Genomic DNA, 115343 nt, shown 5'->3' with positions numbered 1-115343 from the left:
GCGGGGCCCGGTCAGCCGGTGAAGCCGATCCGGCGCAGCGCGGCGGCCGCGTCCCGGTCGAGCAGCACCGCCGAGCCGCAGCCCCGGGGCAGGTCGCCGGCGGTGACCGCGCGCATCAGCCGGGCGGCGGCACGCCGGTGGCGCAGGAAGGCGTACCGGGAGACGCCCCGGCCGCGCTCGCGCTGTCCCGCCAGCGCGGTGTCCGGGTCGACGTCGAGCACCAACAGGTGCAGGACGCCGCCGCGGCGCCGGGCCGCCCGGGCCAGCCAGCCGCGCACCCACGCCTGGGTGCCGCAGTCGTGCACGACGAGCCCGCCCCCGCCACGGACGGCGCGGCGCAGCCCGGCGTAGTGGGAGAGGCGGACCAGGGGGCGGTAGAGCGCGTAGGGCAGGAGGCGGGGCATCCGGGCGTCCCAGCGGTCCCGGGTGTCCTGGGAGTCGACGCGCGCGCCGGGCACGGTCCGCCGCATCAGGGTGGACTTGCCGCTGCCGGGCAGACCGGTGATCACGACGAGGTCGCGCGGGCCGAAGAGCAGGGCGTGCGGGCCGCGGCCGGAGCGCTCGCGCAGATCGCGGACGACAGGTGCGGGCGCGACGGTCTCGGCGGCGGGGGCGGCCGGCTGACCGGGCAGGGCGACGCCCGAGGTCGTGGCGTACGCCGAGGTGCGCTTCACCGGCATCGTCCTCCTCCGCATACAGGCTTCCCCGTCCCCACCGTGCGTAAAGAGAAGGTAATGGAGTCTCGCCTCCGATTTCGTTCGCTCACCGCCACAGACCGGTTACAGATGTGGCCTGGGGCGGAGGGGGCCGGGCATGCGATGATGGCGGCGCCAACTGCATACCGGCCGTTTGAATCCGCGCGGGAGAGTCCCCGGCAGTACGCCGCCGGGGCGCCGAAGGAGCAAGTCCCTCCCTTGAATCTCTCAGGCCCCGTTACCGCGCGGGCGAGGCACATCTGAAAAGCGGGCCGCCGTACGCGGTGGCTCCACCCAAGGTGCAAGCCATGAACCTCCCCCGCGGGGGTCGTGGCGAACCTCTCAGGTTCCGATGACAGATGGGGAGGACCTTCCTCGCCCGTCTGCCCTTGGAGAAGACCGACCGATGAGCAGTACCGCAGCCTCCGCACCGCGCCGTACCGCGCTCGATGCCCTGCATCGCTCGCTCGGCGCCACCATGACCGACTTCGCCGGCTGGGACATGCCCCTGCGCTACGGCTCCGAGCGCGACGAGCACAACGCGGTGCGCACCCGGGCCGGCCTGTTCGACCTGTCCCACATGGGTGAGATCACGGTCACCGGCGCCCAGGCGGCCGCCTTCCTGAACCACGCCCTGGTCGGCAACATCGCCTCCGTCGGCGTCGGCCGGGCCCGCTACACCATGATCTGCCAGGCCGACGGCGGCATCCTCGACGACCTGATCGTGTACCGGCTCGCCGAGACGGAGTACATGGTCGTCGCGAACGCCTCCAACGCCCAGGTCGTCCTCGACGCCCTGACCGAGCGGGTGGCCGGCTTCGACGCCGAGGTCCGCGACGACCGGGACGCGTACGCGCTGATCGCCGTCCAGGGCCCCGAGTCCCCCGGCATCCTGAAGTCCCTCACCGACGCCGACCTCGACGGCCTGAAGTACTACGCCGGCCTGCCCGGCACCGTCGCCGGCGTGCCCGCCCTGATCGCCCGCACGGGCTACACCGGCGAAGACGGCTTCGAGCTGTTCGTGAAGCCGGAGCACGCCGTGGCGCTGTGGCAGGCGCTGACCGAGGCCGGCGAGGGCGTCGGCCTGGTCCCCTGCGGCCTGTCCTGCCGGGACACGCTCCGCCTGGAGGCGGGCATGCCGCTGTACGGCAACGAGCTGTCGACCTCGCTCACCCCCTTCGACGCCGGGCTCGGCCGGGTGGTGAAGTTCGAGAAGGAGGGCGACTTCGTCGGGCGCGAGGCGCTGCGGAAGGCCGCCGAGCGCGCCGAGACGGACCCGCCGCGCGTCCTGGTCGGCCTGGTCGCCGAGGGCCGCCGGGTCCCGCGCGCCGGGTACCCGGTCGTCGCGGGCGGCGAGGTCGTCGGCGAGGTGACCTCGGGCGCCCCCTCCCCCACCCTGGGCAAGCCGATCGCCATGGCGTACGTCGACGCCGCGCACGCGGCGCCGGGCACCCCCGGTGTCGGCGTGGACATCCGCGGCAGCCACGAACCGTACGAGGTCGTGGCGCTGCCGTTCTACAAGCGCCAGAAGTAGGACCCGCGAGCGGCACGAGCGACGCCGCGCGTACAGACTGGCAGGGCGGCGTGCGACCGCGCACGCCCGCCGCCATGTCCGTGTCCCCCGTCCCCCCTTCATCAGCACTCCCGCGTGTACAGGAGAATTCAGGCCATGAGCAACCCCCAGCAGCTGCGTTACAGCAAGGAGCACGAGTGGCTCGCGACCGCCGAGGACGGCGTCGCCACGGTCGGCATCACCGAGTTCGCGGCGAACGCGCTCGGCGACGTCGTCTACGCCCAGCTCCCCGAGGTCGGCTCGACCGTGACCGCCGGTGACACCTGCGGCGAACTGGAGTCGACGAAGTCCGTCTCCGACCTGTACTCCCCGGTCACCGGCGAGGTCACCGAGATCAACGAGGACGTGGTGAACGACCCGGCCCTGGTGAACTCGGCCCCCTTCGAGGGCGGCTGGCTGTTCAAGGTGCGCGTCACGGAGGAGCCGGCCGACCTGCTCTCCGCCGACGAGTACGACGCCCACACCGCCGGCTGAGGAGCCGTAGTCCCCCATGTCTGAGAACTCCCTTCTGAACACGCCCCTGCACGAGCTGGACCCGGCGGTCGCCGCCGCGCTCGACGCGGAGCTGGAGCGTCAGCAGTCCACCCTCGAGATGATCGCGTCGGAGAACTTCGCCCCGCTCGCCGTCATGGAGGCGCAGGGCTCGGTCCTGACGAACAAGTACGCCGAGGGCTACCCCGGCCGGCGCTACTACGGCGGCTGCGAGCACATCGACGTCGCCGAGCAGATCGCGATCGACCGGGTCAAGGAGCTGTTCGGCGCCGAGTACGCCAACGTGCAGCCGCACTCGGGCGCCTCGGCCAACCAGGCCGCGCTGTTCGCGCTGGCCCAGCCCGGCGACACCATCCTGGGTCTGGACCTGGCGCACGGCGGTCACCTCACCCACGGGATGCGGCTGAACTTCTCCGGCAAGCAGTTCCAGGTGGTCGCGTACCACGTGGACGCCGAGACCGGTCTGGTCGACATGGACGAGGTGGAGCGCCTCGCCAAGGAGCACCGCCCGAAGGTGATCATCGCGGGCTGGTCGGCGTACCCGCGCCAGCTGGACTTCGCGGCCTTCCGCCGGATCGCCGACGAGACCGGCGCCTACCTGTGGGTGGACATGGCCCACTTCGCGGGTCTGGTCGCGGCCGGGCTGCACCCCAACCCGGTGCCGCACGCCGACGTGGTCACCTCCACCACCCACAAGACGCTCGGCGGTCCGCGCGGCGGGATCATCCTGGCCCGCGGCAAGGACTTCGCGAGGAAGCTGAACTCGTCCGTCTTCCCGGGCTTCCAGGGCGGTCCGCTGGAGCACGTGATCGCCGCCAAGGCGGTCTCGTTCAAGGTCGCCGCCTCCGAGGAGTTCAAGGAGCGCCAGCGCCGCACGGTCGAGGGCGCCCGGATCCTCGCGGACCGGCTGACCGCGGCCGACGCCCGTGAGGCCGGGGTGAACGTGCTGTCCGGCGGCACGGACGTGCATCTGATCCTGGTCGACCTGCGGGACTCCGAGCTGGACGGGCAGCAGGCCGAGGACCGCCTCCACGAGGTCGGGATCACGGTCAACCGCAACGCGGTCCCGAACGACCCGCGGCCGCCGATGGTGACCTCCGGGCTGCGCATCGGCACCCCGGCGCTGGCCACCCGCGGTTTCACCGCGGAGGACTTCACCGAGGTCGCCGACGTGATCGCCGAGACGCTGAAGCCGTCGTACGACGCCGCGGCGCTCAAGGCCCGGGTGAAGGCGCTCGCCGACAAGCACCCGCTCTACGCCGGTCTGAACAAGTAGGACCGTCGTCCCTTTCCCGGGGCGTCCCGCACACTCGAAGGTGCGGGGCCCCCGGGGAGGGTCCAGGCACCACCCCGCACCACCCGCACCGAGGAGTTTCCGTGGCCATATCGGTCTTCGACCTGTTCTCGATCGGCATCGGCCCGTCCAGCTCCCACACGGTGGGCCCGATGCGGGCGGCCCGTATGTTCGCGCGCCGGCTGCGCAACGAGGGCCTGCTGGAGTCCGCCACCGCCGTCCGGGCCGAGCTGTACGGCTCGCTGGGCGCCACCGGGCACGGGCACGGCACCCCGAAGGCCGTGCTGCTCGGCCTGGAGGGCGACTCGCCGCGCACGGTGGACGTCGAGTCCGCCGACCAGCGCGTGGAGTCGATCAGGGAGTCGGGCCGGCTGCGGCTGCTCGGCGAGCGGGAGATCGCGTTCTCCTTCGACGACGACCTGGTCCTGCACCGCCGCAAGGCCCTGCCGTACCACGCGAACGGCATGACCCTGTGGGCGTACGACGCCCAGGGCGCCGAGCTGCTGACGAAGACGTACTACTCGGTGGGCGGCGGTTTCGTCGTCGACGAGGACGCGGTCGGCGAGGACCGGATCAAGCTCGACGACACCGTCCTGAAGTACCCCTTCCGCACGGGCGACGAGCTGCTGCGCCTGACCCGTGAGACGGGCCTGTCGATCTCGGCGCTGATGCTGGAGAACGAGCGGGCCTGGCGCACCGAGGAGGAGATCCGCGAGGGCCTGCTGGAGATCTGGCGGGTGATGCGGGAGTGCGTGTCGCGGGGCATGTCCCGCGAGGGCATCCTGCCGGGCGGTCTGAAGGTGCGGCGCCGGGCCGCGAACACCGCGCGCAAGCTGCGTTCCGAGGGGGACGCGAAGGCGCTGGCCATGGAGTGGATCACGCTCTACGCGATGGCCGTGAACGAGGAGAACGCCGCCGGCGGCCGGGTGGTCACCGCCCCGACGAACGGCGCGGCCGGCATCATCCCGGCCGTCCTGCACTACTACATCAACTTCGTGCCGGGCGCCGACGAGGAGGGCGTGGTCCGCTTCCTGCTCGCCGCGGGCGCGATCGGCATGCTCTTCAAGGAGAACGCCTCGATCTCCGGCGCGGAGGTCGGCTGTCAGGGCGAGGTCGGCTCGGCCTGCTCGATGGCGGCGGGCGCGCTGGCGGAGGTGCTGGGCGGCTCCCCGGAGCAGGTGGAGAACGCCGCCGAGATCGGCATGGAGCACAACCTGGGCCTCACCTGCGACCCGGTCGGCGGCCTCGTGCAGATCCCCTGCATCGAGCGCAACGGCATGGCGGCCGTGAAGGCGGTCACGGCGGCCCGGATGGCGATGCGCGGCGACGGCTCGCACAAGGTGTCCCTGGACAAGGTCATCAAGACCATGAAGGACACGGGCGCCGACATGTCCGTCAAGTACAAGGAGACGGCGCGCGGCGGGCTCGCCGTGAACATCATCGAATGTTGACGATTCCACGTCGATGACGCGTCAGCCGTGCCACGGTGGGCATAAGCCAGGTCAACTCCTGTCCCCCCAAGGCACCTCAGGGAGTCCCCCCATGCTGCGCGGCATCGACGTGAGCGCGTACCAGTCCTCCTCCTACGACACCGACGGCCTCTCCTTCGTCTTCGTCAAGGCGACGGAGGGCCGTTCGTACGTCAACCCGAAGCTCTCCGCCCAGACCAAGCACGGCCGTGACGCGGGCCTGGTCGTCGGCTACTACCACTTCCTGTGGCCCGGGAACCTGACCGCCCAGGCCGACTACTTCCTCAAGCACGCGCCGGAGAAGGCGGGTGACATCCTCGCCGTCGACTGGGAGACCACCGGCGAGGGCACGCACGCGAGCAACGCGGAGAAGGACAGGTTCATCCGCCTGCTGAAGGAGAAGCGGCCGGACAACCGGGTGGTCCTGTACTGCAACCGCCACTACTGGCTGAACGTCGACACCACGTCGTACGCCGGGGACGGCCTGTGGATCGCGGACTACGTCACCAAGGGCAAGCCGCGGATCAAGGCGAAGTGGCGCTTCCACCAGTACACCGACGACCCGCTCGACAAGAACGTCGCGGATTTCTCCAGCAAGGCGGCGTTGCGGGACTGGGCCGAGGACGCCTGAAGGGGCGCCTTCCGCGGGAGGAGGGCGCCCCTTCGGGGAGGTCCTACTTGTTCAGGAAGGCCCAGAACTCGTCGAAGGACAGCACCTTGTCGCCGTTGAGGTCGCGGCTCTTGATGATGGCCTCGGCGACGGACTCGGTGACGTTCCAGTCGCCGCCCTGGGCGAGGGCGGTCTTGAACTCGGCGGCGGTGATGGTGCCGTCGCCGTCCGCATCGATGCGCTCGAACTGCTTGCGTGCTTCCTCGATGTCGATGTGCGCCACCGGTCCGCCCCTCTTGTCGCGTGTACTCGCGTCACGTCGTGTCGTGCTGGCTTTGTGCCGCAGGTCAGATTATCCGTTCGCGGAGGCGGGGCGGCCCTCAGCGTTCGGTGACCCTCATCTCGAACCAGGTGGTCTTGCCGCGGGGCAGCAGATCCACGCCCCAGCGGTCGGCGAGCTTGTCGACGAGGAAGAGCCCCCGGCCGCTGACGTCCATCTCCTGGACCGGCATCAGACAGGGCAGACCGCGGGAGGGGTCGCGGACCTCGATCCGGATCCAGCCGCGCCGGCGGCGCATCCGTAAGCCGAACACCCGGGCGCCGGTGTGACGGACGGCGTTGCCGACGAGTTCGGAGACGAGGAGCACGGCGTCCTCAGCCATCCTGGGGCCTAGGGCCCACTGCCGCAGGACCACCGTCTGGGTCAGCCGGCGTGCGGTGGCGGCGGACTCGGGGCGGGACGGCAGCGGAACTTCGGCCTCCGTGGGATCGCCGAACAACTCCAGCGCCTTCGCGGCAGTTTCGTCCTCGACCGCCGGCGACCAGCGCGCCGCGGCCGCACGGCTGTGTCCCCGCGGCTGTTCGATACCCTCCAGCCCCGCCATGCCCCCATCATGGCCGTCCGCGGGCCTCCGCGTGGCCGTTCCCGAGGAATACACCCCCCGGAAGCGGTCATTCCGCCGCAGCCGATCGGCATATGCCACGGGCAGTTCGGAGCCGTCCACAGCCCCGCTGAGCTGCGGCGGAAGCCCCTCCGACGGCCTTTGACCGGCTCCCTCGACAAGGTGCGCTTAAGGCTGCCTTAAGGCTCCCATAAAGTGCCCCATCGAGGGATCCGGGTCAGACACGGTGTCAATTGCAAGGGGTCCGGCGGACTTTCACGGACCGCGCGGACGCGTCAGAGGAACTTCGCCTTGCCGGGGCCCTCCTCGACGAAGCTGCGCATCCCGCGTTCGCGATCTTCGGTCGCGAACAGGCCCGCGAACCAGTTCCGCTCGACGGCGAGGCCCGTCTCGATGTCGGTCTCCAGGCCGGTGTCGATGGACTCCTTGGCCGCGCGCAGCGCGATCGCCGGCCCCTGGGCCAGCTTCGCCGCCCAGGCGTGCGCCTCGGCGTAGACCTGGTCGGCGGCCACCACGCGGTCCACCAGGCCGAGTTCACGGGCCTCCTCGGCCTTGACCATCCGGCCCGTGAAGATCAGGTCCTTGGCCTTCGACGGGCCGACCAGACGGGCCAGCCGCTGGGTGCCGCCCGCGCCCGGGATGAGGCCGAGCAGGATCTCGGGCTGGCCCAGCTTGGCGTTGTCCGCGGCGATGCGGAAGTCGGCGCACAGCGCCAGCTCGCAGCCGCCGCCGAGCGCGTAGCCGGTCACGGCGGCCACCACGGGCTTGGGGATGCGGGCCACCGCCGTGAAGGACTCCTGCAGGGCGCGGGCCCGCACGACCATCGCCGCGTGGTCCATGGCCTGCATCTCCTTGATGTCCGCGCCGGCCGCGAACACCTTCTCCCCGCCGTAGATCACCACGGCCCGCACGTCGTCACGACGGCCGGCCTCCTCGGCGAGCTCCTTGAGCCGGTCCTGGGTGGCGACGTCCAGCGCGTTCATCGGCGGCCGGTCGAGACGGAGGGTACCGACGCCTTCGGCGACTTCGAGATTCACGGTCATGCGAGCAGGTTAACGGGGGCTAACCCGGGCCGGAGAGGTGCGGTCGGTCACATCCCGCGCCGGAGAACGCGAACGGCCCCGGCGCGGGTGCGCACCGGGGCCGTCGGGCCGTCACAGGCGGGCGTTACGCCTTCCACTTCTCCCAGGACATGTTCCAGCCGTTCAGGCCGTTGTCCGGGGCCACCGTGGCGTCGGCGGAGTTCTTCACGACGACGACGTCGCCGATCATCGAGCGGTTGTAGAACCAGGCGGCCGGGGCGTTCTTGTCCCAGGCGCCCTTGACGTCGCGCAGGCCCACGCAGCCGTGGCTGGCGTTGGTGTTGCCGAAGGCGCCGCCCGCCCAGTAGTTGCCGTGGATGAAGGTGCCGGAGTCGGTCAGGCGGATGGCGTGCGGCACGTCCTTGATGTCGTACTCGCCGGCGTAGCCGACCGTGTCGCCGTTCATCCGGGTCTGGACGAACTTCTCGGTCATGACCATCTGGCCGTTCCAGGTCTCGTAGCCGGGCGCGCCCGTGGTGACCGGGATGGTTTTGATGGTCTTGCCGTCGCGGGTGACCTTCATCTTCTTGGTCTTCACGTCGACGTAGGAGACCTGGCTGCGGCCGATGGTGAAGGTGATCTTCTTGTCCTGCTTGCCGTAGACGCCGTCGCGGCCCTCGACGCCGTCGAGGTCGAGGTCGACGGTGACCTTGGTGCCGGCCTTCCAGTACTTCTCGGGCCGGAAGTCCAGGCGGTCGTTGCCGAACCAGTGACCGGCGACCTCGACGGCCGGTTCGGTCTTGATGGTGATGGCCTTCTCGACGTCCTCCGGGTTGGTGATGCCCCGGTCGAAACGGAGGGAGAACGGCATGCCGACCCCGACCGTGGAGCCGTCCTCGGGGGTGAACCTGCCGAGGAAGGTGGCCTTCGGGGTGAGCGTGGTGAAGCCGGAGTCCTGCGTGGTCTCGACACCCTCGGTGTCCTTGGCGACCGCGTGCACGGTGTACTTCGTGGAGGCGGCGAGATGCCGGGACGGCGTCCAGGTGGCGCCGTCGCCGGATATCTCGCCGTCGACCGCGTTGCCCTTGGCGTCCTTGACCTCGACGGCGGTCAGCTTGCCCTTGGCCGCGGTGACCTTCAGCGCGCCGCTGGTGTCGACGGACTTCGCCCCGTCCTTCGGGACTATCGTCACCTCCGCGCTGGACTTGCGGACCTCGGCCTGCGAGGAGTCGCCGCCCTTGCCCGCGTCCGCGCCCTTGCCCGATCCGCCGCCGCCCCCGCACGCGGTGACCGCCAGCAGCAGCACTCCGGCCAGTGCCGCCATGCCCTTGCGTCCGCGCCGCGCGCGTGCGTCAACCGACGCCCCCGATATCGGCCGCACGTTCAATTCCGTGTCCCTCCCCCGGGCCTCAGCGGGCCCAATCCCCCGCGCGTCCACCGCGCTCACCGGCGCATATTAACCACAAGGTCAGGTCGCCGACGTCGGTGCGTCTGTCACCGTTTCGTTCCAACATCGCCGGGCGGGCGGGACGGCCCCCCGCCGCCCCATCCGGCCCCGCCCGCCGCCTACTTCACGGCGCTCCCCGCCTTCCAGTCCTTCCAGCCCATGTTCCATCCGCCGAGGCCGTTGTCCGGGGCGACCTGCTTGTCGTTGCTGTGCACGACCTCGACGACGTCCCCGATGAGACTGCGGTCGAAGAACCAGCCCGCGGGGGTGTCGGAGCCGCCGCCCTTGACGTCCCGCAGACCCACGCACCCGTGGCTGACGTTGCTGTTCCCGAACACGGAGGCGTCCGCCCAGTAGTTGCCGTGCAGGAACGTGCCCGAGCGGGTCAGGCGCATGGCGTGCGGGACGTCGGGGATGTCGTACTCGCCCTTGCCGTCGGCCTTCGTGAAGCCGACGGTGGCGCCGTTCATCCGGGTCAGCTCCAGCATCTCGGTGACCACCATCTTGCCGTTGTAGGTGGTCGTCGCGGGGGCGCCCGCGGTCACCGGCACCGTCGTCAGCAGGGCGCCGTCGCGCCGCACCTCCATGGTGTGCCGGGCCGCGTCCACGACGGAGACCTGGTGGCGGCCGACGGTGAAGGAGAACGTCTTGCGCTGCAGGCCGTACACGTCCGGCGCCCCCTCGACGTCCCGCAGGTCCAGCGCGACGGTGACCCGGGTGCCGGGCTTCCAGTAGTGCTCGGGGCGGAAGTCCAGGCGGGTCGCGCCGAACCAGTGCGGGCGGATCTCCACGGCCGGTTCGGCGGTGACGCGGACGGCGCGCTCCACGGCGGCCCGGTGGGCGATCGCGCGGTTGAACTCCAGGGAGACGATCATCCCGGTGCCGACCGTCGCCCGGTCCTCGGGGGTGACGTAGCCGATGAACCGCTTCTCGGGGACGTACGTGGTGAAGGTCGTGTGCCGTGCGCTGCGGCGTCCGTGGCCGTCGAGGGCCACCGCGTCGACCGTGTACCGGGCGGCCAGCGCGAGCCGGGGCTCGTCCGGCTCCCAGCGCAGGCCGTCCTTGGAGAGGTGCCCGGGCACCGGGGTCTCCTCGGCGTCCTGCGACTTCACCACCCGCACCGACTCCAGGCGCCCGCTGCGCACCCGGACCAGCAGCCGGTCGTCCGGGGACGCGCCCTTGGTGCCGTCCTCCGGTGTCACCCGGATGACGTCCTCGGGCGCGGGTGCCTTGTTCAGCACCTGGCCGAGCCCGGCCGCGTCGCCGTCCTCGGTGCAGCCGGCCACTCCGGCCAGCAGTCCCGCCCATGTCAGTACGGCGGCCACCACGGCCACCGCGCGCCGCGCGCGCCCTTGTACGTGCCTCACGAAGACCCCAACGACGGGGGCGGCCCTGGGGAAACGTGAGTGCGAGCCACGCGATGGGCAGAACAGTGGGGAGACGACGCGACGGGGAGCCGCGGTACGGGACGCCCGCGGCCCCCTTCCCTTACGCGTGTGGTCCCTGAGCCGTGGGAGGCCGTCAGGTGTCGAGCGCAGCCGAGCAGGAGGCGGTGGCCGGGGCGGTCGCCGCCGAGGAGGGGCGCCCGGCCACCGCGGTGAACGGGGCACGCGGCAGGGCGCCGGGGGTGCCCGTGTGGCCGGGGACGCCGGTGCCGCTCGGCGCCCGCTTCCGGGTGGGCCCGGACGGGGTGGCGGGCACCAACTTCGCGCTGTGGGCGGGTGGGGCGGAGGCCGTGGAGCTGTGTCTGTTCGACGAGCGGGGCAAGGAGACCCGCGCCCGGCTGACCGAGCTGACGCACGAGATCTGGCACGGCTTCGTGCCCGGGGTGATGCCCGGGCAGCGCTACGGCTACCGGGTGCACGGCCGCTGGGACCCGTGGACCGGCGCCCGCTGGAACCCTGCGAAGCTGCTCCTCGACCCGTACGCGCGCGCGGTGGACGGCGACTTCGGCCTGCCGCCCGAGGTGTACGGCCATGTCCGGGACTGGCCCCAGCAGCATGTCGCGGACACCGTGCGCGACGAGCGGGACTCGGCGCCGTACGTCCCCAAGGGCGTGGTCGTGCACGACGACGCCCCCGACGACGAGTGGCGGGACGACCGCCGCCCGAAGACGCCCTGGGCCGACTCGGTGATCTACGAGCTGCATGTGCGCGGCTTCACCCGGCTGCACCCCGGCATCCCGGAGGAGCTGCGCGGCACCTACGCCGGGCTGGCGCACCCGGCGGCGATCGAGCATCTGGTGAGGCTGGGGGTGACGGCGGTGGAGCTGCTGCCGGTGCACCAGTTCGCGCACGAGGACCATCTGCTGCGGCGGGGTCTGCGCAACTACTGGGGCTACAACTCCATCGGCTACTTCGCCCCGCACGCCGGGTACGCCGCCTCGGGGACGACCGGCCAGCAGGTCGGCGAGTTCAAGCGGATGGTGCGCGCCCTGCACGCGGCCGGGATCGAGGTCATCCTCGACGTCGTCTACAACCACACGGCGGAGGCGGGCGAGCTGGGGCCGACGCTGTCGCTGAAGGGCATCGACAACCGCGGCTACTACCGCCTCCAGCACGACGCCCGCCGCTACGCCGACTACACGGGCTGCGGGAACACCCTGCACGTCGTCCAGCCGCACGTGCTGCGGCTCATCACCGACTCGCTGCGGTACTGGGTGACGGAGATGGGGGTGGACGGCTTCCGGTTCGACCTGGCCGCCGCGCTGGCCCGTTCGATGCACGACGTCGACATGCTGTCGCCGTTCCTCGCGGTGATCGCGCAGGACCCCGTGCTGCGCCGGGTGAAGCTGATCGCCGAGCCGTGGGACGTCGGCTCGGGCGGCTACCAGGTGGGCGCCTTCCCCCCGCTGTGGACGGAGTGGAACGACCGCTACCGGGACGCCGTGCGGGACTTCTGGCGCGGTGCCCTGCCGGACGTACGGGACCTCGGGTACCGCCTGTCGGGGTCGAGCGACCTGTACGCGTGGGGAGGGCGCAGGCCGTACGCCTCGGTGAACTTCGTGACCGCGCACGACGGTTTCACGCTGCGGGACATGGTGTCCTACGAGCACAAGCACAACGAGGCGAACGGCGAGGGCAACCGGGACGGCTCCCACGACAACCGGTCCTGGAACTGCGGCGCCGAGGGCGAGACGGACGACGCGGAGGTCCTCGCGCTGCGGCGGCGCCAGCTGCGGAACCTGCTGACCACGCTGCTGCTGTCGACGGGTGTGCCGATGCTGGTCGCGGGCGACGAGATGGGGCGCACCCAGCGCGGCAACAACAACGCCTACTGCCAGGACAACGAGATCAGCTGGCTGGACTGGGGGCTGCTGGAGGAGCCGGGCTGGAAGGCGCTGTCCGACCTGACGGCGCGGCTGATCGCGCTGCGCCACCGGCATCCGGTGCTGCGCCGCCGGGCGTTCTTCTCGGGCCGGGCGCACTCGGCGGACGGGCTGCGCGACCTGGCCTGGTTCACCGCGCGCGGCACGGAGATGACGGAGGCCGACTGGTACGCGCCGGCCGCCACGCTCGGCATGTATCTGTCCGGGCGGGACATCCCGGGCCGGGACGAGCGGGGGGCGCCCGTCCTCGACGACAGCTTCCTCGTGGTGCTGCACGCCGGGCACCGGCCGGTGCGGTTCGTCCTGCCGGGGACGCCGTGGGCGCGGCGCTACGAGGTGGTGGTCGACACCTCGCGGGAGGAGCAGGACGGGGCGCCGGGCGTGGAGCACCGGGCGGGGACGGAGATCACCGTGCCGGAGCGGGCCGTGCTGCTGCTGCGGGTGGCCGGCTGATCAGCCGAGGATGCCCCGCTCGTAGGCGGTGGCGACGGCGGCCGCGCGGTCGTTGACGCCGAGCTTGGCGTACAGATGCGTGAGGTGCGTCTTCACGGTGGCCTCGCTGATGAACAGCTCGCGGGCGATCTCCCGGTTGGAGGTGCCCCGGGCGACCAGCGCGAGGACCTCGCGCTCGCGTGCCGACAGCGGTTCGTCGCGCTCGTTCCTCGGGGTGCGCACGGCGGAGACCAGCCGGGAGGCGACGGCCGGCGAGAGGACCGTACGGCCCTCGGCGGCGGCCCGGACCGCGGTGAACAGCTCGTCGCGCGGGGCGTCCTTGAGGAGATAGCCGGTGGCGCCCGCCTCGATGGCGGGCAGGGTGTCGGTGTCGGTGTCGTAGGTGGTCAGGACGAGGACCCGGGCGCGGGCGCCGGTGCGGGTGAGGTGGGCGATGGCCGCGACCCCGCCGCCGCCCGGCATGCGCAGGTCCATGAGGATCACGTCCGGGTCGAGGGCGGCGGCCCGTTCCACGGCCTCCTCGCCGCTCGCGGCCTCGCCGAGCACGGTGAAGCCGGGCGCGGACTCGAACATGCCGCGCAGTCCGTCCCGGACGACGGGGTGGTCGTCGGCGATCAGCAGGGTGATGGGGGACGTGTCAGGGCTCATGGCGCACCAACGGTACGCGAGCCGACAGGGCGGTGCCGCGGCCCGGTTCGGACTCCACGGCGAGGCAGCCGGCGATGCGTTCGGCGCGGGCCCGCATCCCGGCGAGCCCGAAGCCGCCGGCGCGGCTGCGTTCGGGCAGGGTGTCCGGGTCGAAGCCGCGGCCGTCGTCGCGGATGTCGAGGATGACCTCGTCGCCGAGGAAGGTGAGGGTGACGCCCACCCGGGTCGCGTCCGCGTGCCGGGCCGTGTTGGACAGGGCCTCCTGGGCGATGCGGAGCAGGGTCGCCGACAGCTCGTCGTGGAGGTGCTCGGTGGTGCCGGTGACGGTGAAGTCGGCGCGGGTTCCGGTGCGTTCGGACCACTCGGCGACCGTGCCCTTCAGTGCCTGCGGCAGGCCGTCGTGCTCCAGGGCGACGGGGGCGAGGTTGTGCACCGAGCGGCGGGCCTCGCCGAGGCTGTGCCGGGCGAGCGCGGAGGCGCGGTCGAGGTGGGTGCGGGCGGTGGCCAGGTCGGGGGCGCCTGCGACGACCTGGAGCTGGGCGATGATGCCGGTCAGGCCCTGCGCGATGGTGTCGTGGATCTCGGCGGCGAGCCGGCGGCGCTCGTCGGCGACGCCCGCCTCCCGGGCCTGGACGAGCAACTGGCTGTGCAGGGCGGCGTTCTCGGCGAGGGCCTGATGCAACGCCGTGTTGGCGCGCTCCAGTTCGGTGATGGTCTCGGCGCGGGCGCGGGAGCGTTCCTCCTGCTGGGCGGTGAGACGGCCGACGACGATCAGGAGGGCGCTGTTGACCAGCACCAGGCCGGCGAACATCGTCCATTGCAGGGGCCGGTGGAACGGCAGCCCGCCGGCCTGCGAGCCGGAGACGGTGATCGCGCAGGCGAACGGTCCCGCCCAGCGCAGCCGCCGCCCCCGCATCAGTTCCTCGGCGTCGAAGTAGCCGGCGGCCGCGTAGAACGCGAAGAACGGGTTGAGCCAGGTCAGCGCGAAGCCGAGGGCCCAGCGCACCGCGTAGTACACGGTCCCGGCCTTGGACGGGCCGGGCCGGGTGCGGCTCCAGCGCCCCCACCACAGCTGCCACCCGAAACCGGCGGCGACGAGCGCGCCGATCGCCGCCCGCTCCCCCGCGGCGGGCGTCAGCTCGGCGGTGGCCAGCGCCAGCAGCGTGGCGACGGCGAGCAGGACGTACGGCCCCCTGGCGCGGATCACCTGCCAGCGCCGCTCGATGTCCCGGTCCGACAGGGTCATGGCACCAGTCTGCACGGCGGGCCGCCTACTCCCAGCGGAACCAGCGGGCGGCCGCCCCGGACAGCAGCACCGCCCAGCCGGCCATCACGCCCAGGTCGGCCCAGCGGGGCCAGTCGCCGGCGGTGGCGTCCCCGAGGGCGCGGGCGGCGGCCCCGAACGGGGTGAGGACCACGATGTCCGCCATGAGGTCCGGCATCGACGGCACCGGCAGCCAGACGCCCGCGCAGAACAGCATCGGGAAGAAGACCACCGTGCCGACCGCGCCCGCCACCTTCACCGTGGGGGACACCGCCGAGATCAGCGAGCCGAGCGCGAGGGCGGCGAGGACCGCGAGGAGCAGTGCGAGCAGATAGGCGAACGGCTGCCGGGGCAGGTGGACGTCGCAGAGGACCCGGCCGACGGTGAGCGTCAGCAGCGCGGAGAGCACGGCGGCGACGGCGTGCACCAGCATCTGCGCGGACAGCAGGGCCGACGGGCGGACCGGTGTGGTGGCCATCCGGCGCAGGATGCCGTGCTCCCGGTAGCCGGTGAGCCCGGCCGGCATGGCCTGCACCCCGGCGACGATCAGGCCGACGAGCACGGTGACGGGGACGTAGGTGTCGACGACGCGCAGCCCGCCGAGCGCGTCCTGGGGTTCGCGGAACGCGGGGACGGCCCCGAGGATCACCAGCAGCAGCGGCGGGAAGGCGAGGATCCAGAACAGGCTGCCCGGTTCGCGGGCGAGCAGCCGGGCCTCGGTGCGCAGGACGGCGGTGTTCATGAGGTGGTCTCCGTGAGGTCCAGGTAGGCGTCGTCCAGGGTGGCGTCGCCGACGCGCAGGTGGTGGGCGGTGACGCGGTTCCGGGCGAGCAGGCTGATGACGGCGTTCACCGTCTCGTCGCCGCCGGCGAGGGTGATCCGGCCGTCCTTGTGGCTGACGGAGGCGAGTCCGGGCAGCGCGTTCAGCTCCCGTTCGTCCAGCGGGGCGGACGGCGTGAAGGTGATGACGGTGGCGCCGGCGGAGCGGCGGATGAGCCCGGCGGGCGTGTCGAGGGCGGCGACGCGGCCGTGGTCGATGACGGCGACGCGGTCGCAGAGCCGCTGCGCCTCCTCCATGAAGTGGGTGACGAGCAGGACGGTCACCCCGCTGTCCCGGACCTCCTCGACGAGTCGCCAGGTGTCGCGGCGGGCTCGCGGGTCGAGACCGGTGGTCAGTTCGTCGAGGACGACCACGCGCGGGTCGCCGACGAGGGCGAGCGCGATGAACAGGCGCTGCTTCTGCCCGCCGGACAGCTTGCCGAAGCGGGTGTCCAGCCGGGCGGTCAGGCCCAGGCGTTCGGCGAGCGGACGCCAGTCGGCGGGCGCCGGGTGCAGGGCCGCGTACAGGCGCAGCGCCTCGCCCACGGTGAGCTTCTCCTGGAGGCGCCCCTCCTGGAGCTGGGCGCCGAGGACGCGGGTGAGGCGGTCGTGGTCGGCGACGGGGTCGAGGCCGGCGACCCGCACCCGGCCGGCGTCGGGGACGCGGAGACCCTCGACGCATTCGACGGTGGTGGTCTTCCCGGCCCCGTTCGGGCCGAGGATGCCGAAGATCTCGCCCTCCTCGACGGTGAAGGACACGCCGTCGACGACGGTCCGGCCGCCGTAGGACTTGCGCAGATCGGTGACTTCGATGACGGGCATGCCCTCAGCCTCGCGGCGCGGGGCCGCCGGCGGCATCGGCCGTCCCGCTCGGAAACGCATCCCCCGATCGGATGATGGCCGGGGTACGACCTCGCCCCATTTCGTCGTACGGCCGCTCGAACACGCAGGTCGTAGGACCAGCGGCGGACCGGGGTCGGGTCAAAACTCGGTGGGAAGTGTCAGTGGCGAACCGTAGGCTCGCTGCTGATGGCCACTACACAGGAAACCCCGGGGAGCAGGACCGACCGATCCGCCGTGCGCACGCTGCTGCGCCTGTGGCCGTACGTGCGGCCGGTGCGGGCACGGTGGTTCACCGCCGCCGCCGTGGCCGTGGTCGCCTCCTGTCTGGCGCTCGTCATCCCGCTGGTCCTGAAGTGGATGGTGGACGGCCCGATCACCGACCGCGACCCGGCGGGCGTGTGGCTCGGCGCGCTGTTCCTGCTGCTCCTCGGCATAGGGGAGGCCCTGCTGTTCGGGCTGCGGCGCTGGCTGGTGGCGCGTCCGCTGGCCGGGGTCGAGGCGTCGATGCGCGCGGAGCTGTACCGGCATCTGCAGCGCCTGCCGGTGGCGTTCCACGACCGGTGGGCGTCGGGGCAGCTGCTGTCGCGCGGCACCACCGATCTGATGCTGGTCCGGATGTTCCTGGCGTTCCCGCTGACGTTCCTGCTGGTCAACAGCGTGACGATCCTGGTGGGCGTCGTCATCATGCTGGTCCAGGACGTCACGCTCGGGCTGGTGATCCTGGTGCCGGCGGTGCCCGTGATGGTCATGTGCGTCGTCTTCGAGAAGCGGTACGCGCTGGTGGCGCGGCGCGCGCAGGACCAGGTCGGCGATCTGACGACGCTCGTCGAGGAGAGCGTGCTCGGCATCCGGATCGTCAAGGGGTTCGGGCGGCACCGCAGCCAGGCCCGGGCGTTCCGGGAGATGGCGCGGACGCTGCGCGGCACGGAGTTGCACAAGGCCCGGCTGCTGGCGACGATCTGGGCCGTCATCATCACGCTCCCCGAGCTGGCGATCGGCGCGGCCCTCGTGCTGGGCACGGTGCGGGTCGCCGACGGCGACCTGTCGGCGGGCACCCTGGTGGCGTTCCTGTCGACGGCGCTGGCGCTGCGCTGGCCCGTGGACTCGATCGGCTTCCTGCTGGCGATGAGCCAGGAGGCGGCCACGGCCACCGACCGGTACTTCGAGGTGATGGACGCGGTCCCCGAGAGCCGCGAGGTGGCGCGGGCCCGGGAGGACGAGGCCGGCCGGGGGCTGCGCTTCGAGGGCGTGCGGTTCCGCTATCCGGACGCCCCCGAGGGCTCGCCGCCCGTCCTGGACGGCGTCGACCTGCACATCCGGCCCGGTGAGTCCCTGGCGCTCGTCGGCGCGACCGGCAGCGGCAAGACGACGCTGACCGCGCTGGTGCCGCGGCTGTACGAGCTGACGGCGGGCCGCATCACCCTGGACGGACGGGACATCGCGGCGATGCCGCGCGAGGAGCTGCGCTCTTTGGTGGCCGTCGCGTTCGAGGAGCCCACCCTGTTCTCCGCGAGCGTCGCGGACAACGTTCTCATGGGGACCGCCGCGGACGCCGGGGAGCCGGAGCTGGAGCGGGCCCTGGCGGTCGCGCAGGCCCGCTTCGCGCACGACCTGCCGCAGGGCACCGCGACCCAGGTCGGCGAGCAGGGGCTCAGCCTGTCCGGCGGGCAGCGCCAGCGTCTCGCGCTCGCCCGGGCCGTGGTGGGCCGCCCCCGCTTCCTCGTGCTGGACGACCCGCTGTCCGCCCTGGACGTGCACACCGAGGCGCTGGTCGAGGCGGCCCTGCGGGACGTCCTCGCGCAGACCACCGCCCTGATCGTGGCGCACCGCCCGTCGACGGTCCTGCTCGCGGACCGCGTGGCCCTCCTCTCCGGGGGCCGGATCGCCGCGGTCGGCACCCATCACGAACTGCTGCGGGACAACGCCGAGTACGCGCATCTCATGGCCGGAGCCGAGGAGGCAGCCCGATGACGGCGACGACCGCCACCCCGCCGGGCACGGACCGGCCCGACGGGCGCGCCGCCGCCCCCGACGACGCGTTCGACCACGACACCCTGCCCTCGCCGCCGGGGGCCACGGCCGCGCTGCTGCGGTCCCTGCTGGCCCCCATGAAGGCCCGGGTGGCGCTGACCACGCTGTTGCTGCTGCTCCAGCAGGCGGCCGTGCAGGCGGGGCCGCTGCTCGTGGCGTACGCCATCGACTCGGCGGTGCCGGCGTTCCGGCGGGACGACCTGGGGCCGCTGATCGCGGTCGCGGCCGGCTATCTGCTGTGCGCGGCGGCCTCCGGCGGTCTGCAGTACGCGTTCTTCCGCACGTCCGCCCGGGTGAACCAGGACGTGCTGCTCGACCTGCGGGGCCGTATCTTCCGGCACGCGCAGGCGCTGAGCGTCGACTTCCACGAGCGGTACACCTCGGGCCGGCTGATCTCCCGCTCCACCACGGACGTCGAGTCGCTGCGCGAACTGCTCGACGAGGGCCTGCAGGAACTCGTCACCGTCATCCTGTCGTTCGTCTACATCTCGGCGATGCTGCTGTGGCTGGACCTCGGGCTGGGCGCGGTGGCCGTGGCCTCCCTCGTGCCGCTGTACCTGCTCGTGCGCTCCTACGGGCGGCGGGCCGCGCGCGTGTACACCCAGCGGTCCACGGCGATCGCGGCCGTCATCGTGAAGTTCGTGGAGACGATGAACGGTATCCGTCCGGTGCGCGCGTTCCGCCGCGAGCGCGCCAACGACGACGACTTCCGGGTCCTCAACCACCGGCACGAGCGCACCAACGGCGACGCCCTGCTGGAGATGGCCCGGTACGTCGTGGGGTCCCGGCTGGTCGCCAACACGGCGGTCGCGGGGATGGTGCTGTGGGGCGCCTACCGGGTCGCGGGCGGCACGCTGGCGCTCGGGGTGCTGGCGGCGGCCGTGCTGTATCTGCGGCGGCTGTACGACCCCATCGACCGGCTCGGCATGTTCCTGAACTCGTACCAGTCGGCGGCGGCCTCCCTGGAGAAGATCGCCGGTCTGCTGGCGCAGACGCCGTCCGTGCCGGAACCGGCCGCGCCGAGGGAGCTTCCGGCCCTGGCGGGCGAGCATCCCGGGCGCGAGGTCGTCTTCGACGGCGTCCGGTTCGCCTACCGCACCGGCGGCGAGGTCCTGCCCCGCTTCGACCTGACCCTCCCGGCCGGGCAGACCGTGGCGGTCGTCGGCTCCACGGGCGCGGGCAAGTCGACGCTGGCCAAGCTGCTCGCCCGGTTCTACGACCCGTCCGAGGGGCGGGTCCTGCTGGACGGCGTGGACCTGCGCGACCTGGCGGTGCCCGAGCTGCGGCGCGGGGTGGTGATGGTGACGCAGGAGGCGTTCCTGTTCTCCGGGACGGTCGCGGAGAACATCGCGATCGGGCGGCCGGACGCGACCCGCGAGGAGATCGAGCGGGCGGCGAAGGCCATCGGGGCGCACGACTTCATCACCGCGCTGCCCGACGGCTACGACACCGACGTCCGCAAGCGGGGCGGCCGTATCTCGGCGGGCCAGCGGCAACTCGTGGCGTTCGCGCGCGCGTTGCTCGCCGACCCGGCGGTGCTGATCCTCGACGAGGCGACCAGCTCGCTGGACATCCCCGGGGAGCGGGCCGTGCAGCGCGCGATGGCGACGGTCCTGCGGGGCCGCACGGCGGTCGTCATCGCCCACCGGCTGTCCACGGTGGAGATCGCCGACCGGGTGCTGGTGATGGAGCACGGCAGGATCGTCGAGGACGGCACACCGGCCGACCTGGTGGCGGGCACGGGCCGCTTCGCGGACCTGCACCGGGCGTGGCGGGACAGCCTGGCGTGAGGCGCCGGGGAGGTCGTCACCATCGGGGTGGGCGACGTGCAGACCATCAGCACGTCCCTGACCGTCGTGGGTCCCGGGGTGGGCGCGGTCGTCGCCTATCTGGTGGTGGCCGGGCTGCTGGTGTCGGTGTCGGTGCCCATCGCGGTCGTGGTGCTGCTCGGGATGCCGCTGATCGGCGTGCTGGTCGGGCCGCTGCTGGGGCGGCTCCAGGGCACGGAGACGGAGTACCGCGAGCTGCAGGGGGTGCTGACCGCGCGGATCACCGATCTGGCGGGCGGGCTCCGCGTCCTCAACGGCCTCGGCGGCAAGGGCCTCGTCGCGGACGCCTTCCGGCGTGACTCGCAGCGGCTGCGGGCGCAGGGCTACCGGGTGGGCGCGGTCACCAGCTGGGTGCAGGCGCTCGGTGTGGGACTGCCGACGCTGTTCCTGGCGGTGGTGACCTGGCTGGCGGCCCGGCTCGCCGCCCAGGGCGCGATCACGGTCGGCGAACTGGTGTCGGTCTACGGCTATGTCGCGGTGCTGGTGGGGCCGGTGGCGTTCTTCATCGAGTGCGGCTACCAGGTCAGCCGGGGCGTGGTGGCGGCCCGGCGGGTCGTGCGGTTCCTGCGGCTGGAGCCGATGGAGGACACCGGCACCCGGGACGCGCCCGCCGAGCCGGCGCCGCTGTACGACCCCGAGTCGGGGGTGCGGGTCCTGCCGGGCCGGCTGACGGCGCTGGCCGGGGCGCGGCCCGCCGACGCGGCGGCCGTCGTCGACCGCCTCGGCCGGTTCACGCCGTCGGCGGCGACCTGGGGCGGTGTCCCGCTCGCCGACATCCCGGCGGCGCGGGTCCGGGAGCGCGTCCTGGTGGCCGACCACGAGGCGGACCTGTTCGCGGGCCCGCTGCGGGAGTTGGTGTCCGGGCACGCCGACCGGGACGAGACGGGGATCGGCCGGGCTCTGCGCACGGCGGTCGCGGAGGACATCGTGCGGGGTCTGCCGGACGGCCTGGACTCCCCGGTCGACGCGCAGGGCCGCAACCTGTCCGGTGGTCAGCGCCAGCGGGTCCGTCTGGTGCGCGCGCTGCTGGCCGACCCGGAGGTGCTGCTGGCCGTCGAGCCGACGTCGGCGCTGGACGCGCACACGGAGGCGCGGGTGGCCGAGCGGCTGCGCGCCGACCGCGCGGGGCGCACCACCGTCGTCACGACGACGTCCCCGCTCGTCCTGGACCGCGCGGACGTCGTGCACTACCTGGTCGACGGCAAGGTGGCGGCCACCGGGACGCACCGCGGCCTGCTGGACGACGAGCCCGGCTACCGGTCCCTGGTGGCGCGGGACGACGACGCGGAGGACGCCGAGGAGGTCGTGCGGTGACGGACGGACAACACGCCGAGGAGACCCCGCGCGGGGCGCTTCCGGTGGCCGGGCCCCAGGAGGTCCGCCGGGCCACCGCCCGCCTGGTGCGCGCGGACCCCCGCGCCTTCACGGCCGTGCTCGCCCTGAACGCGGCCGCGGCGCTCGCCGGTCTGGCCGCGCCCTGGCTGCTCGGCCGGATCGTCGACGAGGTCCGGGCCGGCTCCGGGGTGTCGGCCGTGGACCGGCTGGCCCTGGCCATCCTGGTGGCGGCGCTGACGCAGCTGCTCCTGGCCCGCTGGGCCCGCTACGTCGGCCACCGTTTCGGCGAGCGCACCCTCGCCCGGGTCCGCGAGGAGTACGTCCGCCGTACGCTCGCGCTGCCCGCGTCGGTCGTGGAGCGGGCCGGCACCGGCGACCTGACGGCGCGCGGCACCACGGACGTGACCGCCGTCGGCACCACCCTGCGGGACGCCGGGCCCGAACTGCTCATCAACGGCGTGCAGGTGCTGTTCCTGCTGGTCGCCGTGTTCGTGCTCGACCCCCTGTTCGGCGCCTGCGGGCTGCTCGGCCTGGTCGTGCTGTGGCCGGTGCTGCGCTGGTACCTGCGCCGGGCCCGGGCCGGCTACCTGGCGGAGGGCGCGGCCAACTCGGACGTCTCCGAGATACTGGCGGCCACCGCGTCCGGCGCCCGTACCGTCGAGGCGCTGCGGCTGGAGCGGCGGCGGGTGGCGGCGAGCCGGGACGCACTGGACGTCTCGCGCCGCGCCCGGCTGCACACGCTGTTCCTGCGCACGGTGTTCTTCCCGGCGGTCGAGATCGCCTATCTGGTGCCGGTGGTGACGGTCCTGCTGGTCGGCGGGGCCCTGCACGCGCGCGGCGCGATCAGCCTGGGCACGGTGGTCGCGGCGGCGCTGTACCTCCAGCAGATGGTCAACCCGCTGGACGAGATCCTGATGCGGGTGGAGCAACTGCAGAGCAGCGGCGCCTCGTTCGCCCGCGTGGAGGGGCTGGCCGGCGCCCCGCAGGCGACGGACGCGGACGGCCCGTCCCCCGACGGCGACCGCATCGACGTGACGGGTGTGCGCTACGCCTACGACCGGGGCGGCGAGGTCCTCGGCGGGGTCGATCTGGCGGTGCGGCCCGGCGAACGGCTCGCGGTCGTCGGCCCGTCGGGCGCCGGGAAGTCGACGCTGAGCCGGCTCCTCGCCGGCGTGGACGCGCCGACCGCCGGCGCGGTGACGGTCGGCGGGGTGCCGGTGGCCGGACTCGGCCCGGAGCAGCTGCGCCGGCAGGTCGTCCTGGTCACCCAGGAACACCATGTCTTCCTCGGCACCGTCCGCGACAACCTGCGGATCGCCGAGCCGTCCGCGCCGGACGACGCGCTGTGGGCGGCGCTCACGGCGGTCGGCGCCGACGGCTGGGTGCGGGAGCTTCCCGCCGGCCTGGACACCCGGCTCGGCGACGGCGGCAGCCCCACGGACGGCTCGCAGGCGCAGCAGCTCGCGCTGGCGCGGGTGGTGCTGGCCGACCCGCACACCCTGATCCTCGACGAGGCGACGGCCCTGCTCGACCCGACGACCGCCCGGCACACCGAGCGGGCGCTGGCAGCCGTGCTGCGGGGCCGTACGGTCATCGCCGTCGCCCACCGGCTGCACACCGCGCACGACGCGGACCGGGTGGCCGTGATGGAGGGCGGGCTGCTCACCGAGCTGGGCACGCACGAGGAGCTGGTCGCGGCCGGCGGGGCGTACGCGGCGCTGTGGGGGTCCTGGCACGGGGAGCGGCCCGCCTGAGGCCGGGGACCTGAATCCGTGCCCGAATGATCGGAAGATCTATGCTCGACGGGGTACCAGGGAGACACCCTTGGAGGCCTGACACGCCCCCAGAGGCCCGCCACACCGAGGAACGTCCAGCAGAAAGCACGGTCCATTGAACTTCTGGTCGATCTACCAGCACGGCTTCGCGCGGGTGGCCGCGTGCACGGGCCACACCGTCGTCGCCGACCCGCGGGCCAACGCGGAGGCCGCCCTGCGGCAGGCCCGGCGGTGCGCCGAGGAGGGCGTGGCGGTCGCCGTCTTCCCCGAGCTGGGGCTGACCGGCTACTCCATCGAGGACCTGCTGCTCCAGGACGTGGTGCTGGACGACGTGGAGCGGGCGCTGGACACGGTCGTCGCCGGGTCGGCGGACCTGCTGACGGTCCTCGTGGTGGGCGCCCCGCTGCGCCACCGGAACCGGGTCTACAACTGCGCGGTCGTGGTGCACCGGGGCCGGATCCTCGGGGTGGCGCCGAAGTCGTACCCGCCGAACTACCGCGAGTTCTACGAGAAGCGGCAGATCGCGTCCGGTGACGACGAGCGCGGCGGCACCATCCGGATCGGCGGCGAGGAGGTCCCGTTCGGCGTGGACCTGCTCTTCGAGGCGCGGGACGTGCCGGGACTGGTGCTGCACGCGGAGATCTGCGAGGACATGTGGGTGCCGGTGCCGCCGAGCGCGGAGGCGGCGCTCGCGGGTGCGACGGTGCTCGCGAACCTGTCGGGCAGCCCGATCACCGTGGGCCGGGCCGAGGACCGGCGGCTGCTGTGCCGTTCGGCGTCCTCGCGCTGCCTGGCGGCGTACGTGTACTCGGCGGCCGGGCTGGGCGAGTCGACGACGGACCTGTCCTGGGACGGGCAGACGATGATCTACGAGAACGGTGTGCTCCTCGCGGAGACGGACCGTTTCTCCGCCGACGACCAGTTCGCGGTGGCCGACGTCGACCTGGACCTGCTGCGCCAGGAGCGCCTGCGGATGGGCACGTTCGACGACAACCGGCGCACCCACGCCGGGCGCACCGGCGACTTCCGGCGGATCGCGTTCCTGCTGGACCCGCCGGCCGGCGACCTGGGCCTGCGGCGCCGGCTCGAGCGGTTCCCGTTCGTGCCCGCGGACGCCGACCGTCTCGCGCTGGACTGCTACGAGGCGTACAACATCCAGGTCGCGGGGCTCCAGCAGCGGCTGGCCGCGATCGGGAACCCGAAGGTCGTCATCGGGGTGTCCGGCGGTCTGGACTCCACGCACGCGCTGATCGTCGCGGCCCGCGCGATGGACCGGGCGGGCCGGCCGCGCAGCGACATCCTGGCGTTCACGCTGCCGGGCTTCGCCACCAGCGACCACACCAAGGACAACGCCCACAAGCTGATGAACTCGCTGGGCGTCACCGCGGCGGAGCTGGACATCACGCCGACCGCGCGGCTGATGCTGGAGGAGATGGGCCACCCGTTCGCGTCCGGCGAGCCGGTGTACGACGTCACCTTCGAGAACGTGCAGGCCGGTCTGCGCACCGACTACCTGTTCCGGCTGGCGAACCAGCGCGGCGGGATCGTGCTGGGCACGGGCGACCTGTCGGAGCTGGCGCTGGGCTGGTCGACGTACGGCGTCGGCGACCAGATGAGCCACTACAACGTCAACGGCGGGGTGCCGAAGACACTCATCCAGCATCTGATCCGCTGGGTCGTCGCCTCCGGCCAGTTCGACGAGGAGACCGGCCGCACGCTGACCGCGATCCTGGACACCGAGATCAGCCCGGAGCTGGTGCCGGGCGAGGAGATGCAGTCGACGGAGTCGAAGATCGGGCCGTACGCGCTGCACGACTTCACGCTGTTCCATGTGCTGCGGTACGGCTTCCGGCCGTCGAAGATCGCCTTCCTGGCGTGGCACGCCTGGCACGACGCCGAGGCCGGCGCCTGGCCGCCCGGCTTCCCCGAGGCCAAGCGGGTGGCGTACGACCTGGCGGAGATCAGGCGCTGGCTGGAGGTCTTCTGCCGTCGCTTCTTCGCGTTCGCACAGTTCAAGCGCTCCGCGATGCCCAACGGACCGAAGGTGTCGGCCGGCGGCTCGCTCTCCCCGCGCGGCGACTGGCGGGCGCCCTCCGACGGCAACGCGGCGGCGTGGCTGCGCGATCTGGAGCGCATCGACGTCTGAGGCGGTCGGGGCGCCCCGAGGCATCCGGGGCGCCCGAGGCGTCCGGTCCGTTTATCGAACGTGAACTCCCGGACAACGAACGATTTCCGGCCAAGTTCCTGACGCGCCCCTGACAGAAACCGCAATCACCTGCCACTCTTCCCACGGCCGCGACTCAGCAACCCCACAGCACCGCCGCACGGCGGTGGCCGCGGCCGAGCTCCGCACGCACGTCGTTCTGCGTACCACCCCGATCTGCCCGGACGGCCCACCCGCCGACCGGTCTCCCCTGGTCGCGTGATCCGCGGCCGCGCAGAAGGAGTCAGTGTTGAGAGACAGGTCCTCCCACAGACGCACCCCCCACACCCCCCGCCGCCGGGCCGCCGCCGTGGCCCTCGTCGGCGTCGCCGCGCTCGTCGCGGCAGCCGTCCAGACGGGCGCCGCGACCGCGGCCCCGCCCCGGGCCCCCCAGACCGCCGGCCAGGTGCTCCCGGGCGCCGAGTCGGTCAAGCTCACCCCCGCCCAGCGCGCCGAACTCATACGCGAGGCCAACGCCACCAAGGCGGACACCGCGAAGGACCTGGGCCTCGGCGCCAAGGAGAAGCTGGTCGTCCGTGACGTCGTCAAGGACGGCGACGGCACGGTCCACACCCGCTACGAGCGCACCTACGACGGACTGCCCGTCCTCGGCGGCGACCTGGTCGTGGAGACCTCGAAGTCCGGCGCCACCAAGGACGTCGTGAAGGCGACCCGCGCCGCGATCAAGCCGGCCACCACCACCGCCGCCGTCCCCGCCGCGAAGGCCGAGAAGCAGGCGCTGGCCGCGGCGAAGGCCGACGACGCCAGGACCGCGGACGTCGACAAGGCGCCGCGCAAGGTGATCTGGGCGGCGAACGGCAAGCCGACCCTCGCGTACGAGACGGTCGTGGGCGGCCTCCAGGAGGACGGCACCCCGAACGAGCTGCACGTCATCACCGACGCGGCCACCGGCGAGAAGCTCTACGAGTACCAGGGCATCGAGACCGGCACCGGCAACACGATGTACAGCGGCACGGTGACGCTCGGCACCACGCAGTCGGGGTCGACGTACAACCTGACCGACGGCGCGCGCGGCGGCCACAAGACGTACAACCTCAACCGCGGCACCTCGGGCACCGGGACGCTGTTCTCCGGCTCCGACGACGTGTGGGGCAACGGCTCGGCGTCCAACGCGGAGACGGCGGCGGCCGACGCCCACTACGGCGCCGCGCTGACGTGGGACTACTACAAGAACGTGCACGGCCGCAGCGGCATCCGGGGCGACGGCGTCGGCGCCTACTCCCGCGTGCACTACGGCAACAACTACGTGAACGCGTTCTGGTCCGACAGCTGCTTCTGCATGACGTACGGCGACGGCTCGGGCAACACGCACCCGCTCACCGCCATCGACGTGGCCGGCCACGAGATGACCCACGGCGTCACCTCCAACACCGCGGGCCTGGTCTACAGCGGCGAGTCCGGCGGCCTGAACGAGGCGACCTCCGACATCTTCGGCTCGACCGTCGAGTTCTACGCCAACAACTCCTCCGACGTGGGCGACTACCTCATCGGCGAGGAGATCGACATCAACGGCGACGGCTCGCCGCTGCGGTACATGGACAAGCCGAGCAAGGACGGCGCGTCCAAGGACTCCTGGTACTCGGGCATCGGCTCGGTCGACGTGCACTACTCGTCCGGCCCGGCGAACCACTTCTTCTACCTGCTGAGCGAGGGCAGCGGCACCAAGACCATCAACGGTGTCACCTACAACTCGCCCACCTCGGACGGCCTTCCGGTCACCGGTATCGGCCGCGCCAAGGCGGAGAAGATCTGGTTCCGCGCGCTGACCACGAAGTTCACCTCGAACACCAACTACGCGGCCGCCCGCACCGGCACCCTGGCCGCGACCGGTGAGCTGTACGGCACCACCAGCGCCGAGTACAAGGCGGTCCAGGACGCCTGGGCGGGCGTCAACGTCGGTACCCGCTCCGACGGGGGCGGCGGCGGTGGCGGCACCACCTTCGAGAACACGACCGACGTCGCCATCCCGGACCGGGGTTCGGCGGTCACCTCGTCGATCACCGTCTCGGGGCGGACCGGCAACGCGCCCTCCAACCTCCAGGTCGGCGTGAACATCGTCCACACCTACATCGGTGACCTGAAGGTGGACCTCATCGCTCCGGACGGCAGCGTGTACGTCCTGAAGAACTACGGCACCGGCGGCAGCGCGGACAACATCGACACGACGTACACCGTGAACGCCTCCTCCGAGGCCGCCAACGGTGTCTGGAAACTGCGGGTCCAGGACAACGCGTCGCTCGACACCGGCTACATCAACAGCTGGAAGCTGACCTTCCCGTAGGCCGCACGCACGCGGTGCTTCCCGGTACGGGGCGCCGTCCCGGTGGGTTCAACTCCCGCCGGGGCGGCGCCCGTTCATTTATCAGAAACATTTGGTGAATGGTCAAGTTCAGGTCAACATCATCTCGGGCTCATGACATGTACGCGACTTAGATGCCACTCTTCCCTCAACCGCCGCACAGAACTCCCCGTCCTTCCCCCACCAAGGAGCCCGTGTGACCCCCCTCTACGCGCGTCGCAAGCGCACCACCCTGGCCATATCCACCGCCGTCGCGGCCGGGGCCCTCCTCACCACCGCCCTCACCGCCGGGACGTCGTCCGCGGCCCCCGCCGGCGGCGCCGAGGCCGCACCGCTCGCCGTCCCGGTCGCCCTGGCGCCCGCGGCGCGCACCGCCCTGATCCAGGACCAGCAGGCCCAGGCCGCCGCGACCGCCGAGGACCTCGGCCTCGGCGCCCAGGAGAAGCTGGTCGTCAGAGACGTCGTCAAGGACGCCGACGGCTCCGTCCACACCCGCTACGAGCGCACCTACGCCGGGCTCCCCGTCCTCGGCGGCGACCTCGTCGTCCACGAGTCGGCGTCCGGGGCGCGCAAGGGCGTCACCAAGGCGACGAAGGCCGCCATCAAGGTGTCCTCGCTGAAGCCGGCGATCAGCGCCTCGAAGGCCGAGGGCCAGGCCCTGAAGCGGGCCGAGGCGGCCGGCGCCGAGAAGGCCGACGCCGACGGCGCCCGCAAGGTGATCTGGGCGGCCGACGGCAAGCCGACCCTCGCGTACGAGACGGTCGTGGGCGGCCTCCAGGAGGACGGCACCCCGAACGAGCTGCACGTCATCACCGACGCGGCCACCGGCGCCAAGCTCTACGAGTTCCAGGGCATCGAGACCGGCAGCGGCAAGAGCCTGTACTCGGGCACCGTCACCCTCGGCACCACCAAGTCCGGTTCGACGTACCAGCTGTACGACACCTCCCGCGGCGGCCACAAGACGTACAACAAGGCGCGCAGCACCAGCTCGGCCACGGGCACCCTGTTCACCGACGCGGACGACGTCTGGGGCACCGGCAGCGCCTCCAGCTCGACCAGCGACCAGACGGCCGCCGTGGACGCCGCCTACGGCGCCCAGGTCACCTGGGACTTCTACAAGAACACCTTCGGCCGCAACGGCATCAAGAACAACGGCCAGGCCGCCTACTCCCGTGTGCACTACGGGAACGCCTACGTCAACGCGTTCTGGTCCGACAGCTGCTTCTGCATGACCTACGGCGACGGCACGGGCAACACCCACCCGCTGACCTCGCTGGACGTGGCCGGCCACGAGATGACCCACGGCGTCACCTCCAACACCGCGGGCCTGAACTACTCGGGCGAGTCCGGCGGCCTGAACGAGGCCACCTCGGACATCCTCGGCACGGCGGTGGAGTTCTACGCGGGCAACTCCTCCGACGCCGGCGACTACCTCATCGGCGAGAAGATCAACATCAACGGCGACGGCACGCCGCTGCGCTACATGGACAAGCCCAGCAAGGACGGCGCGTCCGCCGACAACTGGTCGTCGAGCCTGAAGAACCTCGACGTGCACTACTCGTCGGGCCCCGCGAACCACTTCTTCTTCCTCCTCGCGGAGGGCAGCGGCGCCCGGACGATCAACGGGGTGAGCTACAACTCCCCGACGTCCAACGGCTCGACGGTCACCGGCATCGGCCGCGCCAAGGCCGTGCAGATCTGGTACAAGGCGCTGACGTCCTACATGACGTCGACGACGAACTACGCCGGCGCCCGCACGGCGACGCTGAACGCGGCGTCCGCCCTGTACGGCTCCAGCAGCACCGAGTACAAGGCGGTGGCCGCCGCCTGGGCCGCGGTCAACGTGAGCTGACCCGGTCCTGACCGGCGGGCGGCACCCGGGACGACCACGTCCCCGGGTGCCGCCCTACTCTTGGTGCCCATGTCCTTCACGTACGACCACGTCGGCGCGACCCGGGAGACCGGTTTCTGCCCGCCCGGCTTCCACCCCCTCCACGTGCGCACCCGCATAGGCGAGGGCGAGGACGTCTTCCGCAGAGCCGCCGAGGCGGTGATGACCTGGGAGATGCACCGCGCGATGGGCGTCGGCGTCGACGCCTCGGCCGACCGCGCGGCCACCGGCGTCGACGTCACGGTCACCCTCGCCGGCGTGATCAAGGCCCCCTGCCGGGTCGTGTGGACGGTGGAGGAGTACCGCAGGACCGGCTGGGCCTACGGCACCCTCACCGGCCACCCCGAGTGCGGCGAGGAGGCCTTCGTCGTGGAGCGCACCGGCGACGGCACGGTCTGGCTGACCGTGAACGCCTTCAGCCGCCCGGCCAAGTGGTACTCCCGCGCGGGCGGCCCGGCCACCCGCGGCCTCCAGCACGCCTACGCCCGGCGGTGCGGAGCGGTGCTGCGCAGGCTGTGCGCGCCCGCGTCCGAGTTCTGACGCCCGGCCGGCGGACCGGCCGGGCGCACGGTCACCGCAGGAGCACCCCGCCCCCCTCCCCCGTCTCCTGGGAGGGCACCGCCAGCAGGCCGAGTTCGGCGCTCGAGGCCAGGAGGCGGTGGGAGGGGAGGATGCGGACCGTGTAGCCGTAGGGGCCGGTGCGGTCCAGGGAGAGCGGGCCCTCGTAGACCCAGCGGCCGTCCGCGTCGGGGCTGCCCACCGGTTTGAGCGGCACGGTCGAGGCGTCCGCGATCCGGTCCTCGCCGTCGACGCGGCCCGAGACGGCCTGCACCTCCACGTCCTCCGGGCCCAGCTCGCCGAGGCCGACCCGGACGCGCAGGCTCAGCGTCGAGCCGAGTTCCGCGGTCGGTTCCGCGGCCGACGTCTCGACGTGGTCGACGGTGACGGCGTGCCACGCGGCGCGCACCCGGGCCTTCCAGCCCGCCAGCTCACGTGCCGCGTCCGGGGTCATCGCGCGGTGGGCGTGCGCGGCGGGCGTGTAGAGGCGGTCGACGTACTCGCGGACCATCCGGCCGGCCAGCACCTTCGGGCCGAGGAGGGTCAGGGTCCGGCGGACCATCTCGATCCAGCGGTCCGGCAGGCCGTCGCGTCCGCGTTCGTAGAAGCGGGGCGTGATCCTCTGCTCCAGCAGGTCGTACAGCGCCGCGGCCTCTATGTCGTCCCGGTGGTCGGGGTCGGTGCCGGTGCCGTCGGCCGTGGGGATCGACCAGCCGAAGTCGGGCTGGAACCACTCGTCCCACCAGCCGTCCAGGACGGACAGGTTGAGGCAGCCGTTCAGCGCGGCCTTCATGCCGGAGGTGCCGCAGGCCTCCAGGGGCCGCAGCGGGTTGTTCAGCCAGATGTCGCAGCCGGGGTAGAGCTTCTTGGCCATCGCCATGCCGTAGTCCGGCAGGAAGACGATGCGGTGGCGCACCCGCGGGTCGTCCGCGAACCGCACCAGTTCCTGCACGAGCCGCTTGCCGCCGTCGTCCGCCGGGTGCGCCTTGCCGGCGACCACGATCTGCACGGGCCGTTCCGGGTGCAGCAGCAGGCCCATGAGCCGGTCGGGGTCCCGCAGCATCAGCGTCAGCCGCTTGTACGAGGGGACGCGGCGGGCGAAGCCGATGGTGAGGACGTCGGGGTCGAGGACCCCGTCGACCCAGCCGAGTTCGGCGGTCCCGGCGCCCCGCTGCCGCCACGAGGCGCGCAGCCGCTCGCGCACCTCCTGCACCAGCTGCTCGCGCAGCACCCGGCGCAGCTCCCAGACGTCCTGGTCGGGGATGTCGGCGACGGCGTCCCAGCGGTCGGAGCCGCCCACGGTGAGCGCGTCCTCCATGCGCCGGGCGCCGATCCGGTCGGCGCCGAGCCGGAACACCTCGGGGGCGACCCAGGTCGGGGCGTGCACGCCGTTGGTGACGGAGGTGATCGGGACCTCGTCGGGGTCGAAGCCCGGCCACAGCCCGGAGAACATCTCGCGGCTGACGTTGCCGTGCAGCAGGGACACCCCGTTGGCCCGCTGGCCCAGGCGCAGCCCCATCACGGCCATGTTGAACAGGTTGGCCTCGCCGCCGGGGTAGGTCTCCATGCCGAGCTGGAGGATGCGGGCCACGTCGAGGCCGGGCAGCTCGGCGTCGGGCCCGAAGTGACGGGCGACCAGTTCGCGGTCGAAGCGGTCGATGCCGGCCGGGACGGGGGTGTGCGTGGTGAACACCGTGCCCGCCCGGACGGCCTCCAGCGCCGCGTCGAAGTCGAGGTCCCGCGCGCACAGTTCGGCGATGCGCTCCAGGCCGAGGAAGCCGGCGTGCCCCTCGTTGGTGTGGAAGACCTCCGGCGCGGGGTGCCCGGTGAGCCGGCAGTACGTCCGCACGGCCCGCACCCCTCCTATGCCGAGGAGCATCTCCTGCAGGAGCCGGTGCTCGCTGCCGCCGCCGTAGAGCCGGTCGGTGACGCCGCGTTCGCCGAGGTCGTTCTCCTCGACGTCGGAGTCGAGCAGCAGCAGCGGGACCCGGCCGACCTGGGCGAGCCAGACGCGGGCGTGCAGCGAGCGGCCGCCGGGCAGCGCCAGCCGGATTCTGGCGGGCGTGTCGTCGGCCTCCTTCAGCAGGGCGAGCGGCAGCTCGTTGGGGTCGAGCACCGGGTAGTGCTCCTGCTGCCAGCCGTCCCGGGACAGGCTCTGGCGGAAGTAGCCGTGCCGGTACAGCAGGCCGACGCCGATCAGGGGGACGCCGAGGTCGCTGGCCGCCTTCAGGTGGTCGCCGGCGAGGATCCCGAGGCCGCCGGAGTACTGCGGCAGGGCGGCCGTGATGCCGAACTCGGGCGAGAAGTAGGCGACGGCCGCGGGGAGCCCGTCGGGCTGCCGCTGGTACCAGCGGTCGCCGGTGACGTAGTCGTCGAGGTCGCGGGCCGCGGCGGCCAGCCGCTCCAGGAAGGGCGCGTCCGCGGCCAGCTCGGCGAGCCGGGCGGGCGGGACGCTGCCCAGGAGGCGTACGGGGTCGTCGCCCGAGGCGGCCCAGCGCCCGGGGTCGACGGAGCGGAAGAGTTCGCGGGTCTGCGCGTGCCAGGACCAGCGCAGATTGCGCGCCAGGTCGCTGAGGGGCCGCAGGGGTTCGGGGAGGACAGGACGGACGGTGAACCGACGGATCGCCTTCACTTTCCACCTCGGGCAGCACGTGGCAGGGGACACACGGCGGTGTGGGTCCCGTCAACGCCCCCGACGGTATCGGTATGCGGGGCTTCGTCACCAGCGTGCGTTTTGCGCAGCCCGGGCGCGTCGTACGACGGATGTCCGTCCGAAAGTGGACGCAACCTTTATGGATCCGGCCATGGCGGATATGGCCGATTCCACCCCCGTAGGCGTTCTTGTGGCGACTTCTCGCATCAGGAGAGGGTGACCGGGTGGCGCGCCGGCCCCCACCCGGGTGCAGCGGGTGTTCCAGGGCCGCCGTGCGCCGACTCGAGGAGGGGAAGCCACACCATGGCACGGACGCGTACACGGCGTCTGCGCTGGGCGTCCGGCCTGACCGCGGTGACCTGTGTCGCCGCGCTCTCGGCCGTCGGCGCGCCCGCGCACGCCGCACCGGAGGGGCGGATACGGGGGGCCGGGCTGCCCGGCGCCGTCGGCGGCAGCTATGTGGTGACCCTCAGACAGGGCACGCCGGCCCTGTCGGCGGCCGGAAAGAGCCTCGCCGCGCGGTACGGGGTGAGAATCAGCCATACGTACGGCACGGTCCTCAACGGCTGGGCCGTCCGCGCGGACGCGAGACAGGCCAGGCGGCTCGCGGCCGACCCCCGGGTCGCCTCGGTCACGCAGGACACCCGGGTGATGTTGGAGGACACGCAGAAGAATCCTCCGTCCTGGGGACTCGACCGCGTCGATCAGGCCAATCTCCCGCTGGACACCAGCTACCGGTGGCCGGCGTCCGCGGGCGCCGGTGTCACGGTGTACGTCATCGACACCGGCGTGCGCGTCTCGCACCGGGACTTCGGCGGCCGGGCGGCGTACGGCTGGGACTTCGTGGACGGCGACCGGACCGCCGGCGACGGCAACGGCCACGGCACGCACGTCGCCGGCACGATCGCGGGCACCCGGTACGGCATCGCCAAGAAGGCGCAGGTCGTGTCGGTGCGCGTACTGGACGACACGGGCGGCGGCAGCACCGCCGACGTCATCGCCGGCATCGACTGGGTGACCCGGCACGCGAGGAAGCCGGCCGTCGCGAACGTCAGTCTGGGCGGGCCCCGCAACAGCCAGCTGGACGCCGCCGTACGCAACTCCGTGGCGTCCGGCGTCACCTACACGGTGGCGGCCGGCAACGCCGGGCGGTCCGCCGCGCTGTACTCCCCCGCCGGGGTGTCCCAGGCGCTCACCGTGGGCGCCACCGACCACACCGACCGCCGGGCCGCCTTCTCCAACCACGGCCCCGCCCTGGACCTGTTCGCCCCGGGCGTGTCGATCACCTCGGCGTCGTACGCGAGTGACACGGCGAAGGCCACCTACTCGGGCACGTCGATGGCGTCGCCGCACGTCGCGGGCGCCGCCGCGCTCTATCTGGCCGGGCATCGCAAGGCGACGCCCGCGGAGGTGTCCAAGGCGCTCGTGGCGCGGGCCGTGTCCGGCAGGATCTCCGGCCGCGGGGCCGGGTCGCCGGACGAACTCCTGCGCGTTCCGCGGCCGTAGCGGACGGGTCGCGGCGGAGTACGGGGACCGGTCCCGTCCGTCCGGAACGGGGCCGGTCTTGTGCGTAGACATACGCGTGAGTAGTTAACAAAGTGCCGGATTGCCCACCCGAATAGGGTGGGAAGGCTCCTCCGGTACACCCCACCCGTGCGCTCCCGGGCGCACACCCCCACGGGGTGCAGCCGACAGCGACACCGTCACACCGCAGGACCCACCTCCCCATTGCCATCCGCCCACCAACGTTGACGCGGACAGGAGCGGTCATGCCCGCCAAGCACCACCAGTCGTCCTCACCCCCGACGTCCCGCGCCGCCGACCCGGCGTCCCGTGCCACGGCCCCGCCCGTCCGGGGCGCCGCCACCGCCGACCCGGGACCCCCGGCGCCCGCCCCGGCCGGCGCGGCGGACGGGGTCGGGCGCATACCGGTCCTCGACGTCCGTCCGGTCGTGCAGCACGGGCGCCGGCCCGCCAAGGCCGTGACCGGCGAGTCCTTCATGGTCACGGCGACCGTGTTCCGGGAGGGCCATGACGCGGTGGCCGCCAACGTGGTCCTGACCGGTCCGGAGGGCCGCCCGGGTCCCTGGACGCCGATGCGGGAACTCGCGCCGGGCACCGACCGCTGGGGCGCCACCGTCACCCCGGACGCGCCCGGCCACTGGACGTACCGGGTGGAGGCATGGGGCGACCCGGTCACCACCTGGCGGCACACCGCCCAGATCAAGATCCCGGCCGGCATCGACACCGACCTGGTGCTGGAGGAGGGCGCGCGGCTGCACGAACGCGCCGCCGCCGGGGTGCCCGAGGGCCCCGCGCGGGCGGTGGTCCTGCGGGCGGCCGAGGCGCTCCGGGACGAGTCCCGCCCGGCGGCCTGGCGGCTGTCGGCCGCGCTGACCCCCGAGGTCGACGAGGTCCTGGCCCGCTATCCGGTGCGGGATCTGGTGACGGCGTCGGAGCCGCTGCCGCTGCTGGTCGAGCGTGAACGGGCCCTGTACGGGGCCTGGTACGAGTTCTTCCCACGGTCGGAGGGCACTCCCGAGCGGCCGCACGGCACGTTCGAGACGGCGGCGCGCCGCCTGCCGGCGATCGCCGCGATGGGCTTCGACGTGGTGTACCTGCCGCCGATCCACCCGATCGGCACGACGTTCCGCAAGGGCCCCAACAACACCCTCTCGGCCGGGCCGGAGGATGTGGGGGTGCCGTGGGCGATCGGCTCGCCGGAGGGCGGGCACGACGCCGTGCACCCGGACCTGGGCACGATCGAGGACTTCGACCGGTTCGTGACGTGGGCGAAGGAGCTGGGGCTGGAGATCGCGCTGGACTTCGCCCTGCAGTGCTCGCCGGACCATCCGTGGGTGTCGAAGCACCCGGAGTGGTTCCACCACCGCCCCGACGGCACCATCGCCTACGCCGAGAACCCGCCGAAGAAGTACCAGGACATCTACCCGATCGCGTTCGACGCCGACATGGACGGCCTGGTCACCGAGACGCTGCGGATCCTGCGGCACTGGATGGGCCACGGCGTGCGCATCTTCCGCGTCGACAACCCCCACACCAAGCCGGTGGTGTTCTGGCAGCGGGTCATCGCCGACATCAACCGCACCGACCCCGACGTCATCTTCCTGGCCGAGGCGTTCACCCGGCCCGCGATGATGCACACGCTGGCCCAGATCGGCTTCCAGCAGTCCTACACGTACTTCACCTGGCGTACGGAGAAGCAGGAACTCACCGAGTACCTGACCGAGCTGTCGGGGGAGGCGGCCGCCTACATGCGGCCCAACTTCTTCGTGAACACCCCCGACATCCTGCACGCCTACCTCCAGCACGGACACCGTCCCGCCTTCGAGGTCCGCGCGGTCCTCGCCGCGACCCTCTCCCCCACCTGGGGCGTCTACAGCGGCTACGAACTGTGCGAGAACACCCCCCTGCGCGACGGCAGCGAGGAGTACCTCGACAGCGAGAAGTACCAGCTGCGTCGACGGGACTGGGAGACCGCCGAAGCCGAGGGCCGCACCATCACCCCCCTCATCACCCGGCTGAACGCGGTCCGGCGGGCGAATCCGGCCCTCCAGCAGCTACGTGACCTGCACTTCCACCACGCTGACAAGGAGGTGGTGATCGCCTACTCGAAGCGCAGCGGTTCGAACACGGTTCTGGTGGTCGCCAACCTCGACCCTCACCACACCCAGGAGGCCACGGTCTCGTTGGACATGCCGCAACTCGGCCTGGACTGGCACGAGTCGGTGCCGGTGCGCGACGAGCTCACCGGCGAGACCTATCACTGGGGCAGAGCGAACTATGTGCGTCTCCTGCCCGGCGGCGCGCATGTGCTCGTCGTCGGCCGGGAGCCCGGGGGGCGTCCCCGGGATGCGCGCGGCCAGGCTCTGCGACCGTCCACCCCGCAGATCGGAGGGTCACCCGCCACATGATCGTCAACGAGCCCGTCCCGGACACCTTCGAGGACACCCCCGCGAACGACCGTGATCCCGACTGGTTCAAGCGCGCCGTCTTCTACGAGGTCCTGGTCCGCTCCTTCCAGGACAGCAACGGCGACGGCGTCGGCGACCTCAAGGGCCTGACCGCGAAACTCGACTACCTGCAATGGCTGGGTGTCGACTGCCTGTGGCTGCCGCCCTTCTTCAAGTCGCCGCTGCGCGACGGCGGTTACGACGTCTCCGACTACACCTCCGTGCTCCCCGAGTTCGGCGACCTCGCGGACTTCGTGGAGTTCGTGGACGCGGCCCACCAGCGGGGCATGCGGGTCATCATCGACTTCGTCATGAACCACACGAGCGATCAGCACCCGTGGTTCCAGGAGTCCCGCAAGGACCCCGAGGGCCCCTACGGCGACTACTACATGTGGGCCGACGACGACAAGGCCTACCCCGACGCCCGGATCATCTTCGTGGACACCGAGGCGTCCAACTGGACCTTCGACCCGGTCCGCAAGCAGTACTACTTCCACCGCTTCTTCTCCCACCAGCCCGACCTCAACTACGAGAACCCGGCCGTGCAGGAGGAGATCCTCTCCGCGCTGAAGTTCTGGCTCGACCTCGGCATCGACGGCTTCCGCCTCGACGCCGTCCCCTACCTCTACGCCGAGGAGGGCACCAACTGCGAGAACCTGCCGGCGACCCATGAGTTCCTGAAGCGGGTGCGCAAGGAGATCGACGCGCACTACCCGGACACGGTGCTGCTGGCCGAGGCGAACCAGTGGCCGGAGGACGTCGTCGACTACTTCGGCGACTACTCCTCCGGCGGCGACGAGTGCCACATGGCGTTCCACTTCCCCGTCATGCCGCGCATCTTCATGGCCGTGCGCCGCGAGTCCCGCTACCCCGTCTCCGAGATCCTGGCGAAGACCCCGGCCATCCCGTCGGGCTGCCAGTGGGGCATCTTCCTGCGCAACCACGACGAGCTGACCCTGGAGATGGTCACCGACGAGGAACGCGACTACATGTGGGCCGAGTACGCGAAAGACCCGCGTATGCGCGCCAACATCGGCATCCGGCGCAGGCTGGCCCCCCTGCTGGACAACGACCGCAACCAGATCGAACTGTTCACGGCCCTGCTGCTGTCCCTGCCGGGCTCGCCGATCCTCTACTACGGCGACGAGATCGGCATGGGCGACAACATCTGGCTCGGTGACCGCGACGCCGTGCGCACGCCGATGCAGTGGACGCCGGACCGCAACGCCGGTTTCTCGTCGAGCGACCCCGGGCGGCTGTTCCTGCCGACGATCATGGATCCGGTCTACGGCTACCAGGTCACGAACGTCGAGGCGTCGATGTCCTCGCCGTCGTCGCTGCTGCACTGGACCCGGCGCATGATCGAGATCCGCAAGCAGAACCCCGCCTTCGGACTCGGCTCCTACACCGAACTCCAGTCGTCGAACCCGGCGGTCATCGCGTTCCTGCGGGAGTACGAGGACGACCTCGTGCTCTGCGTGAACAACTTCTCGCGGTTCGCGCAGCCCACGGAACTCGACCTCAGCCCGTTCACCGGCCGCCATCCGGTCGAGCTGTTCGGCGGGGTGCGATTCCCGGCCATCGGTGATCTGCCGTACTTGCTGACGCTCGGGGGCCACGGCTTCTACTGGTTCCGGCTGCGCAAGGACGCCGCCTGAGAGCCCGCGCGCGGGGCGGTTTCCACCGCCCCGCCCGGGGCACGCAGAAGTATCACCCCGACCGTCCGGGGAAAGGACGCGACGTCATGTCGGAAGCCGTCACCCGAAGCACCCTCAGCACTCCGCCCGGCCTCCTCGCGTCACTGGACCCCCTGCTCAGGGACTGGCTGCCACGGCAGCGCTGGTTCGCCGGCAAGGGGCGTCCGGTCACGGGCTTCTCGCTGGTCGCGGCGACCGAACTGCTGCCGCACGGAGGCAAGCGCGGCCTCCACCACCTGCTGGTGCGCGCCCACCAGCCGCTCACACCGGCGCCGGGCGCGCCCGAACAGCCCGCCGACTGCTACCAGTTGCTCGTCGGGGACCGTGAGGCGCTGCCGCCCCGGCTGGCACCCGCGCTGATCGGGCATGTCACCGAGGGCCCCCTCGCGGGGCGCACCGTGTACGACGCGCTGTACGACCCCCGCCCCTGCGAACTGCTGCTGGAGGCCCTGCGCACCGGGGCGCGCGTCGGCGCCCTCCGCTTCGAGCGGGACCCCGGCGCCGAGATCCGGTCGGGCCTGGTGCCCCGCCTGGTCACCTCGGAGCAGTCCAACTCGTCGGTCGTCTACGGCGATACGTTCATCCTGAAGCTGCTGCGCCGGGTCGTGCCCGGCGTCAACCCGGACCTGGAGCTGCCGCTGGCGCTGGCCCGCGAGGGCTGCGACCGGGTGCCCGCGCCGACGGCGTGGATGCGGGCGGAGCTGTCCGGCGAGCCGTATGTGCTGGGGGTGCTCCAGCCGTTCGTGCAGGGCGCGGCGGACGGCTGGGACCTGGCGCTGCGCGGGCTCGCCAAGGGCGAGGAGTTCGCCTCCGCGGCCCGGGCCCTCGGGCGCGCGACCGCCGAGGTGCACATGGCGCTGGCCCGCGCCCTGCCGACCGTCACGCTCGGGCACACCCAGGTGCGGCAGCAGGTCGAGGGCATGGCCGCACGGCTCGACGCGGCCGCCCAGGCGGTGCCCGCCTTACGGCCGTACGCCCCCGCCCTGCGCTCGGCGTTCGACGCGCTGGCCGATCTCGCCGCCGAGGGGCGCACCTGGACGGCGCAGCGCGTCCACGGCGATCTGCACCTCGGGCAGTGCCTGCGCTCGCCCGACGGGCGGTGGTGGCTGATCGACTTCGAGGGCGAGCCGTCGAAACCGCTCGCGGAACGGCGGATGCCACAGCCGCCGGCCCGGGACGTGGCGGGCATGCTGCGCTCCTTCGACTACGCCGCCCACTCCGCCGAGCACCCGGCGCCCGGCTGGGCGGACGCCTGCCGGGCCGCCTACTGCTCCGGGTACGCCGAGGCGGGCGGCGCCGACCCGCGGACCGATCCGGTGCTGCTGCGGGCGTACGAGACCGACAAGGCGATCTACGAGGTCGTCTACGAGGCCCGGCACCGGCCCGACTGGCTGCCGGTGCCGATGGCGGCGATACGCCGCCTCGCCGCCGACGCCCCGCCCGCACCTCCCTCCACCCCCGTTTCCCCCCCCTTCGCCGAGGAGGCCCCGCCCGTGACCCCCCGCACCACTCCCTCCAGCGACCCGGACCCGCAGACACCGGCCGAGTCCACGCAGACCGGGTCCACGCCGGCAGGGTCCACGCCGGCCGTGAAGAAGGCGACGGCGAAGAAGGCCGCACCGGCCGGGAAGTCCACGCCCGCGAGGGCCGTCGAGAAGGCCGTGGAGTCGATGCGGAGGGGGGCGGCGAAGAAGGCCGCACCGGGTGCGGAGGCGGCTGAGACGGTTGCGAAGAAGACGGCCGCGAAGAAGGCTCCGGTGAAGGCGGCCGCAAAGAAGACGGCTGCGAAGGGGGCCGCGGCGGAGAAGGCCGTCACGAAGAAGGCCGTGACGAAGGCCGTGGCCAAGAAGGCTCCGGCCCAGGCGGCCGAGACGCCCGCGCCGAGGAAGACCACCGCGAAGAAGGCCCCGGCCGAGAAGACCGTGGCCAAGAAGGCAGTCGTGAAGAAGACGGCCGCCAAGAAGGCAGTCGCGAAGAAGGCGGCCGTCAAGAAGACCGCGGCCGAGAAGCCCGCCGCCAAGAAGACGGCCACCACCGAGGCCGCCGCCAGGAAGACCGCCGCGAAGAAGACCGTGGCCCGGCAGGCCACCGCGCGGACGCCCGCCAAGGCCGCCTCCGGCAAGGGGGCCGCTCCCGCGACCCCGTCGGCCGGGGGCGCGGCCGGCGAGAAGGCCGGGGCCCGGAAGATCCCCGCCCAGCAGGCCGCGCAGAAGAAGATCCCGGCCCAGCAGGCGGCCGGGGGCACGCCCGGACCCGGCGCCCCCGTGACGGTCGCGGGCTCGGCCGCGCTGGACGCCGCCGACCGCGACCGGCTGCTGTCCGGCACGCACCACGACCCGCACTCCGTGCTCGGGGCGCACCCCGTCCCCGGCGGTGTCGCCTTCCGCGCCTTCCGGCCGTACGCCCTGTCGGTGACGGTCGCCGCCGGAGCCGTACGGGCCGAACTCCACGACGACGGCGACGGGTTCTTCACCGGGCTGCTCCCGCTGCGGGACGTCCCGCGGGACTACCGGCTCCTCGTGGCGTACGAGGGGTCGGTGCACGAGACCGAGGACGCCTACCGCTTCCTGCCCGCGCTCGGCGAGCTCGACCTGCATCTGATCGGTGAGGGCCGGCACGAGGAGCTGTGGAAGGCGCTCGGCGCCCAGCCGATGACCCACCAGGGCGTCACCGGCACCCGCTTCACCGTGTGGGCGCCGAACGCGCGCGGTGTCTCCCTCGCCGGCACCTTCAACTACTGGGACGGCACCGGCTTCCCGCTGCGCTCGCTCGGCGGCACCGGGGTGTGGGAGCTGTTCGTGCCCGGCATCGGCGAGGGCGAGCTGTACAAGTTCGAGATCACCCGGCCCGACGGTTCGAAGACGCTGCGCGCCGACCCGATGGCCCGCCGCACCGAGGCACCGCCGGACACGTCGTCCATCGTGTGCGCCTCGGCGTACGAGTGGGGCGACGCGGAGTGGCTGGAGCGGCGCGGCACACCGGCCCCGCACGAGGCGCCGTTCTCGGTGTACGAGGTGCACCTGGCGTCCTGGCGGCCGGGGCTGACGTACCGGCAGCTCGCCGAGCAGCTGCCCGCCTACGTCAAGGACCTCGGCTTCACGCACGTGGAGCTGATGCCGGTCGCCGAGCACCCGTTCGGTGGCTCGTGGGGCTACCAGGTCACCGGCTTCTACGCGCCCACGGCCCGGCTCGGCACGCCCGACGACTTCAGGTACCTCGTGGACCGGCTGCACCAGGCCGGGATCGGGGTGCTGATGGACTGGGTGCCGGCGCACTTCCCGCGCGACGACTGGGCGCTGGCCGAGTTCGACGGGCGTCCGCTGTACGAGCACGAGGACCCGCTGCGCTCCGCCCACCCCGACTGGGGCACCCTGGAGTTCGACTTCGGGCGGCGCGAGGTGCGCAACTTCCTGGTCGCCAACGCGGTGTACTGGTGCGAGGAGTTCCACATCGACGGGCTGCGGGTGGACGCCGTCGCCTCGATGCTCTACCTGGACTACTCGCGTGAGCCCGGACAGTGGGTGCCGAACGAGCACGGCGGCCGGGAGAACCTGGACGCGGTGGCCTTCCTCCAGGAGATGAACGCGACCGTGTACCGGCGCAACCCGGGGATCGTCACCATCGCCGAGGAGTCGACCGCCTGGGACGGGGTGACCCGGCCGACGCACGTGACCGGGCCGGGCGGCTTCGGCGGGCTGGGCTTCGGGCTGAAGTGGAACATGGGCTGGATGCACGACTCGCTGGAGTACATGACGAAGGAGCCGGTGCACCGCAGGTACCACCACGACGAGATGACGTTCTCGATGGTGTACGCGTACAGCGAGAACTACGTCCTGCCGATCTCGCACGACGAGGTGGTGCACGGCAAGCGGTCCCTGGTGTCGAAGATGCCCGGGGACTGGTGGCAGCAGCGGGCGAACCTGCGGGCGTATCTGGGCTTCATGTGGGCGCACCCCGGCAAGCAGCTGCTCTTCATGGGGCAGGAGTTCGCGCAGGGCGCGGAGTGGTCGGAGGCGCACGGGCCGGACTGGTGGCTGCTGGATCCGGCGTACGGGGCGGAGGCGGACCACCGGGGGGTGCGCGATCTGGTGCGTGATCTGAACACGGTGTACCGGCACACGCCGGCGCTGTGGCAGCGCGACACCGATCCGTCCGGGTTCCGGTGGGTGGTGGCGGACGCGGCCGACGACAACGTGTTCGCGTTCCTGCGGTACGACGCGGAGGGGGTGCCGCTGCTGGCGGTGTCGAACATGTCGCCGGTCGTGCGGGAGGGGTATCGGCTGGGGGTGCCGGAGGAGGTGCCGGCGTGGCATGAGGTGGTGAACACGGATGCGGCGCGGTACGGGGGTGGTGACGTGGTCAACCCCGAGCCGGTGAAGCCGGAGCCGCAGAGCTGGCACGGGTGCCCGGCGAGCATCCGGCTGACGCTGCCGCCCCTGGCCACGGTCTGGCTGCGCCCGGCCTAGGTTTCCTCGTCCTCAAACGCCGGACGGGCTGATTTCAGCCCCTCCGGCGTTTGAGGAGCGGGGTCTGGGGCGGAGCCCCAGAAGGATGGGACGGGAAGGGGCGGCGGGGGCGAAGGAAGTCAGTTCTCGGACAGGGCCTTGGGGAGGCGGCCCGTGTGGAGGACTCCCAGGCGTTGCGTCGCACGCGTCAGGGCCACGTACAAGTCGCTCGTGCCGTACAGCCCCGGCTCCACCACCAGCACCGAGTCGAACTCCAACCCCTTGGCCTGACGGGGGTCGAGGAGCACGACGGTACGCGTGAGATCGGGCTGCTCCCCCGCCGTCACCCCGTCCAGCCGAGCGGCCAGCCGCCGGTGCAGATGGCGGGGGGCGATGACCGCGAGCCGCCCCTCGGCCGGGGTCAGCTCCTTCACCGCCGAGGCCACGGCCTCGGGCAGATCGTCGGTGGCCCGGATCCAGGGCCGCTCCCCCGTCGACCGAACGGAGCTCGGCGGTTCGAAGTCCGGGTTCTCCGCCCGGACGACGGCCGCCGCCAGCTCCATGATCTCGGCGGGCGTGCGGTAGTTGACGCCGAGCCGGGTGTGCTCCCAGCGGTCCTCGACGTACGGCTGGAGGATGTCCTCCCAGGAGCCGACGCCCGCCGGTTCCGCCGTCTGCGCCGGGTCGCCGACCAGGGTCATCGAGCGGGTGGGGACGCGCCGCATGAGCAGCCGCCAGGCCATCGGGGACAGTTCCTGCGCCTCGTCGACGATGATGTGCCCGAACGCCCAGGTGCGGTCGGCCGCCGCCCGCTCGGCGGCGCTGCGGTGGTCGTCCTCCTCGTGGCGTTCGGCGAACCGCTCGGCGTCGATGATGTCGTGCGCGGAGAGGACCTCGCTGTCCTCCTCGTCCTTGTCCTCGAACTCGTAGGTCCGGGACGCGTACGACACGTCCAGCACGCCCTGCGCGTAGGCGATCTGCGTCTCGCGCTCGCGTTCGGCCCGGGCCCGGGCGATACGGTCGTCCTCGCCGAGCAGTTCGGCGGCCTCGTCGAGCAGCGGTACGTCCGCCACGGTCCACGCCCGGGTCACGGGCCGCCGGATCGCGGCCGCGTCCTCGTCGGGGAGGTAGCCGACGGGGTCGGCGAGGAAGTCGGCGACCAGGCGCTGCGGGGTGAGCCGCGGCCAGAGCTGGTCGACGGCCGCCCACACCTCGGGGTTCTCGGCGATCTCGTCGCGGATCTGGGTGATGTCGCTGGGGTCGAGGAGGCTCGTGCCGTCGAAGGGGTCGGTGCCGACCCGCTCGGCGTACAGCTCGGTGAGGGTGTTGAGGATGTGCCCCTCGAAGTGCTCGCGGGCCGCGTTGTGCGGCAGCCGGGCGGCACGGGTCTTCTCGCGGGCGACCTTGACCAGTCCGTCGTCGAGCATGAGGACCTCGCGGTCGTGCTCGATGGCGATCACCGGGTCGGGCAGCGCCTGCCAGTCGCGGACGACCTCGGCGAGGACGTCGGCCATGTCGGCGCGGCCCTTCACGGCCGCCGCCTCGCGGGTGTCGGTCGCGGTCGCCTTCACGCCGGGGAAGAGTTCGCCGACGGTGGCCAGGAGGACGCCGGTCTCGCCGAGGGAGGGCAGGACCTCGCCGATGTAGCCGAGGAAGGCGGGGTTGGGGCCGACGATCAGGACGGCCCGCTTGGCGAGCAGCTCGCGGTGCTCGTAGAGGAGGTAGGCGGCGCGGTGCAGGGCGACGGCGGTCTTGCCGGTGCCGGGGCCGCCCTCGACGACGAGGACACCGCGGTGCGGTGCCCGGATGATCTCGTCCTGCTCGGCCTGGATGGTCTGCACGATGTCGTGCATGCGGCCGGTGCGGGCGGCGTCGAGCGCGGCGAGCAGGACGGCGTCGCCGGTGGGGTCCTCGTGGCCGGTGCGTTCGCGGTCGCCGAGGTCGAGGATCTCGTCGTGCAGGGCGGTGACGGTCCGCCCCTCGGTGGTGATGTGCCGCCGGCGCCGCAGCCCCATCGGGGTGTGGCCGGTGGCCAGGTAGAAGGGGCGGGCGACGTCGGCTCGCCAGTCGATGAGGATCGGGGTGCGCTCGGTGTCGTCGGCGCGCAGGCCGATCCGGCCGATGTGGTGGGCCGCGCCGGAGGAGAGGTCGATCCGGCCGAAGCACAGGGAGCCGTCCACCGCGTTGAGCGCGGCGAGCAGCCCCGAGCGTTCGGCGACGAGGATGTCCCGCTCCAGGCGGGCCTGCATGGGCTTGTCGCCCTGGGCGAGCGCGTCCGAGACTCCGGCCTCGGTGTCGCCGCGCAGGGCGTCGACGCGTGCGTACAGGCCGTCGATGAATTCCTGCTCGCGTCGCAATTCACCGTCTTGGAATTCGGTGTTTGACAATTCCGCTCCCGCCCGGATATACTGTGCTCACTGAACTTCTCCGCGCCTTCTTCATTCGAAGTCGCGAACCATTCAATATACGCGAAGAAATCCCCCGGGCACAATTGCCCGGGGGATTTCCGCTGTGCGTGGCGCGGTGGTCGCGGGGTGCTCAGAGCACGTCGGCCAGTTCCTCCAGCAGCCGCCGCTTGGCCCGTGCGCCGACCATCGCCTTCACCGGCTCACCGCCGCGGAACACGATGAAGGTCGGCATGGACAGCACCTTGTAGGCGTTGGTCGTCAGCGGATTGGTGTCCACGTCGAGCTGGACCACCTTCAGCCGCTCCCCCTCCTGGGCGGCCAGCGCGCCGAGCACCGGCCCCATCTGCCGGCACGGCGGGCACCAGTCGGCGGTGAACTCCACCAGCACCGGCAGCTCCGCCCCGATCACCTCCGCCGCGAAGTCCGCGTCCGTCACCTCGGTCACGCCTGCCGCCTTGATCACAGGTCCCGCCCTCCCAGTTCGCACAACGGTGGTTCGCCCTCGGCCAGCGCCAGCCGCAGCCCGATTTTGGCGCGCACGGCCCGCAGCTCGCCGATCAGCGCGTCCAGCTCGTCCAGCTTGCGCCGGTACACCGCGAGCGAGGCCGGACAGGTGTCGCCGTCCGGGTGCCCGGCCCGCAGGCACTCCACGAACGGCCGCGTCTCCTCCAGGTCGAACCCGAAGTCCTGCAGCGTCCTGATCTGCCGCAGCAACCGCAGATCGCCCTCGTCGTACACCCGGTGCCCGTTGGCGCCGCGCCGGGCGGGCAGCAGCCCGCGCGACTCGTAGTAGCGCAGGGTGCGCGTCGTGGTCCCGGCCCGTGCGGCCAGCTCGCCGATTCGCATGCGGTCGAACGTAGTCCTTGACGCCGACGTCAGGGCAAGGGCCGCGGACAACCGGACGCCCGGCCCCGGTTCAGGCGGGGTCGGGCGTCCGGTGCGAAGGGGGCCGGTCAGGGCGGTCACGCCTTCGCGAGCTCCTTCTCGCCGTCCTGTCCCGGCGCCCCGGCCGCCGCGGGCTCGCCCTCGGTGCCGTGGTCGTCGAGCAGAGTCTTCTCGTCGAACGGGATGGCACCGGCGAGGACCTGGTCGACCCGCTCGCGGTCGATCTCCTTCGTCCAGGTGCCGATGAGCACCGTGGCGACGGCGTTGCCCGCGAAGTTCGTCAGGGCGCGGGCCTCGCTCATGAAGCGGTCGATGCCGACGATCAGGCCGATGCCGTCCACGAGGGCCGGCTTGTGGGACTGCAGACCGCCCGCCAGGGTGGCGAGCCCGGCGCCCGTGACACCGGCGGCGCCCTTGGAGGCGACCAGCAGGAACAGCAGCAGCGGGATCTGCTCGCCGATCGACATCGGGGTGCCCATGGCGTCCGCGATGAACAGGGACGCCATGGTCATGTAGATCATGGTGCCGTCGAGGTTGAAGGAGTAGCCGGTCGGGACGGTGATGCCGACGACGGGCTTGCTGACGCCGAGGTGCTCCATCTTGGCGATGAGGCGCGGCAGGGCGGACTCCGAGGACGAAGTCGACAGGATCAGCAGGAACTCACGGCCCAGGTACTTGCAGAGCGTGAAGATGTTGAGACCGGCGACGATCCGCAGCAGCGCGCCGAGCACGATGAAGATGAACAGGAAGCAGGTCACGTAGAAACCGAGCATCAGCACGGCGAGGCTCTTGAGCGCGTCCACTCCGGCGGATCCGGTGACGGCGGCAATGGCGCCGAAGGCACCGATCGGCGCGGCCCACATCACCATGGCGAGGATGCGGAAGACGAGCCGCTGGATGTGCTGCACCCCGCGCAGGACCGGCTCCCCGGCCGAGCCCATGGCCTGCAGGGCGAAACCGGCGAGCAGCGCGATCAGCAGGGTCTGCAGGACCGACTCGGAGGTGAAGGCGGAGACGATCGTGGTGGGGATGATGCCGAGCAGGAACTCGGTGGTGTCCTTCGCCTCGGCGTCGACCTGCGCCTGGCCGACGTCCTTGACGGCGTCGGTGACCGCGAGGCCGGAGCCCGGCTCCAGGATGTTGCCGACGACGAGCCCGATGGCGAGGGCGACCAGCGACATCACCAGGAAGTAGCCGAGCGCGATGCCGCCGACCGCGCCGACCTTGGCGGCCTTCCGCACGGAGCCGATGCCCAGCACGATCGTGCAGAAGATGATCGGCGAGATCATCATCTTGATCAGCGCGACGAAGCCCGTCCCGATGGGCTTCAGCTCGACGGCGAAGTCCGGCGCGGCCAGGCCCACGGTGATGCCGAGGGCCACCGCGATGATCACCGCGATGTAGAGGTAGTGCGTGCGGTCCCGTCTGGCGACGGGTGCGGCAGGTGCCGTATCGGGGGAACTGGCGGCGGCCACGGCTGCCCTCCTTGACGTCTTCGTCGGTGGTCACCGGCGTGCGGCTCACGTCCGGGGTGGGGGTTCGCTGGCGGACGGGCGCGCCCCTGGGGACGGGGGGTCGTGTGCAGCGATGCGGCGACTATCTCCCGCCCTGTGAGGGCGGTCACCCTTCCGTTCATTTAGTTCACCGGGAAACGTGCGGGCAGACTGGGCGGCATGCGTATCCCCGTCCCCCGACCGCGCAGCCTGGCGGGGCAGCTGTTCGCCATGCAGGCCGTGCTGATCGCGGTGCTGTTCTCCGGGTACGCGGTCTTCACCTACCTCAGCGACCGCGGGCAGGCCGAGGACGCGGCGGGCCGGCAGGCCGCGGCGGTGGCGCAGTCCATCGCCGACGCCCCGTCCACGCGGGACGCCCTGCGCACCGGGGATCCGACGGCCACGCTCCAGCCGTACGCGCTGCGGGTGCAGCGGGACGCCGAGGTCGACTTCGTCACGATCATGAATCCGCGCGGGATCCGCTGGACCCACCCCGACGAGCGGCAGATAGGGCAGCACTTCCGGGGGCACACCGAGCGCGCGCTGCGCGGGGAGCCGTTCACGGAGACCTACACCGGCACCCTCGGCCCGTCGGTGCGGGCGGTGGTGCCGATCTACGACGGCGGCACCGGCCGCGAGCACATCGTGGGCCTGGTCAGCGCGGGCATCCGGGTCGAGGAGATCAGCAAGCGGGTGCAGGAGCAGCTGACCGCCCTGATCGGCGGGGCGGCGGGCGCGCTGACGCTGGGCGCGGTCGGCACGTACGTGATCAACGCCCGGCTGCGCCGGCACACCCACGGGATGAACGCGGCCGAGCTGAGCCGGATGCACGACTACCATCAGGCCGCCCTGCACGCGGTGCGGGAGGGGCTGCTGATGCTGGACGGGCAGTTCCGGGTGGCGCTGATCAACGACGGCGGCCGGGAGCTGCTGGGGGTGGGTGACGTGGTGGGCCGGTCGGTCGCGGAGCTGGGGCTGCCGGCGCCGCTGACGGGGGCGCTGCTCGCGTCCGAGCCCCGGGTGGACGAGGTGCACCTGACCGAGGAGCGGGTGCTGGTGGTGAACACCTCGCCGGTCTCCGGCGGTGAGCGGCGCGGCACGGTGGTGACGCTGCGCGATGTGACGGAGCTGCAGTCGGTGATGGGCGAGCTGGACTCTGAGCGGGGTTTCACGCAGGCGCTGCGCTCGCAGGCGCACGAGGCGGCGAACCGGCTGCACACGGTGGTGTCGCTGATCGAGCTGGGGCGGGCCGAGGAGGCGGTGGAGTTCGCCACGGCCGAGCTGGAGCTGGCGCAGGCGCTGACGGATCAGGTGGTCGCGGCGGTGAGCGAGCCGGTGCTGGCGGCGCTGCTGCTCGGCAAGACGGCGCAGGCGAACGAGCGGGGCGTGGAACTCGTCGTGTCGGAGGACAGCCGGCTCGACGACGGGCTGCTGAGCGACGCGCTGCCCGCCCGGGATCTGGTGACGGTGCTGGGCAATCTGATCGACAACGCCGTGGACGCGGCGCAGGGAAGTGCGGGGGCGCGGGTGACGGTGACGGCGTACGCCGGGGACGGCGAGCTGGTCCTGCGGGTGACGGACACCGGCACCGGGGTGGACCCCGCCCACGCCGAGGCGGTGTTCCGGCGCGGGTTCACCACGAAACCGGCCGGTCCGGGCGGCCGGGGCCTGGGCCTGGCGCTGGTCCGGCAGGTCGTGACCCGGCACCAGGGCGCGCTGTCGGTGACGCGGGCCGAGGACGGCGGGGCGGTCTTCGAGGTGCGGCTGCGCCTGGCGGACGAGGGCGCCGGGGCGGCCGTGCCCGCGCATGGCGCTTCCGTCGAGGACGCGGTGGCCGTGCGAGGTGACGTATGACGGCGGATGCCGGGCAGCCGATCCGGGTGCTGGTGGTGGAGGACGACCCGGTCGCCGCGGACGCGCACGTGATGTACGTCGGCCGGGTGCCGGGGTTCGTCGCCGTCGGTCAGGCGCGCACGGGCACGGAGGCGCGCCGAGCGCTGGAGCGCACGCCGGTTGATCTGCTGCTGCTGGATCTGCATCTGCCGGATGTGCACGGGCTGCAGCTGGCCAGGTCGCTGCGGGCCGCCGGGCATCACGCGGACGTGATCGCGGTGACGTCGGCCCGGGATCTGGCGGTGGTGCGCGAGGGCGTGTCGCTGGGCGTGGTGCAGTACGTGCTGAAGCCGTTCACCTTCGCGACGCTGCGGGACCGGCTGGTGCGGTACGCGGAGTTCCACGCGGCGGTCGGCGAGGCGAGCGGGCAGGACGAGGTGGACCGGGCGCTCGCCGCGCTGCGGGCACCGGGCCCGGCCGCGCTCCCGAAGGGCCTGAGCGGTCCGACGCTGGAGCGGGTGACCGGCGCGGTGCGGGACGCGGACGGCGGGCTGACGGCGGCCGGGGTCGCCGAGGCCGTCGGGATCTCCCGGATCACGGCCCGCCGCTATCTGGAGCACCTGGTGGACGCGGGCCGCGCCGAACGCAAGCCGGTGTACGGGCAGGTGGGGCGGCCGGAGCTGGTGTACTGGTGGGTCCCGGGGCCGGGGACGAGCCGGTAGCGGGCGCCCCTCACGATCTCCTCAAGCGCTTTCCCGCACATGCATTGACCTGACTAGACCACTCCTCTTAGGTTCACCGGGCAGCCGTCCAGCGCCACAACGTCGTGCGCCCGCAGGAGGTCATGCCCGTGCGCCCCACCGCCGCCCTCCCCCCACTCCTCGCCGCGGCCCTCGCCGCCGCCACGCTCACCGCGTGCGGCGGCGGTTCCGGCAGCGACCCGGACACCGTGAAGGTCTCCTTCAAGCAGTCCACGGACAACTCCGTGAAGGTGATGGACACCTATCTCGCGGACATCAAGAAGCAGTTCGAGAAGGCGAACCCCGGCAAGAAGGTCGAGCTCGTCCCCATCAAGGCCCCGGACTCGGAGTACTACACCAAGCTCCAGCAGATGCTCCGCTCCCCCAAGACCGCCCCCGACCTGGTCTACGAGGACACCTTCCTCATCAACTCGGACATCACCAGCGGGTACTTGAAGCCGCTCGACCCGTATCTCGCGAAGTGGCGGGACTGGGACCGGTTCATCGACACCGCGAAGGCCGCCGCCCGGGGTGAGGACGGCAAGACGTACGGCGTCCCCGACGGCACCGACACCCGGGGGCTCTGGTTCGACAAGGGGATCTTCGCCAAGGCGGGCCTCCCCGCCGACTGGCGGCCGAGGACCTGGGACGACGTCCTCGACGCGGCCCGCGCCATCAAGGAGAAGGTCCCCGGCGTCACGCCCCTCAACGTCTACACCGGCAAGCCCGCCGGTGAGGCCGCCACCATGCAGGGCTTCGAGATGCTGCTGTACGGCACCGGCGACGGCACCTCGGACCCGCTCTACGACAAGGCGTCCAAGAAGTGGATCGCCGGTGGAAAGGGCTTCCGTGACGCCCTCGCGTTCGTGGAGACCGTCTACCGGGAGAAGCTGGGGCCGGACGTCTCGGACGCCCTCGACCCCAACATCGGTACCCGGGTCCGCGGTGAGCTGCTGCCCGAGGGCAGGCTCGGCATCGACCTCGACGGCTCCTGGCTGCCGCAGGACTGGCTGGAGGGCAGCGGCCACGAGTGGCCGGAGTGGTCGAAGAAGCTGGGCCTCGCCCCCATGCCCACACAGAACGGGCAGGCGCCCGGCAAGGTGAGCATGTCCGGCGGCTGGACATGGGCGATCCCCGCCAAGGCGGGCAACCCCGACCTCGCGTTCGAGTTCGTGAAGACCATGCAGAGCAAGGCGAACGCGCAGAAGTGGTACATCGCCAACTCGGGGATCGCGGTCCGCGAGGACGTCGCCGCCGACCCCGCGTACGTCAAAGCCCAGCCCGGCATCAAGTTCTTCACCGACCTCGTGGCGTCCACGCACTACCGGCCCGCCTACCCGGCGTACCCGAAGGTCTCCACCGCGATCCAGGAGGCCATGGAGGGCGTGACGACGGGTGACGTGTCGGTGGAGGACGCGGCGAAGGCGTACGACGAGGAGCTGAAGTCGGCGACGGACGGCCAGGTGATCGAGAAGTGAGCCCCCGCTCATGAAGACCGCCACCGACCCCGGCCTCGCGAAGGGGCCGGGTCCGGCCGCCGTGCCGCCGCGCCCGGCCGCCCGGTCCCGCCGCGTCCCGCTGCTGCGGGTCCTGCCGCTGACCCCGGCGGTCGTCCTGCTGCTGCTGTTCCTGGCCGGCCCGATCGCGTACTGCGCCTACATCGCGTTCACCGACCTCCAGCTCACCGGGCAGGCCGAGGACTCGTTCGTCGGGTTCGAGAACTTCACCAGCGCGTTCGGCGACGACGCGTTCCTGAACGCCGTCTGGCTCACCCTCGTCTTCACGGTGCTCTCGGCGCTGGTCGGCCAGAACACCCTGGGGCTGGCGCTGGCGGCGCTGATGCGGCGCGCCTCGAAGCCGGTGCGCACGCTGGTCGGCGGCATCGTCATCACGGCGTGGGTGCTGCCGGAGGTCGTCGCCGGCTTCCTGCTGTACGCCTTCTTCCGCCGCGAGGGCACCCTGAACGCGGTGCTGGACTGGCTGCATCTGCCCACCCAGAACTGGCTGTTCACCCTGCCGATCCTGGCGGTGTCCTTCGCGAACGTCTGGCGGGGCACGGCGTTCTCGATGCTGGTGTACTCGGCGGCCCTGAACGAGATCCCGCAGGAGGTCACCGAGGCCGCGGAGGTCGACGGGGCGGGGGGCTGGCGCCGGATGTGGCACATCACGCTGCCGATGATCCGGCGTTCCATCGGCACGAACCTGATGCTGATCACCCTCCAGACGCTGTCCGTGTTCGGGCTGATCTGGGTGATGACCCGGGGCGGTCCGGGCGGCCGCAGCCAGACGCTGCCGCTGTTCATGTACGAGGAGGCGTTCCAGAAGAGCATGATCGGCTACGGCACCGCGGTCGCCCTGCTGCTGCTCGTGGTGGGCTCGCTGTTCTCGGTGGTCTATCTGCGTCTGCTGCGCACGGAGGTCTGAGCCATGCCCCGCACGCTCTCGTCCCGCAGGGCCTCCAACCGGCTGGCCGCCGACGCCGGACTGCTGGTGGTGGCCGCCGCGTTCGTGCTCCCGCTGGCCTGGGTGGTGCTGTCCGCCCTGGACCCGCACGCCGATCTGCGGGTGAAGCTCCCGGACGGCCTCACCCTGGACAACTTCGACGCCGTCATGACCCCGGAGATCACGTTCACCCCGCTGCTGAACAGCCTGCTGCTGTGCGGCGGCGGGACGCTGCTGACGGTGGCGTGCGCGGCGCTGGCCGCCTATCCGCTGTCGCGGTTCCGGTCCCGCTTCAACCGGCCGTTCCTGCTGACGGTCCTGTTCGCGACGAGCCTGCCGATCACCGCGATCATGGTGCCGGTGTACGCGCTCTTCGTCCAGGTGAACCTGATCGACACCGTGGAAGGGACGATCTTCTTCTTCGCCGCGTCCCAACTCCCGTTCGCCATCTGGCTGATGAAGAACTTCATGGACGGGGTGCCGAAGGAGCTGGAGGAGGCGGCCTGGACGGACGGGGCGTCGTCGCTGCAGTCCCTGGTGCGGATCGTGCTGCCGCTGATGGGGCCGGGTGTGGCGGTGGTGACCGTGTTCTCGTTCGTGATGATGTGGGGGAACTTCTTCGTCCCGTTCATGCTGCTGCTCACCCCGGACCAGATGCCGGCGGCGGTCAGCATCAACGAGTTCTTCGGCAACCGGGGCACGGTGGTCTACGGGCAGCTGGCCGCGTTCTCGATCCTGTATTCGACGCCGGTGATCCTGCTGTACGTGCTGGTGGCGCGCCGGCTGGGCGGCGGGTTCGCGCTGGGCGGGGCGGTCAAGGGGTAGCGGGCGGGTCCCTCAGGGGGGCGGTATGCGGGCGGGCGTCGGATTCGAGCCGCCGCCGCGGGTGCCGGGAGCGGTCCGCCGCACCGGGGCGGGCCGCACTCCTCTTCGAGTTCCGGGTGCGCGCGCGAGCGGGGCAGGGGCCCGCCGGTTCCGGGATCCGGGCCGCACACGGGAGCGAATATGCCGCCTACGCTTGCCGTTCGCCCGGTGCGGGCACCCCTGGGGCCGTGCGGGGCCCGGCCGTACGGCGCCCCACCGGGGGCGGCGCCGTCACCCTCCAGGGTTCGAACCCGCCGGTAGCCGTATCTTCGTACGATCCGTGATCCTGGCCGAACAGACCGTAGTCACCGTATTCCGGCCGTCCTACGGTGTGGGCCGTGCGCCGACCGCAAGCTCAGCCGAACCAGCCCTCCCGTCGCTCCAGCCTCCGCAACCCGCCCACCCCGCCGTTCGACGCCCCGGCCGCCCGCCGCCTGAGAGCCGGCCTGAACATGGGGCCCGAGCACGTCGCCTACGGCATACGGGTCTCCTACGGCCTCCCCCATGTCACCGGGGACCTCGTCCTCGCGTGGGAACGCGAACTCGTCGCGCCGGACGACGGCGAACTCACCGCCCTCGCGGGCGTCCTGTGGTGCTCGCCGGGCGAACTGCTCGGCAAGCCGCGGACGTTGCGCGAGCACCGCGTCGCCCGGGGCCTCGCGCCCGAGGACGTGGCCCGTGCCGTCGGGCACGACCTGCGCGCCTATCTGCGCATGGAGGAGCACGACGACTGGCGGGGCACGGACCGCCAGTCCGCCGCGCTCGCCGAGGTGCTCGGACTGTCGCTCCCGGACTTCATCACCGTGACGGGCCGCGACGGGCGCCTGGCCGACCTGCTGCGCAGCGCCGTCACGACGCGCTGGCAGGCGTACGTCCGCCCGGTGGCGGCGATGGCACCGCTGGACCGGCGGCTGATCCAGGACGCGCTGCGGGAGCTGCACCAGGAGTACCAGGGGCAGATGACCGCGACCCTCAGCTGGGGCGCGGGCAGCGGGGACCACAGCGCGACGGGCCGCGCGTTCCTCGACGGGATCGTGGAGCGCTTCTGGACGGCGGTCCAGGGCGGGGCGCCCTGACTCCGCCGCACGGCGTCTCCCGGACGTCTCCTAGAAGACCGACTCCGCCTCGTCCATGCGGTCCTTGGGGACCGTCTTGAGCTCGGTGACGGCCTCCGCGAGCGGGACCATCACGATGTCCGTGCCGCGCAGGGCCGTCATCCTGCCGAACTCGCCGCGGTGCGCGGCCTCCACGGCGTGCCAGCCGAAGCGGGTGGCGAGGACACGGTCGTAGGCGGTGGGGACGCCGCCGCGCTGGACGTGGCCTAGGATGACGGGCTTGGCCTCCTTGCCGAGGCGGCGCTCCAGCTCGAAGGCGAGGGCGGTGCCGATGCCCTGGAAGCGCTCGTGGCCGTACTGGTCGATCTCGCCCTTGCCGTAGTCCATGCTGCCGTCGGCGGGGTGGGCGCCCTCGGCCACGCAGATCACGGCGAACTTCTTGCCGCGGGCGAAGCGCTCCTCGACCATCTTGACGAGGTCGGCGGGGTCGAACGGGCGCTCCGGGAGGCAGATGCCGTGCGCGCCGGCCGCCATGCCGGACTCCAGGGCGATCCAGCCCGCGTGCCGGCCCATGACCTCGACGACCATGACGCGCTGGTGCGACTCGGCGGTGGTCTTCAGGCGGTCCATGGCCTCGGTGGCGACGCCGACGGCGGTGTCGAAGCCGAAGGTGCGGTCCGTCGAGGAGATGTCGTTGTCGATCGTCTTGGGGACGCCGACCACGGGCAGGCCCGCGTCCGACAGCATGCGGGCGGCCGTCAGCGTGCCCTCGCCGCCGATCGGGATGAGCGCGTCGATGCCGAAGTCACGGGCGATGTCCGGGGCGTTCTCGCAGGCCTCGCGCAGCCGCGCGCGCTCCAGCCGGGAGGAGCCGAGGATGGTGCCGCCGCGGGCGAGGATGCCGCTGACCGCGTCGAGGTCGAGGGTGCGGTAGTGGCCGTCGAGCAGGCCCGCGAAGCCGTCCTCGAAGCCGATCACCTCGTCGCCGTACTGGGTCACGGCCCGGTGCACGACCGACCGGATCACGGCGTTCAGGCCGGGGCAGTCGCCGCCTGCGGTGAGAACTCCGATGCGCATCGTGCTGTGTCTCCTGCTCGCTGTCGTGATACCGGTGAGCCGATCCGATTGTTTCACGTCCCCGAGGGGCCTGTCGCTTGCGTCCGGTCCGTCCCGTTCCGCCCTGTTCCGGACCGCGCCGGGGGCTCCCAGGCCCCGCGCGTACCCCCTGCCGGGCCCCCCGTCCTGGCGGGCGCCCTAACGACGGCCAAGGGTAGTGTCAAGAGGGTTTCACTCCTCTCACCGGGTGATGTCGCGGCCCGTTGTGGGACCCGGGGACGGGCGACGGACGAGACGGCGACAGAGGAACGGAGATCACGCGTGACGCGCAGCGTGTACGTGACCGGCATCGACCGGGGCGACGGCCGCCAGGTCGTCGAGCTGGGGGTGATGGAGCTCCTGACCCGCCAGGTCGACCGGGTCGGGGTGTTCCGGCCGCTGGTCCACCACTCGCCCGACCGCCTGTTCGAACTGCTGCGCGCCCGGTACCGCCTCTCCCAGGACCCGGCGACGGTCTACGGCATGGACTACCACGAGGCGTCCGCCCTGCAGGCCGAGCGCGGCACCGACGAGCTGGTCTCCACGCTCGTCGACCGCTTCCACGCGGTCACCCGCGACTACGACGTCGTCCTGGTGCTCGGCACCGACTTCGCCGACACCCAGCTCCCGGACGAGCTGTCGCTCAACGCCCGGCTCGCCAACGAGTTCGGCGCCTCCGTGATCCCGGTCGTCGGCGGGCGCGGGCAGAACACCGAGTCGGTGCTCGCCGAGACGCGCAACGCCTACCGGGCGTACGAGAACCTGGGCTGCGACGTGCTCGCCGTGGTGACCAACCGGGTGGCCCGCGAGGACCGGGACGAGATCGCCGAGCGGCTGGGCTCCCGGCTGCCCGTGCCCTGCTACGTCGTCCCCGACGAACCCGCCCTGTCGGCGCCGACGGTCGCGCAGATCGTGCAGGCCCTGGACGCGAAGGTGCTGCTCGGCGACGACGCGGGGCTCGCGCGCGACGCCCTGGACTTCGTGTTCGGCGGCGCGATGCTGCCGAACTTCCTGACCGCCCTGACCCCGGGCTGCCTGGTCGTCACCCCGGGCGACCGGGCCGACCTGGTCGTCGGTTCGCTGGCCGCGCACAGCGCGGGCACCCCGCCGATCGCCGGGGTGCTGCTCACCCTCGACGAGCGGCCCGGCGACGAGATCCTCACCCTGGCCGCGCGCCTCGCGCCCGGCACCCCGGTGCTGTCCGTGCCCGGGTACAGCTTCGCCACCGCCGAGCGGCTGTCGTCGCTGGAGGGCAAACTGAGCGCGGCCACCCCGCGCAAGGCGGAGGTCGCGCTCGGTCTGTTCGAGCGGTACGTCGACACCGGGGACCTGCTGGGGCGGGTCTCGGCGCCGAGCTCCGACCGGGTGACGCCGATGATGTTCGAGCACAAGCTGCTGGAGCAGGCCCGCTCCGACATCCGGCGGATCGTGCTGCCGGAGGGCACCGAGCCGCGCGTGCTCCAGGCCGCCGAGGTGCTGCTGCGGCGCGGCGTCTGCGACCTCACCCTCCTCGGTCCACCCGACCGGATCCGCAAGACCGCCGCCGACCTCGGTATCGACCTCGGCGACACCCAGCTGATCGACCCGGCGACCAGCGAGCTGCGCGACTCGTTCGCCGAGAAGTACGCGCGGCTGCGGGCCCACAAGGGGGTCACCGTCGAGCTGGCGTACGACGTGGTCAGCGACGTCAACTACTTCGGGACGCTGATGGTGCAGGAGGGGCTCGCCGACGGCATGGTGTCCGGTTCGGTGCACTCCACGGCGGCGACCATCCGGCCCGGCTTCGAGATCATCAAGACGCAGCCGGACGCCTCCATCGTCTCCTCGGTGTTCTTCATGTGCCTCGCCGACAAGGTCCTCGTCTACGGCGACTGCGCGGTGAACCCGGACCCGGACGCCGAGCAGCTGGCCGACATCGCCGTGCAGTCGGCGGCCACGGCCGCGCGGTTCGGGGTGGAGCCGCGGATCGCGATGCTGTCGTACTCCACGGGCACGTCCGGCTCGGGCGCCGACGTCGACAAGGTGCGCGCGGCGACCGAGCTGGTGCGCGCGCGCCGCCCCGACCTGCGGATCGAGGGCCCCATCCAGTACGACGCCGCCGTGGAGCCGTCGGTCGCCGCGACCAAGCTGCCGGAGTCCGACGTGGCCGGGCAGGCGACCGTGCTGATCTTCCCGGACCTCAACACGGGCAACAACACCTACAAGGCCGTCCAGCGTTCGGCCGGCGCGATCGCCGTCGGCCCGGTCCTGCAGGGCCTGCGCAAGCCGGTCAACGACCTGTCCCGGGGCGCCCTCGTCTCGGACATCGTCAACACCGTCGCCATCACGGCGATCCAGTCCCAGTCCCCCGCCCCGTCCTCCGAGCGGAAGGCCGCCGCCCCGTGACCGCCACCCGCGTCCTCGTCCTCAACTCCGGCTCGTCGTCGCTGAAGTACCAGCTGCTCGACATGCGCGAGCGCGCCCGGCTCGCCACGGGGCTCGTCGAGCGCATCGGCGAGCGGACCTCCCGGCTGAAGCACACCCCGCTGACGGGCGGCGGCGAGAGCCGTGAGCGCGGCGGCCAGATCGCCGACCACGACGCGGCCCTCAAGGCGGTCGCGGCGGAGCTCGCGCAGGACGGCCTCGGGCTGGACTCGCCGGAGCTGGCCGCGATCGGGCACCGCGTGGTGCACGGCGGCAAGCGGTTCACCGAGCCGACGATCGTGGACGAGGCGGTGCTCGCCGAGATCGAGCGGCTCATCCCGGTGGCACCCCTGCACAACCCGGCCAACCTCACCGGTATCCGCACGGCCCGCTCGCTGCGCCCGGACCTGCCGCAGGTCGCCGTCTTCGACACGGCGTTCCACACCACGATGCCGGAGTCGGCCGCCCGCTACGCCATCGACGTCGAGACCGCCGACCGGCACCGCGTCCGCCGCTACGGCTTCCACGGCACCTCGCACGCGTACGTGTCCCGGGCCGCCGCCGAGCTGCTGGGCAAGGCACCCGAAGAGGTGAACGTCATCGTGCTGCACCTCGGCAACGGCGCCTCGGCGTCCGCTGTGCGGGGCGGCCGGTGCGTGGACACCTCCATGGGGCTGACGCCCTTGGAGGGACTCGTGATGGGTACGCGATCGGGTGACACCGATCCCGCCGTCATCTTCCATTTGACGCGGGTCGCCGGAATGTCCATCGCGGAAATCGACGACCTGCTCAACAAGAAGAGCGGATTGGTCGGGCTCTGCGGCGACAACGACATGCGGGAGATCCGGCGCCGGATCGACGAGGGCGACGAGCGCGCGCAATTGGCCTTCGACATCTACATTCACCGGTTGAAGAAGTACATAGGCGCCTATTACGCGGTGCTCGGCCGGGTCGACGCCGTGGTGTTCACGGCCGGGGTCGGGGAGAACGCGGCCCCGGTCCGCGAGGCCGCTCTGGCGGACCTGGACCAGCTGGGCCTCGCCGTGGACCCGGAGCTGAACGCGGCGCGCGGCGGCGGGGCGCGCCTGATCTCACCGGCGGGCGCGCGGGTCGCGGTCGCGGTGGTGCCGACGGACGAGGAACTGGAGATCGCGACGCAGACCTACGCTCTGGTCGGCGGGGGCGGCGACTGAGCGACGGCAACGGAGGTAAACGGCCCGGTAACACGGCTGAGCAAAGCACAGCTCATTTGTACTTTCCACCAGACGGAATATTCCGCGGCGAAACAAACCGATAGGATCGTCCCATGCGCCGTTCGAAAATCGTTTGTACTCTCGGCCCCGCGGTCGACTCCCATGAACAGCTCGTGTCGCTGATCGAAGCCGGCATGAACGTGGCCCGCTTCAACTTCAGCCACGGCACCCACGAGGACCACCAGGGGCGGTACGAGCGCCTGCGGGCCGCCGCCGAGGAGACCGGCCGCGCCATCGGCGTGCTGGCCGACCTCCAGGGACCGAAGATCCGTCTGGAGACCTTCGCCGAGGGCCCGGTCGAGCTGGAGCGCGGTGACGAGTTCGTCATCACCACCGAGGACGTCCCGGGCGACAAGTCCATCTGCGGGACGACCTACAAGGGCCTCCCCGGCGACGTCGCCAAGGGCGACCAGATCCTCATCAACGACGGCAACGTCGAGCTGAAGGTCGTCGAGGTCGAGGGCCCCCGGGTGCGGACCATCGTCATCGAGGGCGGCGTCGTCTCCGACCACAAGGGGATCAACCTCCCGGGCGCGGCGGTGAACGTGCCGGCGCTGTCCGAGAAGGACGTCGAGGACCTGCGCTTCGCGCTGCGCATGGGCTGCGACCTGGTCGCCCTGTCCTTCGTGCGGGACGCGAACGACGTGCAGGACGTGCACAAGGTCATGGACGAGGTCGGCCGCCGCGTCCCGGTCATCGCCAAGGTGGAGAAGCCGCAGGCGGTCGCCAACATGGAGGACGTCGTGCTGGCGTTCGACGGCGTGATGGTCGCGCGTGGCGACCTGGCCGTCGAGTACCCGCTCGAGAAGGTCCCGATGGTGCAGAAGCGCCTCATCGAGCTGTGCCGGCGCAACGCGAAGCCGGTGATCGTGGCGACCCAGATGATGGAGTCGATGATCACCAACTCCCGTCCGACCCGCGCCGAGGCGTCCGACGTGGCCAACGCGATCCTGGACGGCGCGGACGCGGTCATGCTGTCGGCGGAGTCCTCGGTCGGCGCGTACCCGATCGAGACGGTCCGGACGATGTCGAAGATCGTCACCGTCGCCGAGCAGGAACTGCTCTCCAAGGGCCTCCAGCCGCTGGTGCCGGGCAAGAAGCCGCGCACCCAGGGCGGTTCGGTCGCCCGCGCGGCCTGCGAGATCGCCGACTTCCTCGGCGGCAAGGGCCTGGTCGCCTTCACCCAGTCCGGCGACACCGCCCGCCGTCTGAGCCGCTACCGGGCGGCGCAGCAGATCATCGCGTTCACGACGGACGAGTCCACGCGCAACCAGATGACCCTCAGCTGGGGCGTCGAGCCGCACGTGGTGCCGTTCGTGAACAGCACCGACGAGATGGTCGACCTGGTCGACCAGGAGATCGTCAAGCTGGGCCTGTTCCACGAGGGCGACATCGTGGTCATCACGGCGGGCTCCCCGCCCGGCGTGCCGGGCACGACGAACATGGTCCGGGTGCACCACCTGGGCGGCCAGGGCCGCGACTGACGGCACCACGTGACGAAGGGCGCCCCTTGCCTTGCGGCGGGGGGCGCCCTCGTCCGTGTTCGCTCAACGGCTCACGCCGGCGAAGCGCTCAATGGGGCCGGAGAGCATCCATGGCAGCTCGCCTGATCCTCTTGGTCCGGCCCTTTCTCGCGACCACATGCAGGACGTCCTGGTCGGTCGTCACACCGACCACTCTCCCTTGCAGCCAGTCGGACCAGCCGTCGATGGCGTCCTCGACAGCGGCTGACGGCATGACGCCCTGCTCGAGCGATTCCAGGACTCCGAGTTCCCGCGCCCGGCGTGCCGAGAAGTCACGTACCGCGGGCGGGAGGAGCTGTACCCATCGCTCACGCTCGTCCGCCGGAACGCGTTCCAGAACATCGCCCACCACGCCGGATGCCAGCGGGCCGTCCGGCTCCAGGGACACCGCTTCGAACAGGAGCGGCAGTGCGGCGGGGGTGTCCGACGCGACCTTGTAGAGGGACCAGCGGTCGTGGCCGTCGGCGAACGACGCTTCGTCCGCGGGCCGGCCGACGGCCTGGGCGAGCTGCCGCAGCAACCCGCCCAGAGCCGAAGAGGGATCAGCAGCCACGCGCCTTGTGCCTTTCCATGGCGACTCGGATGTTCTCCCTGATCGTACGGATGTTCTCAGTGACCACGGCCAACTGCTGCCTGGACAGTTCCTTGTCGCCCGCCAGCGGCTTGCCGTTCTGGCCGATGCGGACCTCGTCGCCCTTGCCCTTCACGTGCGCGTGCGCGGGCGCGTGGTCGTTCGAGTAGATCTGGATCCGCACCCCGTCCTGGCTGACGATCGTACCGACGCCCGGGTACTCCGCGCCCGCGGCGGCCGGTGCGGAAGCGGCCCTCGCTGCCGGCGTTCTGCCGGACGCCGCCGCGACGGCCTTGGGCTTCGCCGGACAGCCCTTCACCTTCCCCTCGCGCAGATCATCGACGAGCTTGCGCATCTTCTCGAGCGTCCGCTTCGCCGTCACCGACTTCTCCAGGAAGGAGGGGACGCCCGTGGCCACGCGTACGACGGCCTTCGCCACCGCGGGGAACTTCAAGACGGGAATCGCCACGCCCACGGCGCCCACGAGCGTCCACAGGCAGCTCTCGACATCGCCCTCGGTGAAGCACCGCTTGATGTCGTTCACGCCGATGTACTCAAGGAGGATCTCGGCGCCGTTGGCCTTGATCCAGTCCACCACGTCCTGCCCGGCGAGTGCCCTGGCCTCCCGGAACTCCTCGACGCACTCCGGTCCGCAGCCGTCCAGGAGCAGCGACTCGTCATCGGCCGAGAGATCGGAGCCGGCGCCGGAGCCGTTCTCCTCCAACCAAGCCTGGGCGGCCTTCCGTTCCCGCTCCCGCTCTTCCTTCTCGGCACGAGTGGCCGCCGCGTCGGCCTCCTTCGCCGAGCTGTCGGCGTTGGACGCCGCCTTCTCGGCCTTGACCGCGTCAGCCTCGGCCTGGGTGGCAGTCCGGTCCGCCGCGGCTGCGTCGGACTCGGCCGCCGTGGCCGCAGAGCGGGCGCTCGTCGCATCCTTCTCTGCCTCCGTGGCGTCGCGGTCGGCCTGAGCAGCCGCCGATTCGGCCTCTTTCGCGGCGAAGTTGGCGTAGAAGGCGTCGGTGCCCGCCTGCTGGTCGTACTTCTGGGCGTTCGCGTCGGCCTTCTTCGCCGCCGCCGCGTCGGTCGCCGCCGCCGTGGCGGAGGCGTTGGCCGCAGCGGCCGAGGCGACCGCTTGTACGGCGTAGTCCGCGGCGTCGGCCGCCGCCTGCAGCGCGATCTTCGCGTCGCCGGCCGCCTTCTCGGCGAGCGCCTTGGCCTGCGCCGCCGCCTTCTTCGCCTCGTCCGACTTGGCCTTGGCGGCGCTGGCCTGCTGTTCGGCCATCGACTTGGCGGTCTGCCCGATCAGTACCGCGTACGCCGCCGACGCATCGCTCTCGCGGTACGGGGAGCCGATGGTGACCGCCTCGTCACCCGCCTTGGTCGCGGCGTTCGCGGCGTCCCGGGCGGCCTGCGCGTACCCGGCCGTGGCCAGCGCGTACCCGGCGGTCTTGGCCGCCCACGCGGCCGTCTTGGCGGCCTCGGCCACTGCCGCGGTGGCCTCCTTGCGCGCGGTGATCGCCGCGGCCTGGGCCTCCTTCGCCTTGGCGTCCGCCTTCTTCGCCTTGTCCCTGGCGGAGTCGGCCGCGTCGATCGCCTCGGCCGCCGCGGCGTGCGCAGTGGCCGCTGCCGCCTGCGTCTTGGCGTACGCCGCCTGGGCCGACTCCGCGGCCGACCGGGAACGCTCGGCCGCGCCCTGTGCACGGGTCGCCGCGGCTCGGGCGTTCACAGCCGCCGTGCCGGCCTCGTTCGCGGCAGTGCGAGCCCGCGTAGCCGCGCCGGCTGCTTCGGAGGCGGCGGCACGTGCCTCCTTGGCCGCCTGCCTGGTCTCACCAGCGGCCTCCGTGCCCTCCGCCGCGGCAGCGGCGGACTCCAGCGCAGCCGCACGGGACGCAGTGGCGTTCTTCTCCTGCTCCGCCTTGACGGCTGCGTTGCGCGCCTTGAACGCACGCAGTTCGGCTTCTTCCGCCGCGGCCAGCTTCTCTGCCGCCGTGGAGCCGGCGGCATCCGCGTCCGACCGAGCCGACTTGGCCTTGGCCTGCTCACCCTTCGCCCGCTGCTCGGCCGCGTCGGCCTTCTTGCGTTCGCTCGCCGCGGTGTCGCGCTCGCGCTCGGCCGTGGCCTTCTCAGCCTCCGCGATACCGCGCTGGCGCTTCGCCTCGGCGGCCTGGTCCTTGGCCGTCTGCTCCGCCTTCTCGGCGGTCGCCCGGGCCTTCTTCGCGGTGGCGGCGTCGGCCGCGGCCCCGGCGGCCAGCTTGGCGGCGGATTCGGCGGCCGCCTTCGCCTGGGCCTTGGCCTCCAGCGCCGCCGCCTTGCGGAACTCCGTGTTCAGCGCGTGCGTCTGGGTCTTCGCGAGCGCCAGCAGCGTCTGCGAGTCGGCCACGGTGGCCTTCGCCGCGTTGGACGCCGTCAACGTCGCCTTGGCCGCGGCCTGGGCCGCCGCGGACGACGCCTTGGCGACCTGTACGGACTGCTGCGCGTACAGCAGACCCCGCCCGCGCGGCAGCTTGGCGGCGTCGGCGATGGCCCACGCCTTCGTCTGCTCGGCGCCCGCGGTGTCCGCCGCCGTCTTGGCCCGGCCGGCCGCCGCGTTCGCCACGGCCACCTGCGCGGCGGCCTTGCTCTTCGCGGCGTTGAGGTCCGTCGTGGCCTTGGTGAACTGAGCCTTCGTCGGGTAGTTGACGGAGTCCTTGTGCGCGGCCCAGTACTTCTGCCAGTACAGGATCTGGTCCGCCTGCCAGGCCTGCCGGACCGCCTCGATCATCGCGCCGGTGGCGACCCGGGTCTCCTTCGACGCGGTGGACTCGGCGGCGACGATCGCCTTGCGCTGATCGGCCTGGCCGGCGTACTCCGACTCCCACTCCGTGTACGCCTGCGTGACCGGGCCGGTCAGCACCCGGTAGTGGTCGATGGGGTTGTTGCTGTCGCAGGACGCCCAGGCCGCCTTGAGCGCCTCGACCTCGTTGCGGAACTCCAGCGAGTCGGGCTCGGGGGCCTTGGTGGGGAAACCGCCGAACCGCAGGAAGGTGGCTACGTCGTTGGCGGAGGAGTAGCCCAGGTTGGTCGTGTCGAGCAGTTCCCGTCCGGCGACGTCCTTGTAGGCGCCGGCCCACGCGTCGTCGCCGGTGTCGAACGCGTCGAGCACCTTCCGGGCCTGGTCCAGCGACGCCGTGCCGGGCCTCGGGGTCGGGTTCTCCCAGGTCTTGTCGTACAGGTCGCGCTGGCTGCCCAGGGTGAAGGCGACGATGTCCTTGCCGAAGTCGGGCGCGTGGTAGTCCCGTCCGCCCGAGGAGTTCACCGACGCGTAGGGCTTGTTGACCGTGTTCAGCGTGTCCTGGCGGTCTCGGTACGTCTTCCAGTCCGCCAGGCCCGCGTCCAGGTCCCGCCGATGGGCGTCACCCAGTTCGCCCAGGGTCCAGTTGGCCACGACCGGACGCAGTCCGGTGTCCGGGCCGGCGAGCTTGCCCGCCGCGTACGTCTTCATCTCGGGCCCGCCGAAGTGCACCGCCCGCGCCACCTGGCAGCGGTCCATACGGGCCTGCGCACCCAGGCTGATCCGGAGGGTGCGCTCGTACGGGTTGGTCGGATTGTCGCCCGGTTCCTCGGCGAACGCGGGGGCGGCGCCGACGAGTCCGCCGAGCACGGCGGTGGCGGTCGCGAGGGCGACGGCCGAGAATCCCCTGCGCACGCCCAGCGCTCGGGATCTTCTGAGTGGTCTTCGTGTTGTTCGCACGTCGATTCCTGCCTGGATGGTCAGTCCGATGGTCGGTCTCGTCCGCACGGGAAAAAGGCACGACGAATCGTCGGCGGGCCTGTTGATGGTCGGTCAGATGGCGCGCCGCGCGAGAAAGGCAGGAACAGGAAAGTGGAAGAGAGATCCCCGTCTGTACCGCGTGCGGTCGACACGCGTCCCCCCGCGCCCCCCTCCCCAGGGGACACGATCATCATGGCAGGGGGAGAAGCGCTATGGAACCCTTGATTCGATTTCAGGTTCGATTTGCGCCATGCGTGCCACCGGGCGCCCGAAAAGAATGTGCCCCACCGCGCAGGTGCACGGTGGGGCACATTCCTTGGCGGCTCCCGGAAGGAACGCGGCGAGGCGGCGGGTCAGCCGCTCACGCCGTCCCGTCGGTGGTGAACTGGTGCAGTCCCGGCACGGTCAGCGTCCCGCCGAACTGACCGGCCTGCACGACGCTCACCTTCGTGAAGTAGATGAACGGGATGTTCAGCGGCGGCGGGTGCTCCGGATCGAAGGTGACCGGTATCAGCCCGAGCAGGTTTCCCGAGATGCTCTCGGTGTACATCACGGTCTTGCCGTCGCGGATCGTGGACGTCGAGCCCTTGGCAGCCTGCACGTGGTAGGTCTTGCCGGCCTGCTTGTCCTTCACGATCTGGTGCAGGTCCCCGATGTCCGTGCCGTCGGAGATCACGTACTTCAGCACCTTCTTCTTGGTGCCGTTGGCCGTCCTGACCTCGACGATGCCCTGGTAGTCGGCGCCCTTCAGGGTCAGGGAGCTGGCCTCCAGGTACCAGGGGTCGTCCGCCACGGGCTTCTTGTTGTCGACTCCGCCCTCGTCGTCGGTGGCGGCGGGACAGTCGTCCGGGTCGACGCCGGCGCTCTCGGACGGGCTCGGCGTGGCGGTGACCTCGTCGGCCGCCTCCTTCACCGCGTCGGAGGTGTCCTTCGCCGCGTCGGACGCCTTCTCACCGGCGTCCTCGACGGCCTTCCCCGCCGTGGCGGTGACCTTGTCGGTGGTCTCCTTCACCGGGTCGGACGCCGCGGAGGACTCCTTGGCGGAGGGCTCCTCGCCGGACGACGGCTCCTCGGTGGCGCTCGCCGAGGGCGACGGGGTGGGGCTCGCGCTCTCGTCGCCCTTCGCACCGCCGGTGAAGATGCCCTCGATGGCGTCGCCGATGTTCTCCAGCAGGTTGCCGCCGCTCTGGGAGGGCGACGGGGACGGCGTGACCGTCTCGGCGGACGGGGCCTCCCCGGTCTTGCTCTCCGACGGCTTCGGCGCGGGCTCGGCGTCGTCGGAACCTGAATCCGACGAGGACGAACCACCCGCGGACTGCGAGGAGTCCGAGGAGCCCGACGGCTTCGAGGAGTCGGCGGAGTCCGAGGGGTCCGGCTTGGCCGTCTCCTTCTCGTCGGCCGACGCGCTGGCGCTCGGGGACGGGGACGCCGAGGCTTCGGCGTCGTCCTCCAGCGCGGCCACGCAGTCCTTGTACTCGTCGGCCGTCAGGCTGTTGGCCGTGGGCTTGGTGGCGTTGTCGCTGTCGGCCTGCGCGAGCGTGGGCGTGAAGCCCATGCCCATCAGGACCGCCGTCGGCATCGCCGCCAGGGCTATCGCCTTGCCCGCGGGCATGTGGAATCTCGTGAACAGCGGCTTCTTGGGCGCCGCGTGACGCGGCCCGGTTCTCACACGGGATGCTTCCACATCAGTCCCGTGGGTCACCTCGTCAGCCGGCACTGTGCCTCCCGTTCGCCCCGTTCGCCGGGCTCGTTCCTGACAGATCGTTCGGCACGCTCGTTCCGTCCCCCACAGGCTCGAAGGCCTCCGTGTCCGGGTCCGCGTCCGTGCCCTGGGAGGCAGCGGCCGTGCCGGGCGTGCCCTCCGCCGGTTCCGGCTCACCGGGCGCCCACGCCACAGCCATGGCGCCGCCGATCAGCGAGAACAGGAACCCGACGACGAAGCCGCCGAAGTTGGACACGGGGATGGACACCAGGCCCAGCAGAATCGCCGCGACGCCCGCGAAGGTTCGGATGTGCTTCTGGAACCAGAGGCTGATCCCCAGCACGACGAGCAGCACACCGATGATCAGGGAGCCCGCGCCCGCGGTGGTGGACATCGCGAGGGTCAGGTGCCCGATCTGGAGATGCGCGTACGGGAAGTACATGATCGGAACACCACCGATCATGATGAACAGGCCGGCCCAGAACGGCCGTGTGCCCCGCCAGGCGCGGAACTGCAGCCTCCGGCGGGTCAACTGGCCGGGCGCAGCAGAGGTCTCGGCGCTCATGGAAAACAGCTCCCTGGTGCGGCGTTGCTGTGGTGAGGGTGGTACTGCGATGAAAGTGTCCGGGCCGGGTGAAGAGTCCGGCTGTAGACGGAAGGGCGGGGGTGCCGACGGCTCCCCCGCCCGTCACGGAGTGCTCAGTAGCACTCGACGCCGGCGCCCTTGCCCTTGTGCAGGGACATGTGCAGGCCGCTGAGCTTGAAGGTTCCGGCCGTGGTCGCCCACGCCGTCTGCTTCACGTTGCGCAGCGTCGCAGACTCCGCCTGCTGGCCGAAGCCGTAGGGGTTCGCCTGCTCCTTGCCGCCCTTCATGCCGGGGCCGGGGCCGTTCTTCATGTCACCGGCGGCCACACCGATGTCGATGTTGCGGAACTCGGCGTCAGCCGAGAGGTCCTCGACGTCGATGTACAGGTTCTTGGCGTAGACCTGCTTCTTCTGGTCCGCGCTGTCACCCGCCTCGAGCCTCAGGGTGACGTCCCCGAGGAACGGGACGCTCGGGGTGACGACGGACTGGCACATCTTCTGGATGTAGGCCGAGTCGAACGCCGAGACCGCGACGGCGTGCGCCGTCTTCTCACCGGAGAGGGTCGTCCCCGGATCGACGGCACCGTACTGCGAGAAGCCCGTACCGTTGAGCTCCTTCGCCGTCACCTTGAACGACTGACCCGAAACGCTGAACGACGCTGCCAGAGCGCCCTGCGCGAGGGCGACACCTATCGCTGCCGTGGCGGCGACGCTGGGCACCATGACCACAGCGAACCGCTTCCATCTGGTCCCGCCACGCACCTGGGACTCCATATTTCCTCCTTCTCGGACGTACATCTCCGGCCCTGGCTGCCACTGTCGGCTCGACGGCTCAGCCGGGCAGGGATGGGAGAAGTGCTACGTCCTCGGGAAGGAGAGCGCCCGCGCTCGGTGGCGCGAGAACCGCGCCCGAATCACCGGCGATCACCCCCGAGCGACAACCACTGGTCGCGCCTGACACGCATCACGCACAACCTTGCTGGACAGGCTTCACCAGAGGCGAAGACCCCCCTGTCCAAGAGCCGGCGCCACTGCCGCCGGCTCTGCTCGGTGGGGACCCAGGAACTCCCGCGACCCGACTGGCGGTCGGGCGAAGGGAACAGGACCGAGCGTGGCCGATCGTGGTGCATTCTCGCCGCCCGCACAAGGGGCCTCGTTACTCGGTAGTAACGGCGCGATAACCGAAGAACGACCCGCCGGTCTCGGTCGGCGACTCAGGGTGGCCCTGGGCGACCGGAAAAATCCACGAATGGACAGACGAAAACCGACAGAACGACGCCTGCGACTTACCCGCAGTAACGGCGGCCGCGATTACCAAGATTTGGTAAAGCGCGGCCGCCTCGATGCCCTGTCGGCCAATCCCTTCACAGCCGCAACACAGGGCGGGCGGACCGAACCGGCCCCTCGCCCCGTGCGCGGGACCCCTCAGAACAGGGCGCGCGCCAGCGCCCTGCGGGCCGCCGCGACCCGCGGGTCGTCGGCGCCCACGACCTCGAACAGCTCCAGCAGCCGCAGCCGTACGGCGTCCCGGTCGTCGCCCGCCGTGCGGGCCACCGTCTCGATGAGCCGGCCGAAGGCGTCCTCGACGTGCCCGCCCACCAGGTCCAGGTCGGCGGCGGCGATCTGCGCCTGCACATCGGTGGGCCGGTCCGCGGCGTCCTTGCGGACCTGCTGCGGGTCGAGGCCCTGCACCCGCTGGAGCAACTCGGCCTGCGCGAGGCCCAGCTTGGCCTCGCTGTTCGCCGGGTCGTCGGCCAGGACGTTCTTGTACGCCTGGACGGCGCCGGCCAGATCGCCAGCGTCCAGCGCCTGCACGGCGGACTCCAGCAGGGCGTCGTACGGTCCCTCGGGCACCGCGGGAGCGGTCTGCGCGCCGCCGGGCTCGGCGTCGGGGTCGACGGTGAGGCCGGTGAGCCCGAAGCGCTGCTCGGCCACCGCGACGAGCTGGTCCAGCGTCTGGCGGATCTGCGCCTCGCCGGCCGCGCCCTGGAAGAGGGGCAGCGCCTGGCCGGCGACGACCGCGAAGACGGCCGGGATGCCCTGCACGCCGAACTGCTGCATCAGCATCTGGTTGGCGTCGACATCGATCTTGGCGAGGAGGAGTCGGCCGTTGTACTCGACGGTGAGGCGCTCCAGCAGCGGGCTCAGCTGCTTGCACGGCTCGCACCACTCGGCCCAGAAGTCGATGACGACCGGTACCTCGGCGGAGCGCTGGAGGACGTCGCGCTCGAAGCCCGCCTCGTCCACGTCGATGACGAGGTCGGCGGGTGACACGACTCCGGGCCCGCCGCCCTGCCGGGCGGCCTCGGCTCGCGCCTGCTCCGCCTTCGCCTTGGCCTCCTGGGCCGCCTTCACCGCGGCGAGGTCGACGACCCCGCTCATGGACATGTTCCGTGGCTGCATGCGTCTATCCTCCCCCGTTCGGCGCGCGCTGTGAAAAGCGGTGTGAAAACCGGCTGAAGCCGGTGTGGTTGCGACGCCGGGTCCCCACCCGCGTCAGCGTGGTCATGCATGGTCAAGCGTGGTCATCGCTTTCGCTACGAGTCGTAGCGTAATGGCAAGGGAGACCTCCGGGACACCCCCCGCCCGTGATCTCCCTCACCAGCCGCACGACATGCGCACGGATAGGGTCGAACCATGCAGAGCCACCCCGTTCCCGCACGCCCCGGACGCCCCCGCAGCGCCGCCGCGGACGCCGCGATCCTGGCGGCCACCCGGGAGGCACTGGTCGAGCTGGGCTGGTCGAAGCTCACCCTGGGGGACGTGGCCACCCGGGCCGGGGTCGCGAAGACGACGCTCTACCGGCGCTGGGCCGGCAAGCACGAACTGGTGGTGGACGCGGTCGCCGAGCTGTTCGACGCCCTGCGCCTGCCCGACCGGGGCAGCCTGGCCGCCGACATCGAGGGCGTCGTGCTCCAGTTCGCGGCGATCCTGGCCCGGCCGGAGGCGAGGAGCGGCCTGATGGCGGTCGTGGCGGAGTCCACCCGTGACGAGGCGCTGCGCGACCGTATCCGCACGTCGATCGTCGACCGGCAGAAGCGGCTGGTGCTGGAGGGCCGGGCGCGGGCCCAGGGCCGCGGGGAGCTGCCGCCGCAGTCCGACCCGGCGGAGTCGGAGCGTACGGCCGACCTCATCTTCGACATGGTGGCGGGAGCCGTGGTGCACCGGACGCTGGTGAGCGGGCATCCGGCGGACGAGGAGTGGGTGCGCGGCTTCACCCAGGTGCTGCTGCTGGGGCTGGCGGGCGCCGGGGCGGCCGCGGCCGGTGACTGAGCGGCGGGGAGGGCGGAACCCGGTCCGCCCTCCCCTAGGTGCTCAGAAGCCCGCCTAGGTGCTCAGAAGCCCGCCGGCTCGGTGTAGACGCCCCACTCGTCGCGCAGGGCGTCGCAGATCTCGCCCAGGGTCGCCTCGGCGCGTACGGCGTCCAGCATCGGCTCGATCATGTTGGCGCCGCTGCGGGCGGCGTCCAGCATGGCGTCCAGCGCGGTGCGCACGGCGGCGTCGTCGCGGGCGGCCTTGCGGTCGGCCAGCACCCGCACCTGCTCGCGCTCCACCTCGTGGCTGACCCGGAGGATCTCCAGGTCGCCGGTGACGGAGCCGGTGTGCACGTTGACGCCGACGACCTTCTTGTCGCCCTTCTCCAGGGAGCGCTGGTACTGGAAGGCGGACTCGGCGATCTCGCCGGTGAACCAGCCGTCCTCGATCCCGCGCAGGATGCCGGAGGTGATCGGCCCGATGGGGTGCCTGCCGTCGGGGTGGGCGCGCAGGCCCCGCTCCTTGATCTGCTCGAAGATCTTCTCGGCGTCGGCCTCGATCCGGTCGGTGAGCTGCTCGACGTACCAGGAGCCGCCCAGCGGGTCGGCGACGTTGCCGACGCCGGTCTCCTCCATGAGGACCTGCTGGGTGCGCAGCGCGATCTCGGCGGCCTGCTCGGAGGGCAGGGCGAGGGTCTCGTCGAGGGCGTTGGTGTGCAGCGAGTTGGTCCCGCCGAGCACGGCGGCCAGCGCCTCCACGGCGGTGCGCACGACGTTGTTGTACGGCTGCTGCGCGGTCAGCGAGACACCGGCGGTCTGGGTGTGGAAGCGCAGCCACTGGGCCTTGTCGGTCCGGGCGCCGTACACGTCCCGCATCCAGCGCGCCCAGATGCGGCGGGCGGCGCGGAACTTGGCGATCTCCTCGAAGAAGTCGACGTGCGCGTCGAAGAAGAAGGACAGGCCCGGCGCGAAGACGTCCACGTCCAGGCCGCGGCTGAGGCCCAGCTCGACGTAGCCGAAGCCGTCGGCGAGGGTGTACGCCAGCTCCTGCGCGGCCGTGGCCCCGGCCTCGCGGATGTGGTAGCCGGAGACGGACAGCGGCTTGTAGGCGGGGATGCCGGCCGCGCAGTGCTCCATCAGGTCGCCGATGAGGCGCAGGTGCGGCTCGGGCTGGAAGAGCCACTCCTTCTGCGCGATGTACTCCTTGAAGATGTCGGTCTGCAGGGTGCCGTTGAGCACGGCCGGGTCGACGCCCTGGCGCTCGGCGGCCACGAGGTACATGCAGAAGACGGGCACGGCGGGCCCGCTGATGGTCATGGACGTGGTCACGTCGCCCAGCGGGATGTCCTTGAAGAGGACCTCCATGTCGGCGGCCGAGTCGATGGCGACGCCGCAGTGCCCGACCTCGCCGAGCGAGCGCGGGTCGTCGGAGTCGCGGCCCATGAGGGTCGGCATGTCGAAGGCGACGGAGAGGCCGCCTCCGCCGTTGCCGAGGATCATCTTGTAGCGCTCGTTGGTCTGCTCGGCGTTGCCGAACCCGGCGAACTGCCGGATGGTCCACGTCCGCCCTCGGTAGCCGGTCGGGTACAGCCCGCGGGTGAAGGGGTACTCCCCGGGCCAGCCGATCCGCTCGAAGCCCTCGTACCGGTCTCCCGGCCGGGGCCCGTACACCGGCTCCACGGGGTCCCCGGAGAGCGTGGTGAAGTCTGCGTCGCGCTTGCGCGCGGCGTCGTACCGGGCCTGCCAGCGACGGCGGCCCTCCTCGATGGCGTCAGCGTCCATACCCACGAATTTACTAGGACGTCCAAGTAAATGTCGATGGGAGAACCGCCGCACCCGGGGCGCGGCGGTCGTCTCAGGCCTTGGCGGCGGCCGGCTCCACGCCGCTGACCAGCGGTTCCACCTCGCGCGTGACCGTGCGCTCGACGAAGAAGGCGGCGAGCGGGATCGTGCCGGCGAGGAGCACCCAGAGCAGCTTGCCGAACGGCCACTTCGCCTTGGACCCGAGGTCGAACGCGAAGATCAGGTACACGATGTACAGGAAGCCGTGGACCTGGGAGACGGCGAAGGTGACGTCCTCGCCCATGTCGAAGCCGTACTTGAACACCATGCAGGTGCACAGCACGAGCAGCATGACGGCGGTGACGTAGGCCATCACCCGGTAGCGGGTCAGGACGCTCTTCTTCATGGGGAAGAGCGTAACCACCCGTTCCGGGAGATCTTGGCGGGGGTCAGCCGTCCTCGAAGTCGTGTGCCGCGACCCGCAGCGGGCGCAGCATCGCGAAGATCTCCGCGCACTCCTCGGCGTCGTACACGCCGAGACCGAAGTCCATCGCCATCAGGTCGCGGGTGGCCGCGTCGACGACCTCGCGGCCCTTGTCGGTGATGGAGGCGAGGGTGCCGCGGCCGTCGTTGGGGTTGGGGCGCTTGGCCACCAGGCCGGACCGGACCAGCCGGTCCACGGTGTTCGTCACCGACGTGGGGTGCACCATCAGCCGCTCGCCGATCTTGGACATCGGCAGCTCGCCGGCCTTGGAGAAGTTCAGCAGGACCAGGGCCTCGTAGCGGGCGAAGGTCAGCCCGTAGGGCTTGACCACCGCGTCGACCTCGGCGAGCAGGATCTGCTGGGCGCGCATGATCGAGGTGATGGCGGCCATGGACGGCACACTGCCCCAGCGCTGCTTCCAGAGCTCGTCGGCGCGGGCGATGGGGTCGAAGGGAAGACTGAGCGGCTTCGGCACGCGCACGACCTTACCGGCCGGTCATATGCTGGTCAGCCCCGTCTCGCCCTTCGGTCGCACTCCCCGGCGCCCGCGCCGGCCGCTCACGCGGACGTGGTCTGCCTGACCTCGAACACCGACGTCCAGCGGTCGTCGTGCAGACAGGCGTTCATCCGCTCGACCAGGGCCCGGTGCGCGGAACCGGTCCGCCACGCCCGTACCGCCTCGAAGCTGTCCCACTCGCTGGTGAGCAGCCACTGGGCGGGGTCGTCCAGGGAGCGGCACAGCTGTTCCCCGAGGTGCCCGGGGACGGCCGTCGAGCCCCGGCGGACCTCGTCGTACGAGGTGACGAAGTCCGCCTCCATCCCGTCGCGCACGCGCAGCAGCCGCACCACGCGCACGCGGCCCGGGGCACCGCCCGTCATGACGGGTCGAGGACGACGGGCAGTTCGGCCAGACCGCGGAAGGCGGGGAACGGCACGGTCATCCAGCGCGCGTCCTCGGGCTTCTGGGCGAGGGCCACCTTCGGGTGCCGCGCGAAGAGCGTGCCCAGGGCGATCTGCATCTCCAGCCGGGCGAGCGGGGCGCCGACGCAGTAGTGCGGGCCGTAGCCGAAGGCGAGGTGCGACGCCTGGACGTTCGGGCGCCGGACGTCCATCTCGTCGGGGGCGGGGAACATCTCCGGGTCGCGGTGGGCGCCGGTGATGGAGATCTGGACCAGGGCGCCCTTGGGGATCAGGGTGTCCCGGACGACCACGTCCTCCCTGGCGTAGCGGAACGTGGAGTTCTCCACGGAGGTCTCGAACCGGAAGACCTCCTCGATGGCCGCGGCCAGCGTGCTCGCGTCCTTCAGCGCCAGCTCCTTCTGGTCCGGCCGGCTGAGCAGGTGGTAGACCGCGTTCCCGATCTGGTACGCCGTCGACTTGTGCCCGGCGAAGAGCAGCACCCAGGCCGTGGAGACGAGTTCGCCGTCGGTGAGGGCGCCCTCCTGGTCCTGGGCGGTGACGAGGGCGCTGAGCAGACCGCCGTCCGGCTCCCTGCGCTTGCGCGCGCAGAGGTCCACGAGATAGTCGCGGAGATTTCCCTCGGCGATCTCCAGTTTCGCGCGCGCCTCCGGACCGAATCCGGTCTGGGCGACCGTCGCGGACCATTCCTGCGCCTGCTTCCGCTCGTTCTCCGGAACGCCGAGGAGTTCACAGATGACCTGCAGCGGAAGGGGGAAGCAGAATTCCGGCAGAAGATTCACCGGCTCGTTCGTCGGGCAGGCGTCGAGCAGTTCGTCGGTGATCTGCTGGACCCGGGCCCGCAGGGATTCCACGCGCTTCGGGGTGAAGGTGTTGCCGACGATGCGCCGCAGCCGCGTGTGCTTCGGCGGGTCGGAGAAGAGCATGTTGTCGTCGAGGGCGATCGACGAGTCGCCGAAGATCCGGTGGTAGGCGTCGATGGCGCCGTACATGTCCTTGCTGAACCGGGGGTCGGCGAGGGCGGCGCGGGCGTCGTCATAACGCGTGATGAGGTACGTCTGCACGCCGTGCGGCGGGGACAGCGGGCAGACCGGCGCCGACTCCCTGAGGGCGGCGTACACGGGGTGCGGGTTTGCGCGGAACTCCCGGCTGCACGACGACGCCGCGGCGGCCGCCTCCTGTGCCGACAGTGCCTCGGATTCCTCGGATGCGAACGCTTGCGTCATGACTGATTCCCCGGGGGTTGGCGTGAATGACCGTGGTGTGAAGCCACAGTTGCCCGGGGCGCGGGACGCCGCAAACGGCGCTGCGCCATACGGGTTCGCCTGAGGAAGCACGTGTGGCTCGTGGGCCGTCACGGTAAACATCGTCGACGTGAGCGGACACGAAGCGGAATCTGTACCAGTTCTCGTCGTCGGCGGTTCCCTGGTGGGTCTTTCCACTTCGGTCTTCCTGGGACGCCTCGGAATTCAGCACCTCCTCGTGGAACGGCATACCGGGACGTCCACGCACCCGCGCGGCCGGGGCAACAACGTGCGCACGATGGAGATCTACCGGACCGCCGGCGTGGAGCCGCGGATCCGTGAGGCGGCGCGCGTGCTGTCCGGCAACGACGGCATCCTCCAGGTGGACACCCTCACCGGGACGCGGCGCCGCTGGATCATCGGGGACATCTCCGGCGGCATGGACATCACCACGGTGAGCTCGTCGGACTGGTGCCTGTGCAGCCAGAACGACCTGGAGCCCGTACTGCTGGAGTACGCGCGGGAGTTGGGCGCCGACGTCCGCTTCGGCTCCGAGGTGCTGTCCTTCACCCAGGACGGCGAGGGCGTACGGGCCGAGATCCTGGACCGGGCGTCCGGCCTGACCCGGGTGGTGCACGCCGACTACCTGGTCGCGGCCGACGGCCCGCGCAGCCCGGTGCGCACCCGCCTGGAGATCGGCCAGTCGGGACCGGGCGAGCTGTTCCACAACGTCAGCGTCACCTTCCGCAGCCGGAAGCTGAAGGACCACGTCGGCGAGAAACGATTCGTCGTCTGCTACGTGACCGACCCCGACGGCGAGGGCGCGCTGCTCCCGGTCGACAACGAGGAACGCTGGGTCATCCACGTCCCCTGGTACCCGGCCCGCGGCGAGACCCTCGAGGACTTCACCGACGAACGGCTCGCCGCGCACATCCGCGCCGCGGCCGGCGTCCAGGACATCGACGTCGAGATCACCGGCCGGGCGCCCTGGCACGCCTCGAAGCGCGTCGCCGACGCCTACGGCCAGGGCCGTGTCCTGCTCGCCGGCGACTCCGCCCACGAGATGCCGCCCACCGGCGCGTTCGGCTCCAACACCGGCATCCAGGACGCCCACAACCTGGCCTGGAAGCTGGCGGCCGTGCTGCGCGGCTGGGCGGGACCGGCGCTGCTGGACACCTACGAGCTCGAACGGCGCCCGGTCGCGCTGGCCACCGGCACCCGCGCCTGCCTCCAGGCCGCCGACGAACAGCACCCCGGCTTCAGCCCCGCCACGGAACGCACCGACGATCCGGCGGACATGATGACCGTCGCCCTGTGCTACCGCTACGCCTCCCGGGCCGTCGTGGACGCCCCCGCGCACCGCCCGGTCGTGCCGGACGCCTTCGAGCTCGGCGGTGAGCCGGGGAGCCGCGCGCCCCACCTGTGGGTCACCCGGGACGGCGTCCGGATCTCCACCCTGGACCTGTACGAGCGCTCCTTCGTGCTGCTCGCCGGGTCGGGCGGGCAGAAGTGGCGGACCGCCGTGCAGCAGGCGTCGGCGAACCTGGGCGTGCCCGTCGAGGCGTACCTCGTGGGCACCGGACCCGACCACGACCTGGCCCCGGAGGCGGGCGCCGACTGGGCCGAGCTGCACGGCACGGCCGAGGACGGCGCGGTGCTGGTGCGCCCCGACGGCTTCGTCGCCTGGCGGGCCGACGCGGCCATGCCGGACGCCGACCGGGTCCTGACGAACGTGCTGCGGAGCGTGCTCTGCCGCGACTGACCCGCCCCGCCACCCCGCATCACCGCACCCCGCATCACCGCGCCCCTCATCACTGTCACCCCTCATCGAGCACCGAGGACGGTGTGCCATGCCCCCTCTCTCCGGACGCATCGACGTCCACCACCACTTCACCGCCCCGGCCTGGCTGGACTGGGCGGAACAGCACGGCGTCGTCGACCGGCAGAGGCTGCCCTGGTGGACCCGCTGGGACCGCGACGCGGCCCTGGAGATCATGGACAAGACGGGCATCGGCACCGCCGTGATGACCGTGGCCATGCTCGGCCGGTTCCAGGACCGGACCGCGCGTCAGGAGAGCGCCCGGGTCGCGCTGCGCGCGGCGGCCGACGTCGTCGAGGCCGACCCGGAGCGCTTCGCCTTCTTCACCCCGGTCTTCCTGGACGACCTGGAGCTGTCGTCCTGGAGCGTGCGGCACGGCCTGGACGAGCTCGGCGCGGTCGGGGTGAGCACCCGGACCAGCATGGGCGGCGTCTTCCTCGGCGACCCGGCGCACGACCGGCTGCTGCGGGAGCTGGACGAGCGGTCCGCGGTCGTCAGCACGCACCCCATGGAGGTGCCGGCCGGCAAGGACGGCGCCGGCGGGCTGCCGGGGATGCCGCCCTTCGTGTGCGACTTCCTGATGGACACGACCCGCGCGGCCGTGAACCTCATCCGCAACGGCACCCTGGACCGCTACCCGAACCTGAGCTTCGTCCTGCCGCACGGCGGTGGCTTCCTCCCCTACATGGCCACCCGCCTGGAGCTGTTCGGCGGCTCGGTGGAGCCGGGCATCGAGCCCGAGCGGGTCCGCGACTATCTGCACCGCTTCTACTTCGACACGGCCGGGCCGATGTCGCCGTCCGCGACGCCGACGCTGATGGCCACCGTGGACCCGGACCGCATCCTCTTCGGCACGGACTGGCCGCCGACGCCCGCGCACGTCATCGCCGACCGGGTGACGCCGGCCCTGGACAGCGACCCGTTCCTGTCCGAGGAGCAGCTCCAGCGCATCAACCGGGACAACGCGCTGCGTCTGATGCCGGCGCTCGACCGGTCGTAGCCGGACCCCCGGCGCGTACGAGAAGGCCGCCGCCCGCACTCGATGGGTGCGGGCGGCGGCCTTCGTCGTGCGGGTCCGTCAGTCCTTGCGCCACTGGTAGAAGCAGCGGGCCATGGCGTCCTTCGGGCTCCGCCAGGTCTGCGGGTCGTAGGGGCTGACGAACGCCTCGAGGCGGCGGCTGATGCCGACGAACTCGGGGTGCCCGGCCACCTTCGCGATGGCGGGGCCCGGGTCCTGCTCGGCCTCGATGAAGTGCATGTAGACGTCGCCGAACTGGAACAGCGAGCGCTGGGTGACGCCCACGAGGTGGGGCAGTTCGCCGCGGTCGGACTCGGCGAAGACGCCGGCGATGTCCTTGGCGGCGCCCGGCTCCATGCGGGCGACGATCAGTGCGTGGTGCATGCCGCCTCCACTCGGTCGCGGATGAGGCGCATCTGGATGGGCGAGTTGCGGTTGATGATCTCCGTCATCCCGGCGTCGTCCACGGGCGCGTCGGGCTTCATCTCGAAGTCCTGCGTCCAGTGCATGCGGGTGCCGTCCGGGGTCTCCTCGTACTCCCACACGATGTTCATGTAGGCGAAGGGGCCGGTCTCGCTGCGGCGGGCGCGCACGACGAGCTTCTCGCGGTCGGCGACGCGCTCGGAGACCCAGCTCCACACCTTGCCGTTCTCGTCGGGGTGCATGGTGAGGCGGAACGTCACCGCGTCGCCCTCGCGGGACAGCACCTCGCAGGAGGCGTACTCGCTGAACAGCTCGGGCCAGCGCTCCAGGTCGTTCGTCATGTCCCAGACGAGGTCGACAGGGGCGGCGATGGTGATCTCGTTCTCCGTGTGTCCGGCCATGTCAGGCTCCCGTCGCGAGCGAGCCGTTGACCAGGTCGAGGAAGGCGCGCGGGCTCTTGCAGCGCTCCGCGTCGGTGGGCAGCGCCCGGCCGTGGCGGTTCTCCAGCTCGCCCACGATACCGAGCAGGCCGAGCGAGTCGAGGCCGAACTCGGCGAACGGGGTGTCCGCGCGGCCCTCCAGGTCGTGCGGGTCGACGGTCACACCGGCGGCCTGCTTCATCAGCGTCGCCAGCTCGGTGATGGTCACCTGGGTCACTTGCGTGGTCATACACGTTCTCCTTGTCGTTCTATACGGCGGACGCGTCGCCCCGGCGCAGGACGAGCGCCGCGTTGGAGCCCATGAGTCCCCGGCTGAGGACGAGGGCGGTGCGCAGGTCGGCCGGGCGGGCCGAGGACGTCACGAGGTCGATGTCGTGGCAGACGTCGAAGACGCCGGGCGTCGGCGGGATCAGCCCGTGTTCCATGGCCTGCACCGCGGCCACGACGTCGAGCATCGGGGCGCCGCAGTAGGAGCGCCCGATACCGGTCTTGGGGGCGGTGACCGGCACACGGGTGCCGTGCGGGCCGAGGGCGTCGGCGAGGGCGAGCGCCTCGGCGCGGTCGGCCTCGGGGACGCCCAGCGCGTCGGCGAAGACCACGTCGATCTCCTCCGGTGCGCAGCCGGCCTCGTCGAGGGCGCCGCGGATGGCCTGCGCGAGCCCGTCCCGCGAGCGGTCCCAGCGGGAGGCGCCGGTGAAGGTCGCCGCGTGCCCGGCGACGGTGGCCCGTACGTCCGCGTTCCGGCGGCGCGCCCGGTCCAGGTTCTCCACGACGAGGACGGCACCGCCCTCGGCGGGCACGAATCCGCAGGCCGCGGAGGTGAAGGGGCGGTAGGCGCGGGTGGGGTCGGCCTCGGTGCTGAGCTCGGGGTAGCCGAGCTGGCAGACGCCCGAGTAGGGGGCGAGGGGTGCCTCGGCCGCCCCGACCACGATGACGTCGGTGCCGCGGTGCACGGCCCGGGAGGCGTGCGCGACGGCGTCGAGGCCGCCCGCCTCGTCGGCGGCCACCACCGAGCAGGGGCCCTTGAAGCCCTTGCGGATGGAGATCTGGCCGGTGCTGGCCGCGTAGAACCAGGCGATGGACTGGTAGGGCCCGACGAACCGGGATCCCTTGCCCCACAGTTTCTGCAGTTCGCGCTGGCCGAACTCGCCGCCGCCCGATCCGGCGGCGGTGACGACGCCGACGGAGTACGGCGCCTCGGCCCAGGCGGCCTGGCTCAGCCCGGCGTCCTGGAGCGCGGCGTCGGCGGCCGCGAGCGCGAAGTGGGTGAACTTGTCGGTCTGGACGAGGAAGGTCTCCTCGATCAGGGCGGAGGCGTCGAAGCCGCGGACCTCTCCGGCGACCCGGAGCGGCAGGTGCTCGCAGCCCTCGCGGGTGACCCGGTCGAGGACGCTGGTGCCGTCCTTGACGTTCTTCCAGTACGTCTCGGCGTGCAGGCCGTTGGGCGCGACCACGCCGATGCCGGTGACGGCCGTCCGCCGGGTGGTTCGACCACTCATCGTCGTCTCCTCCCCTGGGGGCCCGTCAGGAGCACCGCGGACTGGAACCCGCCGAAGCCGCTGCCCACGGACAGGACGTTGTCCAGCCGGCGGGGGCGTGCGGTGCGCGGGACGTAGTCCAGGTCGCACTCGGGGTCCGGGGTCTCGTAGTTGGCCGTCGGCGGCACCACCTGGCGGGCCAGCGCGAGGACGCAGGCGACGACCTCGATCGCGCCGATCGCGCCGAGCGAGTGGCCCACCATGGACTTGATGGAGCTCATGGGGGTGTCGTAGGCGTGGGAGCCCAGCGACTTCTTGACGGCGGCGGTCTCGTGCCGGTCGTTCTGGCGGGTGCCGGAGCCGTGCGCGTTGACGTAGTCGATCTCCGTGGGGTTGACCCGCGCGTGGTCGAGCGTCTCGTCGATGGCGCGGGCCATCTCCAGGCCCTCACTGGTCAGACCGGTCATGTGGTAGGCGTTGCCGAAGGTGGCGTAGCCGCCGATCTCGCAGTAGACGTGCGCTCCGCGGGCCCGGGCGTGCTCCAGTTCCTCCAGGACGAGGACGGCGGCGCCCTCGCCCATGACGAAGCCGTCGCGGTGGGCGTCGAAGGGCCGTGAGGCGTGGGCCGGGTCGTCGTTGTTCGGCGAGGTGGCCTTGATGGCGTCGAAGCACGCCATGGTGATCGGGGAGATCGGGGAGTCCGAGGCGCCGGCGAGGCAGATGTCGGCGCGGCCCTCCTCGATGGTGTGGAAGGCGTAGCCGACGGCGTCGAGGCCGGAGGTGCAGCCGGTGGACACGGTCTGCACCGGCCCCTGGGCGCCGAAGCGTTCGGCGACGTCGGCGGCGAGCGTGCTGGGCGAGAACGCCCGGTGCAGCTGGGGCTCGGCGGCCCGGTGGTCGACGTCCCAGCGCTCGCCGTGCGCGCTGACGAGGACGTAGTCGTGTTCCAGGCGGGTGGTGCCGCCGACCGCGCTGCCGAGGGAGACGGCCACGCGCCAGGGGTTCTCGGCGGCGAGGTCGACCCCGCTGTCGGTCACGGCCTCCTGGGCGGCGACCAGGGCGAACTGGATGTAGCGGTCCGCGCGTTCGCCGATGGCGGGGTCGAGGCCGTGCTCGGCGGGGTCGAAGTCGCACTCGGCGGCTATGCGGGAGCGCAGCCCCTCGGGGTCGAACAGGGTGATCCCGCGGGTCGCCGTGCGGCCGCTGGAGAGCAGGTCCCAGAAGGCGGGGACGCCTATGCCGCCGGGGGCGACCACGCCTATGCCGGTCACCGCCACGCGCCGGGTCATGACAACACCCCGGGCCGGGCGGGGCTCGCTCCCTCTTCCTGGACGAGCGGGTAGGGCTTGAGGTCGTCGCTGATCTCCGGGGCCTCGGTGTCGACGTGACCGAGGCTCGGCTTGGGGGCCAGCGGGCCGAGGTGGAAGACCATCCGGGCCTCCTCGTCACCGACGTTGCGGAAGCGGTGCCGCATGTCGATGGGGATCATGAGTCCCTGGTCGGCCCGGAGGGAAAACGTTTCTCCGTCCAGGTCCACCTCCAGCCGGCCCTCCACGACGTACACGAACTCCTCCGAGTACGGGTGGTAGTGCTCACTGATGCGTTCGCCGGGCCGCATGATGGCCAGGCCCATGAAACCGCTGGTGGCGCCCACCGTGACGGGGGTGAGCAGGGTCCGCAGGTCGCCGCCGCGCTTGCGGTTCGGCTCGACGTCGTTGAGGTCCACGACGCGCGGGCGCATCTTGTCCATGGTCTGTCTCCAGGTCGTTCGTGAGGTGTCGGTCCCCGCGCCGTCAGGACTGCGCGGCCCTGCGGTCGGTGATGAGCGCCATGCCGGCGTGGGCGAGGAGGCGGTGCGCCTCGCGCTCGCCCGGGAGCGGTCCCGGCACGCCGAGCGCCTCGCCGTCGAGGAGGCGGGCGAGGACGGCGGCCTTGCGCGGGCCGTGGAGGCCGAGCGTCCTGACCGGGTCGGTCTCGGGGTCGCCCCGGACGTCGACCAGGCGGACGACGATGTCCTCGCGCTGGAAGACGGTGCTGCGGTGGACGGGGGACGCCGGGTCGGCGGCGGCCGCCTCGTCCTGACGGGCCAGCAGTTCCGCGAGCGCCAGTCCGCAGCCCGGCCGTGCCGGGTAGTAGAGGGCGTGCCGCGTGATGCCGTCGGGCTCCGGGCCGCCGCGCGCCACGTGGTGGACGGGCGGCATCGCGGCGCGGATGAAGAAGGTGCGGGCCGACTCGGGGTCGGCGAGGTCCCGGTCCTGCTCCAGATGCGGGTTCAGGGCCTCTTCGACGGCCCGGATCTCGGGCTGGCGGGAGACGTGGCGCAGCGCCTTGGTCAGGTCGCCCTCCACCTCCACCGTGCGCACGACGCGGTTGCCGTGCATGAAGAGGGTGGTGCGGCGCAGCCGGGTCGTGTCGTCGACGCGGGCCTCGGGCGGGGTGTAACCGGCGAGGATCTCCGCGACCTTGGACTCGGAGCCGGGCTTGACGGTGAAGGTGAGGGCGTGTCGGATCACGCCGTCGCCCGTCCGCGGGGCCGTCTGGAGCCCTCCGGTGGGGCGCTGGTGTCCGCCGGTCTCGCGGACGACGCCGAAGCGCGTCGAGCGGAGTTCACGGACGCAGTTCTGCAGCGGCCGGACCGTCTCGATGTGGTCCTCGCTGTTGACCCAGGCGAGGTAGGGCGGGGCCGTGGCCCACTCACTGGTGATGATCCACTGGGAGGGGTTCTCCACGGACTGGCAGAGCTGGTCACCGAGGTGACCGGGTATCGACGCGACGCGGTCGCGCATCTGCTCGTAGGCGTCCAGGAACTCCTGCTGCGCGCCTTCCTTGAGGTCGACGAACAGGAGGACGCGCATCCTGGAGCCGTCGAACGCCGACTGCGACGTAACGGGCGAAGTGGTCATCCGGCGGACCCTTCCTTCGCGGGAGCAAGCGGCGGCCGTACCCTCGTCCACCAGCGCGAACGCGGATCCCGGCCCTGAGCCTTCATCGTGGGTCAGGGCCTTTCGGACCGCGAGCCGCGCGGGCCATCCGAGGGACCGGCCCGCGCCCCGGGACGCCGCGAGGCGCCCCCGCCGCCGGGGGCGCCTCAAAGTCCCCCTGCCGGCAGGGGGGTTGTGCGTTGCCGGGGGCTACCGGCGGCCGGTCATCCGGCCAGGTACCGCTCCACGGTCTCCACCTTGGAGGTGAGTCCGTCGGTCACGCCGGGCCGGATGTCCGCCTTCAGCACGAGCGACACGCGGGGCGCCCGCGCCTCGACGGCCGCGACGGCACGCTTCACGACGTCCATGACCTCGTCCCAGCTCTCGCCCTCGACGGAGGTGAACATCGCGTCGGTGCGGTGCGGCAGCCCCGACTCGCGGACCACCCGGACGGCGTCGGCGACGTACTCCCCCACGTCCTCGCCGACACCGAGCGGGGTCACGGAGAACGCGACGATCATGCGTTCACGATCCCTTCCTGACGGGCGCGGGACGCGATCACCGCGTCCTCGGCCTCCCGCTTGAGCCGGCGGTCCGCGAAGAAGCCGCCGGTCGGCAGGACGGACAGGACGAGGTAGAGGGCGGCGGTGCCCAGCGGCCACTTGGCGCGGTTCCAGGCGTCCGCCCAGAAGACCAGGTACAGGACGAACAGGACTCCGTGGACCGCGCCCATGACGGGCACCGCGTTGAAGTCCGTGGTCCGCTTCAGCACCGAGCAGACGAGCAGGAGCAGGAACGACACCGCCTCGGGGGTCGAGACGAGACGGAGGCGGCGCAGCGCGCCGGCGGTCTTGAGGTCCACGGGTCACCTTCGGGGTGGGGTGGTCGGCGGGAGGGAGGGCGACCGGCCGTGATCAGCTTGTGAACGCAAGCACAATCGCCCTCGGTCATTGTGGCAAACGCGCGGGACGCCCGGGGCGCGGGGGTCGGCGGCCACCCGCGGGGGCGCCCACCCGCCCGCCCCAGGGTCCCGTCAGGGGTGAAGTCCGTCGCAGGTCTCTGTCCGCCGGGGGCGCCTGCGGTTACCTTCGCTGCGTGGCGATGTTCCGACTCCAGGGCAGCAAGGTGCTCGCCGTCGACATGACCGGGGACGCCGTGAAGGCGAAGAACGGCTCGATGGTCGCGTACGACGGGCAGATGGCCTTCAAGAAGATGAGCGGCGGCGGTGAGGGCATCCGGGGCATGGTGACCCGGCGCCTCACCGGTGAGCAGATGACGGTGATGGAGGTGAAGGGGCACGGGACGTGCTGGTTCGCGGACCGGGCCTCCGAGATCAACCTGGTGAACCTCCAGGGCGACAAGCTCTACGTCGAGTCCAGCAACCTGCTCGCGACGGACGCGGCGCTGCGGACCGGCACGACCTTCACGGGCCTGCGCGGCGCCTCCCAGGGCAACGGGCTGTTCACGACGACCGTCGAGGGGCACGGCCAGGCGGCGATCATGTCGGACGGCCCGGCGGTGGTGCTGCGGGTCAGCGCGCAGTACCCGCTGACCGTCGACCCGGGCGCCTATGTGGCCCACCAGGGGAACCTGCGGCAGTCCCTCCAGTCCGGTGTGACGTTCCGCACGCTCATGGGCGAGGGCGGCGGGGAGGCCTTCCAGATCCGCTTCGAGGGGGACGGGCTGGTGTACGTACAGCCGAGTGAGCGCAACACGATCGCGGGGGACCTCTGAGATGGCCTTCCGTGAGATCAACTCCAAGATGATCGAGGCGACCGTCCTGCCGGGGCAGCGTCTGTTCAGTCAGCGCGGCGCGATGCTCGCCTACAAGGGCGAGGTCTCCTTCACCCCGAACCTGACCGGCGGCCAGGGCGGGTTCATGTCGATGATCGGGCGCCGGGTGGCGAACGAGGACACCCCGCTGATGAGCGTCGAGGGCAGCGGCACGGTGCTGTTCGGGCACGGCGGCCACCACATCCAGGTGATCAACCTCGCCGGGGACACGCTGTACGTCGAGGCGGACCGGCTGCTCGCCTTCGAGGGCACCCTCCAGCAGGGCACGATGTTCCTCGGCTCGCAGGGCGGCGTGATGGGCATGGTGCGCGGCCAGGTCAGCGGCCAGGGCCTGTTCACGACCACCTTGAAGGGGCACGGGTCGGTGGCGGTCATGGCGCACGGCGGGGTCTTCGAGGTCCCGATCACCCCGCAGCGCCCGGTCCACGTCGACCCGCAGGCGTACGTCGCCCACCACGGCGACGTACGGAACAAGCTGTCGACGGCGCTGGGCTGGCGGGACATGGTGGGCCGGGGCTCCGGCGAGGCGTTCCAGCTGGAGCTCAGCGGCAGCGGTGCGGTGTACGTGCAGGCCTCGGAGGAAAAACTGTGAGCCACTACCCGGGCGCGGGTCCCACCGTGTACGACCCGATGACGCTGCCCAGCGACGACAACGTCGACTCGTACACCTTCTGCGTGGAGCTCAAGGGGAACCAGTGGTTCCTGCAGAAGGGCAAGATGATCGCCTACTACGGCTCGATGGAGTTCAACGGCATCGGGCACGGCCGTCTGGACCGTCTCGTCCGTACGTCCTTCCATTCGCCACTGCACGCGAGCGACTGGGTCGTGGCGGAGGGCTCGGGCAAGATGCTGCTGGCCGACCGGGCTTTCGACGTCAATTCGTACGACCTCGACGACGGCAACCTGACCATTCGCTCGGGCAACCTGCTCGCTTTTCAGCCAAGTCTCGCCCTCAAGCAATCGATCGTGCCGGGTTTTCTGACACTGATCGGAACCGGGAAGTTCGTGGCCGCATCTAACGGGCCGGTGGTGTTCATGGAACCCCCGATCCGGGTGGACCCGCAGGCGCTCGTCGGCTGGGCCGACTGCCCGTCGCCGTGCCACCACTACGACCACGGCTACATGAGCGGCGTGATGGGCGGTCTACGTGCACTGACGGGCATCGGAGGGGCCTCCGGGGAGGAGCATCAGTTCGAGTTCGTCGGGGCCGGCACGGTGCTGCTCCAGTCGAGCGAGACCCTCATGGCGGAGCAGGCCACGGGGGTGCTGCCGCCGGACGCCGGAGTCCCCGGTTCCGGTGGGGCGCACACAGGGCCTTCACAAGCGGGCGGGGGACCGCGCCTTCCCGGACAGCTGGGGGACCTCCAGCGTCGCTTCGGGCTGTGAGCGGTAGTCTGCGGAGTGTGACATCGAACGTGTGCGCACACGGGTGACACGTCACACGCCACCCCTCACTAGTTCGCCTTTCAACATTTTAGGTAGACTTCATTCATGGAGACCGAGACGGCCACCCGCTGGCTGACCAATGCGGAGCAGTGCGCCTGGCGCACCCACCTGGAGGTCAACAGGCTGTTGACGTACCAGCTCGAGAAGGACCTCCAGCCGTTCGGCCTGACAATGAACGACTACGAGATCCTGGTGAACCTGTCGGAGTCGGAGGACGTACGGATGCGGATGAGCGACCTCGCGTCGGCCACCCTCCAGTCCAAGAGCCGGCTCTCCCACCAGATCACCCGGATGGAGAACGCCGACCTGGTCCGGCGCGAGAACTGCGAATCCGACCGGCGCGGCCTCTACGCGGTCCTGACCGAGCACGGCATGGAGACGATGAACAAGGTCGCGCCGCATCACGTGGCGTCCGTGCGCAGGCACTTCATCGACCTGCTCTCCCCCGAGGCCCTGACCGAGCTCGACAAGGCCCTCAAGCCGATCGCCGAGCACCTGCGCAGCCAGCGCGGGCGCCCCTGACCCGGACGGCGCACCCCCTAGCGGGCCCGCGGCAGGCGGAGCTCGAACAGAGCTCCGCCCGCGGGCGCCCGGCCCACGGTCAGCGTCCCCCCGTGCCGTACGGCGACATCGCGGGCGATGGCCAGGCCGAGCCCGGCGCCTCCGTCGTCCCGGCTGCGCGCCTCGTCCAGCCGGACGAACCGCTCGAAGATCCGCTCCCGGTCGGCCTCCGGCACCCCGTCCCCGTCGTCGGCGACGGACACGACCGCCCACTCCCCCTCCGCCCGCACGCCCACGGTGACCGCCGAACGGGCGTGCCGCAGCGCGTTGTCCAGCAGGTTGGTGAGCACCCGCCCCACCTGCGCCCGCGACCCGGCCACCGGCACGGCGGCCGCCGTCACCGCCACCCCGGCCCGCCCCTCGGCGTGCTCGCGGACCAGCGCGCCCAGGTCGAAGCGCGCGTCCCCCGGCCGCTCCCCCGCGTCCAGCCGGGCGAGCAGCAGCAGATCGGCGGCGAGCGTCTGCAGCCGTACGGTATCCGCCACCGCCCCCTCCAGATCGAGCAGAGCGGGGTGCGCGGCGCCCACCTCCAGCTGGGTGCGCAACGAGGCGATGGGGCTGCGCAGCTCGTGCGAGGCGTCCGCGACGAAGCGGCGCTGGCGCTCCACTGAGCTCTCCAGCGCGGCCAGCGTCTCGTTGGTCGTCAGGGCCAGCCGGGCCACCTCGTCGTGGGTGGACGGGACCGGGACGCGGCGCGCCAGGTCCTCGCTGGCGGTGATGGCCGCCATCTCGCGCCGGATGCCCTCGACCGGGTTCAGCGCGCGCCGGGTGACCAGCCAGGTGGCGCCCGCGACGACGGCGAGCAGCAGCGGGAAGCCGATCAGCAGGGCGGTGGTCGCCGTGCCGACGGCGCTGCGCTCCGCGGCGAGCGGCGCCCCGGCGTGCACGGTGAGGGTGCCCCGGTCCTCGAACTCGACCTCGACGGAGGCGAACCGGTAGTCCGCGGTGGTGCCGTCGACGGTCGCCGTGCCGGTGCTGAAGTCGGTCTCGGAGTCGACCTCGCCGGTCCGGGCCTCACGGTCGTCGTCCGGGCCGCCGGAGCCGTGGCCGGAGTCGTCGTCGCCGTCGTCGTCCTCGCCGCCCCGGCCGCCCCCGTCCTCCCCCGGCCGTACGGCGTCGACGCCGGTGCCGGTGATGCGCTCCAGGTCGTCGCTGACCGCGACCACCCGGTCCCGCTCATCGACGATCTGGACGGGCCGGTCGTCCTCGTCGAGGCCGGTCAGCTTGTCGTAGGGCCGGCCGTCGGACAGTTCGACGGCGACGGCCCGCGCCGCGTTCGCCGCCTCGGTCTCCGCCTGCCCGGTCAGGTCGGACCGCAGCGACAGCAGGACGGCCGCCCCGGCGGCGATCAGGGCCACCGCGACCACGAGCGTGGCGGCGAGCGTCGCCCGGGAGCGGACGGAACCGAACAGACGGCGCGTCACGGCGCCGGCTCCTGCCGCTCGAGCCGGTACCCGGCGCCCCGGACGGTCCGGATCAGCTCCGGCCGCAGCTTGCGCCGCAGCGCGCTGACGTAGACCTCGACGATGTTCGGGTCGCCGTCGTAGGCGAAGTCCCAGACGTGCTCCAGGATCCGCGCCTTGGACACGACCTCGCCGGGCCGTGTCACGAGCGTCTCCAGCACCGAGAACTCCCGCGTGGTCAGCGGCACCTCGTCGGCGCCGAGGAAGACCCGGCGGGCGGCCGTGTCGACCCGGAGGTCGCCGAGGACGAGCACGGGTGAGGCGCCCGCGCCCTGCCGGCCGCGCCGCAGCAGGGCCTTCACTCGGGCGACCAGGACGACGTACGAGAACGGCTTGGTGAGGTAGTCGTCGGCGCCGGTGTCCAGGCCCTCGGCCTCGTCGTACTCGCCGTCCTTGGCGGTGAGCATGAGGATCGGCACGTCGTGGCCGGCGGCGCGCAGGGCGGCGCAGACGCGGTAGCCGTTCATGCCGGGCAGCATGATGTCGAGGATCACGAGGTCGTAGGTCCCCTCGCCGGCCAGGCGCAGCCCTTCGAGGCCGTCGTGGACGACGTCCACGGCGTAGCCCTCGGCGGTCAGGCCCCGGGCGAGGGACCGGGCCAGGCGTCTTTCGTCCTCCACGATCAGCAGGCGCATGCGTACAGCGTGGCAAAGCGCACCTGAAGACGTCTTCAGGGTCCTTCAGCTTCCTCTCAGCATCGGCCGGGCACATTGGGTCCCGTCGAAAGGCACGAGCCGGAATGTTCGGCAGGAAACGGGAGGAACACCATGAAGCGCAATCTCGTCCTCGCCACCGTCGCCGCGGCGGCCCTGATCGGCGGCGGCACGGTCGCGGCCTACGCGGGCGGCGGTGACGACGGAGCGTCGCGGTCGGACGTCCGGGTCGCCGACGACCGCGACGACACGCGGAAGGACGACGACCGGGACGACACCCGTGACGACCGCGAGGAGGCCGCTTCGCAGGCGCGGGGCGCCGAGGTCACCGCCGCCGACGCGATCGCGGCCGCGCTGGAGCGGACCCCGGGCACGGCCGTCTCCGCCGAACTGGACGACGACGGCTCCCGCGTCTGGGAGGTCACCGTCGTCCAGGGCGACGGCACCGAGCACGACGTGCGGGTCTCCGCGGGCGACGGCAAGGTGCTGAGCGACCGGCGCGACGACGATGACGAGCGCGAGGGCCGGGCGGACCTCGCCGCGCTGAAGGGCGCGTCGGTCGACGCCCGCGAGGCAGCCGAGGCGGCGGCCGCCAAGGGCGTGGTCGTGGAGATCGACCTCGACGACGACGGCCCGGCCGCCTGGAAGGCCGAGACCACCAAGGGCGAATGGAACGTCGACCTGAAGAGCGGCGCGGTGACCCCGCACCACGACGACGACGGCCGGGACGACCACCACGGCGGCCGCGGCCACGACGACCGCGACGACGACTGACGTCAGGGCGTCGCCGTCACACGATCCCCGTCCCCACGGGCCGAGGGGCGCCACGCCGGGTGGCGCCCCTCACCGCCGTCCCCGCCACGAGCAGCGTCGCCGCGCCGGTCGCGGCCAGGCACCAGCCCGTCGGGAGCAGTCCGGCCAGCACCCCGGCGGCGGCCGTACCGGCCGTACTCCCCGCGTTGACCGCCGTGTTGACCCAGGCGCCCGCCCGCACCCGGGCGCCGGACGGTGCCGACTCGTCGGCGAGGAGGTAGGCCGTGGTGAGGGCCGGCGACACGAAGAACCCGGCGGCCGCCATGACCGCCGTGAGCGTGCCGAGCCCGGTCGCCAGGCCCGCGAGGAGCACGGCGAGCCCGAGCCCGGCCGTCAGCGGCGGCAGCCGTACGCCCGCGGGCTTCCGCCAGGACACCGCCCCGTGGAGCAGTCCGCCGACGGCGCTCCCGGCGGACAGGGCGGCCAGCGGCCAGGCCGCTCCGGCGCCGCCCGGACCGTGCTCCTCGGCGAACGCGACGACGAGCAGGTCGGCGGCGCCCAGCGCGAGCCCGACGCCGAGCGCGGCGAGCACGGGTTGCCGGATCGCTGCCAGGACCCCGCCGCGAGCACCGTCGCGGGCCGTGCTCCCCACCCGCTCGGGCCGTACCGACCGCACCACGGGGGACATCACGAAGCCGGCCGCGCCGGCCGCGATCAGCACCGCCCCGGCCGCGATGCCGGCGGCCGGCGGGGCGACCGCCACCAGGGCGCCGACCAGCAACGGGCCGGAGACGAACAGCAGTTCCTCGGCGACGGCGTCCAGGCTGTAGGCGCGCCGCAGCAGGTCCGGGTCGGGGGCGATCCCGCCCCACACGGCCCGCATGGCCGGACCGAGCGGCGGGGTGCAGGCGCCCGCGGCGGCGGCCACCGCGCCGAGGACCAGCGGCGAGGCGGCGCCCGGCTGCCGGACGACGGCCGTGAGGAGCCCGAGCAGCCCGGCGTAGGCGGCGGTCATCGGCACGAGGGCCCGGCGCGGACCGTGCCGGTCGATCAGGGCGGCCCGCGCGGGCGAGAGGAAGACGCTCGTCGCGGAGAACAGCGCCATCACGGCGCCGGCCACCGTGTAGGACCCGCTGGTCCGGGTCACGGCGAGCATCAGGGACAGGGGGACGATCCCGTACGACAGCCGGCCCAGCAGGGCGGCGGCGAAGGTCGTACGGGCATGGGGCAGGCGCAGCACGTGCGCGTAGGAGGCGGGCATGGCGAGTCCTCGCGATGGCGTGGAGAAGGGGGACACCGAGGAGCCGCGGGAGCCGGGAGGGCTCGGACCGCGGCCCGGTGTGCGCCTACGCCAAGGAGAGGAACATGCGGATCAAGCTAGCAGCCGGGACAGCCCTTAGGTGCGCGTCAGTCCCGCCACCAGTTCGTCCGCCGCGCGGTACGGGTCGAGTTCGCCGGCGGTGATCCGCTCCGCGAGGGCGCCGAGGCGGCGGTCGCCGTGCAGGTCGGCGATGCGTTCGCGCAGCGCGGTGACGGCGATGGTCTCGACCTCGCGGGCGGCGCGGGCGCGCCGGCGCTCGGCCAGGACGTCCCGCTCCTCCATCCAGGCCCGGTGCTTCTCCAGGGCCTCCACGACCTCGTCGACGCCCTCGCCGCGGGCGGCGACCGTCTTGACGATGGGCGGGCGCCAGTCGCCGGGGCCGCGGGACTCGCCGAGGCCGAGCATGTGGTTGAGCTCGCGGGCGGTGGCGTCGGCGCCGTCGCGGTCCGCCTTGTTGACGACGTAGACGTCGCCGATCTCCAGGATGCCCGCCTTGGCGGCCTGGATGCCGTCGCCCATGCCGGGGGCGAGGAGGACGACGGAGGTGTCTGCCTGGGAGGCGATCTCCACCTCCGACTGGCCCACGCCGACGGTCTCCACCAGGATCACGTCGCAGCCGGCCGCGTCCAGGACGCGGATGGCCTGCGGGGCGGCCCAGGCGAGGCCGCCGAGATGCCCGCGGGTCGCCATGGACCGGATGTAGACGCCGGGGTCGGAGGCGTGGTCCGACATGCGGACCCGGTCGCCGAGCAGGGCGCCTCCGGAGAAGGGCGAGGACGGGTCGACGGCCAGGACGCCGACCCGCTTCCCCTGCTTGCGGTAGGCCGTCACCAGCGCCGAGGTGGACGTCGACTTGCCCACGCCGGGCGAGCCGGTCAGTCCGACGACGTAGGCGTTGCCGGTGAGCGGCGCCAGCGCCGCCATGACCTCCCGCAGCTGCGGGGACGCCCCCTCCACGAGGGAGATCAGCCGGGCCACGGCCCGCGGCCGGCCTTCCCTGGCCTGGGCCACCAGGGTGGAGACGTCCTGCATCACAGCTCCGTTCACAGATCGTTCGCTACTGCGTCCTTACGGAAAGGACCTCAGGCCTTCGGTACCCGCACGATCAGCGCGTCACCCTGACCGCCGCCACCGCACAGCGCGGCCGCGCCGACGCCGCCGCCGCGCCGCTTCAGCTCCAGGGCGAGGTGCAGCACGAGACGGGCGCCGGACATGCCGATCGGGTGGCCCAGGGCGATGGCACCACCGTTGACGTTCACCTTTTCCGATGACACGCCGAGGTCCTTCATTGACTGCACCGCGACGGCGGCGAAGGCCTCGTTGATCTCGATGAGGTCGAGGTCGGAGACCTCCAGGCCCTCCTTCTTCAGGGCGTGCAGGATGGCGTTCGACGGCTGCGACTGCAACGAGTTGTCGGGGCCGGCGACATTGCCGTGGGCGCCGATCTCGGCGATCCAGTCCAGGCCGAGCTCCTGGGCCTTGGCCTTGCTCATGACGACGACCGCGGCGGCGCCGTCGGAGATCTGGGAGCTGGAGCCGGCCGTGATCGTGCCGTCCTTGGCGAACGCCGGGCGCAGCTTGCCCAGCGACTCGGCGGTGGTGTCGCCGCGGATGCCCTCGTCCTTGCTGAAGAGGACCGGGTCGCCCTTGCGCTGCGGGATCTCGACCGGGGTGATCTCGGCCTCGAAGACGCCGTTCTTCTGGGCGGCGGCGGCGCGCTGGTGGGACAGGGCGGCGATCTCGTCCTGCTCGGGGCGGGCGATGCCGAGGCGGGTGTTGTGCTTCTCCGTGGACTCGCCCATGGCGATGTTCTCGAAGGCGTCGGTCAGGCCGTCGTGGGCCATCGCGTCCAGGACCTGCACGGCGCCGTACTTGTAGCCCTCGCGGGACTTCGGCAGCAGGTGGGGCGCGTTGGTCATGGACTCCTGACCACCGGCGACGATCACGTCGAACTCGCCGGCGCGGATCAGCTGGTCCGCGAGGGCGATGGCGTCGAGGCCGGAGAGGCACACCTTGTTGATGGTGAGCGCGGGGACGTTCATGGGGATGCCGGCCTTGACCGCGGCCTGGCGCGCCGGGATCTGCCCCGCCCCGGCCTGGAGCACCTGGCCCATGATCACGTACTGGACCTGGTCGCCACCGATCCCCGCACGGTCGAGGGCGGCCTTGATCGCGAAGCCGCCGAGGTCGGCTCCGGAGAACGACTTCAGCGAGCCCAGCAGCCGTCCCATCGGGGTGCGGGCACCCGCGACGATGACGGACGTCGTGCCGTTTGCAGAAGACATGAGGTGAGATCCCCTTCCAGCCTGCACAGCCGAGGAGTGAACGAGGGTTTACTTCGAATGTACTGAGTGGCACTCCGTGCCGTCACCGGGCCGTCGGTGTGATCGCGCGCACGTTGCGTAACCACCCCGTGGGCGCTCCACTGAATCCATGCTGACGCGAATCGACCACATCGGAATCGCCTGCTTCGATCTCGACAAGACCGTCGAGTTCTACCGGGCCACCTACGGCTTCGAGGTCTTCCACTCCGAGGTCAACGAGGAGCAGGGCGTCCGCGAGGCCATGCTCAAGATCAACGACACCTCGGACGGCGGCGCCTCCTACCTGCAGCTTCTCGAGCCGACCCGCCCCGACTCCACCGTGGCGAAGTGGCTCGACAAGAACGGCGAGGGCGTCCACCACATCGCCTTCGGCACCGCCGACGTGGACGGCGACGCCGCCGCGATCAAGGACAAGGGCGTGCGCGTGCTCTACGAAGAGCCGCGGATCGGCTCCATGGGGTCACGTATCACGTTCCTGCACCCCAAGGATTGTCATGGTGTTCTGACAGAACTGGTCACTTCGGCGCCTGTTGAGTCACCTGAGCACTGACCCTCGTACATAGGGGCCGGTAGGGTTGGGGGCGGTCGCTCTCTGAACCGAGGTGACCGCATGCCGGGGTCCGGGTATCGGGGGGCGAGCGTCGGGGCGGCAGCCCATGCTCCGCCGTTGATCTGACACCATTCCCCGGGGGCACCGTCCGTTCGGACGGACGGGGCTCATGGCCAGGGATGCGACCAGGGGACGGATGGGACCGCGCAGTGCGGGGCTACGAACGCCAGGAGCGAGAGCCGGCGGCTGACGTCGACCACCTCTCTCGGTTCGAGGCCGAGATGGATCGGCTGAAGACCGAGCGGGAGAAGGCGATCCAGCACGCCGAGGACCTCGGCTACCAGGTCGAGGTGCTGCGCGCCAAGCTTCACGAGGCGCGCCGCACCATCATGTCCCGGCCCGCCTTCGACGGCGGTGACATCGGATACCAGGCCGAGCAGTTGCTGCGCAACGCCCAGGTGCAGGCGGACCAGCTGCGCCAGGAGGCCGAGCGCGAGCTGAGCCAGGCCCGCGCGCAGACGCAGCGCATCCTCCAGGAGCACGCCGAGCAAGCCGCCCGGCTCCAGGCCGAACTGCACCAGGAGGCGGTCACCCGCCGCCAGCAGCTGGACCAGGAGCTGGCCGAGCGCCGGCAGACCGTCGAGTCGCACGTCAACGAGAACGTGGCGTGGGCGGAGCAGCTGCGCGCCCGCACCGAGCAGCAGGCCCGGCGTCTGCTGGACGAGTCGCGCGCCGAGGCCGAGCAGGCCCTGTCGGCCGCGCGCGCCGAGGCCGAGCGGCTGGCCGGCGAGGCCCGCCGCCGGCTGACGGACGCCGCCGAGGAGGCCCGTACCGAGGCGGAGCAGATCCTGCGCCGGGCGCGGACCGACGCCGAGCGCCTGCTGAACGCCGCCTCCACCCAGGCCCAGGAGGCCACCGACCACGCCGAGCAGCTGCGCAGCTCCACGGTCAACGAGTCGGACGCCGCCCGCCGCCAGGCCACCGAGCTGAGCCGCGCCGCCGAGCAGCGCATGGCCGAGGCCGAGGAGGCGCTGCGCAAGGCGCAGTCCGAGGCGGAGAAGCTGGTCACCGAGGCCAAGGCGGCCGCCGAGAAGACGCTGTCCGGGGCCGAGTCGGCCAACGAGCAGCGCATGCGCACGGCCAAGGAGCAGGTCGCCCGGCTGGTCGAGGAGGCCACCAAGGAGGCCGAGAACACCAAGGCCGACGCCGAGCAGGTCATCGCCGACGCCCGCGCGGAGGCCGAGAAGGTCCTCGCCGAGGCCGCCGAGAAGGCCCGCACGCTCACCGCCGAGGAGAGCGCGACCCAGCTGTCCAAGGCCGCCAAGACCGCCGAGGACGTGCTCAACAAGGCGCAGCAGGAGGCGCAGAACACCACCAAGGCCGCCGTCGAGGAGGCCGAGCGGATCCGCCGGGAGGCGGAGACCGAGGCGGACCGGCTGCGCGCCGAGGCGCACGACATCGCCGAGCAGCTCAAGGGCGCGGCGAAGGACGACACCAAGGAGTACCGGGCCAAGACGGTCGAGCTGCAGGAGGAGGCCCGCCGGCTGCGCGGCGAGGCCGAGCAGCTGCGCTCGGAGGCCGTCGCCGAGGGCGAGAAGATCCGCGCGGAGGCCCGCAAGGAGGCCGTCCAGCAGATCGAGGAGGCGGCCAAGACCGCCGAGGAGCTGCTGGCGAAGGCCAAGCAGGACGCGGACGACCTGCGCCAGAAGGCCACGACGGACAGCGAGAAGGTCCGCACCGAGGCCATCGAGCGGGCGACCACGCTGCGCCGGCAGGCCGAGGAGACGCTGCAGCGCACCCGCCAGGAGGCCGAGCGGCACCGCGAGGAGGTCGTGGAGCAGGCCGAGGGCATCAAGGCCGACGCCGAGCGGGCCGCCCAGGAGCTGCGCGAGGAGACCGAGCGCGGCGTCGAGGCGCGCCGCGCGGAGGCCGCCGAGGAGCTGACGCGCCTTCAGACCGAGGCCGAGCAGCGGCTCGCGGCGGCCGAGGAGGCCCTCTCCGACGCCCGCGAGGAGGCCGCCCGCATCCGCCGGGAGGCCGCCGAGGAGACCGACCGGCTGCGCACCGAGGCCGCCGAGCGGATCCGCACGCTCCAGCAGCAGGCCGAGGAGGACGCCGACCGGCTGCGCACCGAGGCCGCGTCGGACGCGTCGGCGTCCCGCGCCGAGGGCGAGGCCGTCGCCGTACGGCTGCGGTCGGAGGCCGCGGCCGAGGCCGAGCGGCTGAGGTCGGAGGCCCAGGAGACCGCCGACCGGGTGCGTGCCGAGGCGCAGGCCGCCGCCGAGCGGCTGGCCACGGAGGCGTCGGAGACGCTGGCCGCCGCCCAGGAGGAGGCCGGCCGGCGCCGGCGCGAGGCCGAGGAGCTGCTCGGTTCGGCGCGTCAGGAGGCCGACCAGGAGCGTGAGCGGGCCCGCGAGCAGAGCGAGGAGCTGCTGGCCTCCGCCCGCAACCGGGTCGAGGAGGCGCAGGCCGAGGCCGAGCGCCTGGTCGAGGAGGCCGACCGGCGCGCCACCGAGATGGTGTCGGCGGCCGAGCAGCACGCCCAGCAGGTCCGCGACTCCGTCACCGGGCTGCACGAGCAGGCCCAGGAGGAGATCGCCGGGCTGCGCAGCGCCGCCGAGCACGCGGCGGAGCGCACGCGCCGGGAGGCCGAGGAGGAGGCGGACCGGGTCCGTACCGACGCCTACGCCGAGCGGGAGCGGGCCGGCGAGGACGCCGGGCGGCTGCGGCGCGAGGCCAAGGAGGAGGCGGAGGCCGCCAAGTCGCTGGCCGAGCGCACGGTCGGGGAGGCCATCGCCGAGGCGGACCGGCTGCGCGCGGAGGCCACCGAGCACGCCCAGCGGCTGCGCACCGAGGCGTCCGACCGGATCGCGGAGGCGGACCAGGCGGCGTCCCGGACCCGGGCGGACGCCCGCGAGGACGCCAACCGCATCCGCTCGGACGCGGCGGAGCAGGCCGACACCCTCATCACCGAGGCCCGTTCCGAGGCGGAGCGGCTGCAGTCGGAGACGATCGCCGAGGCCGACCGGATGCTGGCCGACGCGCTCGCCAAGGCGGAGAAGCTGGTCGGTGACGCCACGTCGGACGCGGAGCGGCTGCGCGCCGAGGCCGCGGACGCGGTCGGCTCGGCGCAGCAGCACGCGGAGCGGGTCCGCGGGGAGTCGGAGCGCGTCCGCGCCGAGGCGGCCGCGGAGGCCGAGCGTCTGGTGGCCACGGCCCGCGAGGAGGCCGAGCGCACCCTGGACGAGGCCCGCAAGGACGCCAACAAGCGGCGTTCGGAGGCGGCGGAGCAGGTCGACACGCTCATCACGGAGACGACCGCCGAGGCGGACAAGCTGCTCACCGAGGCGCAGCAGCAGGCGCTGAAGACGACCGCGGACGCGGAGGCGCAGGCCGACACGATGGTCGGCGCGGCCCGCAAGGAGGCGGAGCGGCTGGTCGCCGAGGCGACGGTCGAGGGCAACACCACGGTGGAGAAGGCCCGTACGGACGCCGACGAGCTGCTGGTCGGGGCCCGCCGGGACGCCACCGCGATCCGGGAGCGGGCGGAGGAGCTGCGCGACCGCATCACGAGCGAGATCGAGGACCTGCACGAGCGCGCCCGGCGCGAGGCCGCCGAGACGATGAAGACGACCGGCGACCGCTGCGACGCGCTGATCAAGGCGTCCGAGGAGCAGCTGGCCAAGGCGCAGGCGAAGGCCAAGGAGCTGGTGTCGGAGGCCAACTCGGAGGCCGGCAAGGTCCGTATCGCCGCGGTGAAGAAGGCCGAGGGGCTGCTCAAGGAGGCCGAGCAGAAGCGGGCGCAGCTGATCCGCGAGGCCGAGGAGCTGAAGGCGGAGGCGATCCGCGAGGCCAAGGCCACGGTCGAGGAGGGCAAGCGCGAGCTGGAGGTCCTCGTCCGGCGCCGCGAGGACATCAACGCCGAGATCTCCCGGGTGCAGGACGTCCTGGAGGCGCTGGAGTCCTTCGAGGCTCCCGGCGGGGCCAAGGACGGCGGGGTCAAGGCGGGGGCGACCGTGGGCGCTCCCCGATCGGGTGGCAAGTCGTCAGACGGCTAGCGCCCGGCGCGGGTTCCGGTGACACCTGGGGGCTTTGACCGGGTTTTTGGCAAGCCGTCCGACGGTTAGCCACTCAAAAGGGGTCTCATTCTCCAGATCAAACACGTATCCGCTCGATGACACACCGCTTCGGCCCCTAGGATTCCACTTATCACCTCACCGGTCTCATTCGACAGGAACCCCATGAGCGACACTTCCCCCTACGGCTTCGAGCTTGTGCGGCGTGGGTACGACCGCGCTCAGGTGGACGAACGGATCTCGAAGCTCGTCTCCGACCGTGACAGCGCTCTCACCCGTATCACCGCCCTGGAGAAGCGCATCGAGGAGCTCCACCTCGAGACGCAGAACGCCCAGGCGCAGGTGACCGACGCCGAGCCGTCGTACGCGGGCCTCGGCGCGCGCGTCGAGAAGATCCTCCGCCTCGCCGAGGAGGAGGCCAAGGATCTGCGCGAGGAGGCGCGCCGCGCGGCGGAGCAGCACCGCGAGCTCGCCGAGTCGGCGGCCCAGCAGGTACGCAACGACGCAGAATCGTTCGCTGCGGAGCGCAAGGCCAAGGCCGAGGACGAGGGCGTCCGCATCGTCGAGAAGGCGAAGAGCGACGCCTCGCAGCTGCGGTCCGAGGCCCAGAAGGACGCTCAGTCCAAGCGTGAGGAGGCCGACGCCCTCTTCGAGGAGACCCGCGCCAAGGCCGCGCAGGCCGCCGCCGACTTCGAGACGAACCTCGCCAAGCGCCGGGAGCAGTCCGAGCGCGACCTGGCCTCGCGTCAGGCCAAGGCCGAGAAGCGCCTCGCCGAGATCGAGCACCGCGCCGAGCAGCTGCGCCTGGAGGCCGAGAAGCTGCGCACCGACGCCGAGCGCCGTGCCCGCCAGACGGTGGAGACCGCGCAGCGCCAGGCCGAGGACATCGTGGCCGACGCGAACGCCAAGGCCGACCGGATCCGTTCGGAATCCGAGCGCGAGCTGGCCGCCCTCACCAACCGCCGCGACAGCATCAACGCCCAGCTGACGAACGTCCGCGAGATGCTCGCGACGCTCACGGGCGCCGCGGTGGCCGCCGCCGGCACGCCGGCCGAGGACGAGCCGATCTCCCGCGGGGTCCCGGCGCAGCAGACCCGGTGACCGGCTGACGCCGTAGGACGACGACCGAGGCCCGTGCCCCCTGAGGGGTGCGGGCCTCGGCCGTTTCCTGGGGCTGTTCGCGCCGTCCGGGTGGCATCGGCCCAACGGTCCCCCTAGCGTGGCCGCATGATCGAGCTCTCGGGGCTGACCAAGCGGTACGGCGACAAGGTGGCGGTGAACAACCTCTCCTTCACCGTCAGACCCGGCATCGTCACGGGCTTCCTCGGGCCGAACGGCGCGGGCAAGTCGACGACGATGCGGATGGTGCTGGGCCTGGACCACCCGACGGCCGGTGACGTCCGGATCGACGGCAGGCACTACGAGGAGCTGAAGGACCCGCTGACGTACATCGGCGCCCTGCTGGAGGCGAAGGCCTGGCACGGCGGCCGCAGCGCCTACAACCACCTGCTGTGCCTGGCGCAGAGCAACGGCATCCCGGCGAGCCGGGTCCGCGAGGTGCTGGAGACGGTCGGTCTGACGGCGGTCGCCCGCAAGAAGACCAAGGGCTTCTCGATGGGCATGGGGCAGCGCCTCGGCATCGCGGCCGCGCTGCTCGGCGACCCCCGCATCCTGATGTTCGACGAGCCGGTCAACGGCCTCGACCCCGAGGGCATCCACTGGATCCGCACGCTGATGAAGTCGCTGGCGGCCGAGGGACGTACCGTCTTCGTCTCCTCCCACCTGATGAGCGAGATGGCGCTGACCGCCGACCACCTCGTCGTCATCGGGCAGGGCCGGCTGCTCGCCGACACCTCCATGGCCGACTTCATCGCCCGCAACTCCCGGGCGTTCGTCCGGGTCCGCAGCCCTCAGCGGGAGCAGTTGCTCGACGTGCTGCGCGCGGAGGGCGTCACCCCGGTGGAGGCGGGCGACGGCGCGCTGGAGATCGACGGCGGCACGGCCGCGCGGATCGGCGAGCTCGCGGCCCACCACGGGATCGTGCTGCACGAGCTGAGCACACAGCAGGCGTCCCTGGAGGAGGCCTTCATGCAGCTGACCGCGGAGTCGGTCGAGTACCACGCGCACACCGGGCGGGCCCCGGCCCCGCCGCCGCCGCCGCAGCAGCAGCAGCAACAACAGCAGGCGTGGGGCGAGGGCTGGAGGAGGAGCTGACATGGCGACGACGCAGGTGCTCCGCTCGGAGTGGACCAAGATCCGCTCGGTGGCGTCCACCGTGTGGACGCTCTCCCTGGCGCTGGTCGTGACCGTGGCCCTGGGGATGCTGATCTCGGCGCTGTCGAACAACGAGTTCGACAACATGAGCGAACGGGACCGGGTGGACTTCGACCCGACCTTCATCAGCTTCGCGGGGATGAGCCTCGGTCAGCTCGCGATGATCGTGTTCGGCGTGCTCGTCGTCTCGAACGAGTACAGCACCGGGATGATCCGCGTCTCGCTGGCCGCCGTGCCGCGCCGCGGCACCTTCCTGTTCAGCAAGATCGCGGTGGCGACCGGGCTGGCGCTGGCCGTCGGGCTGGCGACCAGCTTCCTCACCTTCTTCCTCGGGCAGGCGATGCTCGGCGACCACCGGGCGTCGATCGGCGACCCGGGGGTGCTGCGGGCGGTGTTCGGCGGCGGGCTGTACATGATGCTCATCGCGATGTTCTCGATGGGGATCGCGGCGATGCTGCGCTCGCCCATGCTGTCGCTGGGCATCCTGATGCCGTTCTTCTTCCTGGTCTCCAACATCCTCGGGAACGTCTCCGCCACCGAGAAGGTCGGCCGCTACCTGCCCGACCAGGCCGGCAGCGCCATCCTCCAGGTGGTCACCCCGGTCGACGACGACCGCCCCTACGGCCCCTGGGGCGGGCTCGGCATCATGGCGCTGTGGGTGATCGCGGCCGTGGCCGGCGGCTACCTCACCCTGCGCAAGCGGGACGCCTAGGAGGGGCCCCGGGGGGGCCGGCGCGGCGAAGTTTTACTCGCCCTTGAGTGGAACCGTCAGCGCCCCTATATCCTCCTAACCCTTACGGGGGGCGTGCGCCCCGCTGTCCTGAACCTTTCGATGGGTGCGGAGCATGATCGAGGCAGTCGGCCTGACCAAGCGCTACGGCGACAAGACCGCTGTGTACAACCTGTCCTTCCAGGTGCGGCCCGGTGCCGTCACCGGCTTCCTGGGCCCCAACGGCTCCGGCAAGTCGACGACGATGCGGATGATCCTCGGTCTGGACAACCCGACCGCGGGCCACGTCACCATCGGCGGCTATCCGTACCGCAGACTGCCGAACGCGCCCCGCCAGGTCGGCGCGCTGCTCGACGCCAAGGCCGTCCACGGCGGCCGCTCGGCCCGCAACCACCTGCTGAGCCTCGCGCAGCTCGCCGGCATCCCGGCCCGCCGCGTGGACGAGGTGCTGGGCGTGGTCGGCCTCCAGGACGTGGCCGGGCGCCGCTCCAAGGGCTTCTCGCTCGGCATGGGCCAGCGCCTGGGCATCGCCGCCGCCCTGCTCGGCGACCCGCAGGTGCTCCTGTTCGACGAGCCGGTCAACGGCCTCGACCCCGAGGGCATCCACTGGGTCCGGAACCTGATGAAGTCGCTGGCGGCCGAGGGACGTACCGTCTTCGTCTCCTCCCACCTGATGAGCGAGATGGCGCTGACCGCCGACCACCTCATCGTGATCGGGCGCGGCCAGCTGCTCGCCGACATGAGCGTGAGGGACTTCATCGCGGCGAACTCCGCCGGGTTCGCCCGGGTCCGCACCCCCGACACCGAGCCGCAGCTGCGCGAGAAGCTGGCGGGCGCGCTCACCGAGGCGGGCGGGCACGTGCTGCCCGAGCAGGACGGCGCGCTGCGGGTGACCGGGCTGCCGCTCCCCCGCATCAGCGACGTCGCCCACGCCTCCGACGTACGGCTGTGGGAGCTGTCGCCGCACCAGGCGTCGCTGGAGGAGGCGTACATGCGGATGACGCAGGGCGCCGTCGACTACCGCTCGACCGACGACCAGAAGGCCGGGCTGCAGCAGCCGCTCCCGCCGGGCGCGCAGCCGCCGATGCCGGTGCCCGGTCAGGGCCAGCCCGGCTGGTACGCCCCGCCGCCGCCCCAGCAGGGCGCTCCCGGCCCGTACGGCGCGCCCGGGGACCCGGGCGCCGTCCCGGCCAACCCGTACGCCCAGCCGGCCGCCCAGGCGCCGCAGGACGCGCCCGCGAGCCAGGCGCCCGCGCCGCAGCCCGCCGCCGCGCCCGCGCCCCCGCAGGCGCCCGCCCAGCCGCCCGCCCAGCCGCCCGCGCCGGCCGCCGCGCCCCAGGACGCCGCCCCCGCCGCCCCGACCAAGCCCGAGGAAGCCCGATGAGCACGCCCCAGCCCCCGATGCCGCAGACCGCCGCACCGACCTGGCAGGCGGCTCCCGGTCAGCCGTACCCCACGTACACCTCGCCGATCCCGGTGGTGCGCACGCACCTCGGGCACGCGCTCGCCTCGGAGTGGACGAAGATCCGCTCGGTGCGCTCCACGATGTGGACGCTCGGGGTGTTCGTCGTGCTCGTGGTCGGCATCGGCCTGGCGGTCGCCGCGCTGATCGCCGCCAACGCCGCGGAGGAGAGCCTGGCGGGCGAGAGCCCCCTGTCGTTCGGCTTCTTCGGGCTGCTGCTCGGCACGATCTGCGTGATCACGCTGGGCGTGCTGACGACCGCGTCGGAGTACGGCACCGGCATGATCCGCACCACGATGACGGCCTGCCCGACCCGCGGCCGGGTGCTGGCGGCCAAGGCGATCGTGTTCTTCGCGGTGGCCTTCACGGTGACGCTGGTGTCGGCCCTGCTGGTCGCCCTCGCGGACGTGGCCATGCTCGACGGCGCCCGCGAGCCGTCCACCGAGGAGTGGCTGAAGGGCACGGTCGGCATCTCGCTCTACATCGCGCTGCTCGGGCTGCTCTCGCTCGTCGTCGGCTCGGTCATCCGGCACTCGGCGGGCGCGATCACGATCATGATCGGCCTGCTGCTGGCGCCGCTGGTGATCGCCCTGTTCATGTTCTCGGAGAGCCTGCAGGACCTGCAGCAGGCGCTGTTCGAGTACTCCATCCCCAACCAGCTGAGCGTCTTCTACGCGCAGTCCCTGTCGGAGTCCGGCCCGCACGGCTGGGACCCGCTGTGGATCATGCTCGGGGTGACGGCCGCCGCGTTCGCGGGCGCCTGGGCGCTCCTGGAGCGGCGCGACGTGTAGCGCTCAGAACCTCGGCGCGTTACGGGACCGCTGCACCCGCGTGGTGCGGCGGTCCTTCGCGTTCCAGCACGCCTTGTGCCAGTGCCGGCGGTCGTCGACGCCCGCGTGGTCCGGCCAGGCGACGACGTGCGGGACGCCGTCCGGGATCATCTGGTCGCAGCCCGGGCAGCGGTACGTCTTGCCCTGCGCGCTGGCGCCCGCCACGTGCCGTACGTTCCAGTCCTCGCCCTGCCAGGTCTCCGAGGACTGCCAGCCGCCGTAGCGGCCGGAGCGGTCCTCCCCGGCACCGCGGCCGGACGGACCGGCGCCCTTGGATCGGTTGCGACGCGGGGACACGGGACACCTCACGGAGCTATACAGGACGGGGGCCGTCTCCAGCCTACGCGGCACGGACGGGGGTATCCGTACGGAACCAACCCCCACAAGTCCCCCACGCGGACCCGTGATTCTGCAGACAATCCGCAAATCCCCCCGCCAGGCCGTGTCCTCGGCACGTGTCAGACGGTTATGCCCGCTGGGGGAGCTCCGCGTCGGAGCCAAGGAAGCAGGAAAACAGCGATGCGCGTAGGTAGTTTCGTGTTGGCGGCCCGGTTCCCGGGCCAGGGCGACGGGGAGGCGCTGCACCGGGCGGTCCGCTCCGCGGAGGTCGCCGAGGAGGCGGGCCTCGACTCGGTCTGGCTCGCCGAGCACCACTTCGTGCCGTACGGCACCTGTCCGTCCGCGGTCACCCTGGCCGCCCTGCTGCTCGGCCGCACCCGCCGGCTGCGCGTGGGCACGGCGGTCAGCGTGCTGCCGACCGCGCACCCGGTGGCCCTGGGCGAGCAGGCCGCCCTGCTGCACATCACCTCCGGCGGGCGGTTCTCGCTGGGCGTCGGGCGCGGCGGGCCCTGGGTCGACCTGGAGGTGTTCGGCTCGGGTCTGGCCGCCTACGAGGAGGGCTTCCCGGAATCACTCGATCTGCTGCTGCGCTGGCTGCGCGAGCCGGCGGTCGGGGCCTCGGGCGAGCGGTTCGGCTTCCGCGAGGTGCCGGTGGTGCCCCGCCCCTCGGAGTGCCTGACCGAGACGGAGGGCCCCGAGGTGGTCGTCGCGTGCACCTCGCCGCGCAGTGTGCGCCTCGCGGCCGAGCGCGGGCTGCCGATGCTGCTCGGCATGCACGTGGGCGACGAGGAGAAGGCCGAGATGGTCGCCCTGTGGCGGGAGCAGGCGCGCGCGGCCGGGCGCGGCGAGGACGAGATCCGCGCGGCCGCCCATGTCTCCGCCGGGGTGTGCCAGATCGCCGACCGGCGCACGGACGCCGTGGAGACGCTCACGAAGGCGATGCCCGGGTGGCTTCGGCAGGGTCTGGAGGCCCATGTGACGGTGGACGGCCGCGCGCGGGCCATGCGCGACCCGCTCGCCTACACCGAACTGCTCTGCGGGCTGCACCCGGTGGGCACCCCGCGTCTCGCCGCCGACCGGCTCGCGGCGACCAGCGAGCGCACCGGGATCTCCCGTTTCGCCCTGCTGGTCGAGGGCTCGGGCGACCTGGCGGCCACCGAGGAGAACGTACGGCGGCTGGGCGCCGAAGTCCTCCCGCAGCTCGGCTGAATCGCGCGCGCGGGAGGTTCCCCGCCGGTGGGCTTGCCGCCCCGGTACTGATGCACCTCCCGCGTACGGAGCGGCAAGCGAGCGGCTCGCGTCAGCAGTCCCTGAACTCCGGGGACTGGTTGAGCACCTGACTGCGGACCGAGGTGAAGCGGGCCAATGACTCGTCGACCGAGGAGTCGACCGGGAACACCGCCACCCGGTGGCAGTTCTGGAAGGCCAGCCGCACCCCGAAGTGCCGCTGCAGGGCGCCGCGTATCGCGTCGCTCGCAAGGGCACGCAGCAACTGTCCCCGTGCCTGCTCGTCCGGCGGGGGCGTCTGGTTGTCGGCGAACTGACCGCCGTCGACCTTCAGCTGAGCCACCAGGGAGCTGATCATCTCCCATGCATAGGGCAGGGAGGTCCGGACGCAGTCGACGAATTCGGCTTCGTCGACCTCGCCTCGCTCGGCCTTCTCGAGTAGGGCCGGTGAGACGTCGAGCGACATGGGTTCTCCTCTCGCACCCCCGCCGGTGGCAGGGGTTGCCGGACAGATGAGGGAGTCCGCGCGACCGGACACGCTGTGTACACACCCCGCGACCTCCCGTTTAATACGGTAGGCAACAGACCGTGACGGCACCAGGAGAATGCGTACATGAGCCAGTCCCTTTAGGCTCACAATCGGCCAGAAACGAACAGGGGCAGTCCGGGGTCTAACGGACTCTCCCAGGGCGGATCGCGTCGACCCTGGCCCGTCGAGTAGCGTTGCGGACCATGCGTCTCGTCATTGCCCGATGCTCCGTGGACTACGCGGGCCGGCTCACCGCCCACCTGCCCTCGGCCCCCCGTCTGATCCTGGTCAAGGCGGACGGCAGCGTCTCGATCCACGCGGACGACCGGGCCTACAAACCCCTGAACTGGATGTCGCCGCCCTGCACGCTGAAGGAGGGCGACGGCGAGCAGAAGGACGTCTGGACGGTCGTCAACAAAGCGGGCGAGAAGCTGATCATCACGATGGAGGAGATCCTCCACGACTCCTCGCACGAACTGGGCGTGGACCCCGGCCTGATCAAGGACGGCGTGGAGGCGCACCTCCAGGAACTGCTCGCGGACCGCATCGAGACGCTCGGCGAGGGCTACACGCTGATCCGGCGCGAGTACATGACGGCCATCGGCCCGGTGGACATCCTGTGCCGGGACGCCGAGGGGCAGACGGTCGCGGTCGAGATCAAGCGGCGCGGTGAGATCGACGGCGTGGAGCAGCTGACCCGCTATCTGGAGCTGCTGAACCGCGATCCCCATCTCGCCCCGGTGCGCGGCGTCTTCGCCGCCCAGGAGATCAAGCCGCAGGCCCGGGTCCTCGCGACGGACCGCGGGATCGGCTGCCAGGTGCTGGACTACGACGCGCTGCGGGGCATCGAGGACGACAAGCTCCGGCTGTTCTGACGCACCACGCGACGGCAAAAGGGCCGGTTCCGCTTGGCGGAACCGGCCCTTTGGTCGTGATCGGGCCGTCAGATGACGGTGTCCGTGCCGTCGCTCTGCGAGGCGCTCGCCGTACCGCTCGCGGGCGCGCTGGACGCCGGTCCGCTCGCCGAGTCCGAGGACTGCGGCTCGGACGGCGGCGGCTCGCTGGTGGGCGGCTCGGTCGTCGGGGTCTCGCTGGTGGGCGGTTCCGAGGTCGGCGGCTTCGTGGACGTCGGGGGCTTGGTCGTCGGCGGCTTCGTCGAGGACGGCGGCTTCGTGTTCGACGGCGGCTTCGTCGTCGCGTCGGAGTCGCCGCCACCCGGCTTGTGCGTGCCGCTCGGCTCGTCCGACGGCTTCCCCGAGGTGGTCGGCGTCGGATCGTCCGAGGTGCCGAGCGTGCCGTCGGGACCGGGGTCCGTCGGCCGGCTGGTCGCCGGACCGGTGTCGCCGGAGTCCTTGCCGTCCGTGCCCGCCGCCTCGTCGGCGCCGAGGCTGTCGTCGCCGGGGCCCTGGCTCGCGGACGGGTTGACGCCGACCCGCGTGGACGGGCCCTCGGGGTCACCGTCGGAGGTGGCGCCGAGCGTCACGACCGTGCCGAGCACGGCCACCAGGAGCGCGCCCGCGCCGGCCGCGACGAGGTTGCGCTTGGCGAAGCTGCGGACACCGCCCCGGCCCTTGTGGGTGGGCACCGGGTCCGCGGGCGCGAACGAGCGGTGGGTGACCAGCGTCGAGGTGTCGACGACGGGCGGGAAGGGGGCCGGCACTCCCCCGGGCGGCGACTGGGACTCCTCGTACCGGGCGTCCGGCACCTCCTCGCCCGCCGTGGCGGTGAGGGCGGCGAGTCCCGGCGCGGTGCCGGTGCGGTCGGCGACCAGGGCGAGTGCCCTGCGGCCCGCCACAGTGCCGCGCTTGTCGGCGAGGGCGCCGCGCAGGCCGATCGCGGTCTCCAGCTCGGTGCGGGCCCGGTCCAGGCGGCCGTCGCACAGGGCGAGGACGCCCAACTCGTGGTGGAAGTAGGCCTGTTCCGTGACGTCACCGGCCGCCCGGGCCGCCTCGGCGCCCGCGCGCAGCGCGCGCTCCCAGGCGCTCCAGTGCAGCCCGGCCGCGAACGCGGGCGCCGCGGCGCGGGCCAGCTGGACGGCGGGGTCGGTCTCGTCCTCGTCGGTGCCGGAGGAGCCGCCGGCCGGGGCCGGGGAGGCCACGAGCACACCGAGCGCGGCGAGCAGGGCGTCCGCCTCGGCGCTGACGCGCTCGGGGGTGACCGAGGGGTGCCCGGCCCACCAGGTGTAGTGCTGGGCGGCGCTGAGGGCGGTCTCCTCGACGTCGTCGGCGTAGCCGGCGGCCTCCAGCTGGATCTGCACGCCGGCGGCGAGCCGGTAGCGGGCGCCGATCGGCGAGACGAGTCCGCAGTCGGTCAGTTCGCCGAGGGCGGCGTCCGCGTGGGTGTCGCCGACGAGGGCGGGCAGATGCGCCTGGTGCGGCATCTCGCCGCCGAGGGCGACGGCGAACCGCAGGGCGGCGCGGGCGGAGGGGCTGAGCCGTGAGGCGAGCAGCCGGGCCGGTGCGGCCGCCTCCCCGAGGGACGGCAGCGGTACCTCGTCGCGGTCGCGGACGTTCTCCGTCTCGACGGCGTCGGCGGGCGGGGCGTCCTCGAAGACGCCGTACTCGTCGACCGCCTCGGCCTCGGCCCGCAGCCGGTCGCGCTGCCGCAACAGGGCACCCGCCTGGACGAACCGCAGCGGCAGGCCCTCCGACTCGAACCAGAGGTCGCCCGCCCAGTTCCGCTCGTCCTCGGTGAGGTCGCGGCCGACGACGTGCTCCAGCAGTTCCATGGAGGCGGCGCGGTCGAGGCCGCCGAGGACGACCTCCTCGACGTCGGACTCGGCGGACGGGGCGGGCACGTCGGGGGTGGCGCCGAGCAGGAAGGCGCACTCGGGGGTGGCGTCGAGGAGCTCGTCGAGGGCGGTGCCGCCGAACTCGATGTCGTCCAGGACGACGACCGCTCCGATGTCCCGTACGCACGCGAGCAGTTCGTCCTGTTCCGGACGGTGCAGCGGGGCGTCGTACACCGCGCGGAAGAGGTCCCGCAGAAGGTCGTCCGGGGTGCGGTGGAAGCCGGTGAGCCGGACCACGCCGTCGGGCGCGAGGTCCGCGCAGTCGTCGGCGACGAGGTCGAGGAGGCTGGTGCGGCCGGCGCCGCGGGGGCCGACCAGGCGCACGGAGCGGCCGCGCGCGAGCAGCCGGACCAGTTGCTCACGGTCGTCCTGACGGGCCAGCAGGGGCGGGGCGGGGCGCGTCGGCCCGGGCGGCACGGGCGGCTTCGCGGCCCGGTCGGCCTCGGCGCGGTCGGCCGTGGAGAGCTTCTCGGGGCGGGACGGCCGCTCGGCGGGCGGGCAGGGTTCTATCTCGCTGCCGTCGACCGGGTTGACGGTGAGCAGGAGGTCGCCCGAGACGAGCTGGACGGTACGGGCGAGTGTCGGCGCGTGCTGTCCGAAGTCGGGTGTGAGGGGATCCCTGGGCGGGCGCGGACGCGACGACTGCTCGTCCGCGTCATGGCCGTACCCCTCGGGTCCCCGGGTGTTCGGGTCCATAGGTTCCTAGCCCCCCAAAAGCGTCGTGTGCGTATGCCAAGCCCCTCCCGGCCTTGCTGCACACCGCGCTGTCGCTTCTGGTCCGGGCCCGCTCGAAGGGAAACGTCGAGCCAGCGGGCAGCCGAACCCTAAACCTTGGCACAGTATCTACGACAGCCCGGGGTACCGCGCCGTCCGAGACATCACAGTCTCGTGAGGATTGTGCGCGGTGCGCCGTTCGCAGACGGAACGCCCGACTGTCGCGCCCCACCCGTGCCGGGGTGTCACACGCGGGGCAGGGACTCCACCCCGATGCCGCCCTCGATCGCCAGGATGCGGTGCAGCCGGGTGGCCACCAGCAGACGCTGCATCTGCAGCGGCACGCCGCGCAGCACCAGGCGCCGGCCGCAGCGGCCGGCCCGCCGGTGGGCCCCCATGATCACCCCGAGTCCGGTGGCGTCCCAGGAGTCCAGCTCGGACAGGTCGAGCACCAGATCGCCGACTCCGTCGTCGACGGCCGAGTGCAGGACCGTACGGGCGTCCGCCGCGCTGCGGACGTCGAGGCGGCCCCCGACGACCAGTTCGGCGTGGTCGCCCCTGATGTGCATAGCGCTCCCCTAAGCGTGCGTTCGTGCTCCGCGGTGTGTGGTCTGCGTAGGTGCGTGGGTCTGTCTTTGCTACGAGTCTTCGCAGTGGCCGGTGATGCAACCTCTGACTGCGTTCAGCGGCCAGAGGTTGCCGCCTGTGAGCGAACCGATACCGAATTCACCCCATCGCGTGACTCGTGCGGGGGCTGTGCGGTGGTGTACGAAACCTCAGTAGCTGTAAAAGCCTTGCCCGCTCTTGCGGCCGATGTCACCCGCGTCCACCATCCGGCGCATCAGCTCCGGCGGCGCGAACTTCTCGTCCTGGGACTCGGTGTAGATGTTCGAGGTGGCGTGCAGCAGGATGTCGACGCCGGTCAGGTCGGCCGTGGCGAGGGGGCCCATGGCGTGGCCGAAGCCCAGCTTGCAGGCGAGGTCGATGTCCTCGGCGGTGGCGACGCCCGACTCGTACAGCTTGGTCGCCTCGACGACGAGCGCGGAGATCAGCCGGGTGGTGACGAAGCCGGCGACGTCGCGGTTGACGACGATGCAGGTCTTGCCGACGGACTCGGCGAACTCACGGGCGGTGGCGAGGGTTTCGTCGCTGGTCTTGTAGCCGCGCACCAGCTCGACGAGCTGCATCATCGGCACCGGCGAGAAGAAGTGCACGCCGACGACCCGCTCGGGGTGCTCGGTGGCCGCCGCGATCTTGGTGATGGGGATGGCGGAGGTGTTGGAGGCGAGCACGGCGTCCGGGCGGACGATCTTGTCGAGGGCCCGGAAGATCTCGTGCTTGACCTCCAGCTTCTCGAAGACCGCCTCGACGACGACGTCCGCGTCGGCGGCGGCGTCCAGATCGGTGGTCGCGGTGATCCGGGCCAGGGCGGCGTCGGCGTCGTGCGCCTCCATCCTGCCCTTGCTCACGAACTTGTCGTACGAGGCCTTGATGCCGTCGGTACCGCGCTTGAGCGCCTCGTCCGTGACGTCCCGCAGGACGACGTCCCAGCCCGCCTGCGCGGAGACCTGGGCGATCCCGGAACCCATCAAGCCGGCGCCGATGACGGCAAGCTTCCGTGCCACTGTTGCGACTCCCCTTAGAAACGCCTTACACCCTGTTGAGGTTGCTCTTCGGCGGACCTTAGCGGCAGCGGGGCACTGTGTGACCGGTTAGTAACGCGAGTCACGTCTCATCTGACGGACATCACACCGGCACGGCTCATTGCGCGCCCCGGACGGCGTAGTTGAGCACCTTCTCGCTCAACAGCTCCTCGATGTCGTCGAGAAGCGCCAGCGCCTCACGGGACACTTCGCCCGGTTTGCGCCCCTTGACCATCTCCCGGCCGACGGCCTCGAAGACGCTCTGGTGGATCCAGGCGAGCTGACCCGCGATCAGCCCCGGCAGCGGATCGCCGGGGGCGGCGCCGGCCTCCTCGCGCAGGGTCGTCTCCAGGTCGTCGTGGATCTCCTGCCGGAGGCTCCAGAGCCGCGAGCGCAGCGGCGGCGCGTCCTGGATGCAGCGCATGAAGCGGTCGTAGCCCTCCATGAGCCCGAGGCGGGGCGAGACCGCCTCGATCTCGGCGCGCAGCTCCCGCAGCACGGCGCGGGCGGCCGACTCCCCCCGCGGCCGGCCGCGCACCCAGCGGGACAGCTGGTCGACGACCCCGGCGGAGCGGTCGAAGAACAGGTCCTCCTTGGCCGGGAAGTAGTTGTAGACGGTGTTCACCGAGACGTCGGCGGCCTCCGCGACCTCGGCGACGGTCACGGTCACGAAGCCGTGCTCCAGGAACAGCCCGGTGGCGATGTCGGAGATCCGCTGCCGCGTCTCGCGCTTCTTGCGCTCCCTGAGCCCTTCCGTCATGCCCTCATCCTAACTTCGATGGGGCCTCTTGAATTTTGGGGCCGTTGCAAAATTTCAGTGACTCTGTTTTCCTGTGCCCATGCCTGTCATCAGCGCGGCCGGACTGGCCCGCACCTTCCAGACCAGGCGCGGCCCCGTGGAGGCCGTGCGCTCCGTCGACCTGACCGTCCGGGAGGGCGAGATCCTCGGCCTCCTCGGCCCGAACGGCGCCGGCAAGACGACGACCCTGCGGATGCTGACGACCCTGCTGGCACCCACCGGCGGCGCGGCCACCGTCGCGGGCCACGACCTCGCGACCGACCCCGCCGGGGTGCGCCGCGCCAGCGGTTACGTGGCCCAGTCGGGCGGCGTGGACCCGCAGATCACCGTGCGGGAGGAGCTGGTGACCCAGGGCCGGCTGTACCGCCTGTCCAGGGCGCGGGCCGTCGAGCGCGCCGGGGAACTGGCCCACGACCTCGGTCTGACCGAGCTGCTCGACCGCAAGGCGGGCGCCCTCTCCGGCGGCCAGCGCAGGCGCCTGGACATCGCGATGGCGCTCACCCACCACCCGAAGGTGCTGTTCCTCGACGAGCCGACGACCGGCCTCGACCCCGGCAGCCGGGCGGACCTGTGGGACCTGGTGCGGCGCCTGCGCGACGAGCAGGGCACCACCGTCGTCCTCACCACCCACTACCTGGACGAGGCCGACGCCCTCGCCGACCGTCTGGTGATCGTCGACGGCGGCACCGTCGTCGCGGAGGGCACGCCGAGCGCGCTGAAGCTGCGGTACGGCGGCTCGATCGACGCGACCCTCCAGGACACCTTCGTCGCCCTCACCGGCCGCGGCCCGGCCCCGGCCGACGCCGCCCCCGTCGCCGTATAGGACCCCTCATGCTGATCCAGGACACGGCCCTCATCTACGGCCGCTATCTCCGCCAGTCCCTGCGCTCCCGGTTCGCGCTGCTCTTCGGCGTGCTGATGCCGCTGCTGTACCTGCTGTTCTTCGGCCCGCTGCTCACGGACCTCCCGCTCGGCGGGAAGGGGTCCTCCTGGCAGGTCCTCGTGCCCGGCCTGCTGCTCCAACTCGGCCTGTTCGGAGCGTCGTTCGCGGGCTTCGCGGTCATCATCGAACAGAGCCAGGGCGTGGTCGACCGGATGCGGGTGACGCCCGTCAGCCGGCTCGCCCTCCTCCTCGGGCGGGTGCTGCGGGAGGCCACGGTGTTCGTCTTCCAGGCAGTGCTGCTGGTGCTGGCGGCGCTCGCGATGGGCCTGCGGGCCCCGCTGCCCGGCGTGCTGATCGGGTTCGCCTTCGTGGGCCTGCTCACGGTGTCGCTGGCCTCCCTGTCGTACGCGCTGGCGCTGAAGGTCCGCACCCCGCAGGAGTTCGGCCCCGCGGTCAACGCCCTGACGATGCCGATGATGCTGCTGTCCGGCCTGATGCTGCCGATGACACTGGGGCCGCGCTGGCTGGACGTCCTGTCCCACTTCGTCCCCTTCCGCTATCTGGTGGACGCGGTCCGGGACGCCTACGTCGGCGCGTACGCCACGGAGCACATGCTGTACGGCACGGTCGTGGCCGTCCTGTTCGCCGTGCTCGCCGTGACAGTGGGCACACGCGTGTACCGCACCGCCGGAGCGTAACTAGGCTGGTCACATGGTCAATCTGACGCGCATCTACACCCGGACCGGCGACCAGGGCACCACCGCCCTCGGCGACATGAGCCGGACCTCCAAGACCGATCTGCGGATCTCGGCGTACGCCGACTCCAACGAGGCGAACGCCGTCATCGGCACCGCCATCGCCCTCGGCGGGCTGGACGAGGAGGTCGTCGAGGTCCTCACCCGTGTGCAGAACGACCTGTTCGACGTGGGCGCCGACCTGTCGACGCCGGTCGTGGAGAACCCCGAGTACCCGCCGCTGCGCGTGGAGCAGTTCTACGTCGACCGGCTGGAGGCGGACTGCGACCGCTTCAACGAGCGGCTGGAGAAGCTGCGGTCCTTCATCCTGCCCGGCGGCACCCCCGGCGCGGCCCTGCTGCACCAGGCGTGCACGGTCGTCCGGCGCGCGGAGCGCTCGACGTGGGCCGCGCTGGAGGTGCACGGCGAGACGATGAACCCGCTCACCGCGACCTACCTCAACCGCCTCTCCGACCTCCTGTTCATCCTCGCCAGGACGGCGAACAAGGAGGTCGGGGACGTGCTGTGGGTGCCGGGCGGGGAGCGCTAGCCGGGGCGGACGGTCACCGGACCACGGTCTCCCGCTCCGGTTCCCGGCCGGGCGCGCCCTTGGGCCGCTTCGGCCACAGCAGGTAGGTCAGGGCGATCAGCCCGTGGATGCCGGCGGCCCGCAGCGCCACCCACTGGAAGGACCGCAGCGACGAGGTGTCGCCGTCCCCGACGTACCAGACGGCGGCCTGCAGCAGGGCCAGCGCGACCGCCGCCCCGAGAAGCGTCCGCAGCCAGAGGGCGCCCTCGTGGCGGGCCCGCGCCATCCCGTACCGCGGCGGGCGCGGGGGGCGGGGCGCCCCGGCCAGGCGGTGCGCGGCGTGGCCGTCCAGCCAGCGGATCGTGTAGTGGCCGTAGGCCACCGTGTAGCCGATGTAGAGCGCCGCCAGGCCGTGCTCCCAGCCGGGCTCCGCGCCGTTCCTCAGGTCCACCGCCGTGGCGGCGAACAGGACCAGCTCCAGCACCGGCTCGCACAGCAGCAGCACCACGCTCGTGCGGCGCCACTTCAGCAGGTAGCGCACGGCCAGCCCCAGGGCCAGCAGCACCCAGAAGCCGGCCTCGCAGGCGACGATGAGGGCGACGATCACGACGGACTCCCTTCGTTCACCCTTCCAGGCTTCCGTGCGTTCCGGCCCGCCGCGTCGTCGCGGCCGACGAATCCGCGGTACATCGAAAGATGCAGTCCGGGACCGGTCTCGGGGATCAGGCGCACGCCATGCGCACCGTGTTGGATGGGATGCATGGCCGTACGACCCCTCCGCCCTCCCCGCTTCGACGTGGCCGCCGCGCTCGCCGGGCTGCTCGGCGGGCTGCTGCTGTGGGCGTTCGGGCTGGGCGTGCGGTCGGGCGACGACCCGATGGTGCTCTTCGACGGCCGGTGGGCGCTGCTGGTGCCGCTCGCTGTGACGGCGTGCTGCGAGCTGCTGCGCCGCACCGCCCCGCGCACCGCG

General features: G+C 72.1%; 95 protein-coding genes, 2 pseudogenes and 1 riboswitch (1 of these 98 running past the window's edge). Of the genes and pseudogenes, 49 read left to right on the top strand and 48 right to left on the bottom strand.

Going from position 1 to position 115343, the window contains the following annotated elements; translation table 11 throughout:
- Nucleotides 1-11: 11 nt before the first annotated feature.
- A complete protein-coding gene (locus F8R89_RS24600) occupies nt 12-680 on the bottom strand; it encodes an AAA family ATPase (protein ID WP_192806216.1) in 669 nt (222 codons plus the stop codon).
- Between the two features lie 170 nt (nt 681-850).
- A riboswitch (glycine riboswitch) is annotated at nt 851-949 on the top strand.
- A gap of 152 nt (nt 950-1101) precedes the next feature.
- Between F8R89_RS24600 and gcvT the strand changes: the two genes are divergently transcribed.
- From gcvT to F8R89_RS24575, 5 genes are all read left to right on the top strand, one after another.
- On the top strand, nt 1102-2229 hold the full coding sequence (gcvT, locus tag F8R89_RS24595) for a glycine cleavage system aminomethyltransferase GcvT (RefSeq protein ID WP_151785983.1): 1128 nt from the start codon (nt 1102-1104) through the stop codon (nt 2227-2229).
- A gap of 135 nt (nt 2230-2364) precedes the next feature.
- On the top strand, nt 2365-2742 hold the full coding sequence (gcvH, locus tag F8R89_RS24590; protein ID WP_108708802.1) for a glycine cleavage system protein GcvH: 378 nt from the start codon (nt 2365-2367) through the stop codon (nt 2740-2742).
- 16 nt (nt 2743-2758) lie between these two features.
- Entirely contained in the window at nt 2759-4036 is a 1278-nt protein-coding gene (glyA, locus tag F8R89_RS24585; protein ID WP_151785982.1) for a serine hydroxymethyltransferase, read from the top strand.
- 101 nt (nt 4037-4137) lie between these two features.
- Nucleotides 4138-5505: an L-serine ammonia-lyase gene (locus tag F8R89_RS24580; protein WP_151785981.1), complete on the top strand. Its 1368-nt coding sequence runs from the start codon at nt 4138-4140 to the stop codon at nt 5503-5505.
- 91 nt (nt 5506-5596) lie between these two features.
- Nucleotides 5597-6154 carry a glycoside hydrolase family 25 protein gene (locus F8R89_RS24575; protein WP_151785980.1) on the top strand — a complete coding sequence of 186 codons (558 nt, stop codon included), beginning with the start codon at nt 5597-5599 and terminating at the stop codon, nt 6152-6154.
- A gap of 43 nt (nt 6155-6197) precedes the next feature.
- Here F8R89_RS24575 and F8R89_RS24570 read toward each other — a convergent pair whose 3' ends face one another.
- The 5 genes from F8R89_RS24570 to F8R89_RS24550 all read right to left on the bottom strand — a co-directional run bounded on the left by F8R89_RS24570 (nt 6198) and on the right by F8R89_RS24550 (nt 10871).
- A complete protein-coding gene (locus tag F8R89_RS24570; RefSeq protein ID WP_151785979.1) occupies nt 6198-6416 on the bottom strand; it encodes an EF-hand domain-containing protein in 219 nt (72 codons plus the stop codon).
- A 97-nt stretch (nt 6417-6513) separates the two neighbouring features.
- Entirely contained in the window at nt 6514-7017 is a 504-nt protein-coding gene (locus tag F8R89_RS24565; RefSeq protein ID WP_151785978.1) for an ATP-binding protein, read from the bottom strand.
- Between the two features lie 293 nt (nt 7018-7310).
- A complete protein-coding gene (locus F8R89_RS24560; RefSeq protein WP_151785977.1) occupies nt 7311-8078 on the bottom strand; it encodes an enoyl-CoA hydratase/isomerase family protein in 768 nt (255 codons plus the stop codon).
- A gap of 124 nt (nt 8079-8202) precedes the next feature.
- The gene (locus F8R89_RS24555; protein WP_192806215.1) at nt 8203-9444 is read right to left on the bottom strand and encodes a L,D-transpeptidase; all 1242 of its coding nucleotides are present in this window, start codon (nt 9442-9444) and stop codon (nt 8203-8205) included.
- Nucleotides 9445-9623: 179 nt separating this feature from the next.
- On the bottom strand, nt 9624-10871 hold the full coding sequence (locus tag F8R89_RS24550; protein WP_151785975.1) for a L,D-transpeptidase: 1248 nt from the start codon (nt 10869-10871) through the stop codon (nt 9624-9626).
- Nucleotides 10872-11029: 158 nt separating this feature from the next.
- Between F8R89_RS24550 and glgX the strand changes: the two genes are divergently transcribed.
- Nucleotides 11030-13285 (top strand): glycogen debranching protein GlgX, encoded by a 2256-nt coding sequence (gene glgX, locus F8R89_RS24545; RefSeq protein WP_151785974.1) that lies wholly within the window; start codon nt 11030-11032, stop codon nt 13283-13285.
- On the opposite strand, the gene F8R89_RS24540 is transcribed toward glgX, so the two are convergent.
- Genes F8R89_RS24540 through F8R89_RS24525 form a run of 4 tightly spaced genes read right to left on the bottom strand, consistent with a single transcriptional unit; the run spans nt 13286 to nt 16838 of the window.
- Nucleotides 13286-13933: a response regulator gene (locus F8R89_RS24540; protein WP_151785973.1), complete on the bottom strand. Its 648-nt coding sequence runs from the start codon at nt 13931-13933 to the stop codon at nt 13286-13288. It lies immediately after the preceding gene.
- The gene (locus F8R89_RS24535; RefSeq protein ID WP_151785972.1) at nt 13923-15179 is read right to left on the bottom strand and encodes a sensor histidine kinase; all 1257 of its coding nucleotides are present in this window, start codon (nt 15177-15179) and stop codon (nt 13923-13925) included. Before F8R89_RS24535 ends, F8R89_RS24540 begins: the two co-directional genes overlap by 11 nt.
- A 25-nt stretch (nt 15180-15204) precedes the next feature.
- Nucleotides 15205-15939, bottom strand: a complete 735-nt coding sequence (locus F8R89_RS24530; protein ID WP_151785971.1) for an ABC transporter permease — start codon at nt 15937-15939, stop codon at nt 15205-15207.
- Complete coding sequence (locus F8R89_RS24525; protein WP_151785970.1) at nt 15936-16838, bottom strand: ABC transporter ATP-binding protein; 903 nt, start codon at nt 16836-16838, stop codon at nt 15936-15938. The genes F8R89_RS24530 and F8R89_RS24525 overlap by 4 nt, the downstream gene beginning before the upstream one ends.
- Nucleotides 16839-17045: 207 nt before the next feature.
- Between F8R89_RS24525 and F8R89_RS24520 the strand changes: the two genes are divergently transcribed.
- From F8R89_RS24520 to F8R89_RS24485, 8 genes and pseudogenes are all read left to right on the top strand, one after another.
- On the top strand, nt 17046-18830 hold the full coding sequence (locus tag F8R89_RS24520) for an ABC transporter ATP-binding protein (protein WP_151785969.1): 1785 nt from the start codon (nt 17046-17048) through the stop codon (nt 18828-18830).
- Complete coding sequence (locus F8R89_RS24515) at nt 18827-20680, top strand: ABC transporter ATP-binding protein (protein ID WP_151785968.1); 1854 nt, start codon at nt 18827-18829, stop codon at nt 20678-20680. The genes F8R89_RS24520 and F8R89_RS24515 overlap by 4 nt, the downstream gene beginning before the upstream one ends.
- Nucleotides 20681-22033: pseudogene (locus tag F8R89_RS24510) on the top strand (ABC transporter transmembrane domain-containing protein); the annotation flags it as partial.
- Nucleotides 22030-23808, top strand: a complete 1779-nt coding sequence (locus tag F8R89_RS24505; RefSeq protein WP_151785967.1) for an ABC transporter ATP-binding protein — start codon at nt 22030-22032, stop codon at nt 23806-23808. The pseudogene F8R89_RS24510 and the gene F8R89_RS24505, both read left to right, overlap by 4 nt.
- A 136-nt stretch (nt 23809-23944) precedes the next feature.
- Nucleotides 23945-25975 carry an NAD(+) synthase gene (locus F8R89_RS24500; protein ID WP_151785966.1) on the top strand — a complete coding sequence of 677 codons (2031 nt, stop codon included), beginning with the start codon at nt 23945-23947 and terminating at the stop codon, nt 25973-25975.
- Between the two features lie 307 nt (nt 25976-26282).
- Complete coding sequence (locus F8R89_RS24495) at nt 26283-28334, top strand: M4 family metallopeptidase (protein ID WP_151785965.1); 2052 nt, start codon at nt 26283-26285, stop codon at nt 28332-28334.
- A gap of 214 nt (nt 28335-28548) precedes the next feature.
- Entirely contained in the window at nt 28549-30204 is a 1656-nt protein-coding gene (locus tag F8R89_RS24490) for a M4 family metallopeptidase (protein ID WP_151785964.1), read from the top strand.
- 69 nt (nt 30205-30273) lie between these two features.
- Complete coding sequence (locus F8R89_RS24485) at nt 30274-30783, top strand: DUF1990 family protein (RefSeq protein WP_151785963.1); 510 nt, start codon at nt 30274-30276, stop codon at nt 30781-30783.
- Between the two features lie 31 nt (nt 30784-30814).
- On the opposite strand, the gene F8R89_RS24480 is transcribed toward F8R89_RS24485, so the two are convergent.
- A complete protein-coding gene (locus F8R89_RS24480; RefSeq protein ID WP_151785962.1) occupies nt 30815-33433 on the bottom strand; it encodes a glycosyltransferase family 1 protein in 2619 nt (872 codons plus the stop codon).
- Between the two features lie 324 nt (nt 33434-33757).
- On the opposite strand from F8R89_RS24480, the gene F8R89_RS24475 reads away from it, so the two are divergent.
- From F8R89_RS24475 to glgB, 5 genes and pseudogenes are all read left to right on the top strand, one after another.
- Nucleotides 33758-34960: a S8 family peptidase gene (locus F8R89_RS24475; RefSeq protein ID WP_151785961.1), complete on the top strand. Its 1203-nt coding sequence runs from the start codon at nt 33758-33760 to the stop codon at nt 34958-34960.
- A 263-nt stretch (nt 34961-35223) separates the two neighbouring features.
- Nucleotides 35224-37386, top strand: coding sequence for an alpha-1,4-glucan--maltose-1-phosphate maltosyltransferase (locus tag F8R89_RS24470; RefSeq protein WP_151785960.1), 2163 nt, complete (start codon nt 35224-35226; stop codon nt 37384-37386).
- Nucleotides 37383-39083, top strand: coding sequence for a maltose alpha-D-glucosyltransferase (treS, locus tag F8R89_RS24465; RefSeq protein WP_151785959.1), 1701 nt, complete (start codon nt 37383-37385; stop codon nt 39081-39083). The genes F8R89_RS24470 and treS overlap by 4 nt, the downstream gene beginning before the upstream one ends.
- An 86-nt stretch (nt 39084-39169) precedes the next feature.
- A pseudogene (locus F8R89_RS36855) lies at nt 39170-39529 on the top strand (maltokinase N-terminal cap-like domain-containing protein); the annotation flags it as partial.
- A 1086-nt stretch (nt 39530-40615) separates the two neighbouring features.
- Complete coding sequence (glgB, locus tag F8R89_RS24460; protein WP_225994654.1) at nt 40616-43588, top strand: 1,4-alpha-glucan branching enzyme; 2973 nt, start codon at nt 40616-40618, stop codon at nt 43586-43588.
- 119 nt (nt 43589-43707) lie between these two features.
- On the opposite strand, the gene F8R89_RS24455 is transcribed toward glgB, so the two are convergent.
- From F8R89_RS24455 to F8R89_RS24440, 4 genes are all read right to left on the bottom strand, one after another.
- Nucleotides 43708-45924, bottom strand: a complete 2217-nt coding sequence (locus F8R89_RS24455; RefSeq protein WP_151785958.1) for a HelD family protein — start codon at nt 45922-45924, stop codon at nt 43708-43710.
- A 181-nt stretch (nt 45925-46105) separates the two neighbouring features.
- Complete coding sequence (locus F8R89_RS24450; RefSeq protein ID WP_151785957.1) at nt 46106-46420, bottom strand: thioredoxin family protein; 315 nt, start codon at nt 46418-46420, stop codon at nt 46106-46108.
- A 14-nt stretch (nt 46421-46434) separates the two neighbouring features.
- Nucleotides 46435-46821: a MerR family transcriptional regulator gene (locus tag F8R89_RS24445; protein WP_151785956.1), complete on the bottom strand. Its 387-nt coding sequence runs from the start codon at nt 46819-46821 to the stop codon at nt 46435-46437.
- A 116-nt stretch (nt 46822-46937) separates the two neighbouring features.
- Nucleotides 46938-48335, bottom strand: a complete 1398-nt coding sequence (locus F8R89_RS24440) for a cation:dicarboxylate symporter family transporter (RefSeq protein WP_151785955.1) — start codon at nt 48333-48335, stop codon at nt 46938-46940.
- A gap of 198 nt (nt 48336-48533) precedes the next feature.
- On the opposite strand from F8R89_RS24440, the gene F8R89_RS24435 reads away from it, so the two are divergent.
- The 6 genes from F8R89_RS24435 to F8R89_RS24410 all read left to right on the top strand — a co-directional run bounded on the left by F8R89_RS24435 (nt 48534) and on the right by F8R89_RS24410 (nt 55308).
- Nucleotides 48534-50207 carry a sensor histidine kinase gene (locus tag F8R89_RS24435; RefSeq protein WP_151785954.1) on the top strand — a complete coding sequence of 558 codons (1674 nt, stop codon included), beginning with the start codon at nt 48534-48536 and terminating at the stop codon, nt 50205-50207.
- Nucleotides 50204-50908, top strand: a complete 705-nt coding sequence (locus tag F8R89_RS24430; RefSeq protein WP_151785953.1) for a response regulator — start codon at nt 50204-50206, stop codon at nt 50906-50908. The genes F8R89_RS24435 and F8R89_RS24430 overlap by 4 nt, the downstream gene beginning before the upstream one ends.
- Nucleotides 50909-51030: 122 nt before the next feature.
- Nucleotides 51031-52404: an extracellular solute-binding protein gene (locus F8R89_RS24425; protein ID WP_151785952.1), complete on the top strand. Its 1374-nt coding sequence runs from the start codon at nt 51031-51033 to the stop codon at nt 52402-52404.
- Between the two features lie 10 nt (nt 52405-52414).
- Nucleotides 52415-53350: a carbohydrate ABC transporter permease gene (locus F8R89_RS24420; RefSeq protein WP_151785951.1), complete on the top strand. Its 936-nt coding sequence runs from the start codon at nt 52415-52417 to the stop codon at nt 53348-53350.
- Between the two features lie 3 nt (nt 53351-53353).
- Entirely contained in the window at nt 53354-54193 is an 840-nt protein-coding gene (locus F8R89_RS24415; protein ID WP_151785950.1) for a carbohydrate ABC transporter permease, read from the top strand.
- A gap of 377 nt (nt 54194-54570) precedes the next feature.
- Nucleotides 54571-55308 (top strand): helix-turn-helix domain-containing protein, encoded by a 738-nt coding sequence (locus F8R89_RS24410; protein ID WP_151785949.1) that lies wholly within the window; start codon nt 54571-54573, stop codon nt 55306-55308.
- Nucleotides 55309-55338: 30 nt separating this feature from the next.
- Here the strand turns inward: F8R89_RS24410 and F8R89_RS24405 are convergent, their stop codons facing one another.
- Nucleotides 55339-56364 (bottom strand): ATP-dependent 6-phosphofructokinase, encoded by a 1026-nt coding sequence (locus F8R89_RS24405; RefSeq protein ID WP_151785948.1) that lies wholly within the window; start codon nt 56362-56364, stop codon nt 55339-55341.
- Between the two features lie 300 nt (nt 56365-56664).
- On the opposite strand from F8R89_RS24405, the gene pta reads away from it, so the two are divergent.
- The 3 genes from pta to pyk all read left to right on the top strand — a co-directional run bounded on the left by pta (nt 56665) and on the right by pyk (nt 61522).
- On the top strand, nt 56665-58767 hold the full coding sequence (pta, locus tag F8R89_RS24400; RefSeq protein WP_151785947.1) for a phosphate acetyltransferase: 2103 nt from the start codon (nt 56665-56667) through the stop codon (nt 58765-58767).
- Nucleotides 58764-59978 (top strand): acetate kinase, encoded by a 1215-nt coding sequence (locus F8R89_RS24395; protein ID WP_151785946.1) that lies wholly within the window; start codon nt 58764-58766, stop codon nt 59976-59978. The genes pta and F8R89_RS24395 overlap by 4 nt, the downstream gene beginning before the upstream one ends.
- Nucleotides 59979-60091: 113 nt before the next feature.
- Entirely contained in the window at nt 60092-61522 is a 1431-nt protein-coding gene (pyk, locus tag F8R89_RS24390; protein WP_151785945.1) for a pyruvate kinase, read from the top strand.
- Between the two features lie 88 nt (nt 61523-61610).
- Here pyk and F8R89_RS24385 read toward each other — a convergent pair whose 3' ends face one another.
- The 6 genes from F8R89_RS24385 to F8R89_RS24355 all read right to left on the bottom strand — a co-directional run bounded on the left by F8R89_RS24385 (nt 61611) and on the right by F8R89_RS24355 (nt 70570).
- Nucleotides 61611-62114, bottom strand: a complete 504-nt coding sequence (locus tag F8R89_RS24385; RefSeq protein ID WP_151785944.1) for a hypothetical protein — start codon at nt 62112-62114, stop codon at nt 61611-61613.
- On the bottom strand, nt 62104-65814 hold the full coding sequence (locus F8R89_RS24380) for a DUF4160 domain-containing protein (protein WP_151785943.1): 3711 nt from the start codon (nt 65812-65814) through the stop codon (nt 62104-62106). The genes F8R89_RS24385 and F8R89_RS24380 overlap by 11 nt, the downstream gene beginning before the upstream one ends.
- Nucleotides 65815-66241: 427 nt before the next feature.
- On the bottom strand, nt 66242-67597 hold the full coding sequence (locus F8R89_RS24375; protein ID WP_151785942.1) for a hypothetical protein: 1356 nt from the start codon (nt 67595-67597) through the stop codon (nt 66242-66244).
- The gene (locus tag F8R89_RS24370; protein ID WP_055624980.1) at nt 67587-68147 is read right to left on the bottom strand and encodes a DUF6114 domain-containing protein; all 561 of its coding nucleotides are present in this window, start codon (nt 68145-68147) and stop codon (nt 67587-67589) included. Before F8R89_RS24370 ends, F8R89_RS24375 begins: the two co-directional genes overlap by 11 nt.
- Before the next feature lie 134 nt (nt 68148-68281).
- Nucleotides 68282-68941, bottom strand: a complete 660-nt coding sequence (locus F8R89_RS24365) for a DUF6230 family protein (RefSeq protein ID WP_151785941.1) — start codon at nt 68939-68941, stop codon at nt 68282-68284.
- A 651-nt stretch (nt 68942-69592) separates the two neighbouring features.
- Nucleotides 69593-70570 carry a tetratricopeptide repeat protein gene (locus tag F8R89_RS24355; protein WP_151785940.1) on the bottom strand — a complete coding sequence of 326 codons (978 nt, stop codon included), beginning with the start codon at nt 70568-70570 and terminating at the stop codon, nt 69593-69595.
- Nucleotides 70571-70804: 234 nt separating this feature from the next.
- Here F8R89_RS24355 and F8R89_RS24350 point away from each other — a divergent pair, with 234 nt between their 5' ends.
- On the top strand, nt 70805-71440 hold the full coding sequence (locus tag F8R89_RS24350) for a TetR/AcrR family transcriptional regulator (RefSeq protein ID WP_151785939.1): 636 nt from the start codon (nt 70805-70807) through the stop codon (nt 71438-71440).
- Between the two features lie 62 nt (nt 71441-71502).
- On the opposite strand, the gene F8R89_RS24345 is transcribed toward F8R89_RS24350, so the two are convergent.
- From F8R89_RS24345 to F8R89_RS24325, 5 genes are all read right to left on the bottom strand, one after another.
- Nucleotides 71503-73203 carry a methylmalonyl-CoA mutase gene (locus F8R89_RS24345; protein ID WP_151785938.1) on the bottom strand — a complete coding sequence of 567 codons (1701 nt, stop codon included), beginning with the start codon at nt 73201-73203 and terminating at the stop codon, nt 71503-71505.
- Between the two features lie 73 nt (nt 73204-73276).
- Nucleotides 73277-73609, bottom strand: a complete 333-nt coding sequence (locus tag F8R89_RS24340) for a DUF3817 domain-containing protein (protein WP_151785937.1) — start codon at nt 73607-73609, stop codon at nt 73277-73279.
- A gap of 43 nt (nt 73610-73652) precedes the next feature.
- Nucleotides 73653-74162, bottom strand: a complete 510-nt coding sequence (locus F8R89_RS24335) for a MarR family winged helix-turn-helix transcriptional regulator (RefSeq protein ID WP_151785936.1) — start codon at nt 74160-74162, stop codon at nt 73653-73655.
- Between the two features lie 83 nt (nt 74163-74245).
- Complete coding sequence (locus tag F8R89_RS24330; RefSeq protein WP_151785935.1) at nt 74246-74566, bottom strand: antibiotic biosynthesis monooxygenase family protein; 321 nt, start codon at nt 74564-74566, stop codon at nt 74246-74248.
- Nucleotides 74563-75831 carry a cytochrome P450 family protein gene (locus F8R89_RS24325; RefSeq protein WP_151785934.1) on the bottom strand — a complete coding sequence of 423 codons (1269 nt, stop codon included), beginning with the start codon at nt 75829-75831 and terminating at the stop codon, nt 74563-74565. Before F8R89_RS24325 ends, F8R89_RS24330 begins: the two co-directional genes overlap by 4 nt.
- 148 nt (nt 75832-75979) lie before the next feature.
- Here F8R89_RS24325 and F8R89_RS24320 point away from each other — a divergent pair, with 148 nt between their 5' ends.
- Complete coding sequence (locus F8R89_RS24320) at nt 75980-77611, top strand: FAD-dependent oxidoreductase (protein ID WP_151785933.1); 1632 nt, start codon at nt 75980-75982, stop codon at nt 77609-77611.
- A gap of 88 nt (nt 77612-77699) precedes the next feature.
- Nucleotides 77700-78668 carry an amidohydrolase family protein gene (locus tag F8R89_RS24315; protein WP_151785932.1) on the top strand — a complete coding sequence of 323 codons (969 nt, stop codon included), beginning with the start codon at nt 77700-77702 and terminating at the stop codon, nt 78666-78668.
- Nucleotides 78669-78746: 78 nt separating this feature from the next.
- Here the strand turns inward: F8R89_RS24315 and F8R89_RS24310 are convergent, their stop codons facing one another.
- The 9 genes from F8R89_RS24310 to F8R89_RS24270 form a co-directional block, all read right to left on the bottom strand.
- The gene (locus tag F8R89_RS24310) at nt 78747-79070 is read right to left on the bottom strand and encodes a TcmI family type II polyketide cyclase (protein WP_151785931.1); all 324 of its coding nucleotides are present in this window, start codon (nt 79068-79070) and stop codon (nt 78747-78749) included.
- The gene (locus F8R89_RS24305; RefSeq protein ID WP_151785930.1) at nt 79055-79510 is read right to left on the bottom strand and encodes an SRPBCC family protein; all 456 of its coding nucleotides are present in this window, start codon (nt 79508-79510) and stop codon (nt 79055-79057) included. Before F8R89_RS24305 ends, F8R89_RS24310 begins: the two co-directional genes overlap by 16 nt.
- A gap of 1 nt (nt 79511) precedes the next feature.
- Nucleotides 79512-79778: an acyl carrier protein gene (locus F8R89_RS24300; protein ID WP_151785929.1), complete on the bottom strand. Its 267-nt coding sequence runs from the start codon at nt 79776-79778 to the stop codon at nt 79512-79514.
- Between the two features lie 19 nt (nt 79779-79797).
- Nucleotides 79798-81048, bottom strand: coding sequence for a ketosynthase chain-length factor (locus tag F8R89_RS24295; RefSeq protein WP_151785928.1), 1251 nt, complete (start codon nt 81046-81048; stop codon nt 79798-79800).
- Nucleotides 81045-82316 carry a beta-ketoacyl-[acyl-carrier-protein] synthase family protein gene (locus F8R89_RS24290; RefSeq protein WP_151785927.1) on the bottom strand — a complete coding sequence of 424 codons (1272 nt, stop codon included), beginning with the start codon at nt 82314-82316 and terminating at the stop codon, nt 81045-81047. Before F8R89_RS24290 ends, F8R89_RS24295 begins: the two co-directional genes overlap by 4 nt.
- Nucleotides 82313-82777, bottom strand: coding sequence for a cupin domain-containing protein (locus tag F8R89_RS24285; RefSeq protein WP_151785926.1), 465 nt, complete (start codon nt 82775-82777; stop codon nt 82313-82315). The genes F8R89_RS24290 and F8R89_RS24285 overlap by 4 nt, the downstream gene beginning before the upstream one ends.
- Nucleotides 82778-82820: 43 nt before the next feature.
- The gene (locus tag F8R89_RS24280; RefSeq protein ID WP_151785925.1) at nt 82821-83930 is read right to left on the bottom strand and encodes a SchA/CurD-like domain-containing protein; all 1110 of its coding nucleotides are present in this window, start codon (nt 83928-83930) and stop codon (nt 82821-82823) included.
- 242 nt (nt 83931-84172) lie between these two features.
- On the bottom strand, nt 84173-84469 hold the full coding sequence (locus F8R89_RS24275; RefSeq protein ID WP_062667745.1) for an MTH1187 family thiamine-binding protein: 297 nt from the start codon (nt 84467-84469) through the stop codon (nt 84173-84175).
- Nucleotides 84466-84810 carry a DUF3817 domain-containing protein gene (locus F8R89_RS24270; RefSeq protein WP_151785924.1) on the bottom strand — a complete coding sequence of 115 codons (345 nt, stop codon included), beginning with the start codon at nt 84808-84810 and terminating at the stop codon, nt 84466-84468. The genes F8R89_RS24275 and F8R89_RS24270 overlap by 4 nt, the downstream gene beginning before the upstream one ends.
- A gap of 239 nt (nt 84811-85049) precedes the next feature.
- Here F8R89_RS24270 and F8R89_RS24265 point away from each other — a divergent pair, with 239 nt between their 5' ends.
- From F8R89_RS24265 to F8R89_RS24250, 4 genes are all read left to right on the top strand, one after another.
- A complete protein-coding gene (locus F8R89_RS24265; RefSeq protein WP_151788271.1) occupies nt 85050-85682 on the top strand; it encodes an AIM24 family protein in 633 nt (210 codons plus the stop codon).
- 1 nt (nt 85683) lies between these two features.
- Nucleotides 85684-86334, top strand: a complete 651-nt coding sequence (locus F8R89_RS24260) for an AIM24 family protein (RefSeq protein ID WP_151785923.1) — start codon at nt 85684-85686, stop codon at nt 86332-86334.
- Nucleotides 86331-87128: an AIM24 family protein gene (locus tag F8R89_RS24255; RefSeq protein ID WP_151785922.1), complete on the top strand. Its 798-nt coding sequence runs from the start codon at nt 86331-86333 to the stop codon at nt 87126-87128. Before F8R89_RS24260 ends, F8R89_RS24255 begins: the two co-directional genes overlap by 4 nt.
- A 105-nt stretch (nt 87129-87233) precedes the next feature.
- Nucleotides 87234-87710: a MarR family winged helix-turn-helix transcriptional regulator gene (locus tag F8R89_RS24250; protein ID WP_151785921.1), complete on the top strand. Its 477-nt coding sequence runs from the start codon at nt 87234-87236 to the stop codon at nt 87708-87710.
- A 17-nt stretch (nt 87711-87727) separates the two neighbouring features.
- Here the strand turns inward: F8R89_RS24250 and F8R89_RS24245 are convergent, their stop codons facing one another.
- Together F8R89_RS24245 and F8R89_RS24240 are read right to left on the bottom strand one after the other, a co-directional pair.
- The gene (locus tag F8R89_RS24245) at nt 87728-89173 is read right to left on the bottom strand and encodes a sensor histidine kinase (protein WP_151785920.1); all 1446 of its coding nucleotides are present in this window, start codon (nt 89171-89173) and stop codon (nt 87728-87730) included.
- Nucleotides 89170-89847 carry a response regulator transcription factor gene (locus F8R89_RS24240; RefSeq protein WP_151785919.1) on the bottom strand — a complete coding sequence of 226 codons (678 nt, stop codon included), beginning with the start codon at nt 89845-89847 and terminating at the stop codon, nt 89170-89172. The genes F8R89_RS24245 and F8R89_RS24240 overlap by 4 nt, the downstream gene beginning before the upstream one ends.
- A 132-nt stretch (nt 89848-89979) precedes the next feature.
- On the opposite strand from F8R89_RS24240, the gene F8R89_RS24235 reads away from it, so the two are divergent.
- The gene (locus F8R89_RS24235; protein WP_151785918.1) at nt 89980-90639 is read left to right on the top strand and encodes a PepSY domain-containing protein; all 660 of its coding nucleotides are present in this window, start codon (nt 89980-89982) and stop codon (nt 90637-90639) included.
- Between the two features lie 16 nt (nt 90640-90655).
- Here the strand turns inward: F8R89_RS24235 and F8R89_RS24230 are convergent, their stop codons facing one another.
- The 3 genes from F8R89_RS24230 to F8R89_RS24220 all read right to left on the bottom strand — a co-directional run bounded on the left by F8R89_RS24230 (nt 90656) and on the right by F8R89_RS24220 (nt 94224).
- Nucleotides 90656-91879 carry an MFS transporter gene (locus F8R89_RS24230; protein WP_151785917.1) on the bottom strand — a complete coding sequence of 408 codons (1224 nt, stop codon included), beginning with the start codon at nt 91877-91879 and terminating at the stop codon, nt 90656-90658.
- A gap of 135 nt (nt 91880-92014) precedes the next feature.
- Entirely contained in the window at nt 92015-92971 is a 957-nt protein-coding gene (gene meaB, locus F8R89_RS24225; protein ID WP_151785916.1) for a methylmalonyl Co-A mutase-associated GTPase MeaB, read from the bottom strand.
- Between the two features lie 50 nt (nt 92972-93021).
- Entirely contained in the window at nt 93022-94224 is a 1203-nt protein-coding gene (locus tag F8R89_RS24220) for an acetyl-CoA C-acetyltransferase (protein ID WP_151785915.1), read from the bottom strand.
- Between the two features lie 148 nt (nt 94225-94372).
- Between F8R89_RS24220 and mce the strand changes: the two genes are divergently transcribed.
- The 7 genes from mce (at nt 94373) to F8R89_RS24185 (ending at nt 104146) form a co-directional block, all read left to right on the top strand.
- Complete coding sequence (mce, locus tag F8R89_RS24215; protein WP_055625010.1) at nt 94373-94813, top strand: methylmalonyl-CoA epimerase; 441 nt, start codon at nt 94373-94375, stop codon at nt 94811-94813.
- A 209-nt stretch (nt 94814-95022) separates the two neighbouring features.
- Nucleotides 95023-98871 (top strand): polarized growth protein Scy, encoded by a 3849-nt coding sequence (gene scy / locus F8R89_RS24210; RefSeq protein ID WP_151785914.1) that lies wholly within the window; start codon nt 95023-95025, stop codon nt 98869-98871.
- A 183-nt stretch (nt 98872-99054) separates the two neighbouring features.
- Nucleotides 99055-99990 carry a hypothetical protein gene (locus F8R89_RS24205; protein WP_062667721.1) on the top strand — a complete coding sequence of 312 codons (936 nt, stop codon included), beginning with the start codon at nt 99055-99057 and terminating at the stop codon, nt 99988-99990.
- A 126-nt stretch (nt 99991-100116) separates the two neighbouring features.
- Nucleotides 100117-101103: an ATP-binding cassette domain-containing protein gene (locus F8R89_RS24200; RefSeq protein WP_151785913.1), complete on the top strand. Its 987-nt coding sequence runs from the start codon at nt 100117-100119 to the stop codon at nt 101101-101103.
- Between the two features lies 1 nt (nt 101104).
- Nucleotides 101105-101875, top strand: coding sequence for an ABC transporter permease (locus tag F8R89_RS24195; protein WP_151785912.1), 771 nt, complete (start codon nt 101105-101107; stop codon nt 101873-101875).
- Between the two features lie 133 nt (nt 101876-102008).
- Nucleotides 102009-103277 (top strand): ABC transporter ATP-binding protein, encoded by a 1269-nt coding sequence (locus F8R89_RS24190; RefSeq protein WP_151785911.1) that lies wholly within the window; start codon nt 102009-102011, stop codon nt 103275-103277.
- Nucleotides 103274-104146 carry an ABC transporter permease subunit gene (locus F8R89_RS24185; protein ID WP_151785910.1) on the top strand — a complete coding sequence of 291 codons (873 nt, stop codon included), beginning with the start codon at nt 103274-103276 and terminating at the stop codon, nt 104144-104146. Before F8R89_RS24190 ends, F8R89_RS24185 begins: the two co-directional genes overlap by 4 nt.
- Before the next feature lie 3 nt (nt 104147-104149).
- On the opposite strand, the gene F8R89_RS24180 is transcribed toward F8R89_RS24185, so the two are convergent.
- Complete coding sequence (locus F8R89_RS24180) at nt 104150-104482, bottom strand: ATP/GTP-binding protein (protein ID WP_151785909.1); 333 nt, start codon at nt 104480-104482, stop codon at nt 104150-104152.
- 222 nt (nt 104483-104704) lie between these two features.
- Here F8R89_RS24180 and F8R89_RS24175 point away from each other — a divergent pair, with 222 nt between their 5' ends.
- On the top strand, nt 104705-105733 hold the full coding sequence (locus F8R89_RS24175) for an LLM class flavin-dependent oxidoreductase (RefSeq protein WP_151785908.1): 1029 nt from the start codon (nt 104705-104707) through the stop codon (nt 105731-105733).
- A 91-nt stretch (nt 105734-105824) separates the two neighbouring features.
- On the opposite strand, the gene F8R89_RS24170 is transcribed toward F8R89_RS24175, so the two are convergent.
- Entirely contained in the window at nt 105825-106217 is a 393-nt protein-coding gene (locus tag F8R89_RS24170; RefSeq protein WP_062667708.1) for an SCO5389 family protein, read from the bottom strand.
- Nucleotides 106218-106483: 266 nt separating this feature from the next.
- Between F8R89_RS24170 and nucS the strand changes: the two genes are divergently transcribed.
- Nucleotides 106484-107155, top strand: coding sequence for an endonuclease NucS (nucS, locus tag F8R89_RS24165; protein ID WP_151785907.1), 672 nt, complete (start codon nt 106484-106486; stop codon nt 107153-107155).
- Nucleotides 107156-107223: 68 nt separating this feature from the next.
- On the opposite strand, the gene F8R89_RS24160 is transcribed toward nucS, so the two are convergent.
- The 4 genes from F8R89_RS24160 to F8R89_RS24145 all read right to left on the bottom strand — a co-directional run bounded on the left by F8R89_RS24160 (nt 107224) and on the right by F8R89_RS24145 (nt 112188).
- Complete coding sequence (locus F8R89_RS24160; protein ID WP_151785906.1) at nt 107224-109767, bottom strand: ATP-binding protein; 2544 nt, start codon at nt 109765-109767, stop codon at nt 107224-107226.
- Nucleotides 109768-110030: 263 nt separating this feature from the next.
- On the bottom strand, nt 110031-110354 hold the full coding sequence (locus F8R89_RS24155) for an STAS domain-containing protein (protein ID WP_055625190.1): 324 nt from the start codon (nt 110352-110354) through the stop codon (nt 110031-110033).
- Between the two features lie 207 nt (nt 110355-110561).
- A complete protein-coding gene (locus F8R89_RS24150; protein ID WP_151785905.1) occupies nt 110562-111410 on the bottom strand; it encodes a 3-hydroxyacyl-CoA dehydrogenase family protein in 849 nt (282 codons plus the stop codon).
- 136 nt (nt 111411-111546) lie between these two features.
- Entirely contained in the window at nt 111547-112188 is a 642-nt protein-coding gene (locus F8R89_RS24145) for a TetR/AcrR family transcriptional regulator (protein ID WP_151785904.1), read from the bottom strand.
- Nucleotides 112189-112267: 79 nt separating this feature from the next.
- Here F8R89_RS24145 and F8R89_RS24140 point away from each other — a divergent pair, with 79 nt between their 5' ends.
- From F8R89_RS24140 to F8R89_RS24130, 3 genes are read left to right on the top strand one after another with little or no spacing between them, the layout of a single operon-like run.
- Entirely contained in the window at nt 112268-113050 is a 783-nt protein-coding gene (locus tag F8R89_RS24140; protein WP_151785903.1) for an ABC transporter ATP-binding protein, read from the top strand.
- Nucleotides 113051-113058: 8 nt separating this feature from the next.
- Nucleotides 113059-113808 (top strand): ABC transporter permease, encoded by a 750-nt coding sequence (locus F8R89_RS24135; RefSeq protein ID WP_151785902.1) that lies wholly within the window; start codon nt 113059-113061, stop codon nt 113806-113808.
- 13 nt (nt 113809-113821) lie between these two features.
- A complete protein-coding gene (locus F8R89_RS24130) occupies nt 113822-114394 on the top strand; it encodes a cob(I)yrinic acid a,c-diamide adenosyltransferase (protein WP_151785901.1) in 573 nt (190 codons plus the stop codon).
- A 13-nt stretch (nt 114395-114407) separates the two neighbouring features.
- Here the strand turns inward: F8R89_RS24130 and F8R89_RS24125 are convergent, their stop codons facing one another.
- On the bottom strand, nt 114408-114980 hold the full coding sequence (locus tag F8R89_RS24125) for a hypothetical protein (RefSeq protein WP_151785900.1): 573 nt from the start codon (nt 114978-114980) through the stop codon (nt 114408-114410).
- A 153-nt stretch (nt 114981-115133) separates the two neighbouring features.
- On the opposite strand from F8R89_RS24125, the gene F8R89_RS24120 reads away from it, so the two are divergent.
- Nucleotides 115134-115343, top strand: the 5' end (the start) of a protein-coding gene (locus tag F8R89_RS24120; protein WP_151785899.1) for a sensor histidine kinase. It continues 984 nt past the right edge of the window; only the first 210 of its 1194 coding nucleotides appear in the window; it begins with the start codon at nt 115134-115136; its stop codon lies off the right edge, out of view.

It is taken from the genome of Streptomyces sp. SS1-1 (assembly GCF_008973465.1).
Taxonomy (GTDB): domain Bacteria; phylum Actinomycetota; class Actinomycetes; order Streptomycetales; family Streptomycetaceae; genus Streptomyces.
This window is presented reverse-complemented; position numbering and strand designations above follow the sequence as displayed.

Coding starts and splice junctions, on each gene's coding strand:
- F8R89_RS24230 (WP_151785917.1), bottom strand. CDS start 91,879: ATGCCCGCCTCCTACGCGCACGTGCTGCGCCTGCCCCATGCCCGTACG.
- F8R89_RS24350 (WP_151785939.1), top strand. CDS start 70,805: ATGCAGAGCCACCCCGTTCCCGCACGCCCCGGACGCCCCCGCAGCGCC.
- F8R89_RS24355 (WP_151785940.1), bottom strand. CDS start 70,570: ATGCAGCCACGGAACATGTCCATGAGCGGGGTCGTCGACCTCGCCGCG.
- F8R89_RS24575 (WP_151785980.1), top strand. CDS start 5,597: ATGCTGCGCGGCATCGACGTGAGCGCGTACCAGTCCTCCTCCTACGAC.
- F8R89_RS24560 (WP_151785977.1), bottom strand. CDS start 8,078: ATGACCGTGAATCTCGAAGTCGCCGAAGGCGTCGGTACCCTCCGTCTC.
- F8R89_RS24300 (WP_151785929.1), bottom strand. CDS start 79,778: ATGACCACGCAAGTGACCCAGGTGACCATCACCGAGCTGGCGACGCTG.
- F8R89_RS24325 (WP_151785934.1), bottom strand. CDS start 75,831: ATGACGCAAGCGTTCGCATCCGAGGAATCCGAGGCACTGTCGGCACAG.
- F8R89_RS24315 (WP_151785932.1), top strand. CDS start 77,700: ATGCCCCCTCTCTCCGGACGCATCGACGTCCACCACCACTTCACCGCC.
- F8R89_RS24265 (WP_151788271.1), top strand. CDS start 85,050: ATGTTCCGACTCCAGGGCAGCAAGGTGCTCGCCGTCGACATGACCGGG.
- F8R89_RS24415 (WP_151785950.1), top strand. CDS start 53,354: ATGCCCCGCACGCTCTCGTCCCGCAGGGCCTCCAACCGGCTGGCCGCC.
- F8R89_RS24155 (WP_055625190.1), bottom strand. CDS start 110,354: ATGCACATCAGGGGCGACCACGCCGAACTGGTCGTCGGGGGCCGCCTC.
- F8R89_RS24405 (WP_151785948.1), bottom strand. CDS start 56,364: ATGCGCATCGGAGTTCTCACCGCAGGCGGCGACTGCCCCGGCCTGAAC.
- F8R89_RS24285 (WP_151785926.1), bottom strand. CDS start 82,777: ATGGACAAGATGCGCCCGCGCGTCGTGGACCTCAACGACGTCGAGCCG.
- F8R89_RS24470 (WP_151785960.1), top strand. CDS start 35,224: ATGCCCGCCAAGCACCACCAGTCGTCCTCACCCCCGACGTCCCGCGCC.
- F8R89_RS24515 (WP_151785968.1), top strand. CDS start 18,827: ATGACGGCGACGACCGCCACCCCGCCGGGCACGGACCGGCCCGACGGG.
- F8R89_RS24340 (WP_151785937.1), bottom strand. CDS start 73,609: ATGAAGAAGAGCGTCCTGACCCGCTACCGGGTGATGGCCTACGTCACC.
- F8R89_RS24425 (WP_151785952.1), top strand. CDS start 51,031: ATGCCCGTGCGCCCCACCGCCGCCCTCCCCCCACTCCTCGCCGCGGCC.
- F8R89_RS24280 (WP_151785925.1), bottom strand. CDS start 83,930: ATGACCACTTCGCCCGTTACGTCGCAGTCGGCGTTCGACGGCTCCAGG.
- F8R89_RS24200 (WP_151785913.1), top strand. CDS start 100,117: ATGATCGAGCTCTCGGGGCTGACCAAGCGGTACGGCGACAAGGTGGCG.
- F8R89_RS24185 (WP_151785910.1), top strand. CDS start 103,274: ATGAGCACGCCCCAGCCCCCGATGCCGCAGACCGCCGCACCGACCTGG.
- F8R89_RS24220 (WP_151785915.1), bottom strand. CDS start 94,224: ATGTCTTCTGCAAACGGCACGACGTCCGTCATCGTCGCGGGTGCCCGC.
- meaB (WP_151785916.1), bottom strand. CDS start 92,971: ATGCAGGACGTCTCCACCCTGGTGGCCCAGGCCAGGGAAGGCCGGCCG.
- nucS (WP_151785907.1), top strand. CDS start 106,484: ATGCGTCTCGTCATTGCCCGATGCTCCGTGGACTACGCGGGCCGGCTC.
- F8R89_RS24535 (WP_151785972.1), bottom strand. CDS start 15,179: ATGACCCTGTCGGACCGGGACATCGAGCGGCGCTGGCAGGTGATCCGC.
- F8R89_RS24430 (WP_151785953.1), top strand. CDS start 50,204: ATGACGGCGGATGCCGGGCAGCCGATCCGGGTGCTGGTGGTGGAGGAC.
- F8R89_RS24260 (WP_151785923.1), top strand. CDS start 85,684: ATGGCCTTCCGTGAGATCAACTCCAAGATGATCGAGGCGACCGTCCTG.
- F8R89_RS24195 (WP_151785912.1), top strand. CDS start 101,105: ATGGCGACGACGCAGGTGCTCCGCTCGGAGTGGACCAAGATCCGCTCG.
- F8R89_RS24170 (WP_062667708.1), bottom strand. CDS start 106,217: ATGTCGCTCGACGTCTCACCGGCCCTACTCGAGAAGGCCGAGCGAGGC.
- F8R89_RS24305 (WP_151785930.1), bottom strand. CDS start 79,510: ATGGCCGGACACACGGAGAACGAGATCACCATCGCCGCCCCTGTCGAC.
- F8R89_RS24310 (WP_151785931.1), bottom strand. CDS start 79,070: ATGCACCACGCACTGATCGTCGCCCGCATGGAGCCGGGCGCCGCCAAG.
- F8R89_RS24145 (WP_151785904.1), bottom strand. CDS start 112,188: ATGACGGAAGGGCTCAGGGAGCGCAAGAAGCGCGAGACGCGGCAGCGG.
- mce (WP_055625010.1), top strand. CDS start 94,373: ATGCTGACGCGAATCGACCACATCGGAATCGCCTGCTTCGATCTCGAC.
- F8R89_RS24250 (WP_151785921.1), top strand. CDS start 87,234: ATGGAGACCGAGACGGCCACCCGCTGGCTGACCAATGCGGAGCAGTGC.
- F8R89_RS24540 (WP_151785973.1), bottom strand. CDS start 13,933: ATGAGCCCTGACACGTCCCCCATCACCCTGCTGATCGCCGACGACCAC.
- F8R89_RS24295 (WP_151785928.1), bottom strand. CDS start 81,048: ATGAGTGGTCGAACCACCCGGCGGACGGCCGTCACCGGCATCGGCGTG.
- F8R89_RS24175 (WP_151785908.1), top strand. CDS start 104,705: ATGCGCGTAGGTAGTTTCGTGTTGGCGGCCCGGTTCCCGGGCCAGGGC.
- pyk (WP_151785945.1), top strand. CDS start 60,092: ATGCGCCGTTCGAAAATCGTTTGTACTCTCGGCCCCGCGGTCGACTCC.
- F8R89_RS24525 (WP_151785970.1), bottom strand. CDS start 16,838: ATGCCCGTCATCGAAGTCACCGATCTGCGCAAGTCCTACGGCGGCCGG.
- treS (WP_151785959.1), top strand. CDS start 37,383: ATGATCGTCAACGAGCCCGTCCCGGACACCTTCGAGGACACCCCCGCG.
- gcvT (WP_151785983.1), top strand. CDS start 1,102: ATGAGCAGTACCGCAGCCTCCGCACCGCGCCGTACCGCGCTCGATGCC.
- F8R89_RS24135 (WP_151785902.1), top strand. CDS start 113,059: ATGCTGATCCAGGACACGGCCCTCATCTACGGCCGCTATCTCCGCCAG.
- F8R89_RS24520 (WP_151785969.1), top strand. CDS start 17,046: ATGGCCACTACACAGGAAACCCCGGGGAGCAGGACCGACCGATCCGCC.
- F8R89_RS24240 (WP_151785919.1), bottom strand. CDS start 89,847: ATGCGCCTGCTGATCGTGGAGGACGAAAGACGCCTGGCCCGGTCCCTC.
- F8R89_RS24600 (WP_192806216.1), bottom strand. CDS start 680: ATGCCGGTGAAGCGCACCTCGGCGTACGCCACGACCTCGGGCGTCGCC.
- F8R89_RS24235 (WP_151785918.1), top strand. CDS start 89,980: ATGAAGCGCAATCTCGTCCTCGCCACCGTCGCCGCGGCGGCCCTGATC.
- F8R89_RS24160 (WP_151785906.1), bottom strand. CDS start 109,767: ATGGACCCGAACACCCGGGGACCCGAGGGGTACGGCCATGACGCGGAC.
- F8R89_RS24445 (WP_151785956.1), bottom strand. CDS start 46,821: ATGCGAATCGGCGAGCTGGCCGCACGGGCCGGGACCACGACGCGCACC.
- F8R89_RS24365 (WP_151785941.1), bottom strand. CDS start 68,941: ATGGAGTCCCAGGTGCGTGGCGGGACCAGATGGAAGCGGTTCGCTGTG.
- F8R89_RS24420 (WP_151785951.1), top strand. CDS start 52,415: ATGAAGACCGCCACCGACCCCGGCCTCGCGAAGGGGCCGGGTCCGGCC.
- F8R89_RS24565 (WP_151785978.1), bottom strand. CDS start 7,017: ATGGCGGGGCTGGAGGGTATCGAACAGCCGCGGGGACACAGCCGTGCG.
- F8R89_RS24370 (WP_055624980.1), bottom strand. CDS start 68,147: ATGAGCGCCGAGACCTCTGCTGCGCCCGGCCAGTTGACCCGCCGGAGG.
- F8R89_RS24530 (WP_151785971.1), bottom strand. CDS start 15,939: ATGAACACCGCCGTCCTGCGCACCGAGGCCCGGCTGCTCGCCCGCGAA.
- F8R89_RS24435 (WP_151785954.1), top strand. CDS start 48,534: ATGCGTATCCCCGTCCCCCGACCGCGCAGCCTGGCGGGGCAGCTGTTC.
- gcvH (WP_108708802.1), top strand. CDS start 2,365: ATGAGCAACCCCCAGCAGCTGCGTTACAGCAAGGAGCACGAGTGGCTC.
- F8R89_RS24345 (WP_151785938.1), bottom strand. CDS start 73,203: ATGGACGCTGACGCCATCGAGGAGGGCCGCCGTCGCTGGCAGGCCCGG.
- F8R89_RS24330 (WP_151785935.1), bottom strand. CDS start 74,566: ATGACGGGCGGTGCCCCGGGCCGCGTGCGCGTGGTGCGGCTGCTGCGC.
- F8R89_RS24475 (WP_151785961.1), top strand. CDS start 33,758: ATGGCACGGACGCGTACACGGCGTCTGCGCTGGGCGTCCGGCCTGACC.
- F8R89_RS24130 (WP_151785901.1), top strand. CDS start 113,822: ATGGTCAATCTGACGCGCATCTACACCCGGACCGGCGACCAGGGCACC.
- glyA (WP_151785982.1), top strand. CDS start 2,759: ATGTCTGAGAACTCCCTTCTGAACACGCCCCTGCACGAGCTGGACCCG.
- F8R89_RS24275 (WP_062667745.1), bottom strand. CDS start 84,469: ATGATCGTCGCGTTCTCCGTGACCCCGCTCGGTGTCGGCGAGGACGTG.
- F8R89_RS24205 (WP_062667721.1), top strand. CDS start 99,055: ATGAGCGACACTTCCCCCTACGGCTTCGAGCTTGTGCGGCGTGGGTAC.
- F8R89_RS24190 (WP_151785911.1), top strand. CDS start 102,009: ATGATCGAGGCAGTCGGCCTGACCAAGCGCTACGGCGACAAGACCGCT.
- F8R89_RS24290 (WP_151785927.1), bottom strand. CDS start 82,316: ATGACCCGGCGCGTGGCGGTGACCGGCATAGGCGTGGTCGCCCCCGGC.
- F8R89_RS24485 (WP_151785963.1), top strand. CDS start 30,274: ATGTCCTTCACGTACGACCACGTCGGCGCGACCCGGGAGACCGGTTTC.
- F8R89_RS24140 (WP_151785903.1), top strand. CDS start 112,268: ATGCCTGTCATCAGCGCGGCCGGACTGGCCCGCACCTTCCAGACCAGG.